Origin of the sequence: Delftia sp. WSY_12 (assembly GCF_043104645.1) — a bacterium.
Lineage (GTDB): Bacteria > Pseudomonadota > Gammaproteobacteria > Burkholderiales > Burkholderiaceae_C > Comamonas > Comamonas tsuruhatensis.
In genome coordinates this window covers 1-114,371 of record NZ_JBICKW010000020.1, presented here as the reverse complement: position 1 = coordinate 114,371, position 114,371 = coordinate 1, and the positions used below count along the sequence as shown (strand labels likewise).

The window sequence follows — 114,371 nt, the reverse complement described above, 5'->3', positions numbered from 1 at the left end:
CGATATCAGGCTGCTGCCGCCCTATCTGCGCAGCACGGTCGTGGTGATGGCCCGGCCCGAGGCCAACGTAGGCACCCCGCGCGACAAGCCCATACACCATCTCCAGGGACTGGAGGGCAAGCGCGTGGCCATGGTGGCGGGCTTCTTTCTCGAAAGCACGATGCGCAGGGAGCATCCGAGCATACGGCTGCAGCTGTATGCCGACCTGACCCAGGCCCTGGCCAGCGTGGCGGCCAATGACAGCGATGCCTTCGTGGGCAACGACTACGCGGCGCGCTATGCCAACGCCCAGCAATTGGGCAGCCGGCTGCAGCTCACCGGCATCCTGGACGACTACACCCGCCCCATCAGCCTGGCCGTGCACGCCGCCGAACCTGAACTGCTGGGCATCCTGGAAAAGGCCCAGCTGTCCATCGCACCCGAAGAGGTGGCCGAGATCGTCCACCACTGGGCGCCGCACCATAACGGCAACGGCGCGAGCTTCTGGCGCGAGCACCGCCAGCGCCTGCTGCTGCTGGCCGGGGCGCTGGCCCTGGTCACGGTCATCTCCCTGGTCTGGGGCTTTTACCTGAGCCGCCAGATGCGCAGGACACGCCGGGCCGAGCGGCGCGCCGAGGCCGCCAACCAGGCCAAGAGCCTGTTTCTGTCCACCACCAGCCACGAGATACGCACGCCGCTGAGCGCCGTCATCGGCCTGCTGGAACTGGCGCAGGACCGGGAAAAGCTCGGCCTGCCCCACCGCGATATGCTGGCCTCCGCCCACAAGGCCGCCCAGGGCATGCTGCTGTTGCTGGGCAATGTGCTGGATCTGCACCGCATCGAGTCGGGCCATATCGACTCCACGCTCCAGCCCGTGGCACTGCGCCCGCTGATCGAAGACATGGCCCCGCTGCTGCAAGGCCTGGCCCACGGCAAGCGGCTGTCGCTGCGCACCGAAGTGGGCAGCGGCGTGGACCACAGCGTGACGGCCGACCCGCTTCACCTCAAGCAGGTGCTGTTCAACCTGCTCAGCAATGCCATCAAGTTCACCGAGCGCGGCAGCGTCACCCTGCGCGCGCATGGCGCCAGCCGGCATGACCGCCTGCTGCTGCAGATGGAGGTCGAGGACACGGGCATCGGCATTGCGCCGCAGGACCAGGCCCGGCTGTTCCAGCCCTTCTCGCAGGTGGAAGGCGCCCACCAGGACAGGGCCTTTGGCAGCGGCCTGGGCCTGAGCATCACGCGGCGCCTGCTGGAGCACATGGGGGGAACCATCACGGTGGACAGCGCACCGGGCCGAGGCTCGCGCTTCACGGTCAGGCTGAGCCTGCCACTGGTGGAGCCGGACCACCGCATGCAGGCCGACGTCACGCCCGCGTCAGAGGGAATATTGCCCCTGGTCCTGCCCGCCTCGGTGGCGCTGCAAGGAAAGCCTCAGGCCAGTGCCGAGCCCCTGCCCGCATCACAGCCCGGGTCCGGGTCCGACCTCAGAATCCTGGCCGTGGAAGACTATCTGTTCAACCGCGAGCTGCTCAAGAGCCAGCTGGCCGCGCTGGGCCACGGCATCTGCCTGGCCGGCGATGGACAGGAAGCCTGGGCACGCTGCCTGGTCGAGTCCTTCGATCTCATCATCACCGATGGACGCATGCCGCTCATGGACGGCTTCGAGTTCATCCGGCGCCTGCGCCAGCGCGAGGCCGAAAACCAGCTGCGCCGCTGCCGCGTGATCGCACTGACCGCCAGCCCCGAAGCCTCCGAAGCGCTGCGCTACCTGCAGGCCGGCGCCGACGAGGTGCTGTCCAAGCCGGCTGCCATGGAAGACCTCAGGCGCGTCATCGAACAGGTGCGGAACGAGCTGCAGGGCGGCACGCCCGGCACCTGGCATCCGCCGCCCGCCGCGCCCTCCACGCTCAGCCCGGCCTGACCGTGCTGCTGGCCGTCACGCGGCTTTGCTCGAAGCGCTGGGCCAGCTCGCGGCGCAGGTCCTTGCGGATCAGCGCAGCCTGCCAGCGGCGCCTTTCCTCGTCGTTGGACGGCACCAGCGTCGGCACGGCGGCCGGCTGCTTGTTCTCGTCCACGGCCACCATGGTGAAAAAGCAGCTGTTCACATGGCGCACCACCTGGGTGCGGATGTCCTCGGCCACCACCTTGATGCCGATCTCCATCGACGACTTGCCCGTGTGGTTGACGCTGGCCAGGAACGTCACCAGCTCGCCCACGTGGATGGGCTGCAGGAACATCACCTGGTCCACGCTCAGCGTGACCACATAGCGGCCCGCGTAGCGGCTGGCGCAGGCATAGGCCACCTGGTCGAGCTGCTTGAGAACGGCGCCGCCATGGACGTTGCCCGAAAAGTTCGCCATGTCGGGCGACATGAGCACAGTCATGCTCAGCTGGTGCGATGGGAAATTCATCACGGGATTCTAGGAAAAAGCGCCATTGCGCGAGAATGGGCGCCCTTTTGCCCCCCGAGTGACGTTTTTGTGACCTCTTCCCTCTCTTTCGACGCCATCGTCATCGGCGCCGGCGCGGCCGGTCTGTTCTGCGCGGCCCAGGCCGGACAGCGTGGCCTGTCGGTGCTGCTCCTGGACCACGCGGAGAAGGTGGCAGAGAAGATCCGCATCTCGGGCGGTGGCCGCTGCAACTTCACCAACCGCGACCTGGACGTGCGCGCACCCCACAAGCACTTCGTGGGCGGCAACCCGCAGTTCTGCCGCTCGGCCCTGTCGCGCTACACGCCGGCCGACTTCATTGCGCTCATGGACAGGCACGGCATCGCCCACCATGAAAAGCACAAGGGCCAGCTGTTTGCCGACCGCTCGGCCGAAGACATCATCGCCATGCTGCTGGCCGAATGCCAGGCCGGCGGCGTGCAGCGCTGGCAGCCCTGCAAGGTCGATTCCGTGGCGCACTCGGACGGCCAATACCGCCTACAGACCAGCCGGGGCGCCGTGCAGGCGCCCAGCCTGGTCATCGCCACGGGCGGCCTGTCCATCCCCAAGATCGGCGCCACCGACTTCGGCTACCGCCTGGCCCAGCAATTCGGCCTGCCCCTGGTCGAACGCACGCCGGGCCTGGTGCCGCTGACCTTCGATGGCGACGCCTGGGCCCCCTACGCCCAGCTCGCGGGCCTGGCCCTGCCCGTGGAGATCAGCACCGGCAGCAAGAAAGAGCGCATGGCCTTCATGGAAGACCTGCTGTTCACGCACCGGGGCCTGTCGGGCCCGGCCGTGCTGCAGATATCGAGCTACTGGAAGCCCGGCACGCCCCTGAGCATCAACCTCGCGCCCGAGGTGGACCTGCAGGGCGAGCTGCTCAGGGCCAAGTCGCGCTCGCGCAAGCTCATCGCCAATGAACTGGCGCAGTGGCTGCCCTCGCGACTGGCCGATGCCTGGGTGCAGCAGGATGCTGCCTGGCAGCGCCCCATTGCCGAAGCCTCCGACAAGGCCCTGAACCAGCTGGCCGAGCGCCTGTCACGCTGGGAGATCGTGCCCACGGGCACGGAAGGCTACAAGAAGGCGGAAGTGACGCTGGGCGGCGTGGACACGCGGGCGCTCTCGCAGCAGACCATGGAATGCAAGACCCAGCCGGGCCTGTACTGCATTGGCGAAGTGGTGGATATCACCGGCTGGCTCGGGGGATACAACTTCCAATGGGCCTGGGCCAGTGGGCACGCCTGTGCGCAGGCCTTGCCTTCTGCCTGATTTGTCAGACCGCTTTCGTCTCGCGTATAATCGCCCGCTTTGCTGGCAATCGCCCCGTCGGCCAATACTAGTTAACTTTGGACGGGGACCAACCGCTGAACATGGCTCTCAGGCCCGATCTTCCCGGGAACCCGCTGTCAGCACAGATATCTGGAAATCTAGCTAATGACCACCATCCGCGTAAAAGAAAACGAGCCCTATGAAGTTGCCCTGCGCCGCTTCAAGCGCACTATCGAAAAGCTCGGCCTGCTGACCGACCTGCGCGCTCGCGAGTTCTACGAGAAGCCCACTGCCGAACGCAAGCGCAAGAAGGCTGCCGCCGTCAAGCGTCACTACAAGCGCGTTCGCAGCATGCAGCTGCCCAAGAAGCTGTACTGATCAGCCCTTGACCAGCCGGCTCTCGTCAGCCGCAAAACCCGCGCTCGGGACGCCAGGCGCGGGTTTTTTGTTTTTTTGTTCCGTGTTTTCCGACGCCATCACCTCAGGAGAAAAGCCATGAGCCTCAAGGCCCAGATCACCGAAGACATGAAGACCGCCATGCGCGCCAAGGACAGCGAGCGCCTGGGCACCATCCGCCTGCTGCAGGCAGCGATGAAGCAAAAGGAAGTCGATGAGCGCATCGAGCTGGACGACGCCGCCGTCATCGCCATCGTGGACAAGCTGATCAAGCAGCGCAAGGACAGCATCGCCGCCTTCGAGGGCGCGGGCCGCCAGGACCTGGCCGACAAGGAAAAGGCCGAGATGGCCGTGCTGACCGCCTACCTGCCCGAGCGCATGTCGGCCGAGGAAGTGGCCACCGCCGTCAAGGCCATCGTGGCCGAGTTGGGCGCATCCGGCCCCGGCGACATGGGCAAGGTCATGGGCGCGGTCAAGGCGCAACTGGCAGGCAAGGCCGACATGGGCCAGGTCTCCGCCGCAGTGAAGGCCGCCCTGGCAGGCTGATCCCCGGCCAGTCCGCTGCAGCAGCCGCCCCGCTCAGGGAGCGGCTGCCATCCACTCCTTCTTGAAGTGTTCCTGCAGGAACTCCACGCACACCCGCACCTTGGCCGACAGCTGCAGCCGCGTCGGATACACAGCCCAGACATTGGCCTCCTGCCGCCATTCGGGCAACACCTGCACCAGGCGCCCGGCCTGCAGATGGGCGCCCACATCCCATAGCGAGCGCAGCGCAATGCCGCGACCGTCCACGGCCCACTGCACCACCATCTCGCCGTTGTTGGCCGACAGCGGCCCCGTGACCTTCACCGCCTGCTCGGCCGCGCCCGCGCGCAGCCGCCACACGCCAAAGGCCTGGTCGCGCTCCTTGATGGCCAGGCAGTCATGGGCCGACAGCTCGGCCGGCGTGCGCGGCGTGCCACGGCGCGCCAGGTAGGCAGGCGCGGCGCACAGCACGCGGTGGTTGTCGGCCAGGCGCCGCGCAATCAGGTGGGGCGCGATCTCGTCGCCCACGCGCACATCCAGATCGAAGCCCTCGCCCGCCACATCCACCAGCCGGTCGAACACGTCCAGCCGCACCTGCAGCCCCGGATGGCGCTCCACCAGCCTGGAAAGCGCGGGCGCGATCACATGCCGCCCGAAACCGAAGCTGCTGCTCACGCGCAGCAGGCCGCGCGGCTCGCTGCGCGTGATGGCCACCTCCTGCATCAGCTGGTCCATGTCGTCGAGGATGCGCTGCGCCCAGTGGAAGACGCGCTCGCCCTCCTCGGTCACGGCCACGCGGCGCGTGGTGCGGTGCAGCAGCTTCACGCCCAGCTCTTCCTCCAGCAGGCGGATGCGCTTGCTCACATAGGCGGGCGAAGCCCCCAATTCCTCGGCCGCAGCGGCAAAGCCGGATTTGCGGGCCACCACGGTGAAGACGCGCAGGTCTTCGGGAGACGGCTGTTTATTCACGATCTGTAAATAATGGAACCACAGTTGGCCGATTGTATTTAGCCCTGGCGCAGCCAACAATGCCATGCATGCGGCCAGGCTGTCAGCGGCGCCGCTTCATATCAATCCATTCCAAGGACAGACACCATGCAAGACACATTCAAGATCGCCGTCATCGCCGGTGACGGCATTGGCAAGGAAGTCATGCCCGAAGGCCTGCGCGCCCTGGAAGCTGCCGCCAGCCGCTTTGCGATCAAGCTCGAATTCCACCATTTCGACTGGGCCCACTGCGACTACTACCTGGCCCACGGAAAAATGATGCCCGACGACTGGAAGGCGCAGCTGTCCGGCATGGATGCCATCTTCTTCGGCGCCGTGGGCTGGCCCGCCACCGTGCCCGACCATGTCTCGCTGTGGGGCTCGCTGCTCAAGTTCCGCCGCGAGTTCGACCAGTACATCAACCTGCGCCCCGTTCGCCTGTTCGAGGGCGTGCCCTGCCCGCTGGCCGGCCGCAAGCCCGGCGACATCGACTACTACGTGGTGCGCGAGAACACCGAAGGCGAGTACACCTCGCTGGGCGGCATCATGTACGAGGGCACGGACCGCGAGATCGTGATCCAGGAATCGGTCTACTCGCGCAAGGGCGCCGAGCGCCTGCTCAAGTACGCCTTCGACCTGGCCCAAAGCCGCGAGCGCAAGCACGTCACCCTGGCCACCAAGAGCAACGGCATCGCCATCAGCATGCCCTGGTGGGACCAGCGCGCCGAGGACGTGGCCAAGGCCTACCCGGAAGTCACGCTGGACAAGCAGCACATCGACATCCTGACCGCGCGCTTCGTGCTGCAGCCGGGCCGCTTCGACGTGGTGGCCGCCACCAACCTGTTCGGCGACATCCTCAGCGACCTGGGCCCGGCCACCACGGGCACCATCGGCCTGGCTCCCTCGGCCAACCTCAATCCCGACCGCAGCTTCCCCAGCCTGTTCGAGCCCGTGCACGGCTCGGCGCCCGACATCTACGGCAAGAACATCGCCAACCCCATCGCCATGGTCTGGTCGGCGGCGCTGATGCTGGACTTCCTGACCCACGGCCAGGGCGCAGGCCGCGCAGCCCATGACGCCATCGTCTCGGCCATCGAGGAAGTCATCAGGAGCGGCCCGCGCACGCCCGACCTGGGCGGCACGGCCAGCACCACCGAGGTGGGCCAGGCCATCGCCCGGCGCATCGCTGCCGCCTGAGGCGCCGCGCCGGGGTTCATGCCGCCCGGCAGCCTGGCTTACCGGCCCATGCGGCCCCTGGGCAGCCTGCCGGCCCCCATCCCGGCCGCCAGCAGGCTCAGCATGACCAGCGCCACGGTATGCAGGGCCGGCACAGGCGTGGGCACCGGCGCCGCCACCACGGCCTGTGTGAAGCCCTGGCTCATCGGGGCGTGGACTGCATCCCCGCTGTAGTCGACCACAAGGCCGTGGGATCCGGCCGCCACGGGCAGCCGGACCGTGATGCTGGCGGCGCCGCCAACCAGGGGCGCCGACCCCAGCTGCGCCCCGTTGTACGAGACCGTGATGCTGCCCGAGGGGAGCGCCGCCGCCATCGCCCGCAGCGCCCCCCGTCGGTCCTGCGCCCCGGTCACGGCCGACACGCTGATGGTCACATCGTCGCCGGGCCGGGAAGGGTTGGGGGTCGAGGTGATCGCCAGGGTGGTTGTGGCCTGGGCGATCTGCACGCTTTGCTGCTGCCTTGCCGCCGCCTCGTAGTTCGCATCGCCGGCCTGGTCTGCCAGGATGCGGCAGGGTCCCGGCGCAATGAAGGAGACAGAACCGCCCGCGATGGTGCAATGGGCAGCCGTCGCCGCATCCACGGAGAACACCACCGCCTTGCCGGAAGCCCCGCCCGTTGCTGCCACGGCATAGGTATCGCCCACCTTGGCGGCCGCTGGCGCCACGGAAGTGAAGGCAATGGCCTGCGGGCCCTTGCCGATGCTCAGGGACAGGACTTGCCGGGCCGCAGGCAGATGGTTGGCATCCCCCTGCTGATCGGCGGCCAGCAGGCAGTTGTCCGTACCCGCCAGCCTGCCGGACACCTCGGCACCGCTGACGGAGCACGCCGCCGGCGTCAGGGAGCTGAACTGCACGGCCTGGGACGAGCCACCGCCGGCGGCGCTCAGAGCCACCCGTGCATCCACGACCAGGGGCGCCGGCATGCTCCAGACGATGTTCTGCGCAGCAGGCTGCACCGTCACCGGGTAAGCCACCTCGGGGGCGGGACCATAGGTCGCGTCGCCGCCCTGCCGGGCCGTCATCGTGCAAGTGCCTGCGGAATGGAAGCTGAACACCCCTGCGGCATCGACAGTGCAAACCTCTGGCGCAGATGCGGAAAACGTCACGGCCAGGCCGGAGGTAGCCGTTGCAACGGGCGTGAATGTCGTGCCGAAGGTTTGCGCCGACGGCTGCGCAAAGTCGATGGTCTGCTCCAGCCTGAGCGTGGTGAAGGGCACGCTGGCCACGTCCGGCTGCACGCGGCCTGCGCCATCCCTGGCGATGAAGTGCAGCCTGTAGGCCGTATTCACCGCCAGCCCCCCGATATCGATATCGTGGACCACGCCTGCCGTCATGCCGACCGGGGAGCCGCCGGCCTGCAGCGTGGCGGCATCCGGCGCCGCGGCGGCCGCAGCAAGCACCTGCCAGTAGCCCGTGCCGTCCCGGTCCAGCGCCACGCGGGCCTTGGCCGTCACACCGCCCGCCTGCGGGTCGACGACGGGAGCCAGACTGAAGACCGGGCGGCCCAGCACATAGCCGGCAAACCCAGGGTTTTGCGCTGCATGCCACCCATCGGACAGGGATGACAGACCCGCCCAGACCGCATTGGCGGGGATGGACGATGCGTCCATGGCGAGCAGGGTCTGGATGCCATCGAGCGAATAGTGGAAAACAGTGCTGTCGATGGGGCGCGGGAGGGAGGACCCCTCGATCTGAAAGGAGCTGATCGTGGCCCAGGCTGCCGCTGCGGGAATTCCCATGGGATCGCTCGTCCGCAGGACCTGGCCCTGGTAGCTGTATGTGTAGTCCTCGTTCCAACTGTTGAGACCCCAGCCGTCATCCCAGTAGTTGGAAGGGGTGACCCAATCCGCAGTGGAGGGCGGCGAGCCGCCTTGCTGCACCACGCCGCCCACGCTGAACGTGTATTCGGTCACCATGGACGTATACCAAGCGTTGGACTGCGTCTGGTAGCCCGTCATGACCAGCCCCTGCGCCGGCGCGGCCACGGCCGCGACGCAATGCAGGCCGGCTCCGAATACCACCACCCACGGCATCATGGCCCTGGAAAATTCCGCCTGAAGGCGACTGCCTCGTTCTCTCACATGCACTCCCGTTTCAACTTGCTGTTCTTCTGGTCCGTGCCGGGGGTACCGGCAATGCAGGAGCCTAGCGGCCGCACCTGCCCGCGCCTTGACTGCGCGTTGCGCTTTTCTTGACAGTGCGTCCCGCCCCCTGCGCAACGCGGGCTGCCGCACCACCGTCCGTTCATTCGCCACCAAACGCCTGCTGCCCCCGGCCCTGCAAAGCGGCGATATGCCGGCCAACCGGGCCGTCGTCTGGGCGCGGAGATGGCGGCATTGCCCCCGCCGCAGGCCCCTGGCCGGCGAACAGGGCAAGATGACCGGCTGCGGCATTCGGGCCGCTCAGACACAGCACGGAATCTCCATGAAGCACTACGACTACATCGTCATCGGCGGCGGCAGCGGCGGCATTGCATCGGCCAACCGCGCCGCCATGCACGGGCGCCACTGCGCGCTGATCGAAGCCGGCGAGATCGGCGGCACCTGCGTCAACGTGGGCTGCGTGCCCAAGAAGGTCATGTGGCATGCGGCCCAGATCGGCGAGGCCATGCACCGCTACGGCCCCGACTACGGCTGGGATGCCACCGTCGAGGGCCTGGACTGGCAGCGCCTGCTGGACAGCCGCAGCGCCTACATCGACCGCATCCATGCCTCGTATGAAAGCGGCCTGGCGCGCAACAAGGTCGAGCTGATCCAGGGCTTTGGCCGCTTCGTGGATGCGCGCACCGTGGAGGTGGGCGGCCAGCGGCTCAGTGCCGACCACATCCTCATCGCCACGGGCACGCGCCCGGCACGGCCCGACATACCTGGCGCCGAGCTGGGCATCGACTCCGACGGCTTCTTCGCCCTCAAGGCCCTGCCTGCGCGCACGGCCGTGGTGGGCGCCGGCTATATCGCCGTGGAGATTGCCGGCGTGCTGCACGCGCTGGGCTCGCAGACCCATCTGTTCCTGCGCCAGAACTCGGCACTGCGCGGATTCGATCCGCTGCTGAGCCAGACCCTGATGGAGATCATGGAGGCCGAAGGCCCCGCCGTGCACCGCCAGGCCACCCCGAAGGCCGTGGTCCGCAATGCCGACGGCAGCCTGGATCTGCAACTGCAGGACGGCAGCAGCCACACCGTGGACTGCGTGGTCTGGGCCGTGGGCCGCAGGCCCGACACCTCGGGCCTGAACCTGGAGGCCGCAGGCGTGGCGCTGCAGGACAGCGGCCACATCGCGGTGGACAAGTTCCAGGACACCAATGTGCCCGGCATCCACGCCGTGGGCGACATCACGGGCCGCATCGAACTCACGCCCGTGGCCGTGGCCGCAGGCCGGCGCCTGTCCGAGCGCCTGTTCAACGGCAAGACCGGCGAGCACCTGGACTACGACAACGTGCCCACCGTGGTCTTCAGCCACCCGCCCATCGGCACCGTGGGCCTGACCGAGCCGCAGGCGCGCGAGCGATTTGGCGACGATCAGGTCAAGATCTACCAGTCGGCCTTCACCGCCATGTACACGGCGGTCACGCGCCACCGCCAGCCCGCGCGCATGAAGCTGGTCTGCGTGGGCCCCGAGGAACGCATCGTGGGCATACACGGCATCGGCCTGGGGATGGACGAGATGCTGCAGGGCTTTGCCGTGGCACTCAAGATGGGCGCCACCAAGCGCGACTTCGACGATACCGTGGCCATCCACCCCACGGCGGCAGAAGAGTTCGTGACCATGCGCTGAACGGCGCGCACCACCTGCCTTCGGCGGTTGACCACCGGCCTGGGCAGGGCACGCGCCGGGCGAGCGCGAAGCCGCCCAGGTCGGCGAAGGCATCGGGAATGGCCGTGAGCAGGCCGATCTGCGCCGTGCTCCTGACGCCAGCCTCGCGGACGCTGGTGGGCAGCCACAAGCTGCGCGCGATCCGCATCCGGCTCCGCTCCTCCTCCTTCTCCTTCTCCTTTTCCTTCCCCCGACATGGACCTCCTGCCCCTGCATGCCGCCGCTGCCTGCATGGCTATGGGCTGACATTTCAGCTGCCTGCGGTGCATTTCCACCGTCCAGGGTCCTGCGTCGCCACGCTGGCCCGGTGGAAACATCCGTCCACCGCGGGAATTTCAAGCGCCTACGCTCAAACACCCTATTCAATAGCCAAAAACAAATAAAGTATTTTCCCGATAGTCAAGTCAAATCGAAAAATTCACAATCCTTGTACGCGGGGAAAAAGAGGCATTGCTCCATGGAAAGCCTTGGTGTTTCTTTGTAGGCAATCCGACTTAATTCGAGTGCATACACCTTGATTTTCCACATCAACCCAGCAGCCATGGGTCGAGAGCCGCGATCGGAGCCCAGGAGACATCCCATGCCCAGACTGCATTCGAAGACAGGGCATGGCGAGCCCGCGCCAGGCGGCATGCAGGCCAGCTTCTGGCCCCTGCGGCAAACGCACGCGCTGGGCAGCAGGCTGAAAGCAGTGTTCGCGCTGGAGGCCTTCCACCGTGCGGGCAGCGGCGCCGGGAGCCGCTTGGCCGATGAAGCCTTCTTGGCCCGCAGCGCCTATGGGGCTGAGCAGCGGCCGGGGCGCAACACCACACTCAACAAGGAGACAGATCCATGACAACCGATGTACTCGATGCCCGGTCCCCGTTGACCGGGTCGCGCAACGCGGGCCACCCTCTGCCGGCGGACCGCATGATCGTGGGCGCGCCCACGGGCGGCTGAGGAGCAGGTCATGCACGAAGCCCCCCGCCCCACCCTCCCGCCCATCGGCTGCAACGGCCGTGGCGTGCAGCGCTCCTCGCGCCACCAGCCCATCGGCCTGCAGGAGCTGCCCATACGCGAGCAGTTCCGCCTCGTCAGCGAGACCGGCGTGTTCGACTGCTTCGACCGCCTGCCGCTGCGCCACCAGCTGGCCGACTACGAGTCGGCCATCGCCGAATTCAAGCTGCCCGTGCACACCGCCAGCTGGTTCTACCGCCTGGGCGAGGACGAGGTCCTGCTGGCCGGCAACCTGCGCATCTGCCGCGAGATCGGCGTGCGCTGCCACAACATCATGACCTTCAAGCACCACCGCGACGGCCATGTGCTGTCCGATGTGGAAATTGCCGAACACTATCTGCGGGTCTATGACGACGCCATGGGCCTGGGCGTGGAGCCCAGCTTCGCGCTGCATGTGAACACGTGGACCGAAGACTTCCTGCGCGTGCGCAGCGTGGCCGGGCGCGTGCAGGCACGCGGCGTGCCCTTTCACTTCACGCTGGACTACAGCCATGTGAACTTCAAGATCGGCAACCCGGCCGAGCTGGACCGGTCTGGCGTGCGCGGGCTGCTCGAGCGCGGCGAACTGGTGCTGGACCCGTTCGAGCCCGGCTCGCTGTGCGAACAATGGCTGGACATGGGCATCGTGCGCTGGGCCCAGCTGCGCGCGGCCGGCCCCAACCAGCCCCTGAACCTGTGGCACCGCGACGAGGACGGCAGCCCGGGCCGGGGCATCCAGTACCCCATGCTGCGGCCCGGACCCGGCGAATGGCATTCGCCCTGGCATGCCTACCTGCTGGAGCCCTCCAAAGAGGCCATCCGCAAGGTGCTGGCCTGCCACCATGCGCAGCCGCACAGCCCGCTGCGCTACCTCACCACCGAATTCATCAATCTCCCCGACTACGGCCTGGGCGCAGGCTATGACCTGCTGGAGCAGAACGTGGCGGCCGCGCGCTTCATGCGGCAAGCCTGGGACGAGATCTGCGCCCGCCCCGTACTCCGGGCCTCCTGCGAAGGTGCAGCATGAACCCCGCACAACACCCCCAAGGCCATGCCGTCATCATCGGCGCCGGACACGCCGGTGGCACCCTGGCCGCCCTGCTGCGCCAATACGGCCACCCGGGCCCGATCACTGTGGTCGGCGGCGAGGACCTGCCGCCCTACCTGCGCCCGCCGCTGTCCAGGGCCTGGCTGCAGCAGGCCATGGGCCCGGACGAGCTGTTGCCGCGGCCCGCCGGCGCCTCCGCGGACCAGGCCATCGCCCTGCGCCCGGGCATGCGCGCCATGGCCATAGAGCCGGGCTCGCGGCAGGTGGCGCTGAACGACGGATCGGTGCTGCACTACGAACACCTGGTCATTGCCACAGGCTCCGCGCCGCGCTGGCTGGTCCTGCCCGGGGATGAGCGGCCTGGCATCACCTACCTGCGCACCATGGAAGACGCGCAGGCGCTGCGGGGCCATCTGCAGACCGCACGCTGCCTGGCCATCATCGGCGGCGGCTATGCGGGCCTCGAAATCGCTTCCACGGCCCGCAAGCTGGGCGTGCAGGTCCGGATCATCGAGCGCGAAGGCAGGCTGCTGACGCGCAGCGCCTCGCCGCAGATGGCTGCGCATCTGCTGCAGCTGCATGCAGGCCAGGGCGTGGAGGTGCATTTCAATGCAGCGGTCGCCGCCATCCAGGGAGACAGCCCCACCCGCATCACGGCCCTGTGGATGGCCGATGGCTCCCGACTGGAGTGCGATGCCGTGCTCATCGGCGTGGGCGCGGCGCCCTGCATGGAACTGGCGCAATCCCTCGGCCTGGACTGCGCTGACGGCATTGCCGTGGATGGCGAAGGCCGCACCGCCATGAACGGCATCTACGCCATAGGCGATGCCACGCGCCGCCCGCTGGCCGGCTACCCCGGGCTGCACCGGCTCGAAAGCGTGCCCAGCGCGCTCGAACAGGCCCGGCGCGCGGCCTGCGCCATCACGGGCAGCGAACTGCCCGCCCATGAAACGCCCTGGTTCTGGTCCGATCAGTACGACACCAGGCTGCAGATCGCCGGCCTGCCCGGCCAGGGCGACCAGACCGTGCTGCGCGGCAACCCGGCCAGCGGCAGGTTCGCCGTCCTGCACCTGCGCGGTGGCCAGCTGTGCGCCGCCGAATGCGTGAATTCGCCGGGCGAATTCATGGCTGCGCGCAAGGCCATCGCCGCCACGCACTGCGCCGACCCCGGTTTCCCAACGCTCCCCTCCAAAGCCCCACTCACGTCATGATCTCCATTGCCTTCATGGAGCACGGCGGCAGCGAGCATGCGGTGCAGGCCGCGGAGGGACAGAGCCTCATGCGCGCCGCTGTCTCCAACGGCGTGCCGGGCATCGATGCCGAATGCGGCGGCGCCTGTGCCTGCGCCACCTGCCATGTCTACATACAACCGGAGTGGCTGGACCGCGTGGGCCCGGCCCAGGGCGGCGAAAGGGAGATGCTGGACTTCGCCCTCGACGTGCGCGGAGACTCGTGGCTGGCCTGCCAGATCACGGTATCGCCACAGCTGAATGGACTGGTGGTGGGCATGCCGGTGGCGCAGAGCTGAGGGCTGTGCAGATGGGGATGCAACCCCGGACAGCCCGCCCTGCAATCGCGCACCGCCCGTGTCACCTAACGCAAGGCCGTGGGTTCCGGAACGTGTCAAGCGGCACCGCAAGCCATCGCCTGGAATCGAGAGGGCGAAGGGCTATCTCAGCCCACTACATTGGGTAATCAAATACCTCAAGAGAACCTGAGATCGTGGTCGGTAAATAGTACCTTGTATAACGGAGCAAAATCATCGTCTGAATTTATCAGCGTGAAATCCATATTCATCAAAAGAACACTCTTTTCCAGAATGACAAATCCAGCCGATACTATCTTTTAAATTATTTGATTCAACAAATGATCGCACCCTGCCCCTGAAATCACCTGCCTGCCTGATTTATCAGAATTTTCCAGGATGGCCACATAATTTCCGACCCAGGAAATAAAAATCTCATAACAACCAATACTGCCATTAATGTCAAGGCGATAGCACACATCATCGTTCACATCTGAATAGTCTTGTGCCTCAGCGATATGCTCAATCGATTCTTTCAGCGCACTGGCATCACAAGATGGAACAGATAATTCAAAGTAATTGGGTTCACGCAATGAACCATATTTCACCAGAACCTGTTCCGCAATATCCTGGATAATTGTACTCATTGAGTCACCCCCCCTGAAAGGTGACTTTTTTTATTCCACCCGTTTTATCCAGCAAAACAAGATCACGATAATATCCGGAATCTTCGTCAAGCAAATAAATATCAATCTTGAAATTCCTTGCCATAAAAGCAAAGATTGAATTCTCGACCACAACATCCTCTTCAAGATATACAGTGACCATTTTCATCCCTTGGAATTCATGAGAATCTTCAATCAGCAAAACAATTTTTTCCTTTTTCTCCACGATCTGCTCGACTGAATCTATTGCACAAACATCACCAGGAAAAAGATCCAAAGAACTCGCAAGATAACCGAGCAGTGCTGCAGCCTCATGAACGCCGTCTACAAGAAAATTATTCCAGATCATGAATTGAATCTCATCCAGATGGATTCTTAAATCATCTTCAGCCAACAGAAACCCAAGACACTCCTACAGATTCAACTCCTTTTCAAACAGAGATATCGCTTTCAACATCAGACTCTCTGGTGCATCTTGGCAAATCAACAATACAAATCTCACGCAATTGAGCCCGGGAAATGCGCCATGAGCGAAGAATTCAACGGCATCCTCCAAGCTCTCGTTCAGGGAGATAGTGACAGCATCCATATCGCCGGCGTCCAGAATCAAGTCATCAATGATCTATTCCGCGTCGGAGTAGTCTCCCCACGTCGCAAAGAATTCACACCCGATCTCCAGCAACCTCGTTATTGCAAGATTGAATCCGGGGTCCTTACCCTTACCCTTCCCCGTCACAACAAAACAGCCATGCGGAAGCGGACTGGATTGAATTTTGCCCGCATTGCAGGTTTTCGATACTACAAGCATGTTCTTCATGGGCGCATCTACATGTCCGACTGAACCCACTTCACCTCCGATGGGTGAATGGCAAAATTCGCCATCAGCTTGTTGATGGCAAAAACCGTCTCAACACTTCTGTCCACATAGATCGCTGTGCCTTTGGCCGGCGAATTCACGTAGAAATGAAAGAGGATGGTACCAACATCCTTATCCAAGGCATAGCAATAATGGCAGACATCCAGATCGTCAACATCTCTCACAAAATGCAGTCCGTGCTTTCTGGACAGCTCCGAAGGCCCATCAGACAACAGGATGACCGGCTTTGATTCGCCGCTGGGCCATGGATTATCTTCAGACATTGCTGCGTTTCCTTATCTGCCATGTTGCAATTGCTCGCCGTGGCGTGCTGTAGCCAACGACTTGCCCGCCACCGCCCGCAAACACTCCACCAGCAACCGCGTCGTCGCCGTCATCGGCTGGCCGCGCAGGGTGATCAGGCCCACGGGGGGCAGGTCGATGGGCACGGGCAGGTCCAGCACGGCGACCAGCCCCTGCTGCGCGAAATGCCCGGCCACGCCGCGCGCCATGAAGGCCACGGCGCCGCGCTGGTGCAGGAAGCTGATCTGCGACAGGAATGAGGCGGACTCCACCAGATCGGCCGGAGGATGCAGGCCGTGGGCGAAGAACTGCTGCTCCAGCTTCACGCGCAGCGATGCCCAGGGCGGGGGCATGACGCAGGGCATGTCGGCCAGCGCCTGCCAGCTCGCAGGCTGCGCCAGCAACGCATGGCCGGGGCGCACGACGGCGACCATGGGCTCGTCGTACAGGGCTTCGGTCTCCAGGTCGGGCGAGGCATAGCCGGGTTCGAGCCGGCCCACGAACAGGTCCAGCTCGCCCATGCGCAGCTTGGGCAGCAGCCGCGTGAGATCGCCCTCCTCGACCAGCACCGTGGTCTGGGCCGATCGCGCCTTCAACTGCTCGACGGCCCGGGCCAGCAGCACGGGCGTGGCCACGACCATGGCGCCCACGCTGGTGCGCCCGCGCGTGCCGCTGGCCTCGGCCGCCATTTCATCGCGCGTGCGTTCGAAGCCCGCCAGCACCGAGCGCGCAAAGCGCACCATGCTGACGCCGGCCGCCGTGGGCTCGGTGCCTCGCGTGGAGCGCTCGAACAGCGTCATGTCCAGCATGCGCTCGATCTCGGCCAGGGTCTTGGAGACGGCGGGCTGGGTCACGGCCAGGAACTCGGCGGCGCGGCCCAGATGGCGGAACTGGTCCAGCGCCACCAGCAGCTGCAGATGGCGCAGCTTGAGGTTGGAGCGCAGCACGCGGTCTATCTTGCTCATGGGGTCTTCATAGCTTTGAGGTTATGAAGCCAGTCTATCTTTTCATTGGATTGTCATGATCAGGCGCTGAACAATCGCGCCAGCCAGCCCAAGGCCCGGATCACAGGGCTGCAAAAAGCCAATACAGGAGACAAGCGATGAACACCCCACGCACACGCCATGCAAGCCGGCGCGAATTCGTGCTCGCCACCCTCGGCGCCAGCGCACTGGCAGCCACCGGCCCCCTCTTCGCCCAGAACTGGCCCGAACGCCCCATCACCTTCATCTGCCCCTGGCCTGCGGGCGGCACGGCCGACCAGTCCATGCGCGCGCTGTGCACCGTGGCCGGCAAGCTGCTGGGCCAGCCGATCGCGGTGGAGAACCGTGCGGGCGCATCGGGAATGATCGGCGCCAAGGCGCTGGCCTCGGCCAGGGCGGACGGCTACACCATCGGCCAGATTCCCATCTCGGTCACGCGCTTTTCGCAACTGGGCAGCCTGCAGGCCGATCCGCGCAAGGACTACACCTACATCGCGCGCACCTCGGGCCAGACCTTCGGCATTGCCGTGCCCGCCAATTCGCCGTTCAAGACGCTCAAGGACTTCGTGGCCGCCGCCAAGGCCCGGCCTGGCCAGGTGACCTATGCCCATGCAGGCGTGGGCGGTGCCACGCATGTGGGCATGGAGGAGTTTGCGGGCGTGGCCGGCATACAGCTCAACCATGTGCCCTACAAGGGCGGCGCCGAGGCACTGCAGGGCGTGCTGGGCGGCCACGTGGATGCGCTGGCCGACTCCAGCTCCTGGGCCCCCCATGTGGAAGCCGGCAAGCTGCGCCTGCTGGCCACCTGGGGCGAGCAGCGCACGGCGCGCTTCAAGGACGTGCCCACGCTGCGCGAATGCGGCTACGACGTGGTGGTCGATGCGCCCAACGGCATTGGCGCGCCGCGTGGCCTGGACCCGGCCGTGGCGGCCAGGCTGCGCGAGGCCTTCCGCGCCGCCGTGGCCAGCCCCGAGTTCAAGTCCGTGGCCGAGAAGCTGGATGCGCCGCTGCTCTACCTGGACGGCCCGGACTACGAGAAGTACGTGAACACGGTCTACCAGAAGGAAACCGTCCTCATCGACAAGCTCAAGCTGCGCGAATTGATGAAGGGCTGACAGCCCGCGAACCCACACCGATGAAAGCCCCGCATGTCCCGCATGTCCCGCACCGATAGCCCCCTGCTGCACCTGCATCCCAACGACAACGTGCTGGTCGCCAGGACCGCTCTGTCGCTGGGCCAGGAGATTCCCGAACTGGGCGTGCGCGCCCGCGCCCAGGTGCCTGCGGGCCACAAGATCGCCGCGCGCCGCATCGCAGAGGGCGAGCAGGTGAAGAAGTACGACACCGTGATCGGCGTGGCCACGCGTGAGCTGGAGGCCGGCGACTATGTGCACAGCCACAACCTGCGCATCGTGGACTACTACCGCGACCCGGCCTTCGGCGCCGATGTGCGGCCCGTGGACTATGTGCCGGAGGCGCAGCGCGCCAGCTTCCAGGGCTTTGTGCGCGCCGGCGGCGGCGTGGGCACGCGCAACTTCATCGGCATCCTGTCGTCGGTGAACTGCTCGGCCACGGTGATCAAGCGCATTGCCGCGCACTTCACGGCCGAGCGCATGGCGGCATTTCCCAACGTGGACGGCGTGGTGGCCTTCGCCCAGACCAGCGGCTGCGGCATGTCCTCGCCCAGCGAGCATTTCGACGTGCTGCGCCGCACGCTGGCCGGCTATGCGCGCCACCCGAATCTGGCCGGCGTGCTCATCGTGGGCCTGGGCTGCGAGCGCAACCAGGTCGATGCCCTCGTGGAGTCGCAGGGCCTGAGCGAAGGCCGGCTCATGCGCACCCTGGTGATGCAGGAGGTCGGCGGCACGCGCGTGACCATAGAGGCCGGCATCCGCGCCATCGAAGAGATGCTGCCCGAGGCCGACGCCGCGCGGCGCAGCACGGTCAGTGCCAGCCACCTGAAGATCGGGCTGGAGTGCGGCGGCTCGGACGGCTTTTCGGGCATCACGGCCAACCCGGCCCTGGGCGCGGCAATGGACATCCTGGTGCGCCACGGCGGCACGGCCATCCTGTCGGAAACGCCCGAGATCCATGGCGTGGAATTCATGCTCACGCGCCGCGCCATCACGCCTGCCGTGGGGCAGAAGCTGCTGGACCGCCTGGCCTGGTGGGAGCGCTACGCGGCCGGCCAGAACGCGCAGTTCAACGGCGTGGTCGGCCACGGCAACCAGGCCGGGGGCCTGGCCAACATCTTCGAGAAATCGCTGGGCTCGGCCATGAAGGGCGGCACCACGCCGCTGCGCGCCGTCTACGAATATGCCGAGCCCATCACCGAGCCAGGCTTCGTCTTCATGGACTCGCCGGGCTACGACCCCGTGGCCTCCACGGGCCAGATTGCCAGCGGCGCGCACCTGATCTGCTTCACCACGGGGCGCGGCTCCATGTTCGGCAGCAAGCCCGCGCCCACCATCAAGCTGGCCAGCAACACGCCCATGTACCGCCGCCTGGAGGAAGACATGGACATCAACTGCGGCCTGATCGTGGACGGCGAATGCGGCGTGCCCGAGATGGGGCAGCGCATCTTCGCGCAGATCCTGCGCCACGCCAGCGGCGAGCCCACCAAGAGCGAGACCCTGGGCCTGGGCGACCATGAGTTCGTGCCCTGGCACCTGGGCATCGTGAGCTGAGCCGCCCCCTCCAACCCTTGCATCCACCGATTCCATGCCACTGACCCTGACCCGCCCCGAGCTGCTGCGCAGCGCCAACTTCATCGCCGGCCAATGGACGACCGCGACTGCCCCGCGCCTGGCCGTGACCGACCCCGCCACGGGCGCACCGATCACCGAGGTGCCCGACTCCGGCGCCGCCGAGGCCCGCGCCGCGCTGGACGCCGCGCATGCCGCCTTCCCCGCCTGGCGCAAGACGCCTGCCAAACAGCGCGCCGCCATCATCAAGCGCTGGAACGGCCTGGTGCTGGCCCACCAGGATGACCTGGGCCGCCTCATCAGCCGCGAGCAGGGCAAGCCCCTGGCCGAGGGCAAGGGCGAGGTCGCCTATGCGGCCAGCTACATCGAATGGTTTGCCGAAGAGGCCACGCGCATGAACGGCGAGATCATTCCCGCACCCGTGCCGGGCCGGCGCATGTTTGCGCTGCGCGAGCCCGTGGGCGTGGTGGCCGCCATCACGCCCTGGAACTTTCCGGCCGCCATGATCGCCCGCAAGATCGCGCCCGCGCTGGCCGCCGGCTGCACCGTGGTCTGCAAGCCCGCGGAAGACACGCCGCTGACCTCGCTGGCCCTGGTGCTGCTGGCCCAGGAGGCGGGCGTGCCTGCGGGCGTGCTCAACATCGTCACGGCCTCGCGCGAGAAGACGCCCGAGGTGGTGGATGTCTGGCTGGACGATGCGCGCGTGCGCAAGATCACCTTCACGGGATCCACGCCCGTGGGCAAGCACCTGGCGCGGCGCAGCGCCGACACGCTCAAGAAGCTCTCGCTGGAGCTGGGCGGCAATGCGCCCTTCATCGTCTTCGAGGATGCCGACATCGATGCCGCCGTCGACGGCTTCATGGCCGCCAAGTTCCGCAATGGCGGCCAGACCTGCGTCTGCCCCAACCGCGTCTTCGTGCACCGCAGCGTGCACGACGTGTTTGCACAGAAGCTGGCCGCGCGTGTGGCCGCGCTGCACGTGGGCCCGGCCAGCGACCCGGCCTCGCAGATCGGCCCCATGATCAATGCGCGCGCCGTGGAAAAGATCGAGCGCCATGTGCAGGACGCCGTGGCGCGCGGCGCCAGGGTGCTCACGGGCGGCAGGCGCCTGGATGCCTTGGGCGCCAACTACTACGCGCCCACCGTGCTCACGGGCGCCGACGCCTCCATGGCCTGCGCCTGCGAGGAAACCTTCGGCCCCGTGGCGCCGCTCACCGTCTTCGACAGCGAGGACGAGGTCATCGCCGCCGCCAACGACACGCCCTTCGGCCTGGCCGCCTACTTCTACAGCAACGACGCACGCCGCATCTGGCGCATGGCCGATGCGTTGGAGACCGGCATCGTCGGCATCAACGAAGGCGCACTGGCCGCCGAGGCAGCGCCCTTCGGCGGTGTCAAGGAATCGGGCTACGGCCGCGAGGGCTCCACCCACGGCCTGGACGACTACCTGCACACCAAGTACGTCTGCCAGGGCCTGCTGGACTGAATCTTTCCCTCAACGAAATCACCGGACATCATGCCAGCCCATAACCCCTTCAAGACCGCCCTGGCCGCAGGCCAGCCCCGCATCGGCCTGTGGCTGTCCATGGCCGCCCCCTACCTGGCCGAGGCCGCCGCCACCTGCGGCTATGACTGGCTGCTGATCGACGGCGAGCACGCGCCCAACGACGTGCGCAGCACCCTGGCCGCACTACAGGCCGTGGCCCCGCACCCGGCCCAGGCCGTGGTGCGCGTGGTCGAAGGCAGCACGGCCCTGATCAAGCAGATGCTGGACATAGGCGCCACCACCTTGCTCGTGCCCATGGTGGACACGGCCGAACAGGCGCGCGCCGTGGTGGCCGCCACGCGCTACCCGCCGCTGGGCGTGCGCGGCGTGGGCAGCGCCGTGGGCCGCGCATCGCAGTGGAGCGCACGCGCCGACTACCTGCAGGTGGCCGACGACGAGGTCTGCCTGCTGGTACAGGCCGAGACCGTGGCCGCCCTGCACAACCTTGAAGCCATTTGCGCGGTGGACGGCGTGCACGGCGTCTTCATCGGCCCCGCCGACCTGGCCGCCTCCATGGGCCACCGCGGCAACCCCGGCCACCCCGAGGTGCAGGCCGCCATCGAAGCCGCCATGAAGACCATCATCGCCAGCGGCAAGGCGGCCGGCACCCTGACCTCGGACCCCGCCCTGGCCCGCCGCTACCTGGACCTGGGCTGCAGCTTCGTGGCCGTGGGCGTGGATGTGCTGCTGTTTGCGAATGCGGCGCGCAGGCTGCGGGGGCAGTTCGAGAACTCGCCATTGGCCCAGGCTGTGCCGCACCCCGGGGCCGCGTATTAAGAAGATGGGGCGGCACATGCGCGGGTCACTCGTCTATCATGATTTTCATGAATCCATCGTGATCCACGGGGCCTGAGCCATCCGAGTCAATCTCCGCAATCAGCTCGTCAAGCTCCTCCTCCGTGAGTTGGTCCCCTAAAACTTTCCTCAAGTCTGTAATAGGAGTGAAGGCAACGCCATTTTTGTCATAAAGACGGTACGCTTCCCGAAGATCTTTGGCGTCACCAGGAACGGGCAGCACCATCATTGCACAAGCAAAAGGCAGCAATACCGTATATCTAGTCTGTGCAACGATGTTTATCTTCCGCATCAAGGCAACCCAGCCACCCATTGCTTTATTAAATTGATTCATGAAACACTCCATTCATTGAAAATATGAAAAGAGGCATATTCATTCAAGGCGCACACAGGTTCTGCACAAACGCATGCGTATCCTGCCCCGAGCCCGTCTCGCTGCCGCCCGTCAGATAGCAGCCATCCTGGCTCAGCGCAATGGCACCGCTGTTCTTGCCGCCAGGCAGCGTGCCCAGGTCCACCGATCCTCCGGCCAGGGTCCACTTGAACGCATGGCGCGTGCCATCGCCCATCTCGCTGCTGCCCACCACATTGCCGTTGTCGCCTATGTCCGACACCGAGGCATGCATGCCACCGGTTGGCGCGGGGATGTCGGTGCGCACATTGGTCGTGGTGTCCCAGTGGAAGGGAACGGGATCGCCGTTGGTGTTGCTGTACTTGCCGATGACCCGGCCATTGGCGTTCAGCGTCTTGGCACTGCTGCGCTGCGCGCCCGTGGACAACACCAGCGGCGCCGAAGCCGGATTGCTCCACAGCACGGCATGACCGCCCTGTGCACCAAAATCACAATGGCCCAGAATGCGCGAGTTCACCACCTGGGAAGCGCGGCAGTGCAGCGCATCGGCAGGCAGCGGCAGCGCGGCGGAGGCGTAGGTTCCCAGCAGCCCCGGGGACCACAGCACGGGCTGGGGCCGGCCGCTGGAGCCGGGACAGTTGCCGACGATATTGGGCATCGTCGGATTCACGGAATGGTCGTCCACATCGGCGGGCACGCAGTTCGTGGCAACCAGGCCCAGCAGGCCGGCCGGCAGCGTGCGTGCCGTGGTTTCGTTGTTGCGCCACATCACCGGCAAGGCCGTGTTGTCGGCATTGAGGCTGACACCCGCGACCGCGCCACTCTGGCTGAGCGCGGTCACCTTGGTGCGCACGCCGCCCACAAGGGCCTGCAGGGCCTGGACGGTGGTGGGCGCCGTGGCATTCCAGACCACGCCAGTGGGCAGCGAATTGCTGTTCATGCACCACCCGACCAGACGGCCCACGTTGGTGATGGCGCCTGCCACGCAATTGCGACCATCGACCAGATGTGCCAGATCCACCGCGCTGCCGGGCGCCAGGGCAACAAAGCCCGAGGCAGATCCATTGGCCTCTGCACAGGCGCCCACTACATATCCGGAATTATTGACATCCAGGCCTGCGCACTGCGGACCCGAGGCAGTCCCTATATCCTGCATGGGTCCTGCCTGAGCCATACTGGAGGCAAGCATCAAGCCGCCAGTCAAAACCAGAGGGAAATAAAATGCCGGAACAGTCATACGCATTCTCCTGCCAAAGAACCACAGTTTGACAACACGAATCGAACTTGTTTCTGACTGATGGATTGAAATCAGATGCTGACTATTGATATTCAATCACGCAGCGATCTCTGCGCACAAATATGTGATTGTTATTGATAAATCACAATTAATAGGAGGTCCGCACCATTTGCATGCTCAGCAATGGGGTGGGGCCCGCAAGGGGCCCCGCCGTGTGATTCACTCAAAGGAAAACAGGAAAAAGCGAAGGGAAAGACCTGCCCGCTCAGCCCAGCAGCAGCCAAGTCCCCAATCCTGCGGCAGCAGCCACAATCGCCACACGCCGCGCGAGCTGCGGCGCATAGGTCAGCAGCAGGCCCAGGGCCAGGGCCGCAAAGGTCAGCAGGCCCAGCCAGGCGGCCACGGCCACCGAGGCATTCCAGCGCAGCAGGCAGGGCGCCAGCGATAGGGCCAGCAGCGCGTGGCCGGCCAGCCGCCAGGCCTTCAGGCGCGCGGGCGCCAGGCCTTCGGTGCCCAGCTGGTCCTGGTGCCGGTCCATGGTCGCGGCGATGACGGCAAAGCCTGCAAAGGCCAGAAAAAAGGCGGCAAGAATCATCATGACGCGCGCTCCAGCGTGGGGGCATGGCTGGCGGCGCGGGCTTGCGTGCGGGGCACTGCAGCCGCTGCCGGCTTGCCGCGCAGCAGCCACCAGGCCACCACGCCGTGGATGGCGGCCAGGCCCAGCATCAGCAGCTCGAAGCTGGCGATGCTCCACTGCCCGTTGGCCAGGGTCTGCACCAGCGATGCGCCGCCCGTCAGCAGGTTGAGCAGGGGCAGCAGCGCATACAGCACGGCGGCCAGCGCCATCTGCTGCAGCCAGGCATTGCGGTGCGAGACCAGCAGCGGATGCAGCAGGCACAGCAGCCAGATGATGAAGAAGCCGTTGATTTCCCAGTCGGCGCGCCCCTGCATGGGCACGGGCAGCAGGCGGTTGAGCCAGAAGAAGCCGGCCACGGCCACCGACAGGCCCGCGATGGAGCCCACGTTGAGCACCTCCACCAGACGGTGGCCGAAGGGCGTGCGGCCCAGCTTGCGGCGCTCGGGCATGCGCTTGACCACCCACAGCACCATGCCGGACGCGGCCATGAAGGTGCCGACCACGCCGCTGAGCAGCAGCAGCCAGCGCGTGGCGGGCTCTGCAAAGCGGCCCAGGTGCACGCCGGTGATCACGTTGCTGGTGGCGCGCACCCATGAGATGGCGGGCGCCTCGGCGCTGGCCTGCAACTGGCCGGTCACGCCGTCGAAGCGCAGGGTCTCGGACTGGCCGCGGTTGATGAGGCTCATGCCGCCGCCTTCGCGCAGCTCGACCACCGCGCGCGAGGTGCCGGGCGCGTTGACCGTGATGCTGCCCACGCCGTGCTCGGGCCAGCGGCGCGCGCCCTCGGCCAGCATGGGCGCGATATCGGCCAGCGCAGCGGCCTGGCGCTCCTGTTTGTCACCGCGCGCGCCCGGGCCCTGGTTGGCCGCCTGACCGCGCGCGCCCCGCACATCGGCGAAGTAGGCATTGGTGTCGCCGTTGTAGGCCGCCTGTATGCCCCAGGGCATGAGCATAAACATCAGCAGCACCAGTCCGCTGAAGGTGATGACGATGTGAAACGGCAGCGCCAGCACGGCCGTGGCGTTGTGCGCGTCCAGCCAGGAGCGCTGGCCCTTGCACGGGCGGAAGGTGAAGAAGTCCGTGAAGATCTTCTTGTGCGTGATCACGCCCGTGATGATGGCCACGAACATCAGCATGGTGGCGAAGCCCACGATCCAGCGGCCCCAGATGCGCGGCATGGCGTGCAGCTCGAAGTGGAAGCGGTAGAAGAAGTTGCCGGCGCGTGTCTCGCGCGGCTCCAGCTTCTCGCCCGTGGCGGCGTCGATCTCGGCGCGCCTGGTGCCTGCGCGGCCCGTGGCGGCGCCGGGCTCGCGCCAGGATGCGGCCACGGCCACCTGGCGCGGGCCGGGCAGGCCCAGCGTCCAGGTCGTGGCCTCCGGCGCGATGCGCTGCATGGCCTCCAGTGCGCGCTGCGCGGTATCGGCGTCCTGCACCGAGCCGTGCAGCTCGGGCCGCATCCAGTCGTTGATCTCGTCGCGGAAATAACTCAGGGTGCCCGTGAAGAACACCGCGTAGAGCAGCCAGCCCAGCAGCAGGCCGCTCCAGGTGTGCAGCCAGGACATGGACTGGCGCAGTCCCTCGGGTTTGCCGTCTGCCCTCATGCGGCGGCTCCGTTCGACAGCACCCAGGCCAGCAGTCCCAGGCCCGCGCCCGGCAGGCCGATCACGGCCCAGGCGCGCCAGGCGCTGGCGCAGCCAAAGGCCCACATGGCCGCCACGGCGTAGATGATGAAGGCCAGCAGCGTCGAGCCCAGCGCCGCATCGGCCCGTTCCACGCCCAGCCAGACCATGGCGCGCGCGCCCGTGGCGGCGCAGGCGGCCGACAGCAGATAGCCGCCGCCGATCGCCGCCAAGGCGCGCGAGGCCACGGCCACGCGGTAGCGCAGCAGGGATGGAGAGGACCCTCCCGGGGTCGAGGCTTGCATGGGGATGACCTTTCTTGCGGATCGTTGCCCGTCATGGACGCCGCGGCCGCTGCAGACACCGCGCGCAGGCCCGGACGGACAAAGGCGCCACAACAGTTCAAGGTCTGTGCGGCGCCGGGCGTTGGCCGCGCGCCTGGAGCACGCCGCCTTTCAAAGAGCGGGAATGATAATGATTTTTATTACCCGAGTCATTTAAAGAAATGCAAAGTCGGCCTGCTGCCACCGGCCCCGACCATCCCCCTGGCGCCTGTTCCCCTATCGCGCCCGCCCCGCCAGCCAGCGCCCGCCGAACTGGTTGATCACCATGCCCGCCAGCACGGCCAGCGTGCCCATCCACTGCATGAAGGTGGGCCGCTCGCCCAGCAGCAGCATGGCCGAGACCAGGCCCACCACGGGCACCATCAGCGACAGCGGCGCCACCGTGCCGGCCGCATAGCGCTGCAGCAGGCGCGTCCACAGGCCGTAGCCCAGCAGCGTGGCCAGCAGCGCCAGGTACAGGATGGAGGCCACGGCGGTCAGGTCGATCCCCGCCAGTTGCTGCACGACCGTATCCGCGCCATCGGTCCAGACAGCCAGGGCCATCAGCGGCGCGATGGGGAAGATGCTGCTCCAGACGATGAAGGGGAAGGGCTCGTAGGGGCCGCTGCGCGCCGCATAGCGCGTGATCATGTTGGACACGGCCCACATGCAGGCTGCGCCCACGGTCAGCAAAAAGCCGGCCAGCGTCATGGCGTTGTCGCCCTCGCCATGGGCGCTGCCAATGGCAACCAGCCCGCCCAGCGACACCACCAGGCCCAGCCAATGCCACAGGCGCGCGGGCTCGCCCAGCAGGAAGGCGGCCAGCAGCAGCGTGACGAAGGCCTGCGTCTGCAGCACCACCGAGGCCATGCCCGCCGGCATGCCCAGCTTCAGGCCCAGGAACAGCATGCCGAACTGGCCCACGCCCTGCACCAGCCCATAGGCGGCCAGATAGCGCCAGCCCACCGACTTGGGCGGGCGCACGAACAGCAAAAAGGGCAGCGACGCCACCACGAAGCGCAGCGCGCTCAGCAGCATGGGCGACAGCGTCAGCAGACCGAACTTCATGGCCACGAAGTTGGTGCCCCAGATCAGTATGACCAGCAGCGCACGCGCCCAGTCGCCACGGCTCAGGTGCTGCGCGGTCATGCCCTGCCCTCGGTGCGGCGGGGCCTGCAATGGTCAGGGACAGCGGCCGGCAGCACCGGCAAGAAACAGGAAGAAGGCATGGCGGGCAATGGGCAAAAAGAAAGGGGCGGATCACATCCGCCCCCGGCGTTTGTACCACCGCAGCCCGTGCGCTGCCGGGCGGCCGTGGCTCGGCCCTGCGTTTCAGTCCGCCGCGTAGTCGATGGGATCGTGGGCATGCTGGCGCCCCAGCGCGCCGGCCATGGCCAGGATGAAGGCCAGCCCGCGCCGCACATCGGGCTCGCGTGCCATGCGCATCAGGCCGATCAGGGTGGGCGTTTCCTCCATGGCCTGCACCTGGGCCGCCGCCATGCGCGCGGCATTGCCCGCGGCCCAGGCCCCGCCCACGCCATCCTCGAAGGCCTTGGCGACCTTCTCGACCATGTAGTCGTCTGCCATGTCCACCAGGTCCGCCGTGGCCGACAGCAGATCGACCACGCGGTTCAGGCGCCGGCCCGCCAGCAGCGGCTCCAGCTTGCCCATCAGTTCGGCCAGCCCCTGCAGCGCGGCGTCGTCCTGCAGCAGGCCGCCGGCGGCGGGCTGCGCCACGGGAATGTCGGAAGCGATGTTCATCTCGGTGCTCCTTGTCTTCGTGCTTGGAATGACAATGCAAAGGCCCTGGCCTCAGACCAGGGCGCGGGCCACGGCCCAGTACATGCCGCGGTTGAAGCCCTTGCGCATCATGGAGCCGACCTTGGTCGGCGGCGTGGGCTTGACGTCGACCTGGTAGTCGTACCAAAGCGGCATGCCGCCGTCCAGGCCCATCTGGGCGATGGCCACCACGCGCCCGTCGTAGGCATCGCTGGTGCGGCCGAAGCGGATCTGCGAGGCGATGTTGTTCACCACCACAGGCGACTGGTTGTGGCAGGCGCCGCCGGCCTTGCTCACCGGCAGGTCCACCGTATCGCCCAGCACATAGACATGGCTCTGGCCCAGCACCTGCATGGTCTCGTGGTCGGTGGGCAGCCAGCCTTCGCCGTCCTGCGCCTGCGACAGGCCGCAGTCGCGCACGGCCTGCACGGCGCGTATCGGCGGCGTGGCCATGAGGATGTCGAAGTCCTCGGCCTGGCCCTCCTCCGAGTGGGCCACCTTGGCCTCGGGGTCCACGCGCGCCAGCGTGAATCCGCGCTGGTGGCGAATGCCGCGCTGCTCGAACACCGTGGGCAGGATCTCGCAGGTGTCCTTCTGCAGGAACAGGCAGTTGCGCAGCAGCTGCGAGACCGTGGGATAGGTGTAGACGATCTCCACCTTGTCGCGCACGCCGCGCCGGCGCAGCAGGTCGTCCAGCATCAGCGTGGTCTCTATGGGCGCGATGCCGCACTGGTGCGGCACATTGGGCGTCTTGGGAAAGGTGACGGTGACGAAGATGCGGCCCTTTTCTATGCGCGACAGCTTGTCGGCCAGCTGCCGCGCGGGCGCGTGCTGGTAGAAGTGGTCGCCGGCCTCGGCCAGGCCTTCGATGCGCTCGGGCGAGGGCACGCAGCCCGTGGAGATCACCAGATGGTCGTAGCCGAAGCGCTTGCCGCTCTTGCAGTGCACGGCCTGCAGCGCAAAGTCGAAACGCTCCACCTCTTCCACCTGGAAGTCGATCTCGGGCCGCAGCAGGCCGCGCTGCCTGCGCCGCAACTCGTCGCGGAAGAAGGCATTGAAGGCCACGTACATGAAGGCAGGCTTGTAGTAGTGCCAGGGCGAATTCGACAGCATGGTGATGCGCACCTTGCCCGTGACCACCTCCGGATACAGCTTGCTGACCAGGTGGTTGGCGGTCATGGTGCCGCCAATGCCCCCTCCGATGATCAAGATGTGATGCGCCATCCCTGCTACTCCTTGTGCTTTCGCCTCAGTGGAACAACCGCTGGCGCCGCACGGCGCCCGCGCCGGAAAATGCGCCGCTCAGTCAGGCTTGAGCGATCGCCACACCCCGTCCCAGAGCGCGTCGAACAGGGGCTCTATGGGCGTGTCGATGATGCCGTCCAGCCGCAGGCAGATCATGCGGATCGCGCTGCCGTACATCAGGCTGGCCGCCACCATGGGCTCCATCTGGCGGATCTCGCCATCGGTCATGCCGGCGAACACGAAGCCGCGCATGCGCACGAAGGCCGAGGCCGAGCAGATGGCCTGCTCGTCGGGCAGAAACTCGCGGTGGCGCGCATTGACCACGAAGCCCATGGCCTCGGGCTCGGCCTCGGCCAGCCCGAACAGCATGCGCAGCACCTCGCGGCAGCGCTGGGCGCTGCCCGCGTGCCGCTCCTCGATATCGTCGAGCAGCACATTCATGCGCGCCAGCAAATGCCGGTACAGCTCGCGCGCAATGCCTTCCTTGTCGGCAAAGTGGTTGTAGAAGAAACCGATGGACACGCCGGCCTCGGCGCACAGGTCCTGTATCGAGGTATTGAAGAAGCCCCGCTCCACGAACAGCCTGAGCGCCACGCGCAGCGTCTGCACATGGCGCGATCCCGCGTGCGGGAAGAAGGTCCAGGCCTCGTCTTGCATGGGAAATGATCGTAGAACGAATCTTCATTCTATTTTTCACAAGCACTTGCAAACCACACCAGGGTTTTCCTGGACCTTGGCCTCAATCCATCAGCCGGAGTGCCTCGGCAAGCGATGCCACGTTGGCAATGCCCAGCTTTTCGTAGATGGAGCGGATCTGATTGCGCACCGTGGCAGGAGCACGCTGGAGTTGGACTGCAATCTGCTTGTGGGTCAGGCCCCGGACCACAAGCCGGGCAACCGTGGCTTCGCGGGGGGACAGCCCGTCGGCTGCGCACCGGGGGCGCGCTCGCAACCACAGCAGACCGTGCTGCGTGAACAGCGTGATGACCAGGGTGTGGGCCACCAGACGATGGGCGCCGCCCTGTGCCGCAGTCTGCACGGCCGCAGGCAGGCGAGGACCTTGCCAGCCCGGCCATTCGGCGCGCAAGGCGTGCTCGAAGACGACGTCCATGTGGTGGATGATGCCGCGCGGGTCTGCCAGTGCCGAGCCCAACCGATCACGGGCCAGGCCCTGCCGAAGCTGCCCCAGATGCGTGAGGCGGTTGAGTTCCAGCGCCTGCTGCACATGGGGCAGCAGCGCGGCCAGCAGTTGGCGCTCGCCCTCGGTGCAATGCGCATCCGTGCGGGCGCGAAACAGCGTGAGCCAGCGCGTGTAAAGAGTGCTCGGGTTCAGCATCCCGCCGATGAAGAAGTGCGACTGCTCGAAGCGCCTGCCGTAGTCGCGCAGCGCCCCCTGATGCCGGCCACTGAACCAGGTCCTCGCTTCGAAGGCCAGCGTCTCGCTGGGATGCATGGTGACGGCCTGCGCCGCCGTGTCCAGGTGCTTGACCTCTTCATAGGCCTGCAGCATTTCGGGCGGCTGCCGGTGAAGGTGGATGGTGTGGATATCGATGCCGGCCGCCGTCATGGTGGCCGAGCCCCACATGGCCGAGTCGAAGGGCAGCACGGGTTTGAGCAGGTCCAGCGCCTGGTCCTGGAAATGTTCGACAGGCTGCTCGTGCGATAGCCGGTAGAGGTTCAGCAGCAGGTGGTTGTATGCAGCGTCCATGGCGGCTTGCCTGCCTCTCTTCGATACGTTGAGATCGACTGCACGGGCGGGTGTTGCGCGAGCCGTGCCCTCTTGCCCCACCCCGGCAGCGCTTCAGGATAGTGCAATTGCATCATTTTGTTTGTTGCGTGTCACACATAGAGTTGGCTTGCCACCCACATTCCTGTACCGACACCATGCAAATCCACCCCAGTGCATCCACTTCCTTTCCCGCCGTGCGCCCTTTGCTGCTGTGCGGCCTTGTTGCAAGCCTCTATGCCTGTGGAGGAGGCAGCGGCGGCACCGACAGCGGCGGGGGCACCGGCGGCGGCACCGTGACACAGCCGGCCATCACGCTGTCAGGCACCGTCGCCATCGACCAGGCCGTGCGCAACGCTGCAGTCTGCGTGGATCTGAACGCCAATGCAGCCTGCGACACGGGCGAGCCCAGCGCAGCGGCCACCGGCAGTGACGGCAAGTTCAGCCTGACCTATCAACCCGGCGATGCGGCAGCCACCGCTGCCTTCAACCAGGCTCCCGTGCTGGCTCGCATCACACCCGAATCCGTGGACGCTGCGGACCCCACCAGCACCGCCACAGCCAAGGCGTTCGTGCTGTCTGCACCGGCTGGCAAATCCGCGCAGATCAATCCACTGACCAGCCTGGTGCAAAAGGCCATCGCGGCCGGCACGGCCAGGGAAGTGGCCGAGGCTGCAGTGGCCCGCCAGCTCGGCATCGACGCCGCCAGGATCTACGACTACCAGAGCGACGCGGCCTCCAGTGCCGCCGTGCTTGCGGATACCGCGCGCACAGCCGCCAAGGTCACCGCCTACGCGCTTGAGTTGGGCGTGCCTATCCAGGTGACGGCACCTGGCGCAGCGGCCGTGGCATCGAACCAACTGGCGTTCCTGAACTATGGCAACGCGCAGAACTACTCCGTGCGTGAACGCAGGTCCGACGGCGTCGTCCAGGCAGACGGCTTTGCCCACCAGTTCGAGACACGCAGCGGAAAAACCAACGGTGCACCCAGTACGCAGGAAGCGCTGTTCCCGTCCGTCACGCTCACCAGCACCGGATGGACGCGCTGCGACAGTTCCGTTGCGCGCCTGACGACACAGGGGGTTCCCTCGCGCACACTGCTGTGCAACCAGTCCACCGCCTACCTGGGCTTTACCACCGCTTCGCAGGACGTCAGCGGCAAGCCCATGGCCGAAGTCATCACGCAATTGCGTGCCGGAGATACAACGCTGCAGGCCGAGGGCATCCGCCATGACCGCTCCATCGAAATGGACCCTGCCACGCTGGGCTCGGCCGTCTTCCCGCAGGGCGCACAGATGCGCACTGCACTGTCGGTGCAGTTGAACCGGTCGCCGGCCTTCATCAACAACACGGCCACGGACCGCTTCGGCTTCGCCACGCTGGAAGCCATGATTGCCGGCCGCCCGGCCAGCGCGGTGAACCTGTCGACTCCAGCCACCGTGCGCGCCTCGACAGTCGGGGCGGCGGGGCCGGTCGATGCCAACCATGTGTTGCGCGTGGCCTTCATCGATGCGGCCAACGCCCAGTTCTACAGCTGTGAGTCCACCCCTCCGGCCTACAGCGATCTGGGCGCCTGCACCGCGCATTCGCAAAGCGCGTACACCCTCTCCACCTCCCAGGGCGTGCGCCTGCTGAGCTTTGCCGACTTCCCTGGCAAGACCTTCATGCAAGGCGTGACGCGGGGCTATACGGAATTCGACGGCAGCGTATTCGGCTATCGCCTGCCTGCGGCCATTGCCAGCGAAGACCAGGCACTCAGCTATTCCACCCGGCTGAACGGCGTGGCCTGGGCTGCCATGAAAACGGTTCTGGGCATTGAGTGAGCCTTGCAGCCGGGAGCGGGCATTTCAAGCAAGGGATGGGGCGAGGCATCCCACGCGGCGCCCCGCAGCCGCGTGGGACGGCATGCCGGGCATGCATGCCTCAACTCCATCCTGCCGGACCGTAGAATCCGCGCGCAGCCATTGGAGACAGAGACAACAATGACGGGCTGCACACGAATCCGACCCAAAGGCCTTTTGCAAATGCAACTCCCCATCCACGTCATAGACGCATTCACATCGGAACGATTCAAGGGCAATCAGGCCGCCGTCATTCCCCTGGATGCATGGCTTGCCGATTCCACGCTGCAGGCCATTGCCGCCGAAAACAATCTTTCGGAGACCTCGTTCCTGGTCTGGAGTGCCGAGCGCGCCGCCTTCGAGATCCGCTGGTTCTCCCCGCTCACGGAGATCGCGTTCTGCGGCCATGCCACGCTGGCGAGCGCCTTCGTGCTCTTCGAGGCCGACCCGGCGCTGCGCAGCATCACGTTCTGGGCCGCCGCCGTGGGCAAGGTCACGGCCGCGCAGGAGGATGGCGGACGCATCGTCATGACCTTCCCGCGCCGCGATGCCAAGCCGCTGGATGAGGTGCCCGCCGCACTGCGCGAAGGCCTGACGCCCGCACCCACGGCCTATCTCGTGAACCAGCAGGCCTACGTGGCCGTCTACGCAACCGAAGACCAGGTGCGAGCCGTCAAGCCGGACCTGGAGCGCCTCAAATCGCTGGGCCCGCTGGACGTGGTGGTGACGGCGCCTGCGGATGCGGGCGCCTCCCATGACTTCGTCAGCCGCTACTTCTGGCCCGCCAATGGCGGCGAGGAAGATCCCGTCACGGGCTCCATCCATGCGGCGCTTGCACCCTACTGGGCGGGCAGGCTGGGCAAGAACCGTCTGATCGGCCACCAGGCCTCTCGCCGCACGGGCACGCTGTTTTGCGAGGTGACCGATGCCAGCGTCGAGGTGGCGGGCCATTGCGCGCGTTATCTGACCGGGACCATTACCGTCTGACGCCCGACTTTGCGCTGGCACGCAGGTACCATCCGCGCATGAGTACCCACTACGAATCACTGTCGCAAGCCGACGCCTACCGCGACGCCTTCGGCGTGGAGGCGCCTGCCGCCAGCGAGCGCAACATGACACCGCGCAAGTCCGGCTTTTTCATCCGCAGCGTCGCCGTGGCCGCGGATGCCGCCACCGAACAGCAAGAACCCTCCGCTTCCGACACACCGCCCGCGCCTGCGGCACCGCCCGCACGCGAGCTGGTTGCCGCCCAATGGGGCCTGGTGCCGCACTGGGTGAAGTCGGCCTCCGATGGACGGCTGCGCGCGCTCAAGCTGGTGAATGCGCGTTCGGAGACCGTCTCCACGGCCCAGGCCTTCCGCGATGCCTGGCTCAATGGCCAGCGCTGCATCGTGCCCATGGCCGCCTTTTTCGAGGATGACTACCGCAACGGCAAGGCCCTGCCCACGCGCATCTCGCGCATCGACGGCAAGCCCATGGGCGTGGCCGGCGTGTGGGCGCAGTGGACGGGCCCGGATGGCGAGGTGCTGCTGAGCTACGCCCTGCTCACGGTCAACGCCAACAGCCATGCGCTGCTGCACCGCTACCAGCAGCCCGGCGCGGAAAAGCGCATGCCAGCGATTCTCAACGAAGGCGCCTACGACGCCTGGCTCAACGCGCGCGTGGAAAAGGCGCGCGAGTTCATGCGCCAGTACCCCTCCAACTGGCTCACCGCCAACCCCGTGGAGCGCAAGGCCGACAAGCGGCCTCCAGGCCTGATGGGCTGATGGGCTGACGCATGGGCCTTGTCCCGCGCGCTACGGCGCCTTGGGCAACGCGTTGATGGAGCGCAGGATGTCGCGCGTGATGTCCTGGCGCTTGGGCAGGTCGGCCAGCCTGTGGGGCGTGTCCATGTTCATGGCGAAGAACACGGGGCCGGCCGGCCATTCCACCCAGCCCACCCACCAGCCGATACGGCCCGTCCAGCCGGTTTTGGCGCGCAGTATCCAGTCGGCGCCGGCCTCGTTGACCATCACGTCCTTCACCAGCCGCTGGTGCTCCACCGGCAATGGCAGCCGATTGCGGTACAGCTGCTGCAGGAAGGCCACCTGCTCCAGCGCCGAGATGGCCAGGTCGCCCTCCACCCAGAAAGGCGCCTCGCCCGTGGCCAGCGCATTGCCGTAGTCGATCTTGCGCATGTAGGCAGCCTCACGCGCACTGCCAAGCTCCCCGGCAAAGCGTTCGTACACCCAGACGGTGGAGTTGCGCATGGCCGAGCGCAGGTCCTGATCGGCATTCCAGGCCGGCAACTGGCGCTTCACGCCATCCCAGGCAATGCGCTGGAATTCATCCCGCACCAGCCCGGCGTCCAGCGCGAACAGGCTGTGCGGGATCTTGAAGGTGGAAGCGGGCGAGTAGCGCCTCACCGCGCGTTCACGGTTGTGGACGTAGACGGCTTCGGCCGGGCCTCTGGCATCGACCACGACGATGCTGCCATCGACCTTGGCATCGGCAAAAAAGCGGGCCCACTCGGGCCTGTCCTGCAGTTCGGCAGCCGCCAGCGCCGCCTGTGACAGACAGGCGAGCAGCGCGGCGCACATCAGATTTCTTCGATTCATGCCGGCAGTTTAAGAGCTGCACCACCGCACGCCGATGGTGCACCGCCCGCCCGGCTGCCCTGTTTTGACTCGCGGTTTTCCCGTTTTGGTGTTCCGGCTGCATCGCACGGCCCCCAAGGGCCCCGTCTGCGCTGGCACGACTTGTGCAAGGCCGCTGCAGGCCGGCCAATGCAGCCATGGCGGCAACGGCAGACGGCCCCATGACCACAACAAACAAGGGAGTCATTGCATGCACAGGTGCGCACGGGCATTGAGAACATTGGTGGCGGGAGGATGGGTCGCGGTCCTGGGTGCGGCGCAGACGGCGCAGGCGGCCGAGCAGGCGATCACGCGGCCGTCGCTGGTGGCGGTGGAATCCCTCAGCGCCGTGGACACGGTCTGGCTGATGACGGCCACGGTGCTGGTGCTGCTGATGACGCTGCCCGGCATTGCGCTGTTCTATGCGGGCATGGTGCGCCGCAAGAACGTGCTCAACACCATGGCCAGCGTGGTGGCGATTGCCTGCCTGGTGAGCATTCTGTGGTTCGCACTGGGCTATTCGCTGGCCTTCACGCCCGGCAATGCGTGGATAGGCGGTGATTCGCGCGCCTGGTTCGCGGGGCTGGATTTCAACGCCGCCAAGGGCCTGGTGGCCGTGAGCCACCTGGCGCCGCATGTGCCCGAAGCAGCCTATGCGATGTTCCAGCTGGCCTTTGCCGTGATCACCGCCGCCTTGCTGGTGGGCGCCTGGGTGGAGCGCATGCGCTTCGGTGCCATGCTGATCTTCGTGGGCTTGTGGAGCCTGCTGGTGTATGCGCCGGTGGCGCACTGGGTGTGGGAGCCGGGCGGCTGGCTGGCGCGCATGGGCGCGCTGGACTTTGCCGGGGGCACCGTGGTGCATGTGAACGCGGGCGTGGCCGGGCTGGTCTGCGCCTGGTTCCTGCGGCCGCGCCGCGGCTACGGGCACGAGCCCTTCGAGCCCTACAACCTGGCCCTGACCATGATGGGCGCGGCGCTGCTGTGGATGGGCTGGTTCGGCTTCAACGCCGGCTCATCGCTGGCCGGGGACAGCCGGGCGGCGCTGGCGCTGGCCGTCACCCACATTGCCGCCAGCGCGGGCGCCCTGGCCTGGTCGCTGGCCGAGTATGTGGTGCGCGGCAAGGCCACGCTGCTGGGGCTGTGCTCGGGGCTGGTCGGCGGCCTGGTGGCGATCACGCCGGCAGCCGGTTTCGTGACGCCGCTGTCGGCGCTGTGCATCGGCTCGATGGCCGGTGTCGCCTGCTATTGGGGCGCAACGGGGCTCAAGCGGCTGCTGGGCGCGGACGATTCGCTGGATGTGTTTGGCGTGCATGGCGTGGGCGGCATCGTGGGATCGCTGCTGACCGGCGTGTTTGCCAGCCCGCAGATCGGCGGCGTGCAGGGCAGCGTGCTCACCCAGGCCGTGAGCGTGCTGGCCGTGGCCTTGTTCACGCTGGTGGCCACGGCCGTGCTGCTGTGGTTGCTGGACATGCTGATCGGCCTGCGCGTGGATGAGGAAAGCGAGCTGCAGGGCCTGGACCTGGCGCTGCATCGCGAGCGCCTGAGTGGATGAACGGCCGGGCCGCAAAGCGGCCCGGCGCCCGATGATCGTCAAACCGAAGGAGTGCCCACTACATGCCCGAAAGCGAACTCCTGGCCATTGCCGCGCACCTGCATGTGCTGCTGCGCAGAAGCTGCGGCCGCGTGACCGACACCGAATGGCTGGCGGCCAATGCCGAGTACGCCGCCGAAATCATCCGCTTCGCCCGGGAGCAGGAAGGGGCGCGCAGCACGCCCGAACTGGTGGAATGGACCCATCGCTTCGAAGCGGCCTGGAATGCCGCGCTGGCCGGGCCCGCCGAGCGCTCGCCGCTCATGCAGCGCGCCGGCGAGCTGATGCGCCAGCGTGCGGAAAACCGCAAGTACGTGGGAACGCTGCGCTAGGGCCTGGCTGGCTCAGGCAGGAGGATCAGGCCGGTGGAGCGGGCACCGAGTGCAGCAGCACGGGCGCGTCGCCATCGCCGTTGACGCTTTCCAGCTGCACGCCAAAACCCCACAGGCGCGCTGCGTGCTTGAGCACTTCCAGCGCATCGTCGGACAGCGGCCGGCCCTGGTAGCGGGTGTGGCGCAGGGTGAGGCAGCGGTCGCCGCGCAGATTGACGTTCCAGACCTGGATATTGGGCTCGCGCGCGCCCAGGTCGTATTGCTGCGACAGCGTCTGGCGCAGGGTGCGGTAGCCGTCGTCGTCATGGATGGCGCTGACCAGCAGCTCGCGTTCGCTGGCGTCGTCATGAATGGCGAACAGGCGCATGTCGCGCATCAGCTGTGGGCTCAGGTACTGGCCGACAAAGCTCTCGTCCTTGAAGTTCTGCATGGCATGGTGCAGCGCCGGCAGCCAGGGCGTGCCGGCCAGGTCGGGGAACCAGCGGCGGTCTTCCTCGGTGGGGTCCTGGCAGATGCGGCGGATGTCGCGGTACATGGCAAAGCCCAGCGCATAGGGATTGATGCCGCTGTAGGCGCGGTGACCGGCGGGCGGCTGGTAGATGACGTTGGTGTGGGAGGACAGCCATTCGATCATCACGCCGTCGGTCAGCCAGCCTTCGTCGTACAGGGTGTTGAGCAGGGTGTAGTGCCAGAACGTCGCCCAGCCCTCGTTCATCACCTGGGTCTGGCGCTGCGGGTAGAAGTACTGGGCGATCTTGCGCACGATGCGCACGATCTCGCGCTGCCAGGGCTCCAGCAGCGGGGCGTTCTTCTCGATGAAGTACAGCAGGTTTTCCTCGGGCTCCTTGGGAAAGCGCTCGCTGTGCTGCGCCGCGCTGTCCTTGCCCGGGCGGGCCGGAAGGGTGCGCCACAGCTCGTTGACCTGCTGCTGGGCATAGGCCTCGCGCTGCTCGCGCTCGGCCCGCTCGCGCGCCAGGCTTTTCTTGGAGGGGCGGCGGTAGCGGTCCACGCCCAGGTTGGACAGGGCGTGGCAGGAGTCCAGCCATTGCTCCACCGTCGTCAGGCCGTGGCGCTCCTCGCACTGGGTGATGAAGTCGCGCGCATAGACCAGGTAGTCGATGATGCTGCCGGCATCCGTCCACATGCCGAACAGGTAGTTGTTCTTGAAGAAGCTGTTGTGGCCGTACGCCGCATGGGCGATCACCAGGGCCTGCATGGCCGTGGTGTTCTCCTCCATCAGATAGCTGATGCAGGGATTGGAGTTGATGACGATCTCGTAGGCCAGGCCCATGTGGCCGCGCCGGTAGCGCCGCTCCGTCGCCATGTATTCCTTGCCATAGCTCCAGTGGCGGTAGCCCACGGGCATGCCCACGCTGGCGTAGGCGTCCATCATCTGCTCGGCCGAGATCACTTCCAGCTGGTTGGGATAGGTGTCCAGGCCGTAGCGTTCGGCGGCGGCCGCAATCGCTGCGTGATAGCGTTCGATGAGCTCGAAGGTCCAGTCGCTGGGATCGGGCAGAGGCTCGGCCGGCCGCTCCCCCGCCGGCAGCGGCGCGGAGGGCACGATGCGCTGGGCCCGTTCGCTGGCCAGATGGGATTTCCACTGCGGCGTGGCATGGCGGGGCGCCAGCACGGGATAGTGAGAGAGGTTCATACCGATACCCCCTCTTTCTTGAACAGGTCGCGGAACACGGGGTAGATCTCGCTGGCGTCCGACACCTTGCGCATGGCGAAATGCGAGAACAGCGGCAGCACCTGGCTGTACTCCTGCCACAGGCTCTGCTCTTCCTGCACCACCTGCACATAGGCGAAGTAGCGCACCAGCGGCAGGATCTTGTCGACCAGCAGGTTGCGGCAGTTGGAGCCGTCGTCGCCGAAGTTGTCGCCATCGCTGGCCTGGGCCACGTAGATGTTCCAGTCCCCGGACGGGTAGCGCGCGCGGATGATCTGGTCCAGCAGCACCAGCGCACTGCTGACCACCGTGCCGCCGCTTTCCTGGGAGTGGAAGAACTCGTCCTCGCTGACCTCGGCCGCCTGCGTGTGGTGGCGGATGAAGACGATGTCGATCTTCTCGTAGTGCCGCGTCAGGAACAGGTACAGCAGGATGAAGAAGCGCTTGGCCAGGTCCTTGCGGTCCTGGTCCATGGAGCCGGACACATCCATCACGCAGAACATCACGGCCTGGCTGATGGGCGCAGGCACGCGCGTGCGGTTGCGAAACCGCAGGTCGATGGGGTCGAGAAAGGCCACCGTGCCCATGCGCAGCTTCAGCGCATCGATGCGCTGCTGCAGCTCGGCCGCCGCCTCGCTGGTGCCATCGTCCTGCGCCAGCAGCGCTTGCAGCTGCTCCTCCAGTGCCTTGAGTTCGCGGTGCGGCGCCTTGGTCAGCGCAATGCGCCGGCCCAGGGCGCCGCGCATGGTGCGCAGCAGGGCCAGGTTGTGCGGCGTGCCGTCGTGGCTGTAGCCGGCGCGGCGCGTCTTGTATTGCATGGTGTTGCCGATGTGGGTGCGCAGCAGCCGCGGCAGGGCCAGGTCTTCAAAGAACAGTTCCATGAACTCTTCCTTGGTCAGGGTGAAGGTGAAGTCGTCCTCGCCCTCGCCGCTGTCGCTGGCCTGGGAGCCGCCGCCGCCTGCGCCGCCCTGCGGCCGGGCAATGCGGTCGCCGCGCACATGCTCGGTGTTGCCCGGGTGCACCGTGTCATGGACGCCGCCCTGCCCATGGTGGAACACGGGCTCGCGGATGTCCTTGCGCGGGATGGAGACGCTCTCGGACTCCTCCATGTGGCGGATGCCGCGCTTGTCCACCGCGCGGCGCACCGCCTCGGCGATCTGCGCCTTGTAGCGGCGCACGAAGCGCTCGCGGTTGCCCACCGACTTGTTCTTGCCGGCCAGCCTGCGATCGATGATTTGCAATGCCATCTGTTCCCCCCAGCCCGGGCGCGCCGAAGGGCGGCGCACCCACCCGTCAGTTGCTCTTGCGAACGCGCAGATACCACTCGCACAGCAGGCGCACCTGCTTGGACGTATAGCCCTTGGCCTCCATGCGGGTGACAAAGTCCTCGTGCTTGCGGGCATCCTCGGCACTGGCCTTGGCGTTGAAGCTGATCACGGGCAGCAGCTCCTCGGTATTGGAGAACATCTTCTTCTCGATCACCACGCGCAGCTTCTCGTAGCTGGTCCAGCTGGGGTTCTTGCCCTGGTTGTTGGCCCGCGCGCGCAGCACGAAGTTGACGATCTCGTTGCGGAAGTCCTTGGCATTGGCAATGCCCGCGGGCTTCTCGACCTTCTCCATCTCGGCGTTGAGCGCGTTGCGGTCGAAGGCCTCGCCGGTATCGTTGTCGCGGTACTCGCTGTCCTGTATCCAGTAGTCGGCGTAGGTGACGTAGCGGTCGAAGATGTTCTGGCCGTACTCGCTGTAGCTCTCCAGATAGGCGGTCTGGATTTCCTTGCCGATGAACTCGGCATAGTGCGGCGACAGGTATTCCTTGATGTAGCTGGTGTACTTGGTCTCCAGCTCGGCAGGGAACTGCTCGCGCTCGATCTGCTGCTCCAGCACATACATGAGGTGCACCGGGTTGGCCGCCACCTCGGTGCTGTCGTAGTTGAAGACCTTGGACAGGATCTTGAACGCGAAGCGCGTGGAGATGCCCGACATGCCCTCGTCCACGCCCGCATAGTCGCGGTACTCCTGGAAGCTCTTGGCGCGCGGGTCCGTGTCCTTGAGGCTCTCGCCGTCATAGACCTGCATCTTGCTGAAGATGCTGGAGTTCTCGGGCTCCTTCAGCCGCGTGAGCACGGCGAACTGGGCCATCATCTTGAGTGTGCCGGGCGCGCACACGGCGCTGGCCAGCGAGGACTCGCGGATCAGCTTCTCGTAGATGCGCACCTCCTCCGACACGCGCAGGCAGTAAGGCACCTTGACGATGTAGACCCGGTCCAGGAAGGCCTCGTTGTTGCGGTTGTTGCGGAAGGCCTTCCACTCGCTCTCGTTGCTGTGGGCCAGCACCATGCCGTCGAAGGGAATGGCGCCAAAGCCCTCCGTTCCCTTGTAGTTGCTCTCCTGCGTGGCCGTCAACAGCGGGTGCAGCACCTTGATGGGCGCCTTGAACATTTCCACGAACTCCAGCAGGCCCTGGTTGGCCAGGCACAGGCCGCCCGAGTAGCTGTAGGCATCGGTATCGTCCTGGGCAAAGTTCTCCAGCTTGCGGATGTCCACCTTGCCCACCAGGCTGGAGATGTCCTGGTTGTTCTCGTCGCCCGGCTCGGTCTTGGCAATGCCCACCTGCCTGGAGATGCTGGGATAGCGCTTGACCACGCGGAACTGGCGGATGTCGCCGCCCAGCTCCTCCAGGCGCTTGACGGCCCAGGGCGACAGCACATGGTTGAGGCAGCGCCGGGGAATGCCGAACTGCTCCTCCAGCAGCGGCCCGTCCTCCACCGGATCGAACAGGCCCAGCGGCGACTCGTTCACGGGCGAGCCCTTGAGCGCATAGAACGGCACCTTCTGCATCAGGTATTTGAGGCGCTCGGCGATGGAGCTCTTGCCACCGCCCACGGGGCCCAGCAGATAGAGGATCTGCTTGCGCTCTTCCAGACCCTGGGCCGCATGGCGGAAGAAGCTCACCACTTGCTCGATGGAGTCTTCCATGCCGTAGAACTCGGCGAAGGCCGGATAGCGCCGGATGACCTTGTTGGCAAACAGCCGCGACAGGCGCGGATCATTGCGCGTGTCCACCATTTCGGGTTCGCCTATGGCCGCCAGCATGCGCCGGGCGGCGCCCTCGTAGGCCATGGGATCGCGCTGGCACAGGGCGAGAAATTCGTCCAGCGACATCTCTTCTTCGCGAAGGCGAACGTAACGTGCAGCCGAGTTGCTGATGACATCCATACGACCTCTCCCGGCGGCACCCGAGGGCGAACAGTGCCGCGAAGTTGCAAGGCATTCGCTACCGTGTGGAACTGTTGTAGCACCTTGCATCCGCTTTGAATAGCTCATACGTCCCACATGTCTGCATTGCGCGCGAGGTCACAATGTCAGGTTCCTGGACTACCCCGCTTTTTGCGGCGCCGGGACAGGGGCTTGAGCCAGCCGAGCCTGCAGCAAGGCCCGTGAATACAGCGCCTCACGCTCCCACTTTTGACAAATGATAGTCCGCACTCACACAGCGGCACAGGCCCGAATTCAGAACCGATGTCTCCTGCCGACAACCCCCTACTTGCCGCCGGTCGCCCATCGCGCAAACTGGCTGCCGTCACGCCGATGCACCTGCTGTGGGCCATGTGCCTGGTGCTCGGCCTGCTGCTCGCCCTGCTGGCACCGGGCCTGGCCAAGGCCGCACCGGCAGCAGGCCCTTTGGGTGCCTTGCAGGGCACCCTGGGCGGTGGCTCCGCGTCCGACAAGGAACGAAGCAACGCCATTCAGACCCAGCTCGATGCCGCCGCCTCGGCCACAAAGGAAGCCGATGCGCTGGCCCAGGAACTGGACCGCATGCGCGCCAGGGCACGCACGCCCGTGCCGGCCCTGCCCGCGCCGCTGAGCGACGAGCAGCTGGGCAGCCTGTTCGATCGCTGGAAGGAACGCGTTCCCGCCAACGCCAGCCAGGAAGTGCTGGAACGCCTGCTGGCCGATGAGCGCGATGCCATTGCCGCCCTCAAGGCCGGCATCGAGAAATCCGCGGCCGACCAGGCCAACCTGGTCTCGCAGCCCGGCCCGGGGCGCATCGATCTGTCCATCCTCCAACAACGCGCGCAGGAAAACGCCGAGCCCGTGACCGCCGAGCCCGGCGAAGCCCCCGACCTCACCCAGGCACGCCAGGCACGGCGCAGCGCAGAGCACCGCCGCGCCCTGCTGGAGCTGGCGCTGCGCCAGGAAGAGCAGTCCACCATCGAAGCCCGCCAGCGCCTGCTGGCCGCCCAGCTGCAGGCCCAGCGCCGCGAGCTGCTGGAGCGCATGCCGCGCGCCGCCTGGCTGACCCAGCGCATTGCCGAGCGCAGCCGCCAGCAACTGGAGCAACAGGTGCAGGAGATGGAGCTGGCCGCCCAGCACGCTTCCGCCGCCGATCCCGCCATACGCGACCTGGCCCAGCGCAATGCGGCGCTGGCCGCGCAGATCCTCAAGAACTCCAATGAACTGGCGCAGGAGCGCAAGACCCTGGCCAATGACGAATATGTGCGTGACCAGTTGAGCGCCACGCTGCGCGACACCCAGGCACGCCTGCGGCTGGGCGGTGGCAGCGCGGCCGTGGGCCAGTGGCTGTGGCAGCAGCGCGTGGAGCTGTCCTCCGGCAGCACCCTGCAGGCCAGGCACCGGGCCGTGCAGCGCCAGCTGGCCGAGCTGCGGCTGATGCTGTTCAACTCCAGCAAATGGCGCCAGAACCCCGGCGCGGACACGGCGGCACAGGCCCCGGCCGACGCTGCGGATGCAGGCGGCGTGGCGGCACCGGAGCCGGCCGCCAACGCCACGGTATCGGCCCAGCAGACCGCTTTGCTGGCCCGGCAGGTGGCACTCACCGACCAACTGCAGCCGGTGTTGCTGCGCCGCATCGCCGTGCTGGAGCAGACCGACGACGCGCTGCGCGCGGCCCTGCGCAGCGGCAATGAGTTGCGCCAGGTGCTGGACAAGGAGCTGCTGTGGTTCCCCAGCCACCGCCCCATGGACCGTACCTGGCTCAGCGAGTGGCAGGCGCTGGAGCAGGACATCGAAGGCAGCAGCTCGCCCTGGAAAACCGCACGCGCCCTGGCCGCCAGCATCTGGAACGATCCCTGGGCCTTTGGCGCCGTCGGCCTGATCGTGGCCCTGCTGCTGGGCCTGCGCCGCTACGCGCTGCGCCAGCTGCAGTCCATCGCCGTGCGCGTGGGCGACTTCATGCGCGACCACTTCGGGCTGAGCCTGCTGGCGCTGGGCTGGAGCCTGCTCTACACCCTGCCCTGGAGCTTTGCGGCCGCGGCGCTGGGCAGCCTGCTGCAAGGCCCCGAAACCGTGGGCACGGCGCTGGAGCCGCTGGGCGCCACCCTGGTCCAGCTCAGCGATTTCATCTTCGTGGCCACCTTGCTCAACGCCCTGTTCTGCCCAGGCGGGCTGGCACTGGCCCACTTCGGCTGGCCGGCTGCTCGCGTGCAGATGCTGCGCCAGATGGTGCGCCGCGCCGCCTGGCTGATCGTGCCTGCCGAACTGCTGGGCGGCCTGGCCTTCTACAGCCATGACAACCACGCCATCAGCACCTGGGGGCGCATCTCCATCCTCATGCTGTCGCTGGGCCTGGCCTGGATGGCCTGGCTGTACTTTCGCCGTGTCATGCAGCAAAAGCGGCCCGGCATCCACTGGGGCCAGATCGTCAGCGTGGTGCTGATGCTCATGCTCAGCGCGCTGGCCGTGGGCATCGTGCTCGGCTATGTCTACACGGCCACCGAAGTCATCCAGGCCCTGATGGCCAGCTTCGTGTTCCTGGGCGCGGTCGAGGTCGTGGTCAACCTGCTGCGGCGCTGGCTGCTGCTGGGCGAGCGGCGCCTGGCACTGAACCGGCTGCGCGAAGCCGCCAGGCTGGCCCAGAGCGGCTCGGGCGTGGACACCGGCAAGGCCCCCACCGACGAAGCCACCCAGATGGCCCTGGTCACCGTGGGCGCCCAGGCGCACCGGCTGCTGGGCCTGCTGCAGCAGGTGCTGGTCGTGCTGACCCTGGTCTACGCCTGGCTGCCCGTGCTGCCTGCGCTGCTGCGCTCCGAAGGCGTGGTGCTCTGGTACACCACCAACACCGGCGCCGACGGCATCGCGCATGCCGCCCCCGTGAGCCTGATGGATGCGCTGCTGGGCGTGATGATCCTGCTGCTCACCTTCAGCTTTGCACGCAACCTGCCGGGCCTGCTGGAAGTGACGCTGTCGGCCTCCAACCGCATCAGCAGCTCCGCGCGCTACACCCTGGCCACGCTGGCGCGCTACGCCATCACCATCGCGGGCACGGTCAGCGCCTTCACACTGCTGGGCCTGCGCTGGGGCCAGCTGCAGTGGATGGTGGCGGCGCTCACCGTGGGCCTGGGCTTCGGCCTGCAGGAGATCTTCGCCAACTTCGTCTCGGGCCTGATCCTTCTGGTGGAGCGGCCCTTCCGCGTGGGCGATGTCATCACCATCGACACCCTCACCGGCACCGTCACGCGCATCCGCACGCGGGCCACCACGGTGCTGGACTTCGACAACAAGGAAATCGTCATCCCCAACAAGACCTTCATCACCGGCCAGGTGACGAACTGGACCTTGAGCGACGACGTGACCCGCCTGGTGATCGACGTGCCCGTGGCCCACGGCAACGACCCCGAGCAGGTGCGCAACATGCTGCTGGACATTGCCAGGGAGCACCCCCAGGTGCTGCGCGAGCCCGAGCCCAACTGCTGGTTCATGGCGCTGGAAGGCAACGGCCAGCGCTTCGAGCTGCGCGCCTACGTGGGCAAGGTCGAAGACCGCCTGCCCGTGCGCCACGACCTCAACCGCCGCGTCAACGACCGGCTCAAGGACGCTGGCATTGCCGTGGCCTTCCCGCAGCTGGACCTGCATGTGCGCAACATGCCGGCCCATGCACCGGGGCAGGCACCGGGGCAGGCATCTGTGCAGACCCCACCCCATCCGACGGCATGAGGCCGGCAAGTCCCCCGGTTCCGCGCGCACAGCGCGGCATTGCCCCGCTCGCGGTCAGAACACTTCCCAGTTCTCGTCCACACGCTCGCCCGCCTTGCGCAGCGAGGTGACCTTGGCAGGCGCTGCAGCAACCCTGGGTGCGGCTGCGGACGCCATCGTCCGCTGGACGCCCTTGCTGCCTGCGGCGGCCGGCGCTGGCGCCTGGGCCGGTGAGGACGCGGGCAGGGACACGGACGAGGACACCCCGTCCAGCTTGAACAGGCTGACCAGATCGACCAGCCTGGCAGCCTGCGCATTCAGGCTCGCGGCAGCCGCCGCCGATTCCTCGACCAGGGCCGCATTCTGCTGCGTGACCTGGTCAAGCTGTACGACGGCATCGCCCACCTGCGCCACACCATCGGCCTGCTCGGCCGTGGCCGCGCCTATTTCGCCGATCAGGTCGGCAACGCGCTGCGCCTGCTGGACGATGTCCTTCATCGCGGAGCCCGTCTCGCTCACCAGGCCCGAGCCCTCGTCCACCTTGGATACGCTCTCGCCTATCAGGGCCTTGATCTCCTTGGCTGCCCCCGCGCTGCGCTGGGCCAGGCTGCGCACTTCGGATGCCACCACGGCAAAGCCGCGCCCCTGCTCGCCCGCCCGCGCCGCCTCCACGGCAGCATTGAGCGCCAGGATGTTGGTCTGGAAGGCAATGGAGTCGATCACGCCGATGATGTCCTCGATCTTCCGGGAACTCGCGGTGATCTGCTCCATGGTGGCCACAACGCGGTCCACGATCTTGCCGCCGCCGGTGGCGGCCTGGCTCGACGATGCTGCCAGCTGGGTGGCGGTGCGCACCGTATCGGCATTGAGCTTGACGGTGGCGTTCATCTCCTCCATGGAGGCGGCGGTCTGCTCCAGATTGCTTGCCTGCTCTTCCGTGCGCTGGCTCAGGTCCGCATTGCCCGAGGCAATCTGGCTGGCGCCGGTCGCGATGGATTCGCTGCTTTGCCGCACATCGGCGACCACGCGCGCCAGGCCGGCACGCATGTCCTCCATGGCGTGCAGCAGGCTGGAGGTGTCTCCGGGCGCCAGTTGCACCCGCACGGACAAATCGCCCTGCGCGATCTGGCGCGCCACCCCGGCGGCATAGGAGGGCTCTCCGCCCAGCTGCTGCTTGACCGTCCTGGTGATCATCCAGGCCACCAGAGAGCCCAGCGCGGCGGCCAGCAGCGTCAGCACCAGCATGGCCACGCCGTCTTCGGCCACGCGGCGCAGGGAGCCGTCCACCGTGGCCTGCGTCTGTGCCTTCTGGTAATCGACCAGTGCCTCGACCGCATCGAAATAGGTCGTCTGCAAGGCGCGCAGGCGTCCCATGATCAGGTCCCTGGCCGCATCGCCCTGGTTGGCCAGGCCCAGGTCCCCGGCCTGGCGCATGGTCTCCACGAAAGGCTGGCGCGCCTGCCGTATGTCGGCAAAGAGCCGGCGCGCCTGCTCGGTCTGCAGGCGCTGGTCCAGCTCCTTCATGACCAGGCCGTTCCTGGCGACCACCTCATCCAGCCGGCGGCTCTCCTCGGCCATCTGCGCCGGATCGGTGATCAGCGCCAGATTGCGCACCACCCGCGCAGACACATTGGCGTTGTCCTTGAGCGATTGCAGCCGGGCCAGATTGCCCATGCGGTCCTCGGCCAAAACACGCAACTGCTCCCCCTGATCGTGCAGCTTCATCCAGCCGAAGCCGGCCACGCACACGCAGACCACGATCACCGCAAGGAAACCCATGCCCAGCATGGTTCCCAACTTCATACGCCTCAGAAAACCCACGTCGCTCTCCCTCGAACCACCTACGCAAACCGGCCAGACTGCTGGCACGGAAGAAACACATCCGGGAACAAATTTGACAATTTGAATCAGTCGTGTCGCCTTCCCAAACCCTGCACATCCAGTAGGACAGCGCCTTGCCGGCATGCAGGCATCGGGCTGCCAGCGATTGCCAGAACCCCTCATTTCGCGCTTGATGGCCATGCTTCAATCCACGCGACCGCACGGGGCGCGACGGCCCAGCACATCTGCCCATGAGTCCCTCGGGATAGTTTCAATCCACGCGCCCGCACGGGGCGCGACTGCTGCACACCAACGCCAACCACGGCGCAGGTGGCGTTTCAATCCACGCGCCCGCACGGGGCGCGACTGGGGCATGGAGCCCTACGACAACGGCGCGGTGATCGTTTCAATCCACGCGCCCGCACGGGGCGCGACTGCGGCCGGAGACAGACGAGAGGGGATGGCGGAGTTTCAATCCACGCGCCCGCACGGGGCGCGACGAGTTGAGCCACCCTGTGCTACCCGCTCGTACTGTTTCAATCCACGCGCCCGCACGGGGCGCGACCATTTGCCTGAGCATTTTCCGCTGTCGCGATGGAGTTTCAATCCACGCGCCCGCACGGGGCGCGACCGCGGGCCAAGACCGAGACGGCGCAGACCGAGGAGTTTCAATCCACGCGCCCGCACGGGGCGCGACCTCTACTCGATCTACACGTCCAGCGGAGATGGAGGTTTCAATCCACGCGCCCGCACGGGGCGCGACGTGAAAATGATCGACTTGTCAAGCAATTGTTGAGTTTCAATCCACGCGCCCGCACGGGGCGCGACTCAGCACCCAGCGGCCGGAACCCTGCAGCACTTGTTGCAGTTTCAATCCACGCGCCCGCACGGGGCGCGACAGCGCCACCGCACATCGCGAGCCACACGAATGTGTTTCAATCCACGCGCCCGCACGGGGCGCGACGGATATAGCCCACACCATAGACATGATGTCGTGTTTCAATCCACGCGCCCGCACGGGGCGCGACGTGGCCGAGGCAGGTCCTTCTACTTCGGCAGCAAGGTTTCAATCCACGCGCCCGCACGGGGCGCGACGTCAAAGACCCGCTGTTTGGCAAGCTCCTGCACATGTTTCAATCCACGCGCCCGCACGGGGCGCGACGTACCGCCCCATCTCATCCCCCAACACCTAAGTGTTTCAATCCACGCGCCCGCACGGGGCGCGACGCCAGGCCCAGGCGCCGCGCCACACGACCACCCGTTTCAATCCACGCGCCCGCACGGGGCGCGACAACCCTGAGCTGGACACGCAGGGCGCTTGGCACGTTTCAATCCACGCGCCCGCACGGGGCGCGACACCAAGCGCGCCGTGACCCTGTGGCGCTCCGTGAAGTTTCAATCCACGCGCCCGCACGGGGCGCGACGCATCGGGCGGGTGTGCAACAGATCTATCAGGAGTTTCAATCCACGCGCCCGCACGGGGCGCGACGCCGGGACCATGGGGGTTGAGGCAGGGGGAGTGCATGTTTCAATCCACGCGCCCGCACGGGGCGCGACATGCCAGCCAGGACTACCGATCAATCGACGCACGTTTCAATCCACGCGCCCGCACGGGGCGCGACGCATCAGCCCTTGATCGAGCGACGCACCCAGGTGGTTTCAATCCACGCGCCCGCACGGGGCGCGACGCACATCGACGGGTACGTCGCGCGACGAGAGGCGTTTCAATCCACGCGCCCGCACGGGGCGCGACCCGCCGCGTGCGGGGTGTCCCATACCGCCATCCAGTTTCAATCCACGCGCCCGCACGGGGCGCGACCTGTGTCAGGTGCGCCACCCATGCTGACGGACTCGGTTTCAATCCACGCGCCCGCACGGGGCGCGACCCTTTGTGCGCGGCCCGCGTAGGTCATCATCTGGGGTTTCAATCCACGCGCCCGCACGGGGCGCGACTCCAGCTCGATGCTCTGCACCGCGCAGGTGTGACGTTTCAATCCACGCGCCCGCACGGGGCGCGACGTCCACGGGGATGGGGTCCGCCAGCCGGTGGCGCGTTTCAATCCACGCGCCCGCACGGGGCGCGACCAAGACAGCGTTGCAACTCCGGGCGCGCGCTCACTGTTTCAATCCACGCGCCCGCACGGGGCGCGACGGCCTGGCCACGCTGGCTGAATGAGATGGCCAATGTTTCAATCCACGCGCCCGCACGGGGCGCGACGAGGGCAGGCCCCCGCCGTTTGTCTCTTAGGGCGCGTTTCAATCCACGCGCCCGCACGGGGCGCGACCCAGCACTGAGCATACAGCCGCGCGAGCAACCAGGTTTCAATCCACGCGCCCGCACGGGGCGCGACGCTGGGCGATGTGTTTGAGGAGTGGCTGAAGGTGTTTCAATCCACGCGCCCGCACGGGGCGCGACTCCGCCGTAGAGACTCGTCCCATCGTTGATGAGCGTGTTTCAATCCACGCGCCCGCACGGGGCGCGACGACTGGTCAACATGATCCGAATTATCTGTGATGCGTTTCAATCCACGCGCCCGCACGGGGCGCGACACCAATGAGCCGCCGCCTCGACCCACCCCGTTCTGTTTCAATCCACGCGCCCGCACGGGGCGCGACAGCTACGGCCGGCGAATGAGCTCGGCTTCGTTGGCGTTTCAATCCACGCGCCCGCACGGGGCGCGACGAAAGGCGGTTCGGCATCTCGCCGCAGTTCTCAATGTTTCAATCCACGCGCCCGCACGGGGCGCGACACCCTCAAGAAATCTCGAATCGAAGGTAGCCACGGTTTCAATCCACGCGCCCGCACGGGGCGCGACCCGACACAATTGAGCGCGCCGCGAAAATCGCAGGTTTCAATCCACGCGCCCGCACGGGGCGCGACTTGCGGAGCAGCAACCGCTCCCGCAGTCGGTCCCGTTTCAATCCACGCGCCCGCACGGGGCGCGACCCCCGTACGGAAGGAGCTCGCGCCGATGCCTGTGTTTCAATCCACGCGCCCGCACGGGGCGCGACGCTGCTATGTGCCTCCGGCGCCTACCTCCGGGAACGTTTCAATCCACGCGCCCGCACGGGGCGCGACCTTGTGGCCCCACACGCTGGTGTCTTCCTGAGGCCAGTTTCAATCCACGCGCCCGCACGGGGCGCGACCGATGGCGCCTAGGGTGAGGGCGCCGCCGACCAGGTTTCAATCCACGCGCCCGCACGGGGCGCGACGACCATGGATAACGCAGCACGCGAAGCCATGGCAGTTTCAATCCACGCGCCCGCACGGGGCGCGACATAAGCCACGGCTTCATAACTCTTGCCCGAGCCGGGTTTCAATCCACGCGCCCGCACGGGGCGCGACGCCGGAGGCAGATACTTGTTTGAAGGCCTGCGCATAGTTTCAATCCACGCGCCCGCACGGGGCGCGACGCTGGCTGTAAGCCGTGTGGGGGCTGTGATGGCAGTTTCAATCCACGCGCCCGCACGGGGCGCGACGGCATGCTTATAACCCAGCCGTACCACTGCATAAAAAGCTTCGCCATCGCGAACCTGTGCGCTCTGTCACGGAAAAACGGCAAGGACAACGACAGACGCAGTGATGCCTCAACAAAAACAACGGCTTGCAGAAATGCGAACCTCAGGGGAGGACAAAGGTCACTTGGGGTTCGCGGGACGCGAGCTGGTGCGGCCAACTGCGGCCGGGGCGCGCGGTGACTGGGTGCCCACAAAAAAGCGGCCTTTCAGGCCGCTCTTCATCAGCATGCGCAGCCGCAAGCCAATCAGCTACCAGCCACCTTCATGCGGTTGATCAGGATAGAGCCCACGGTCTTGGCGCCGTAGTTGTAGGCATCCGCGCCCACGGCCTCGATGCCCTTGAGCATGTCCTTGAGGTTGCCGGCGATGGTGATCTCATGCACGGGGAAGGCGATTTCGCCGTTTTCCACCCAGAAGCCGCTGACGCCGCGCGAGTAGTCGCCGGTCACGTAGTTCACGCCCTGGCCCATGAGTTCGATCACGAACAGGCCCGTGCCCAGCTTCTTGAGCATGGCGGGCAGGTCGTCGCCGGCCTTGGTGCGGCGCGAGGTCATGACCAGGTTGTGCGATCCGCCGGCATTGCCGGTGGTCTTCATGCCCAGCTTGCGTGCCGAGTAGCTGGACAGGAAGTAGCCCTCGACGCGGCCGGCATCCACCACCTTGCGGGCCTGCACGCGCACGCCTTCCTCGTCGAAGGGCGAACTGCCCTTGCCGCCAAGGATGAAGGGATCTTCCGTGATGTCGATGTGCTTGGGGAAGACGGGCTTGCCCAGCGAGTCGAGCAGGAAGGTGCTGCGGCGGTACAGCGCGCCCCCGCTGACGGCCTGCACGAAGCTGCCCAGCAGGCCGGCGGCCAGCGTGGACTCGAACAGCACCGGGCACTCGGTGGTCGGGATCTTGCGGCTGCCCAGGCGGCTCAGGGCGCGCTGGGCGGCGTAGCGGCCCACGGCTTCGGGCGAGGCCAGGTCGGCCGCGTTGCGCATGGAGCTGTACCAGGCATCGCGCTGCATCTCGCCATTGCGGCCGGGCAGCGATGCGATGGGCGCCACCGACAGGCTGTGGCGCGAGCTGGCGTAGCCGCCACGGAAACCATTGGTATGGGCGCTGAAGAAATGGCTTTGCTGGGCCGAGACACCAGCGCCTTCGCTGTTGGTGATGCGCTTGTGCGTGCCCAGGGCAGCTTCTTCGCACTGCAGCGCCAGCTGCGCCGCAGCCTCGCTGGTCAGCTCCCAGGGGTGGAACAGCTGCAGGTCGCGGTGGGTGCCGGGCGGGGCGATGTCGGCCGCATCGGGCAGGCCGGCCATGGGATCTTCGGCCGTGAAGCGTGCGATGTCGTAGGCGGCCTGCACGGTCTGCTGGATGGCGGCATCCGAGAAGTCCGAGGTGCTGGCGTTGCCTCGGCGGTTGCCCAGGTAGACGGTCACGCCCAGCGACTTGTCGCGGTTGCGCTCCACGGTCTCCAGCGCCCCCTTGCGCACACTCACGCTCAGGCCGCAGCCCTCGGAAGCCTCGGCTCCGGCGTCGGTGGCGCCGAGCTTCTTGGCGTGGACCAGGGCACGGTCCACCAGGTCTTCAAAAAACGGTTGGCTGTAGCTGAAGCCGGAATCAGCCTGCGGTTTGGCGGTGCTTGCCGCGCGGGGACGGGGTTTTTTCATAGCGGCGGCTATGATAGCCGCCACTGCAGCGCCCTCCGCGCCGCCACTGTATTTGTCCCCTACCCCATGTCACGCAAACCCAAAAAAGGCTACTACGTCAAAGGTCACTTCGTTGCCGAAGGCAGCGAACTCGACCTGCAGCTCAAGGCCGAACTCAAAGGCACCCCCGACTCCAGCAAGACGGATCTCAAGCGCGAGTCCGACGCCTTGCAGGACCTCGGCAAGGATTTGCTGACGCTGCGCTCCGACCTGTTCAAGCGCCTGCAATTGCCAGACCAACTGGCCGATGCCCTGGCCGAGGCCAAGCGCATCACCAATTTCGAAGGCAAGCGCCGCCAGATGCAGTACGTCGGCAAGCTCATGCGCAAGCTGGACGAGACCGAGATCGCCGCCGTGCGCGCCGCGCTGGACGAGCAGCACAACGGATCGGCCGCCGAGAAGATGGCCCTGCATGCGGCCGAGCAATGGCGCGACCGCCTGATTGCCGAGGAATCAGCCCTGTCCATCTGGCTGGACCATTTCCCCGACACCGACACCCAGCAGCTGCGCGCCCTGATCCGCCAGGCCCGCAAGGACATGCCGGGCGCCCATGAGGCCAATGTGCAGGAATCCACCGGCCTGGCCCAGCGCAAGGGCCGCGCCTACCGCGATCTGTTCCAGCTGGTGCGCCAGCAGTTGGGCGGCACGGGCCGCGAGACAGCCGAGGACGGTGACGGCGCTGGCGAGGAAGCCGACGATGAGTGAGCCCGTCCATGACGCCGTGCGCATCGGCATCGTTTCGATCAGCGACCGTGCCAGCAGCGGCGTCTATGAGGACAAGGGCCTGCCGGCCCTGCAGGACTGGCTCACCCGCGCGCTCAGGAACCCCATCACGTTCGAGCCGCGCCTGATCCCCGACGAGCAGGCCGGCATCAGCGCCACGCTGATCGAACTGGTCGATGCCGGCTGCTGCCTGGTGCTGACCACGGGCGGCACCGGCCCCGCCCCGCGCGATGTCACGCCCGAAGCCACGCTGGCCGTGGCCGACAAGGAAATGCCGGGCTTTGGCGAGCAGATGCGCCAGATCAGCCTGGCCTTTGTGCCCACGGCGATCCTGTCGCGCCAGGTGGCGGTGATCCGTGGCAAGAGCCTGATCATCAACCTGCCGGGCCAGCCCAAGGCCATTGCCGAAACCCTGGAAGGTCTGAAGAACCCCGATGGCACGCAAAAGGTCAACGGCATCTTTGCGGCCGTGCCCTATTGCGTGGACCTGATCGGCGGGCCCTATCTGGAAACGGACGACAGCGTCTGCAAGGCTTTCCGCCCCAAGAGCGCAGTGCGCACCGCCCGACCTGCGGCCTGATCGCGCGGACACGGCAATCGACAAGCAGCCTGCGGGCTGCTTTTTATTTTTTCAGCCCCTTGAACCAGCGCTGAATCCGGGCCCGCAATTGCCGTTTGCCGTCATCACCCAACGGCATGCCGCTTGCCAGTTTCAGTGCCGCATCGACCTGTACATGGCCATGCTCCATCAGTGCCATACTCGTGGAAGCGAGAGCCTTCGCCAATGGATCCGTCGATCCGGTCCGCCAGATCCGGAGCGTTGAGCGGATAGATGTCCGCCTCTGCGGACATCTTGAAAACCGGCTCGGGATACGGGATGGAGCCCAGGATTGCCTGGCTTCCCACGATGACGAATTCATACTCATTCGTCACATCCCCGCTCGCACGAATGATGTGCTCAAGATCCTCTCGGTTCATAGGCCCGCCCTGTATCTCCCAATGCAACGCCCCGCTTGAGATCCCCCACCTGCGCCAGTACCTGCTGGCGCACCTGTTCGGGCAGCACCGATGTCAGGGGCGAGGCCTGGCGCAGTTCCTGGGCCCTTCGCGTGCGGGCCAGGATGGTGCGCCAGCGGCCATTTTGCAAGACATCCTGCCACTGCCTCCACAGGCTGGCGGAATGCGAATCCCCCTGGCTCAACCACCTCTCCAACGTGTCCTGTGCCTGCTGCAGCAATGCCGGGTCAGATCGCACAAGGCGCACGGCTTCTTCATGCAATGCGAGGCTTTGCAGATCCTGCACTTCATGGCGCGCATCCTGCGCACGCACCAGAACCTGTACGACGGGCCTGGCATGGCGCGAACGGGCTGCGGCAGTTCCTGCGGGCGCGGGCTGCAGGGCGTCGCCCGCCAGCAATGCCAATTCTCCCCCTATGCCCAGTTCCGACATGACTCGCAGGTACGTGCCCATGGATGGCCCGGGATCGCCGGACTCGACTGCAGCGAGCGTGCTGCGGGATATGCCTACGCGCGAGGCCATCTCGACCGTGCCCAGCCCCTGCTCCTTGCGCAGGCGCTTGAGCCGGTCACCGAACTGCAAAAGCAGTTGGCGCTGAAGAAGGATGGATTTTTCTGGCGTTTTCATTTGTCCATTATTCTAAGCAAAACCTGAATTTTTGATTGTTTTTCTAGACAAATTAATTCAAGTCCAGTGCTTTCGCATTCCCAGGTCAAGGAACGGAAAAGCAGGTCCTGACGCGCGCACAAGCCACGGCCGGGATACGCAGCGCATGGCGATCAATCAACGGGCCGGCCACGTTGCAAGGATGAGCGGCTGTACTGTCGCACCGGGGCCACCAAGCCCGTGCTTGCCCCAATGCGGCAGGCCCCTGTCCCTGCCAGCATGGAATCACCCGGCCCCTGCGCAACAGCAGCGGGCTTTTTCCATCCAAAGCAAGGAGACTTCATGCAGCAACGCCCCAAGACATCGCTGATGACACCGCTGGCACTGGCACTGTGCGCCGCCGCACTGGCAACGCCGGCCCTGGCGCAGCAGGACAAGGTTCGGATCGGCTTCATCACCGACATGTCCAGTCTCTATGCCGATGTCGAGGGCAAGAACGGCGCCGTGGCGATACAGATGGCCATTGACGACTACGGCGGCAAGCTGCTGGGCAAACCCATCGAGCTGCTGACGGCCGACCACCAGAACAAGGCCGATATCGCCGCCAGCAAGGCGCGCGAGTGGATAGACACGCAGGGCATCAGCCTGGTGTTTGGCGGCACGAACTCGGCCACGGCCCTGTCCATGGCCAAGGTGGCGCAGGAGAAAAAGCGGGTCTTCATCGACAACGGCGCAGGCAGCTCGGCGCTGACCAACGAGCAGTGCAGTCCCTACACCGTGCACTACGCCTTCGACACCGTGGCCCTGGCCAAGGGCACGGGCGCGGCCGTAGTGGAGGCCGGAGGCAAGAGCTGGTACTTCGTGACCGCCGACTATGCCTTCGGCCATGCGCTGGAGGCCGATACCACCAAGATCATCGAGGCGCGTGGCGGCAAGGTGCTGGGCTCGGTCAAGACGCCGCTGAACGCCAGCGATTTCTCCAGCTTCATGCTGCAGGCGCAGAACTCCAAGGCCCAGATCCTGGGCCTGGCCAACGCGGGTGGCGACACCATCAACTCCATCAAGGCCGCGCGCGAGTTCGGCGTGACCAAGGACATGAAGCTGGCCGGCCTGCTGGTGTTCTTCACCGACGTGCACAGCCTGGGCCTGAAGAACACGCAGGGCATGCAGTTCACCACCAGTTGGTACTGGGACATGAACGATGCCTCGCGCAAGTTCGCCGACGCCTTCATGGCCAAGACCCAGCGCCGCCCCAGCGAAATCCATGCGGCCGACTACTCGGCCACCATGAACTGGCTCAAGGCCGTGGAAAAGGCCGGCACGCTGGATGCCGACAAGGTCATGGCCACCTGGCGCGGCATGAAGATGGACGACTTCTTCGGCAGCGGCTACCTGCGCGAGGACGGCCGCTACGTGCACGACATGTACCTGATGGAAGTGAAATCCCCGGCCGAATCCAAGGGCACCTGGGACTACTACAAGCTGGTCAAGAAGCTGCCGGCCGAGCAGGTCTGGACCACCAAGGCCGAGAGCAAGTGCCAATATTGGCGGTAAACATCGCTCCCCCTGAGCGGCTTCGCCGCTTCCCCCAGAGGGGGACGACACCCTCGGGGCGGGGCGGCCCTTCCTCGGTGTCCCTGATTTGCGGCTGGGGGGTCAACATGTCCCCGCCATAAGACAGAGTTGCGAGGTTTCAGGCGTATCCCAGGCCTGCTCTCCACTGAATCTCCATGCCTTGGTCAATGCCGGGACATCGAACCGCGCCAGACTGGTAAGTTCGAGCATCTGGCGCGGCGCCGGGCAGGGACTGTCTCCCCTGCGGCCGACCGCGCGGCAGGGGAAGAATGAAGTTCAATCGCAAATGGGCCATGGTCGCCGTCGCAGGCGCATGCATGGTCGCAGGCCTGGTGTGGTGGAAGGCCAGTGCCAAGCCCTCCACCCAATTCGCAACCGCACCCGTCACCGTCGGCGACCTGGAGCAGACCGTGCTGGCCGTGGGCCGGCTGCACCCCAAGGAACTGGTGGCCGTGGGCGCCCAGGTCTCGGGCCAGGTCCGGCGCCTGCACGTGGAGCTGGGCCAGAAGGTCAAGGCCGGCGAGCTGATCGCCGAAGTCGATGCCCAGCCGCAGCGCATCAAGCTGCGCAATGCCGAGGCATCCGTCACCGCCTTGCAGGCCCAGCTGGCCGCGCGGCGCGCGGCGCTGGTGCAGGCCCGGCTGACCTTCCAGCGCCAGCAGGAGCTGCTGCAGGCCGACGCCACCTCGCGCGCCGACCATGAAGCCGCCAAGGCTGCGCTGGACACCGCGCTGGCCGATGTCGGCGCCCTTCAGGCACAGATCGAGCAGGCACGCACCCAGGTGGAGACCGAGCGCATCAACCTGGGCTACACCCGCATCGTCGCGCCCATGGACGGCGTGATCGTGGCCGTGGTCACCAAGCAGGGCCAGACCCTGAACTCCTTCCAGACCACGCCCACCATCGTCATGCTGGCCAAGCTCGACGTGATGACCGTGCGCGCCGAGATTGCCGAGGCCGACGTGGACAAGATCCAGCTGGGCCAGACGGTCTGGTTCACCACGCTGGGCAGCGGCCGCCAGCGCCACACCGCCACGATCGAGCGCATAGAGCCTGCGCCCGCCTCCATCGCCACGGACGCCACCGCTGGCGCAGCGACCGCCACCGGCGCCCAGGCCGCCAAGGCCATCTACTACAACGCCCAGTTCGACGTGCCCAACCCGGAAGGCAAGCTGCGCCCCTCCATGACCGCCCAGGTCACCGTGCGCGTGGCCCAGGCCGACAAGGCCGTGCTCATGCCGGCCGCCGCGCTGGGCAGCCGCGATGCCGACGACAACTACAGCGTGCGCGTGCGCGATGCCCAGGGCCAGGTCACCGAGCGCAAGGTGCGCGTGGGCCTGCGCACCAACGCCCAGGCCCAGGTGCTGTCGGGGCTGGAGCCCGGCGAGCAGGTGGTGATCGGCGAGGCCAGCCCCGGCGGCAAGCCGGCCGGCAGCGACCCGATGGGAATGTAAGCATGGACCATGCATTGCTGCAGATGCAGGGCCTGCGCCGGGAGTTTCCTGCGGGCGACACCACGGTGGCGGTACTCAAGGACATAGACCTGACCATCGAGGCCGGCGAGATGGTGGCCATCGTCGGCGCCTCGGGCTCGGGCAAGTCCACGCTGATGAACATCCTCGGCTGCCTGGACCATCCGACCTCGGGCAGCTACCGCATCGCGGGCCGCGAGACCAGCGAGCTGGGCCCCGACGCGCTGGCCGCGCTGCGGCGCGAGCACTTCGGCTTCATCTTCCAGCGCTACCACCTGCTGCCCGACCTCACGGCCCAGGGCAATGTGGAGCTGCCATCGGTCTACGCCGGCACGGCGCCCACGGACCGCCATGCGCGCTCGGCCGCCCTGCTCGAACGCCTGGGCCTGGCCGACCGCATGCAGCACCGGCCGGGCCAGCTGTCGGGCGGGCAGCAGCAGCGCGTGTCCATTGCGCGTGCGCTGATGAACGGCGGCGCCGTCATCCTGGCCGACGAGCCCACGGGCGCGCTGGACAAGGCCAGCGGCGAGCAGGTCATGCGCATCCTGCAGGAGCTGCATGCCGACGGCCACACCATCATCCTGGTCACGCACGACATGGCCGTCGCCGCCCACGCCACGCGCGTGATCGAGATCAGCGACGGCGCCATCATTGCCGACCGGCGCAGCACCCCGCACGAAGCCAGGCCGCCCGTGGAGCCGGCATCCGGCGCGCGCCGGGCCTCCTGGCGCGGACTGTCGGACCGCTTTGGCGAGGCCCTGCGCATGGCCCTGCGCGCCATGAACGCCCACCGCCTGCGCACCTTCCTGACCATGCTGGGCATCATCATCGGCATCTCGGCCGTGGTCTCGGTGGTGGCGCTGGGGCGCGGTGCGCAGCAGCAGGTGATGAACCAGATCAGCGAGCTGGGCACGAACACGCTGGACATCTTTCCCGGCAAGGACTTCGGCGACACGCGCGCGGCCGCCATCGAGACCCTGGTCGCCGCCGACGCCCAGGCCCTGGCCGAGCAGCCCTACGTGGACAGCGCCACGCCCAATGTGTCGGTCGGCGTCACGGCGCTGTACCGCGAGAACGCGGCCACGGCCCAGGTGACGGGCGTGGGCTTCGAGCACTTTCGCGTGCGCGGCCTGCGCCTGGCATCGGGCCGCTTCTTCGACCAGCGCGACGTGGACCTGCACGCCCAGGTGGCGGTGATCGACCAGAAGACCGCCACCGCCCTGTTCCCCACCAACCCCAGCCCGCTGGGCGAGGTCGTGCTGCTGGGCCAGATGCCCGTGGAAATCGTCGGCGTGCTCCGGCCTGCGCAAAACAGCTTCGGCGGCTCCACGCCCACCTTCTTCGTGCCCTACACCGCAGCCGCCACGCGCCTGGTCGGCAAGTACCACCTGGACAGCATCACGCTGCGCATCAAGGACGCGGTGCCGGCCGAGATCGCGCAAAAGGCCGCCACCAGCCTGCTGACCGAGCGCCATGGCACCAAGGACTTCTTCATCTGGAACTCCGACCAGATCCGCCAGGCCATCACGCGCACCAGCACCACGCTGACGCTGCTGGTCTCGGCCATCGCCATGATTGCGCTGCTGGTGGGCGGCATCGGCGTGATGAACATCATGCTGGTGTCGGTGACCGAGCGCACGCGCGAGATCGGCGTGCGCATGGCCATCGGCGCGCGCCAGTCGGACATCCTTCAGCAGTTCCTGATCGAGGCCGTGCTGGTCTGCATCGTGGGCGGCATCCTGGGTGTCTCTCTGGCGCTGAGCCTGGGCCTGGCAGTGAGCCTGTCGGGCTCCAGCTTCCAGCTGTCGTTCTCGGCCGCCTCCATCGTGCTAGCCGTGGCCTGCTCCTCCCTCATCGGGATCGGCTTCGGCTTCCTGCCGGCGCGCAGTGCTGCGCGCCTCGACCCCGTACAGGCTCTATCGAGAGATTGACATGCATATGCTGAAGACCGGCGTGCTGGCATGCGCAGTGGCCCTGGCCGGCTGCGGCGCCATCACGCGCACAACCTACGAGGCGCCGCAGGTGGCGCTGCCCGCACAGTTCGAGCATGCGCAGCCCTCGGCGGCAGCGCCTGCGCCCGAGGCATGGTGGCGCGCCTTCGGCGATCCGCGCCTGGATGCATGGATCGACATGGCCCTTGCGCGCAACCCCGACCTGGCAACGGCAGGCATCCGTGTGCGCCGCGCCGCGCTGCAGGCGCAGCTGGCGGGCCGCGCCCTGCTGCCGCAACCCGGCGGCACGCTCAGCACCGGGGCCAGCCGGCCGCTGTCCGGCAGCCCGCGCAGCACGCTGGAGACGTCCAGCGCCACGCTGAGCGTGGGCTGGGAGCTGGACCTGTTCGACCGCCTGGGTGCCCAGCGCGATGCGGCCGTCTTCGAGGCCCAGGCCAGCGAGCAGGACAGGCAGGCCGTGGCCCTGTCCCTGGCGGCCACCACCGCAAGCCTGTACTGGCAACTGGCCCTGGCCAACGAGCGCCTGGAATTTGCGCGGCAAAGCCTGGAGTACACACGCCGCACCGGCGAGCTGGTGGAGGCGCAGTACCGCAGCGGCGCCGTATCCAGCCTGGAACGGCGCGAGGCCCGGCAGGCGCTGGCCGAGCAGCAGGCGCTGCTCAGCCAGTACACACAGGCCCGCGCCGAACTGCGGCAGGCGCTCAACGAGCTGCTCCTGGGCGCCGAGGCACCCGGTGGCGAGCCGCAGGCCCTGCCCACGGGCGCGCTGCCTGCCATTGCCGCAGGACTGCCCGCCGAACTGCTGGGCCGCCGCCCCGACCTGCGCGCCGCCGAACTGCGGCTGCGCGCCTCCCTGGCCAGCAGCGATGCGGCCGCCGCGCGCTACTACCCCACGCTGTCGCTGACCGGCAGCCTGGGGGGCTCCAGCAACTCGCTGCTCGACCTGCTGGCCAACCCCGTGGCGGCCCTGGGCGCCAGCATGACCCTGCCCTTTCTGAACGTGGGCGAGATGCGGCTGAACACCGCCATTGCGCGCAACCAGCATGAAGAGGCCGTGGTCAACTTCCGCAAGTCGCTGTACGCCGCGCTGGCGGAAACGGAAAAAGCCCTGTCCGCCCGCACCGAGCTGGCCAGCCAGGAGCAGGCACAGCAGCGCGTCATGCAGGAATCGGCAGAAATCACCCGCCTGTACGAGGCACGCTACCGCGCAGGCCAGGTACCCCTGCGCACCTGGCTGGATGCGCAGGAGCGCAGCCGCAACGCACAGCTGGCCCTGTCGGCCCTGCACCTGGCGCAACTGCAAAACCAGGTGACGATCAACAAAGTGCTGGGCGGCGGATGGCAAGCCCCTTGAGCAAGGGCCGGCAACCTCCGCCAAAGTGCCCCGCCCCTGTCAGAACGAATGCGCCATGCCCAGGTACAGGCCGGTCTGGCTGCCGCCCGGCGCCGGGTTGTTGTTGGTGGTCTCCACCGAGAAGTTCGCATTGCCGCCATTGCGCACATTGCCCACGCTGGCGTACAGCAGCGTGCGCCTGGACAGCGCGTAGTCGGCACCCGCCATGAACAGGTTGGCGCTGCCGCCGCCGTTGTTGACCGTGGTGCGGTAGCCCGCCCCGATCAGCGTCAGCGGGCCTGACACCTTGTAGCGCGCACCCATCCAGTACTGCCGCGCCTTGTTGGGCACGCCGGCCGCGCTGTCGGGCGCAGACAGCTGCTCATAGCCCGCGAACAGCTTGAGCGCGGACAGCGTCACCGTGCCGCCCAGCGTCAGGTTGCGGGAGGTGGTGTAGAGATCGCTGAAACGGCCATTGGCATCGCGGGCCACATCGTAGATGGCGCGCAACTCGAACGTGGGCGCGGTATAGGACACCGATAGCGCATCCTTGCGCAGCCGCGATGCGCCCTGCGGCTGCTCGCCCAGGCCGGTCAGCGCCAGCACGCGCAGGCCGCCCCAGCTGGGCGTTTCGTACGAGACCATGTTGTCATGCCCGCCCCAGTTGCGCCCCCGCACCAGCGTGGCCGAGCCGATGAACTGCTGGCCCGTGGGGTCCAGCGCCCAGTGCGCATCCGAGATCGACAGGTCCTTGCCCAGCTTCAGCGTGCCCCAGCCGCTGCGCAGGCCCACGAAGGTGCGGCGGTTGAAGAAACCTGCGCCGTTGAACCTGGCATCGTCGATGCTGAAGCCCGACTCCAGCGTGAACAGCGCATGCAGCCCTCCGCCCAGGTCCTCCTCCCCCTTGAAACCCAGCATGCTTGTGCCCCACTGGTTGCCCACGGCCCGCCACAGGCTGCCGGAGCCCCCCGTGGCCGGGTCGTACACATTGCTCTGGTAGTCCACCCCCGCGACCACACGCCCATAGAGCGTGACCGAACTCTGGGCCTGGGCCGCCAGGGCCGTGCCCAGCACCAGCGCGGCCAGGCCAGCGCTGCGGATCATGCGTTTATTCATCTCCCTCTCCTCCTTGACATTGCCGATTGGCGAAAATCCCCATGGCCGCAGCACGGCTGCCATGGGGAGCAGCTTGAAACCGGTCGCCAGCCCCTTTTCTTGTGCTTCTTGTTCTTGTGCTTCTTGTTATTGCGGGTGCATGCAGCCCCGTGGTTGCGATGCCCTGCAGGCTGCTTTCATGAATTCTCCGCAGGGATGGCGCCAGGCCTGAGCGATTCATGCGCAGACCTATGCATTTGCGGCGCGGGCGCCCCGGTGTTTTCCCCTGGAAGGGGGTTGAGCGACGTTCGGGGATGGGGCATGGCCGACGGATGCTCAGTCGCTCACTCCTGCGCAGAATCCTCCAGCCGAAAAATGCAGGCCATGGGCGTCCACTTGTCTCCAGGTGGTGTCCACGGCGTGGGGGCCTGAAAGGCCCACATCAGGTCTTCCCATTCGCACAACTTTGGATCGGTGGCGGAGGCAAGGGCCATGGCCCGGGCGTCATGCACTGCGTCATCGGTGTCCATGACCATCACCATGCGCGTGCCAAGGCGGTGGATTTCCATGCCGACCACGCCATGGCCGCGCAGATGCGCTTCCACCTCGGGCCAGATCCTGCGATGCAGGGCTTCATAGCGGGCGATCAGCGCCGAGTCATCCCTGAGGTCGAGTGCAAGGCATTGGCGCATGGCATCTCCATGGTGGTCAGGTCAGCGCGCGGTCCAGGTGGGTGTAGCCGCCATCGACAAACAGCCATTGCCCCGTGGTGTGCGATGCCCGCTCGGACAGAAGAAAGACGACCGTGTCCGCAATCTCCTCGGCCGCCGTCATGCGCCGGCCCAGCGGAATCCGGGCGCTGATCTGTTCCAGCTGGCGCTCGGGGTCGTCGAAGCGGCCCAGCCAGTGCAGGTACATCGGCGTCATCACCTCCGCGGGCACCACGGCATTGACGCGCACGCCATCGGCTGCCAGCGCGGCAGCCCATTCGCGCGTCAGCGAGAGCTGGGCCCCCTTGGCCGCGCAGTAGCCGCTGGCCTGGCCCTGCCCGGTCAGCGCGGTCTTGGACGAGATGTTGACGATGGAGCCACGGCTGGCCTTGAGGTGTGGCAGGCAATGGTGGGCCATGACGTAGTAGTGCACCAGGTTGGCCTGCAGCGAGCGCACGAAGGCGTCGCGCCCTGCCTCCAGGCCCACGCCGTCATTGATGCCCGCGTTGTTCACCAGGCCGTCGATGTGGCCGCAGTCCGCCGCAGCGCGGGCCACCATCTCCCCGCATGCCTGTTCATCGACCAGGTCGAAGCGGAAGTGGCGGGCCCGGGGCTGCAGCTCCATGAGCTGCGCCTCGAACCGCGCGCACATGGTGTCCTTGCCGCAGATCAGCGGAATCGCACCTTCACCGGCCAGCCGCAGCGAGATGGCCGCCCCGATGCCGCTGGCACCGCCCGTGACGATGAAGGTCTTGTCTTTCAGGTTCAGGTCCATGCTGCCTCCCATGTGGTCAGGTCATGCCTTGCGGATGCAGGCCGTAGCAGCGCGCGGCGGTGCCGCCCCACAGCGCCTCGCGCTCGGAGGCCGACAGCCGCGACGACGCCCAGCCATCCACCAGCTCAAAGACCGTGGCGTATGGCGCGGCCAGCAGGCAGACCGGCCAGTCGGAGCCAAACATCAGCCGCTGCGGACCGAACACCTGCAAGGCCATATCTAGACAGCGCAGCAGGCAAGCCCTGCCTGCCCCATCCAGCCCGGCGCGCCAGTCGGCCTCGGTCACTAGGCCCGAGAGCTTGCAGGCCACATGCGGCAGCGCGGCAAAACGCCCCAGCCGCGCCTGCCAGTGGCCGAATGCGGCCTGTTCCCGGGCCAGCACGGCCAACGGGGGCTTGCCCAGATGGTCCAGCACCAGCCAGTGCGCGTCGTGCCGTGCGCAGAAGGCGGCAGCCGCCTCCATCTGGTGATGGAAGACGAGCAGGTCATACGCCCAGCCCTGACGCTGCAACAAGGCCATGCCGCGCCCGAATGCGGCGCAGCCCAGAAAGGCTGCGGCATCGGGCTCGTCCTGCACCTGATGGCGCCAGCCGCACAGCCTCGGCTCGGCACGCCAGTCCTGCAGGCGCTCGCCCAGGCCCTCGCAGGTCAGGTCTTCCCACCCCACCACGCCGCGTATCCAGTCATTGCGCCGCGCCAGCTCCAGCAGGAACCGCGTCTCATCGACCGTGGCGCGCGCCTGCACGGCGATGGCGCCCGTGAAGCCGCAGGCAGACAGCTGGGGCAGGAGATGGCCGGGTGTGCGGTCCACCGCCAGGGCCCGCATGTCCGCGCCTATCCATGGATAGTCCCCGGCGCTGTAGCGCCAGAAATGCAGGTGTGCATCGATGCGCGGATGCAAAAGTGAATGGGAATGGGACAGGGCCATGGCTCAGGCCTGGAAGCGATACCTGGCCAGAGATTCCGGCTTCATCGTGATGGAAAAGCCGGGCGCACCGGGAGGCATATAGGCCGCATTGCGTACCACGCAGGGATCCACGAAGTGCTCGTGCAGATGGTCCACGTACTCGATCACGCGCCCCTCACGCGTGCCGGACACGCAGACGAAATCGATCATGGACAGATGCTGCACATACTCGCAAAGGCCCACGCCCCCGGCATGCGGACACACGGGCAGACCGTACTTTGCGGCCAGCAGGAGTACCAGCAGCACCTCGTTGACCCCTCCCAGCCGGCAGGCGTCGATCTGCACCACGTCGATGGCGCCACGCAGGATGAACTGCTTGAAGAGAATGCGGTTCTGGCACATCTCTCCAGAGGCGACCTGGACCGGGGCAACGGCTTCGCGCACCGCGCGGTGGCCCTCCACATCGTCAGGGCTGGTCGGCTCCTCGATGAACCAGGGCCTGGCAAAGGCCAACTCCCGCACCCAGCCGATGGCCTGCCCCACCTCCCAGGCCTGGTTGGCGTCGATCATCAGCTGGCGGTCCGGCCCCAGCACCTCACGCGCAATGGACACGCGCCGGATATCGTCCTGCAGGCTGCGCCCCACCTTGAGCTTGACGTGGTTGAAGCCGCCGGCCACCGCCTCGCGGCACAGGCGGCGCAGCTTGTCGTCGTCATAGCCCAGCCAGCCGGCCGAGGTCGTGTAGCAGGGATAGCCCTCGCGCTCCAGCACGCCGATGCACTCGGCCTTGCGCGGCGACTGGCGATGCAGCAGCTCCAGCGCCTGGGCTTCGGTCAGGGCATCCGTCATGTAGCGGAAGTCCAGCGCGCGGACGAACTCCTCGGGCGTGAAATCGGCGACCAGGCGCCACAGCGGCTTGCCCTCGGCCTTGGCCCACAGGTCCCACACGGCATTGACCACGGCGCCGGTGGCCAGGTGCATCGCCCCCTTGTCCGGGCCGATCCAGCGCAACTGGCTGTCGGAGGTGATGTGGCGCCAAAAGCGCCCCATGTCCTGGCGGACCCAGTCAAGCTCCACGCCCTCCACCAGGTGCCGCATGGCCTCGATGGCGGCGCAGCAGACCTCGTTGCCGCGACCGATGGTGAAGGTCAGCCCGTGCCCCTCAAGGCCGGGCGTATCCGTCTCCAGGATCACATAGGCGGCGGAGTAGTCCGGGTCCGGGTTCATGGCGTCAGACCCATCCAGGTGACTGGAGGTCGGAAAGCGCACATCGAGCACGCGCAGGCACAGGATTCGCGTCATGGTCTTCTCAGGCCTTGCCGGTTGTCGAGGGATGCGGTTGCACGCGGGCCGCCACCATGGTCTGGCGCTGCTCGCCCAGGCCGGCGATGCCCAGCCGCATGGCCTGCCCGGCACGCAGATACATGGGCGGCTTCTGGCCCATGCCCACGCCCGGCGGCGTGCCGGTGGAGATCACATCGCCCGGTTGCAGGCTCATGAAGCGGCTCAGATAGCTGACGAGAAAGGCCACGCCGAACACCATGGTGGCCGTGCTGCCGTCCTGCATGCGCCGGCCGTCCACATCCAGCCACATGCGCAGCGCCTGCGGATCGGGCACCTCGTCGGCCGTGACCAGCCAGGGCCCCAGCGGGCCGAAGCCGTCGCAGCCCTTGCCCTTGTCCCAGGTGCCGCCGCGCTCGAGCTGGTACTCGCGCTCGGAGATGTCGTTGACCACGCAATAGCCCGCCACGTGCCGCATGGCCCGGGCCTCGTCGATATGGCGCCCGCCCTGGCCGATGACCACGCCAAGCTCCACCTCCCAATCCGTCTTCACGGAGCCGGGCGGAATCTCGATGGCGTCGTCCGGGCCGCAGATGGCACTGGTCCACTTGCCAAACACCACGGGCTCGGGCGGCACCTGCATGCCGGCCTCGGCCGCATGGTCCGAGTAGTTGAGGCCTATGCACACGAACTTGCCCACCCGCCCCACGCAGGGGCCCAGGCGCAGCGTGTGCTGCGGCACGCCTTCCACCAGGGGCAGTTGCAAGGGGTCCAGGGCGGCCAGTTGCGCCAGGCTGTCCGGCAGCAGCACAGGGCCGGCAATGTCGTCCACCACGCCCGAGAGGTCGCGCACACGCCCTTGCGCATCGAGCAGGCCCGGTCTTTCATGGCCCCTGGGGCCGTATCGCAGCAATTTCATGGCGCGCTCCTGTGCAGTTCAGTTGGACCAGCCACCGTCGATCACGCTCAGCGTGCCGGTGACGAAGCGGGATTCATCGCTGGCGAGATAGGTGGCCAGCGCGGCGATTTCCTCGGGCCGACCCACCCGCCCCATGGGCTGGCGCGCCACGAAGGCGGCGCGCACCTGCTGCAGCGGCACGCCCTGCTGCCGGGCCTGGCCGGCGATGCGCGCCTGCAGCGACGGGGACTCCACCGTGCCAGGGCAGATGGCGTTGCAGCGTATTCCCTGCGTGACGAAGTCGGCCGCCACGGCCTTGGTCAGCCCGACCACGGCAGCCTTGGTGGCGCCATAGGCATGGCGAAGGGGCACGCCCTTCACGCTGGAGGCCGCGGACGACATGTTGATGATCGAGCCGCCGCCCTGGGCCAGCATGGCGGGCAGCAGGGCGCGGATGATGCGGTGCATGGAGGTGACGTTGAGCTGCCACGCAAAGGCCCAGTCCTCGTCGCTGCAGTCCAGGATGCTGCCGTGGTGCACGAAGCCCGCGCAGTTGAGCAGTGCGTCAAAGGCCCTCTCCTGCCCGGCCAGTGCCAGGATGTCTTGCGCATCGGTCACATCCAGCCGCCGCGTACGCAGGCCGTCCCGTCCCTCCAGTTCTGCCAGCGCCTGCATGTCGATGTCGGTGGCCAGCACGCTGGCCCCCTCGCGGGCAAACATCAGCGCGCAGGCACGCCCTATGCCCTGCCCGGCTGCGGTGACGAGAATGTGTTTTCCGGCGAGTCTCATGGAGCCATTCCTTCCCTTGAAAAGCTTCTGCATGGGCGATTCGCGGGCCGCGCCTATTGCTGCTGCTCACCTGCGAGCCGGGCCAGCATCAGGGCGCCGAGGATGATGGCGCCGTAGATCGCCTGTATCCAGAACGATGGCACCTGGGCCAGCGTCAGCAGGTTCTGCACCACGCCCAGCAGCAGCACGCCGCACAGCGCGCCCGACATGGAGCCCTTGCCGCCATCGAGCGAAATCCCGCCGATGACGGCCGCCGCGAACACCGTGAAAATCATCGAGCTGCCCTGGTTGGCATTGATGGCGCCCACATAGCCCGTGACCACCAGCCCGCCCACTGCGGCCAGCACACCGGCCAGCACGAAGACGCCCCAGGTAATACGGTCCACATTGATGCCCGCCGCGCGCGCCGCATGGGGGTTGCCGCCAATCGCATACAGCGCGCGGCCCAGCCGGTGGTGACGCAGCACCACGGCGGCCGTGCCAAACGCCAGCGCCGCCAGCCAGACCGACAGCGGCAGCCCCAGCAGCGTGGCCGTGGCCAGGGCGAAGAAAGGCTGCGGCATGTCGAACAGGGTGCCGCCCCTGGTCGCGCCCACCAGCAAGCCGCGCAGCACGATCAGCATCGCCAGCGTGACGATGAAGGCATTGAGCCGCAGCCTGACGACCAACAGGCCATTGAGAAAACCCGTGCATGCGCCTACGGCCGCGATGGCCAGCAGCCCCGCCGCCACCGGCCATTCCGTGCCAAAGCCTCCCGAGGCTGCAGGAATCGCCAGCATGGCGCCCACCGCCGGCGCAATGCCCACCGTGGACTCCACCGACAGATCGAACTTGCCCGTGATGATGATCAGCGACTCCGCCAGCACCACCAGCGCCAGGGCTGCGGAGGCCCCCAGGATGCTGACCAGGTTGGCCGGTGTCAGAAAGCTGGGGCTGGTCAAGGCTCCCAGCACGAACAGCAGGGCCAGCGCAGGCACCAGTGCATAGTCGCGCAGCCGGTGCAGGGCGAGCCGCCCGGCGGCCGGCACGGGCACAGCCGTGTTCGGCGAGACAAAGGCTTCAGTGCGCATGCAGGCTCACTCCTTCCATGGATGCAATCAGTTCACCGTCGTCCCAGCCTCTGGCGAGTTCGGCCACCACATGGCCATGCGACATCACCAGCACGCGATCGCAGATGCGCAGGTCGTCCAGCTCGGTGCTCGCCAGCAGCACGGCCCGACCCAGCCTTCGCTCACCCTCCACCACGGCCAGCAAAGCCTGCCGGGACTTCACATCCACACCCGCAGTGGGATCGATGAGCACCAGCACATCGGGCTCGCTGGCCAGGGCGCGCGCCATCACCACCTTCTGCTGGTTGCCGCCCGACAGGCCGGACACGGCCTGCTGCGGCCCGCTGGCCGCCACATCCAGTGCGCGCATGGCCGCCAGCGCCGCGGCCTGCCTGCGCGATGGCGCGATGAACCCGAACCGGCCCAGCCTGTCCATGATGGTCATGGTTGCGTTCTCGGCAATGGACTGCCCCGGCACCAAGCCCTGGCGGTGCCTGTCCTGCGGCACGCAACCCACGCCGTGCGCCAGCGCGGCGCCCACATCGCCGGGCGGCAGCACGCGGCCCGACACCAGGATCCGGCCTGCCGTGGTGCGCCGCAGGCCCGCCACCGCCTCACCCACAGCCGTGCGCCCGCTGCTGGTGGAGCCTGTCAGCCCCACGATCTCGCCACGCCGCACCTGCAGGCTGACAGCCCCGAAACCCTTGCCGCACACCTGCTGCAGCGCCAGCACCACGGGGGCAACGCCCGTGCCCCAGCCTGCCGGGGGTGCGTGGGCGGCGCAAGACGCGCCGGCCAGGCTGTCCCGCTCGCCGGTCATGGCCTCGATCAGTGCCTGCCGGGGCAGCTGCGCCACCGGCGCCGTCACCACATGGCGAGCATCGCGCAGCACGGTGACCGTCTGGCAAATCTCATAGATCTCCTGCAAGTGGTGCGAGATGAAGAGAAACGTGACGCCGCCTTGCTGCAGATCGTGCACGCGCCTGAGCAGCCGCCGCGTCTCGTCGTGGTCAAGCTGCGCCGTGGGTTCGTCCAGGATGATGAAGCGCGCGCCCAGCGACAGCGCCCGCGCGATCTCCACCAGTTGGCGGGCTTCCACCGTCAGATCCCGGGCCAGCGCATCCTCGTGCACATCGATCTGCCAGGCATCCAGCAAGGCCCTTGCCTCGCGCCGCAGCACGCGCCAGGAAATCCAGCCATGGCGTAGCGGCTGCCGGTTGATGAACAGGTTCTCGGCGACCGACAGCTCGCCGATGATGGTCGAATGCTGGTGGACACAGGCCACATGCTGGCACCAGGCCATGCGGTCGGTCACCGCAGGCGCGGGCTGGCCGTTGAAGCGGATGCTCCCCGTGCCGGGCTGGTGCAGGCCGGTCAGCAAGGCGACCAAGGTGGACTTGCCTGCGCCGTTGCGGCCAGCCAGTGCATGCGACTCGCCCGGCATGACCGCCAGGCTCACATCGTGCAAGGCCGTCGTGGAGCCGAAACGCAAGCCGAGCCCACGCGCCTCCATCACCGGCGTGCCCGGTCTGTCAGCCATGAATCCGGGGAGTATCGTCATGGCTGGTTGGCCCACAGCGACTTGTCGTCCACGTTCTCGCGCGTCACCACGGGTGCGGGCAACTGGTCCTCCAGAATGCCGGGCGCCACCTCCACGATGCGGCTGCCATGCGGGGTGGGCCCGGGCTTGAACGACTGCCCTGCCAGCGCTGCCTTGATGTAGTACAGGCCGTACTTTGCGTAAAGATCGGCGGGCTGCGAGATGGTGGCGTCGATCTCGCCCCTGCGGATGGCATCCAGCTCCTGCGCGATGCCGTCGTTGCTGATCACCACGATGTGCCTCGGATCGCCGGCCGGACGCAGCAGCCCCCTGCGCCGCAGCGTCTGCAGCGTGGGCGCCAGATAGACGCCGCCTGCGTGCATGTAGATGCCCTTCAGGTCCGGATGCGCGGACAGCAGGCCGTCGAGCGCGGCGGCGGCGGCATCGGACTTCCAGGCCGCGGGAATCTCCAGCACCTGCAGCGCCGGGAAATCCTTCATGCAACTGCGGAAGGCCTCGGCCCGATCACGGCCGTTGACCGATGCCAGGTCGCCCATGATCTGCACCACCTTGCCCGCCTTCACCTGCGCGCCCAAGTACTGGCAGGACCGCGTACCATAGGCGCGGTTGTCGGCACGCACCACCATCGCCACCTTGCCCCGGGTAGGCGCCACGTCCACCGCCACCACAGGAATCTTCCCCTGCTCGGCCAAGGCGAGCGCTCGACCAATGGCCGCCGAATCCAATGGCGCCACCACCAACCCCTTGGCGCCGAGGTTGATCAGATTGGCCACGTCGGTGATCTGCTGGGCCGGGTCCTGGTTGGAGTTCACCGGCGCCAGGATGTCGACCCCAAGGGCCTTGGCCATTTGCGGGAGGTAGCCGTTGTAGGCCTGCCAGAACGGCGAGGTCAGCAGTGGCAGGTTGACCCCGATCCTGCCCTGCGCCGGGCCAGGTTCCGCCGCCAGCGCCGGCCCCGCGCCGGCCAGCGCCGCCACTGAAGCCAGCGCGGCTACAGCAGACATGAGCCGGCAAAGCATTGCGGAACATCCGGCCGGAACTTGGAAAACGCCGAGCAGTGCAGCCATGGAAAGTGCCTCCTCATGTGTGCCGGGACTCCGGCGGTGCCGCTGGATCGCCTTTTTGCCGATGGCGCGTGGCACATCGCTGGGGTGATTCATTCATCCATGAATTAATTATTTATAAATAAACCTCACTTCGGCAGCTATGGTTTACCCAGCCCACGCACCGCTTGCGCAGGTCCGCAGCAAAAACAGGACTTGTCCTATCCCGAACGTAAGATCTGCACGCATGAGCAAAGCACTGGACAACGCAGAAGACGGCGAGCGCTACCGCGCGCCGGCACTGGACAAGGGGCTGGACATCCTGGAGCTGCTGGCCGAGCACCCCGATGGCCTGACGCGGGCCGAGATCGTCAAGGAACTGGGCCGGGGCCCCAGTGAGATCTACCGCATGCTCGAGCGGCTGGTGGCCCGGCAATATGTGATGCGCTCGGCCGGCGGCGACCGCCATGCGCTCAGCCTCAAGATGTTCGCGCTGGCGCACCGCCACCCGCCCGTCAACCGCCTCGTGACCCAGGCGCTGCCCGTCATGGATGCCTATGCGCGGCAGGCCGAGCAATCCTGCCACCTGGGCCTCTACGACCGTGGCAATGTCCTGATCGTGGCCCAGGTCCCCGGCCCCGGGAACTGGGGCCTGTCAATCAGGCTGGGCGCACGCGTCGGGCTGCTGGACACCGGGTCAGGCCATGTGCTGCTGGCCTGCCAGACACCCGAACGCCGCGCGCAGATGCTGGCCGAGCACACGGCCGTGGACGGCGAGGTCTCCCTGCCCGAAGCGGAACTGCGCGAAACAATGGAGCAGATTCGCAGCACGGGCTACAGGCAGAGCGAAAGCCTGCAGTCCTATGGTGTGGTGGACATCTCCTGCCCCATCCTCGGACCCGATGGTCAGGCCCTGGCCGTGCTGACATCTCCCTATATCCGCCGCATCGATGGACATGCGGGCCCTTCGCTGGATGGAGCGCGCGAATGCCTGTTGCAGGCGGCACAGGAGTTGTCGTTGAACCGGCAGCCGCGCGACGGCCAGTGAGCCGCGCGCAGCCTGCCGGCTGGCGTCAACGCGCCGTCGTATCGCTGCTGGCCGCCACGATGGGGATATAGAACTCCCCGCCGGCACGGTTGAATTCCTCGGCCTTGGCCTGCATTCCGGCGGCAATGCCTTCCTGCTCGGCCACGCCCTTGGCAGCGGCGAATTCGCGCACTTCCTGGGTGATCTTCATGGAGCAGAACTTGGGGCCGCACATGGAGCAGAAGTGCGCCACCTTGGCGCTGTCCTTGGGCAGGGTTTCGTCGTGGTAGGCCTGGGCGGTGTCGGGGTCCAGGCCCAGGTTGAACTGGTCCTGCCAGCGGAAGTCGAAGCGGGCCTGGCTCAGCGCGTCGTCGCGGGCGCGGGCGCCGGGGTGGCCCTTGGCGACGTCGGCGGCGTGGGCGGCGATCTTGTACGCGATGATGCCCTGCTTGACGTCGTCGCGGTCGGGCAGGCCCAGGTGTTCCTTGGGCGTGACGTAGCACAGCATGGCGGTGCCGAACCAGCCGATCATGGCCGCGCCGATGGCGCTGGCGATGTGGTCGTAGCCGGGCGCGATGTCGATGGTCAGCGGGCCCAGGGTGTAGAACGGCGCCTCGTGGCAGTGCTTGAGCTGCTCGGTCATGTTGGCCTGGATCATGTGCATGGGCACGTGGCCGGGGCCTTCGATCATGGTCTGCACGTCGTGCTTCCAGGCCAGCTGGGTCAGCTCGCCCAGGGTCTGCAGTTCGGCGAACTGGGCTTCGTCATTGGCGTCCGAGGCGCTGCCGGGGCGCAGGCCGTCGCCCAGCGAGAAGCTGACGTCGTACTGCTTCATGATGTCGCAGATGTCCTCGAAGTGCTCGTACAGGAAGCTCTCGCGGTGGTGGGCCATGCACCACTTGGCCATGATGGAGCCGCCGCGCGAGACGATGCCCGTGCGGCGCTGGGCCGTGAGGTGGATGTAGGCCAGGCGCACGCCGGCGTGGATGGTGAAGTAGTCCACGCCCTGCTCGGCCTGCTCGATCAGGGTGTCGCGGAAGATGGGCCAGGTCAGGTCCTCGGCAATGCCGCCCACTTTTTCCAGCGCCTGGTAGATGGGCACGGTGCCGATGGGCACGGGCGAGTTGCGGATGATCCAGTCGCGCGTGGTGTGGATGTTCTTGCCGGTGGACAGGTCCATCACGTTGTCCGCGCCCCAGCGGATGGCCCAGACCAGCTTCTCGACCTCTTCCTCGATGCTGGAGGTGACGGCCGAGTTGCCGATGTTGGCGTTGATCTTGACCTTGAAGTTGCGCCCGATGGCCATGGGCTCGATCTCGGGGTGGTTGATGTTGGCCGGGATGATGGCGCGGCCGCGCGCCACTTCGTCGCGCACGAATTCGGGCGTGATGATCTTGGGGATGGCAGCACCCAGGCCGTTGCCGGCCAGGCGCGCCTCGCGCGCGGCGTCCTGCTGGTACTCGGCCATCCATTCGCGGCGGCCGTTCTCGCGCAGGGCCACGTATTCCATCTCGGGCGTGATGATGCCCTTGCGCGCGTAGTGCATCTGGGTGACGTTGCCACCGCTCTTGGCGCGGCGCGGCTGGCGCTGCAGCGAAGCGGCCTCGGCCCGCAGGCGGGCCACGCGCTCGTCTTCCTCGCCGCGCTTGCCGCCGTCGTCCAGGGCCTGCCGCAGGCGGCCGGCGTAGTACTCGCTGTCGCCGCGCGACTCGATCCAGGCATTGCGCACGCCCGGCAGGCCGCTGCGCACGTCGATGGCCACGGCCGGATCGGTGTAGGGGCCCGAGGTGTCATAGACGCTGACCTGCTCGCCATTGGTCAGCTGGATATCGCGCACGGGCACGCTCAGGCCGGCATGCAGGCTGCCTTGCAGATAGCTCTTGGTGGAGGCCGGGAACGGCTTGCGCGACTGCGCCAGCAGGTCGGAAAAACGCTGTGCGTCGGGAGCTTCGCCGGCTGCGGGGGTGAAGATGGAATCGGGAGCGTTCATGTCGGGTTCCTTGCGTTCAAAGCGTCGATCAACAACGCTCCGGGAACCGGACACTCCTTGGGCTGTGCCAAAGGCCGCGCACCGGGCTATGCCAGTGTGGGCCTGCCAGGGCCGTATGGCCTTGGCCCCTGGTTGCCACGCACGCCAAGGCGCACGAGCAGCCTTGGTTGGCAAGGGCCGATGTGCGTTGGATGGTGGCCTGCCTGGCCGTTGCGGCCCTGCGTGTATCCGCCGTGGCGGATTTCCATCCTCTGACTTCGGCCCCGCTTCAGGGTCCCGCTCTTCTTCCGCCGGTATCAACCGGATCAAGTTCGTCGGGTTCGCCGCCTGGCCCATGCAGCGCATGGACCGGTTGGCATCTCAGTGCATCAGCACACCCCGGAGCAGCGGCAAGTATAGGGGATGGTTGGAGGCCCATCGCCTGCGGGTTTGCCCAGGGGCCATGCGCCGCCGTCAGTCAAAGCCGCGCAGCGCACCCCATTCGGCCAGCGGAGCGCGCGTGGCGCGCCAGCCGTTGATGGGGGCGCTCTTGTCCTCGTAGCCCAGCGCAATGCCGAAGGCCACGTGGTAGCCCTCGGGCAGCGCCAGCGCCTGGGTCACGGCGTCGTTGTAGCGGCGCCAGAAGCCCTGGGCGCAGGTGGCCAGGCCATTGGCGCAGGCCAGCAGCATGAAGGACTGCAGGTAGATGCCCAGGTCCACCCATTGCGGCAGGCCCATGCGCTCGTCCACCGCCACGATCAGGCCCACGGGCGCGCCGAAGAACTGGCCGTTGCGCGCCAGCTGCTCCAGCCGCGCGGGCTTGTCGTCGCGCGGAATGCCCAGCGACTGGTACAGCTCTTCGCCATTGGCAAAGCGCCGGCTGCGGTAGGGCTCCCAGAGGTTGGGCGGGTAGGACAGGCCGGGCTGGGCGTCCTGGGGCTCGGCTTCGGCAACGGCGGTCAGCAGTTGCTGCAGCGGCTCGCCCGTCAGCGCCAGCACGCGCCAAGGCTGCAGGTTGCCGCCCGAGGCCGCTTGTGCCGACTGTTCCATCAGGGAGCGCACCAGGGCCGCATCGGGCGACTGGGGCAGGAAGGCGCGCACGGAGCGGCGCGCATGCAAGGCCTGTTCAACGTTCATGCTGGTCGGAGTCTCCGGTCTTCTTGGGGGATCTTGGGGATCTTTGGTGATCTTGTGCAGGCCTACTTGCCCATGATCTGGTCGATCTTGTCCTTCTGGAAGGCCTGCGGGCGCTCGGATTCGCAGGGCACGCAGTCGCCCACCTTGCTGCCGGCCGAGAGCTTGGCAATGGCCTCCCACAGCAGCGCGATCTGCTGCTCATGCGCGGCCGCGCCATCGCTCAGGCCGCGCATGGCCTGGGCCACGGGGTCCATTTCCTGGGTGATGCCGTAGGCCGTGAACGGCTGGGGCGCGGCAGAGGCCGGGACCTTGATGGACTCGGCCTTGGCCGATGCCGGGTCGTGCTCGGTCACATCGGCGCTATGGCCGTTCTTGCTGGCAATGATGCGCGCCGGAATGCCCACCGCCGTGGCGCCTGCGGGCACGGGCTTGATGACCACGGCATTGCTGCCGATCTTGGCACCGTCGCCCACCTCGAAGCCGCCCAGCACCTTGGCACCCGCGCTGACCACCACGTCGCGGCCCAGCGTGGGATGACGCTTGGCGCCCTTGTACAGAGAGGTGCCACCCAGGGTCACGCCGTGGTAGATGGTGCAGCCGTCGCCGACCACGGCCGTCTCGCCGATGACGACGCCCATGCCGTGGTCGATGAAGACGCGCTCGCCGATGACGGCGCCGGGGTGGATCTCGATGCCCGTGAGCCAGCGGCCAATGTGCGAGATGAAGCGCCCCAGCCACTTGAGGCCATGGTTCCAGCACCAGTGCGCCGGGCGTTGCAGCCAGATCGCATGCAGACCCGGATAACAGGTGATGACCTCCCAGGTGCTGCGTGCCGCAGGGTCGCGGTCGAGGATGCACTGGATATCGGAGCGCAGGCGGTCAAGCATCTAGGGGCTGGTTATTGTTGACAAGACCGCTCAGTCTAGCGTTTCGGTGGGGTGCTCTGCAGCATGGCCTTCGCAACACCGCGCAGGATGTGGATTTCCTCGGCGGTCAGTTGCGAGCGGTTGAAAAGCTGGTTGAGGCGCGGCATCAGCTTCTTGGGCGCGGCCGGATCCAGAAAGCCGATATGGGCCAGCGCCTGCTCCCAATGGCCCAGCATGCCGGCCACCTGGGCCGCGTCGGCGCGCTGCGGCGCGGGCGTGTGCTCCACCACGGGAAAGCCGCCCAGCGCCTGGCGCCACTCGTAGGCCACCACCTGGATGGCCGCCCCCAGGTTCAGCGAGCCGAACTGCGGATTGGACGGAATCGACAGCGCCACATCGCTGCGGTAGACATCGTCGTTGCTCATGCCGAAGCGCTCGCAGCCGAACAGGAAGGCCACGCCCGACTGGTTGCAGCGCGGCGTGGGAGCCTGTGCCGACACGGATGCATCGGCAGGCGCCGCCGCTTCATCGGGCGCATCGGCCTCATCGGGCGCAGCCAGCACATCCAGCGCCCCGCTGAGCAGCAGCTCGAAATGCTGGCGCGGCGTGCGCGTGGGCGGGCCGAAGTCGCGCGGCGTCATGGCCGTGGCGCACAGGTGGCTGATGCCGTCCAGCGCCTCCTCCAGCGTCTCGACCACGCGCGCATTGCCCAGCACGTCCAGCGCGCCGCTGGCCCGCTGGATGGTCTCTTCCTTGCGCAGCACGTTGGGCCAGCGCGGGCGCACCAGCACCAGGTCGTCAAAGCCCATGGTCTTCAGGGCGCGGGCGGCGGCGCCCACATTGCCGGCGTGGCTGGTTTCTATCAGTACGAATCGGGTTTTCATGGCGTCGCTGGCCTGCCGGCGCCGGCAGAGCCCCCAAGACGGGACAGGTTGCGCAGCACAAAACGGACAAGGCGGGTAAAATTGCGCGCTATTGTCGCCGCCCCGCATCGCCGGACGCGGCTTTTTCCGTTCTTACCCGCGTCAAACAGCCTGCTTTTGCCAGAGAGGACCGTCCTCTCCTTGCACAGCCGCTGCTCCGCCTACGCCTCACAATCTATGTCGACCAACCTGCATCCCATGCTCAACGTGGCCATCAAGGCCGCACGCGCCGCCGGCGCCATCATCAACCGCGCGGCTCTTGACGTGGAATCCGTGCGTGTCGCACAAAAGCAGGTCAACGACTTTGTGACCGAGGTGGACAAGGCGGCCGAGCAGGCCATCATCGAAACCTTGCTGGGCGCCTACCCGGGCCACGGCATCCTGGCCGAGGAATCGGGCAACGAGTTCGGCGCCAAGAACTCCGACTACGTCTGGATCATCGATCCGCTGGACGGCACCACCAACTTCATCCACGGCTTCCCCGTGTACTGCGTGAGCATTGCCCTGTCCTTCAAGGGCAAGGTGGAGCATGCCGTGGTGTACGACCCCTCGCGCAACGACCTGTTCACGGCCACGCGCGGCCGCGGCGCCTACCTGAATGACCGCCGCATCCGCGTGTCCAAGCGCATCCAGCTCAAGGACAGCCTGATCTCCACCGGCTTCCCCTTCCGCCGTGGCGACAACTTCAAGCAGTACATGAACATGCTGGGCGACGTGATGCAGGAAACCGCAGGCGTGCGCCGCCCCGGCGCCGCCGCGCTGGACCTGGCCTACGTGGCAGCCGGCTTTGCAGACGGCTTCTTCGAAAGCGGCCTGCAGATCTGGGACGTGGCCGCCGGCAGCCTGCTGGTGACCGAGGCCGGTGGCCTGGTCGGCAACTTCACGGGCGAGGCGGATTTCCTGGAGCAGAAGGAATGCCTGGCGGGCAATCCGCGCATCTATGGTGCGCTGGTCGGCATCGTTGGCAAGTACAGCAAGTTTGCTTCTGCTGGGGAGAAGGCGGGTGTGCGGCAGGCGCTGTCTGATTCTGGAGAGGCGGCTCCCGTCGCTGATGCTGAAACTGCTGAGTCTGAGCAGCAGCCTGAGGCTTGATTTCGGCTTCTCCTCTCTTATGAAAAACAGCTCCTTCAAGGAGCTGTTTTTCGTTGGGCGTGGGTTCGGTGCGCTTTTTGCCCCTGCCGGGGGGTGGCTTTTCGGGGTCGGGTCTCGGCCCGGCGGCCGACTGCCCTTTCTTGATTCGCCAAGAAAGGTCAGATCAAAGAAGGCGACCCGAATGTCCACGTCCCTTCGCTTCGCTGCGGGCAACCTGCGCCGGGCCGCCTGCGGGGTTCGCCGTGAAACTCGTTGCGCGCTGCGCGCTTCACTCAAACATCACGGCGAGTCAGTTGACGAGGCAGTCCTGTCCTTCGGCAGGACTGCAACCCCGCAGGCGGCCCGACGCAGGCGTGGGCATACGGGAGGGGTGAGGGGGGCCAGGGTCAGGGACAGCATGCTGCCCGCTGCACGTTTGCCGCCTCTTTTACCTCGCGCGTGCGTTGATCACGGCCTCGGCCACGTTGCGCGGTGCTTCGGCGTAGTGCTTGAACTCCATGGAGTAGGTGGCACGGCCTTGCGTTTGCGAGCGCAGGGAGGTGGCGTAGCCGAACATTTCGGACAGCGGCACTTCGGCCTTGATGGACTTGCCGCCGCCGGCCATGTCGTCCATGCCCTGCACCATGCCGCGCCGCGAGGACAGGTCGCCCATGACGGTGCCGGCGTAGTCCTCAGGCGTCTCGACTTCCACGGCCATCATGGGCTCCAGGATGACGGGGCTGGCCTTCTTGGCAGCTTCCTTGAAGCCGAAGATGGCCGCCATCTTGAAGGCCATTTCGTTGGAGTCCACGTCGTGGTACGAGCCGAAGGTCAACGTGACCTTGACGTCCACCACGGGGTAGCCGGCCAGCACACCGGAAGTCAGGGCCTCGACCACGCCCTTTTCCACCGCAGGGATGTACTCGCGCGGCACCACGCCGCCCTTGATGGCGTCTACGAACTCGAAGCCCTTGCCGGGTTCCTGCGGCTCCACCGTGAAGACCACGTGGCCGTACTGGCCCTTGCCGCCGGACTGGCGCACGAACTTGCCGTCCACATCGGTGACTTTCTTGCGGATGGTCTCGCGGTAGGCCACCTGGGGCTTGCCCACGTTGGCTTCCACGTTGAACTCGCGCTTCATGCGGTCCACGATGATTTCCAGGTGCAGCTCGCCCATGCCGGCAATGATGGTCTGGCCCGATTCCTCATCGGTGCGCACGCGGAACGACGGGTCTTCGGCCGCCAGGCGCGACAGGGCGATGCCCATCTTTTCCTGGTCGGCCTTGGACTTGGGCTCCACGGCCTGGGCGATGACGGGCTCGGGGAAGACCATCTTCTCCAGCACGATGGGCGCGGACGGGTCGCACAGGGTCTCGCCCGTGGTCACGTCCTTCAGGCCCACGCAGGCGGCAATGTCGCCGGCGTGGATTTCATCGACCTCCAGGCGTTCATTGGCATGCATCTGCACGATGCGGCCGATGCGCTCCTTCTTGTCCTTGACGGAGTTGAGCACGCTGTCGCCCTTGTTGAGCACGCCCGAGTAGACGCGCACAAAGGTGAGCTGGCCCACGAAGGGGTCGGTCATCAGCTTGAAGGCCAGGGCAGAGAACTTCTCGCTGTCATCGGCATGGCGCACGATGATGGAGCCGTCTTCCGCATGGCCTTCCACGGGCGGCACTTCCAGCGGCGAAGGCATGAGCTCGACCACGGCGTCCAGCAGGCGCTGCACACCCTTGTTCTTGAAGGCCGAGCCGCACAGCATGGGCTGGATCTCACCCGCAATGGTGCGCAGGCGCAGGCCGCGCAGGATGTCGGCCTCGGGCAGGTCGCCCTCTTCCAGGTAGCGGTTCATCAGGTCTTCGCTGGCCTCGGCAGACGCCTCCACCATGGACTCGCGCCACTTCCTGGCGTCTGCCACCATGGCTGCGGGAATGTCCTGGTACTCGAACTTCATGCCCTGCGTGGCCTCGTCCCAGATGATGGCCTTCATCTTGAGCAGGTCCACCACGCCGGTGAACTGCTGCTCCGCGCCAATGGGCAGCACGATGGGCACCGGGTTGGCCTTGAGGCGGTCGATCATCATCTGCCGCACGCGCAGAAAATCCGCGCCCGTGCGGTCCATCTTGTTGACGAAGGCCAGGCGCGGCACCTTGTACTTGTTGGCCTGGCGCCAGACCGTCTCGGACTGCGGCTGCACACCGCCCACGGCGTCATAGACCATGACGGCGCCGTCGAGCACGCGCATGGAGCGCTCCACTTCAATCGTGAAGTCCACGTGGCCCGGGGTGTCGATGATGTTGATGCGGTGCTGGTCAAAGCGGCCGTCCATGCCCTTCCAGAAGCAGGTCGTGGCCGCCGAGGTGATGGTGATGCCGCGCTCCTGCTCCTGCTCCATCCAGTCCATGATGGCGGCGCCCTCGTGCACCTCGCCCAGCTTGTGGCTCACCCCGGTGTAGAACAGGATGCGCTCGGTCGTGGTGGTCTTGCCGGCATCGATGTGCGCGGAGATACCAATGTTGCGATAGCGTTCTATGGGGGTGTGGCGGGCCATGAAAGGACTCCTGGGTGCTGATAAGCGTTGATGCGTGGATCTGCCGTGGGCTGGGATTCTCGCGGGGGTTGAATGAGGGTTGATGACAATTTGAATGTACGAAGACAATCGTACTATCTTCCGCAACTTCTTGCAGAACGATTCATGTTTTCACCGCGCCATGCCCCTGTCTGCCAGATAACTGCCCGCGCCACGCCGCATCAGCGACGTGCGGCATTGCTTCCATGGCACAGTGGCGCCCCATCGACTGGACGATTCATGCTTGCCAACCACCCCGACCGCGAACAGATACGCCTGGAAAACCTGCTCAACGCCCTGGGCAACCCCCTGCGCCTGGCCGTGGTGCGCGCGCTGGCCGCAGGCCATGAGCGCGCCTGCGGCTCGCTCTTGCAAGGCCAGTCCAAATCCACCATGACCCACCACTGGCGCGTGCTGCGCGACAGCGGCGTGATCTGGCAGCGCCCCGATGGCCGCGAAAACCTGCTCTCCCTGCGCCGCGAAGATCTGGATGCGCGCTTCCCCGGCTTGCTGGACGCACTGCTGCAGGCCCTGGCCGAAGACCCGCTCACCGAACAGGCCACGGCCGCCCACCTCAAACCCTGCCCCTGAAGCCCGGCCCCTGCAACGCAGGCGGCAGCCCTGCGCCCTATCCCTTCACGGCAAGCGCCGCCGCCACGCCCTCATCCGCAAACCGCTTGGCCGCCTTGAGCAGATAGCTCACGGCATAGAGGATGGGGTCATCGGCCTCATCGCCATTGAGATGGTCCACCACCTCGACGGCATAGCCCAGGTCCACCGCCGTGTCGTGCAGCAGGCCCAGCAGTTCCTTGTCCTGCGGCTCCAGCGACTGCGCCTGATCGGCCTTGGCGTAGTAGATGCGCAGCAGGTCGCGGCAGACGCAGTTGATGGCCGTGATGTTGTGGCGGGCGTGCAGGTCCAGAACATCCAGGGCGGCGCCCAGGTGCAGGACGGCGTCGATGGACAAGTCTTCGAGGTTGGGTTGGGAGGGCGGGGTTGAGCGCTCCGTCGAAGCTTGCTTTGCATGAGTCATGTCGCGCAATTCTTAGTTCAGGGGGTGGTCTGGGCTACGTTTTCTTTAACTCCACGCTGTGTTGCCTGGCTGGCTTGACTCGCGGGCAGCCCACAGGCTGGCGGCGCTAACACCAAAGTCTCCAACCTCAGACAGTCTGGACAGATGCCGGGAAGCGCCACTGCACCAGACGCAGCACACCTTCTGGCATCGGAGAGACGGTGAGCCCTCCGCCCGCATGTAGACTGGCGCCCAAAAACAGACCGTTGACCTACGCGTTTCCCGCAAGAACACGCGTAGGTCCAAGGCCTCGCACCCGCAACACTTTCCCCAAAATATCATGACAAGCATCCAACAACGCGCCGAATTGCAACGCCGCATCTGGCAAATCGCCAATGATGTGCGCGGAGCTGTCGACGGCTGGGACTTCAAGCAGTATGTACTTGGAGCCCTGTTCTATCGCTTCATCAGCGAGAACTTTATTGACTACATTAGCGGCGGGGACGCCAGTGTGGATTACGCTGCCATGGCGGACGGTGACGAGAACATCGAAGCCGCCAAAGATGACGCTATCAAGACCAAGGGCTACTTCATCTACCCCAGCCAGCTGTTCGTCAACGTCGCGGCCAACGCCAACACCAACGAAAGCTTGAACACTGATCTGGCCAACATCTTTGCCGCCATCGAAGCTTCCGCCAACGGTTACCCCTCCGAGCGCGACATCAAAGGCCTGTTTGCCGATTTTGATACCACCAGCAACCGCCTTGGCAACACTGTCAGAGACAAGAACGATCGCCTTTCCAAAGTGCTCAAACGCGTGGCGGAGCTGGACTTCGGTGGCTTCGACGCCAGTCACATCGACCTTTTCGGCGATGCCTACGAATTCCTGATTTCGAACTACGCGGCGAACGCGGGCAAGTCGGGCGGCGAGTTTTTCACGCCGCAGCATGTGTCCAAGCTGATCGCACAGCTTGCGATGCACAAGCAAACCAGCGTCAACAGGATTTATGACCCCGCCTGCGGTTCTGGCTCGTTGTTGCTGCAAGCCAAGAAGCACTTCGATCAGCACTTGATCGAAGACGGTTTCTTCGGGCAAGAAATCAACCACACCACGTACAACTTGGCGCGGATGAATATGTTCTTGCACAACGTGAACTACGACAAGTTCAACATCCAGTTGGGCAACACGTTGGAAGAGCCGCATTTCGCTGAAGACCGGCCATTTGACGCCATCGTCTCCAACCCGCCGTATTCGGTGAAGTGGATCGGCAGCGACGACCCCACGCTTATCAACGACGAACGCTTTGCCCCGGCTGGTGTGCTCGCGCCCAAGTCCAAGGCCGACTTTGCCTTTGTATTGCACGCGCTCAACTACCTCTCCAGCAAAGGCCGCGCGGCGATTGTCTGTTTCCCTGGCATTTTCTACCGGGGCGGGGCCGAGCAGAAAATCCGCCAGTATCTGGTGGATAACAACTACGTCGAAACCGTGATCTCGCTCGCGCCCAACCTGTTTTACGGCACAACCATTGCGGTGAACATTCTGGTGCTGGCAAAAAACAAGAAAGACACGCCTACTCAGTTCATCGATGCCAGCGGACTATTCAAAAAAGAAACCAATAACAACGTCCTGCTGGATTCGCATATCGAGCAAATCATGGCCGTGTTCGACAGCAAGGCCAACGTCGAGCACTTCGCCAAGTCCGTGCCCTTGGAGCAAGTGGCGGCCAATGACTACAACCTGTCGGTCAGCAACTATATCGAAGCGCGCGACACCCGCGAAGTGGTAGATATTGCTCAGCTCAACGCTGAACTGAAAACCACTGTAGCCAGGATTGACCAGCTTCGCAGGGATATTGATGCCATCGTCGCTGAAATTGAAGGCGAGGAGCTGGAGGCATGAGCGACGTGAACTTCTTGGTCAAGATTTTGGACGAAGCTGATGTTCAGTGGCGGCCACTGGGAGAAATCTCGTCTTTCTACGGGGGGCTCACTGGAAAAAGCAAGAAAGACTTTGAGGGAGGATGTGCCAAGTATGTAACGTACAAAAACATCTTCGCAAATTCAAGCATTGATTTTTCCTGCCTTGAAAATGTGAAGGTGTCAGAATCAGAAAAGCAGAACAGCATTAAGATTGGTGACGTTTTGTTCACTGGATCTTCCGAAATTGCGGAAGAAGCCGGCATGTCCTCGGTGGTCGTCGAGGATTTCGAAGGTCCGATCTATCTAAACAGTTTTTCTTTTGGGGTCAGGTTCAACCAAGACATCCCTCTGAGTCCAGGCTTTGTGAAGCATCTTTTTAGAAGTAGCTTCATGCGGATGGAAATTGCAAAAACCGCAAGCGGCGTCACTCGCTTCAATATTTCCAAAGAGAGGTTTAGGAAGATACAAGTACCCATCCCCTGCCCCGACAATCCAAAAAAATCGCTTGAAATCCAAGCCGAAATCGTCCGCATCCTGGACGCCTTCACCGAGCTGACCGCTGAGCTGACCGCTGAGCTGACTGCCCGCAGGAAACAATACAAATACTATCGTGATCAGTTGTTGAGTTTTGACGATAGTGACGTTGAATGGAAGGCGCTTGGGGTTATTGCAGAGAATCTTGATTCAATGCGAAAGCCAATCACGAGTGGACTAAGAGAGCCAGGTGATATTCCTTATTACGGAGCGTCGGGGATCGTTGACTATGTCAAGGACTACATCTTTGATTGCGATCTTTTGCTTGTTTCCGAAGATGGGGCGAATTTGTTGGCGCGAAACACGCCAATCGCATTTAGTATCAGTGGAAAGAGCTGGGTGAACAATCATGCTCACGTACTGAAATTCAAGACATATGCTGATCGCAAGTACATTGAATACTACTTGAACAGTATCGACCTGACGCCCTACATCTCGGGAGCTGCGCAGCCAAAGCTGAATAAAAAGAGCCTAGAAAGCATTCGCATCCCGAATCCATCCCCAGAAGATAAGAAGCGAATCGTCGACATCTTGGATAAATTCGATGCCTTGGCTGGCTCTATCAGCGATGGCTTGCCGCGCGAAATTGAATTGCGCCAGAAGCAATACGAGCATTACCGCGACCTGCTGTTGAGCTTCTCAAAACCAGAGGCATTGGGGGCATAAAGTGAGCAAAAAACTAGAAGACATCGCCAAGCAACTAAACGACGCCAACAAGAAAGTGCAGCTGATCTATGCTTTCAATGGATCAGGAAAAACACGACTTTCCCGTGGGTTCAAGGACCTTGTTGCCCCTAAGAAAAATGAGGGTGATAACGATGACGAAGCAGAGCTTTCGCGCAATAAGGTACTTTACTACAGCGCCTTTACCGAAGATTTGTTCTACTGGGATAACGATTTAGAGGCCGACTCTGAGCCGAAGCTGAAAATTCAGCCGAATACATTCACGGACTGGCTCATTTCATTGCTCAAAGAGTTGGGTGAAGATGGGAATATTGCCGCGAACTTTCAGCGATATACGGGCAGCAATGCTAATCCTGTCTTCAATGAGGAATACAAGAAGAAAGTCAAAGACTTTAACGGAAAAGAGGTGGAAATTACCGTTCCTGCCTTCTTGGAAATTGTTTTTCAGGTAGCAACCCGTCTTCCCGAAGGAACGCAATCCGGCTCGGCTTCCGCAAATCACGAGCAACCTGTGGTCCAAGGGCAATACAAAAACATAAAGATATCCAAGGGTGAGGAGAGTAACTTTATCTGGAGCGTCTTCTTTACTCTTCTCCAGCAAGTGGTTTCCACACTGGATGAACCCAAGGTGGAGAATAGGGTCACCCAAACATTCAACAACCTTGAATATGTCTTCATTGACGACCCAGTTAGCTCACTGGATGATAGTCATCTTATCGCGCTCGCGGTTGATCTGGCTGGCCTGATTAAAAGAAGTCGTTATGTAGACGGCAAAGGGCTGAGATTCGTCGTCACAACGCACAGCCCTCTTTTTTACAACGTCTTATTCAATGAGTTGAGCAATGATTTAAAGAGAACCAATCAGGACGGAACCTCGACAAAGCTCTACAAGCGCGATCAGTCCGAAAAATATCGACTTCAGAAGAAGTCAGATGGCGGCTTTGAATTGCTAGCCTCCAATGACCACCCGTTTTCTTATCACTTATTTTTGTTGTCGGAGTTGAGGGCGGCAATAAGTGCCAATCAGATTAGAAAATTTCACTTCAATTTCTTGAGAAATATTCTCGAGAAGACCGCCACCTTCCTAGGATATCCTCGGTGGGAGGATCTACTTGAAAAAACCTCAGGTGGTGTCCCAGATCCATTTGCAAACAGAATCTTGAACTTGTCTAGTCATTCCGCGCATGCGGGCGAAGAAGTTACTGAGATCGAAGACTCTGATAAAGAAAGGCTTGCTCAATTGGTTTCGTTTTTGAGCGAAACCTACCGCTTCAAGAAACAAGAGGCTGAGCATGCTTGACTACAAGGCCATCGCAGAGTCCAAGAACTTCATCGTCCTCGACCAGTACACCCGCGAGTGGAAGGTCGCAGAGAGCTACCAGAGCGAAAGTGATCTTGAGCGTGAACTGATCCAGGATCTGGTTAACCAAGGCTACGAGTTCGCATCGGCTATCAAGACGCCTGCTGGCTTATTGGCGAATGTGCGCACCCAACTGCAAGCACTCAACGCCGTGCAGTTCACCGATGGCGAGTGGTCGCGCTTTGTCGAGAGCTGGCTGGACAAGCCCAGTGATGGCATCGTGGAGAAGACCCGCAAGATCCACGACGACTACATCCACGACTTCGTCTTTGACGACGGGCGCATCCAGAACATCTACCTGCTGGACAAGAAAATCATCACCCGCAACAAGGTGCAGGTGATCAAGCAGTTTGAGCAGACGGGCAGCCACGCCAACCGTTATGACGTGACGATTCTGGTCAATGGCCTGCCGCTGGTACAGGTGGAGCTGAAGAAGCGCGGTGTGGCCATCCGCGAAGCCTTCAATCAGGTGCACCGTTACAGCAAGGAGAGCTTCAACAGCGAGCAGTCCTTGTTCAAGTTCCTGCAGCTGTTCGTGATCTCCAACGGCACCGACAGCCGCTACTTCGCCAACACCACGCAGCGCAACAAGAACAGCTTCGACTTCACCATGAACTGGGCGAAGTCGGACAACACGCTGATCAAGGACCTGAAGGACTTCACGGCCACCTTCTTCCAGAAGCACACGCTGCTCAATGTGCTGCTGCATTACTCCGTGTTCGACGTCAGCAACACGCTGCTGGTGATGCGCCCCTACCAGATCGCCGCCACGGAACGCATCCTGTGGAAGATCAAGAGCAGCCATCAGGCCAAGAACTGGAGCAATACGGAGAGCGGTGGCTTCATATGGCACACCACAGGCTCAGGCAAGACACTGACCAGCTTCAAAGCCGCGCGCTTGGCCACTGAGCTCGATTTCATCGACAAGGTCTTCTTCGTCGTGGATCGCAAGGATCTGGATTACCAGACCATGAAGGAGTACCAGCGGTTCTCGCCCGACAGCGTCAACGGCTCTGACAGCACGGCAGGTCTAAAGCGCAACCTGGAGAAAGACGACAACAAGATCGTCGTCACTACCATCCAGAAGCTCAACAACTTGATGAAGAGCGAGGCGGATCTGCCGATCTATGGCAAGCAGGTGGTATTCATCTTCGATGAATGCCACCGCAGCCAGTTTGGTGAAGCCCAGAAGAACCTGAAGAAGAAGTTCAAGAAGTTCTGCCAGTTCGGCTTCACCGGAACGCCCATCTTTCAGGAGAACGCTTCGGGCGCCGAGACCACGGCCAGCGTGTTCGGCCGTGAGCTGCACTCGTACGTGATCACCGATGCCATCCGTGATGAGAAGGTCCTGAAGTTCAAGGTAGATTACAACGATGTGCGCCCGCAATTCAAAGCCATCGAGACCGAGCAGGACGAGAAGAAGCTGAGTGCGGCAGAGAACAAGCAAGCCCTGCAGCACCCCGATCGCATCCGCGAGATCACCCAGTACATCCTCAACAACTTCCGGCAGAAGACCCACCGCTTGCATGCTGGCAACAAGGGCTTCAACGCCATGTTTGCCGTCAGCAGCGTGGATGCGGCCAAGCTGTACTACGAGTGTTTCAAGGAGCTGCAAAAGACCAGCAACAAGCCGCTGAAAGTGGCGACCATCTTCTCGTTCGCCGCCAACGAGGAGCAAGACGCGATCGGAGACATCCAGGACGAGAGCTTTGATGTGTCGGCCATGAACAGCAGCGCCAAGGAGTTCTTGAGCGCGGCCATCGCCGACTACAACGCCCTGTTCAGGACCAACTTCAGCGTGGACAGCAACGGCTTCCAGAATTATTACCGGGATCTGGCCAAGCAGGTCAAAGCCAAGGAGATCGACCTGCTCATCGTGGTGGGCATGTTTCTTACCGGCTTTGATGCCCCCACGCTCAACACGCTATTTGTGGACAAAAATCTGCGCTTCCACGGACTAATGCAGGCCTACTCGCGCACCAACCGCATCTTCGACGCCACCAAGACGTTCGGCAACATCATTACCTTTCGTGACCTGGAGCAGGCGACCATCGACGCCATCACCCTGTTCGGCAACAAGAATACCAAGAACGTGGTGCTGGAGAAAAGCTACAAGGAGTACATGGAAGGCTTCACCGACGCGGCTACAGGTGAGGCACGGCGAGGCTTTATGGACGTGGTGCAGGAACTAGAAGCACGCTTCCCAAACCCTGCCGCCATAGAGAAGGAGGCCGACAAGAAGTCCTTCGCCAAGCTATTTGGCGAGTACCTACGCGTCGAGAACGTGCTGCAGAACTACGACGAGTTTGCCAGCTTGAAGGAGTTGCAAAGCGTCGATCTTGCTGCCCCTGCCGCTGTTGAGACGTTTAAGGCCAAGCACTACCTGAGTGATGAAGATCTGATCGCGCTGCAAGCCATCACGCTCCCGCCCGAGCGGAAGGTTCAGGACTATCGCTCGACCTACAACGACGTGCGCGACTGGCTACGCCGAGAGAAGGCGGGGGCCGAGAAGGAGAAGTCCACCATTGACTGGGATGACGTGGTCTTTGAGGTGGACCTATTGAAGTCACAGGAAATCAACCTGGACTACATCCTTGAACTGATCTTCGAGCACAACAAGAAGACCAAGAGCAAGTCGGAACTGGTGGATGAAGTGCGGCGCGTGATTCGCGCCAGCCTGGGCAACCGCGCGAAAGAAAGTCTGGTGGTGGACTTCATCAACCAGACCGATTTGGACCAGATCGGTGACAAGGCCAGCGTGATTGATGCGTTCTTCAAGTTTGCTCAAGCGGAGCAGCAGCGCGAAGCGCAGGAGTTGATCACCACCGAGAGCCTCAACGCAGAGGCAGCCAGACGATACATCAGTACCTCACTTAAGCGGGAGTTCGCCAGCGAGAACGGGACGGAGCTCAACGCGGTTCTGCCCAAGATGAGTCCCTTGAATCCTCAGTTCAAGACCAAGAAGCAGACAGTCTTTCAGAAAATCGCTGCCTTTGTTGAGAAGTTCAAGGGGGTGGGAGGGAAAGTTTGACCCACTTCTGTGCGGATCGCCTCACCAAACGACCGCTTGCAGTGTGTCAAAGCGAGTACGCCCGCTGCTAGTGATCGGCGGCTTCCCTGCAAAACAGCCTGTTACTGGCTATGCCTCGAACGACGGCAACGGGTAGACACAGGCGCTTGCTACGTCAACATCCCCCCACACACTCCCTCCACACCCCCACCCCATAATCCCGCCCGCAACCCCCAGCCCTCCCCGGCCCTTCTTGCAGGCACAAGACATGACTTCACTGACCGAGCTGTGGCAGGCAGCCATCACCTGGCTCGCCACCTACGCCGTAACCCCCACCGTCCACTGGCTGGACATCGCCCAGGCGGCCGGCGATCCGCGTGAGATTGCCGAGGCGGTGCTGATTGCGGCGCTGCAGTTGTTCCTGATCGCGGGCGTGATGCGGCCGTTGGAGAGTCTGTTTCCAGCCGAGCGCTGGAGCGATCGGCGGCTGACCACGGTGGACCGCAACTACACGCTGCTGATGCTGCTGGGGCTGTTTCCGCTGTTCAGTTTTCTGGTGCTGATGCCGTTTGCCAGCATGCTGGGCGGCGGGCCTGCGGCCGAGGAGGCCACGGGGCTCAAGCACTGGGTGCCGTGGTTTGCGGACCATCCGGTGGCGCTGTTCCTGGTGTACTACGTGGTCTACGACCTGGTGTATTACTGGATGCACCGCGCCCAGCATGTGATTCCCTGGTGGTGGGCCATGCACAGCATGCACCACAGCCAGCGCCAGATGAGCTGCTGGAGCAATGACCGCAGCCACTACCTGGACGGCATGCTGCAGTCCTTCATCCTGGCCACGGTGGGGCTGGCGATGGGGGTGGAGCCTTCCGAATTTGCGCTGTTGGGGTTGCTCAGCGAGCTGGTGCAGAACTTCTCGCACGCCAATGTGCGGCTGCGCCTGGGCTGGCTGGGCCGCGTGGGCGAGCGGGTGCTGGTGGGCCCGCTGTTCCACCGCCACCACCACATGCTGCGCGACCCGGATCGGCCCACGCGCCACAACTGCAATTTTGGGCAGGTGCTGCCCTGGTGGGACATGCTGTTTGGCACCGCGCTGTACACCAACGAGCCCGTGCGCCCCACGGGCGTGAGCGACCCCGAGGTGGATGCCGACAACGAGCGCGGGCTGGTCGCCATGCAGTGGCATACGCTCAAGCGGTTCTGGGGAGCGTTTCGCCGGCGCGAGGGCTGGCGGCTGGGCGATGTGTCCTTCGGGCCCGGTTACCGGCCCATTCATGACGACGATGGGGCCCAGCCCCACCCTGCGGCCGGGGCGGCTGCGGTGACTGGGGCGGCCGGGGTTGCGCCTACGGCTCCAGGTTCGGCCGCATCAGCGCCTCGAACCAATCGATGAAAACCGCCAGCCGGCGCGAGCGCTGGCGGCGGTGCGGATACAGCAGCGCCACGGGCATGGGCGCTGCGCGGTGGGCGGGCAGCACTTCCACCAGCTCGCCCGTGTCCAGCAGGTGCTGCACGTCATAGCGCGGGATCTGGATGAGCCCCAGGCCGGCGCGGCAGCAGGCGATATAGCTTTCTGCATTGTTGGTCACCACGCGGCTGGGCACGGCCAGGGTCTGCGGCCCGTCCTCCCCATCTACCCCATCCACATTGCTCGTCCCACTCCATTCCCAGGGCAGTTCCCGCCCCGTGCGCGGCGAGGCATAGCCCACGCTCCAGTGGCCGTGCAGCAGGTCCTGCGGCTGCTCGGGCAGGCCGTGCTCGCGCAGGTAGGCGGGGCTGGCGCAGTTGATGAGGGCAATGCAGCCCAGCGGGCGCACGACCAGGCTGCTGTCATGCAGCGTGCCCACGCGCACGGCGCAGTCCACGCCTTCCTGCACCAGGTCGATGGCGCGGTCTGACGAGCCCAGCACCAGTTGCAGCCCCGGGTGCCGGCGCATGAGCCCCGACAGCGCAGGCGCCAGCAGGCGGCGCGCGATGCGGCTGGGCACGTCCACATGCAGCCGGCCCGTGGCCTGGCGCGTGCGGGCTTGGAACATCTGCTCCACATCCTCGGCCTCTGACAGCAGCGGGCGCACACGCTCCAGCAACTGGGCGCCGTCTGCCGTCAGGCTGACTTGGCGCGTGGTGCGGTGCAGGAGTCTTGCGCCCACCTGCTCCTCCAACTGCTGCACGGCGGCGGAGACCGTGGCGCGCGGCAGGTCCAGCGCATGGGCGGCCTTGATGAAGCTGCCCATCTCGGCCACCTGCATGAAGATCCGGTATCGGTCGAGTCGGTCCATGGGACGCAGCATAGTCCGTGCAGCGGTCCTTCTACTTGGCCTACTTGGTGGTGTAGCCGCCGTTGATCAGGATGGTCTGCCCGGTGATCCACCAGCCGTCGCTGACCAGGTGGCGGATGAAGGGCACCACGTCTTCGATATGCGTCAGCCCCGAGGGCGAGAACGGCGACAGCGCCGCCGCGCTCTTGTGATAGGCCACGGCGTCCGCGCCTTCCTGGCCGTAGAAGAACGGCGTGTCCATGGGCCCCGGCCCCACGGCCGTGACCGAAATGCCCCGCGCCCCGAACTCCTTGGCCGCCGCCCGCGTGAAATGCTCCACCGGCGCCTTGGTGCCCGCGTAGGAGGAATAGAACGGCGTGAACGCGCCCAGCAGCGAAGTCACCAGGGTCACGATCTTGCCGTGGTCGTTGACATGGCGCCCCGCCTCCTTGAGGAAGAAAAACGCCGACTTGCCGTTGACGGCAGCCATCTCGTCGTACTCCGCCTCGCTGATCTCCATCAGCGGCTTCTTGAGCACCTTGCCCACGGTGTTGATGGCAATGTCCGGCCGGCCCACGGCGTCCACGGCCTCTGCAAAAAACCGCTCGACAGCGCCAGCACGGGTGAGGTCGCCCTGCAGCGCCACGGCCTCTGCGCCCAGCGCACGCACTGCGGCCACCGTGGTCTCTGCCTCAGCCCGGGAAGACTCGCTGTTGTAGTGCACCACCACGGCCCGCGCGCCGTGCCCCGCCAGATCACGGGCAATCAGCCCGCCCAGATTCTTGCCGCCGCCTGCAATCAATGCGACCTTGCCGCGAATGGAATGGTCTGCCATGGAAACGCTCCTTGTGCTTGGATGAAGCACCCAGCTTAGGCAGCCAGCCCCCCGCGATAAACCGGCGCAGCCGGGATGGATCATCCAGAAAACCAGAACAATCAGCCGCGCCCAGCGGCTCCTGCCCCGGGCAGTCCGCTCCGCTCCCCCTCCCGTATGCCCGCGCCTGCGTCGGGCCGCCTGCGGGGTTGCAGTCCTGCCGCAGGACAGGACTGCTTCGTCATCTGACTCGCCGTGATTGTCTGAACGGAGCGCGCAGCGCGAAGTGAGTTTCACGGCGAACCCCGCAGGCGGCCCGACGCAGGTTGCCCCGCAGCGCAGCGAAGGGGTCGCGGGCATTCGGGTCGCCTTTGCTTTGCCTACTTTCCTTTGGCGAAACAAAGGAAAGTAGGTCGGCCGCCGGGCCGAGACCCGGCCTCGAAAAAACACCACCCGGCAGGGTCAAAAAAGCCAAACCCGCGTCACGCCAGACGAACAAGACAAGCCTCACGACAAGGTCCGCTCGTACATATACCTCCGCGACCAAGCCAACGAAGCAGCCCCCTGCCCCGCCCTCCGACAAACCACCTGAAAGATAGACACATCATCGTGTTCAAACGCATAAGCACACCCCGCCAGATACACCCTCCAGATCCGAAACCTCTCCTCCTCCACCAACGCCCGAATCTCCGGCACACAAGCCTCAAACCGCTCCAGCCACAACTGCAACGTGCGCACGTAATGCCGCCGCAGCCCCTCCACATCCAGCACCTCCAGCCCCCCACGCTGCATGGCCTCCAACGCCAGGCTCAGGTGCGGCAGCTCGCCATCAGGAAACACATAGCGGTCGATGAACGCACCGCCGCCCAACGCCGTGGCGCCCACGTCCGCATCGGTGGAGGTGATGCCGTGGTTCAGCGCCAGCCCGTCGTCGGCCAGCAGCTCGCGCATGTGCGCAAAGTACATGGGCAGGTTGCGGCGGCCCACATGCTCGAACATGCCGACGCTGGTGATGCGGTCAAAGCGCCCCTGTACGTCGCGGTAGTCCTGCAGGCGGATCTCGATGCGGTCGGCCAGGCCTGCGGCGCGCACGCGCTCGGTGGCCGCTTCGAACTGGTTGCGCGACAGCGTCACGCCCACGCAGTGCGCGCCAAAGTGCTGGGCCGCGCGCAGCACCAGGGCACCCCAGCCGCAGCCGATGTCCAGCAGGCGCTGGCCGGGCTGCAGGCGGATCTTGGTGAGGATGTGGTCCAGCTTCTTGCGCTGGGCGGTGGCCAGGTCCTCGTCGCCGTTCTCGAAGTAGGCGCAGGAATAGACCATGCCCTCGTCCAGCCAGAGCCGGTAGAAGTCGTCGGACACGTCGTAGTGGTACTGGATGGATTCGCGGTCCGTGCTGCGGCTGTGCCGAAAGCGCCTTGCCGCGCGCGCCGCAAGCGCCAGCCGCCCCGGCCCCTTGCCCGCGCCCTGGGTCTTGGACATGCGGCGCGCCAGCGCATAGCCGAAGTCGATGATGTCGGGCAGGCGGCCGTCGATGTCGATCTGGCCCTTCACATAGGCCTGGCCCAGGTGGTCCAGGCTGGGGTCCAGCAGCAGCGGCAGGGCCGAGGCGCTGCGCACGGTGAGCGTGACGCGCGGCTGCTCGAAGCGGCCGAAGTCGAACTGCTCGCCATTCCACAGCACCAGCCGCGCCGGCAGGTCGGCCCGCGCACGCACGGCCTCGGCCCAGCGCCTGAGCTTCTTGTCCCAGAACATCTTGCATCTCCCCGGGGCTGGCGGCGCCCCCTTTTTGACATGACTCGCATGAACCACATGAACCACATGAACCGCATGAAAAGCAAATGACGAGTCTTGCCGGTTCATGTGACGGCAAGACGTCAAGGCGGCAGCCCGCGCCGGTAGCGGATCGATACAGACCCGATGGCGCCCACACCCCGCCAGCGGCCCGGCTTGGGGCACACTGGCCGGCGTTCCAACTGCCCCGGCGCGAAGGCGCCTGCGACAGACCCATGCAAGCCCATGACCTGAGCACCGAACACTGCATCGAGCACCGCAACGAACAACGCAGCACCGGCGGCTATGGCCTGCCTGCCGGATTTCAGGAACCTGCCATCGAACTGGAGCCAGTGACGCCATGGCCATGACCCATACCCAGGCGCTGTCCAAGCTGGCAGCCGACACCCTTGTGCAGACCCTGGAGGAAGACGTGGCGCGCGTGATGGCGCGCACGTTTGCGCTGGGCCGGCACGATGCCGCTATCGCGGCCAACTACGGCGGCCATGCCCTGCCGCCCCTGCTGCGGCGCTGGAGCTGCGTGCTGCAGGCCGGTGACGCCAAGGCAACGGCACTGTACCGGCACAAGACGGCGCTGGCCCTGGCCATCGTGCTGCACCGGAACGGCCTGGCCGACGCGGGGCTGAACACGGCGGCGCGCACGGCCATCGATGTGCTCAATGCCGAGGTGGCGCTCAGCGATGACTTCTTTCGCAAGTCGGCGCAGATCCGCCAGGACTTCCTGGACACGCCGCCCGCGCCGCCCAAACGCTCGCCAGGCCTGCCCGACAGCCTGACCTTCTACCGCGCGGCCGACGTGGTGGCCATGGAGCTGGACGGGCGCTTTTACGCCCTGTACGTGCACGGCTGTGCCCGGACCAACCAGAGCCCCATCGTCGAGTTCTACGACGCGGTGTTCGACCATGTGCCGCAGATGGCGGAGCTGGCCGACGTGCGCGCCCGGGGCCGGCGCTACAACGATGGCGTGGGGCGGGTGGCGCGGTTTTCCATATCGGGCCTGAAGTTCCTGCCCGACCCGGCCGGGCAGTTCACCCTGGTCAAGGCCTGCGTGGAGACGCCGCCGGACCCCGGCCATCTGCAAAAGGGCGACTGGCTCTACACGGTGTCCGACATCTTCGAGCTGCAGTCCGAGGTGGACACCATGTTCGGCCCCGGCGGCAGGCCCTGAGCCCTAAGCCCTGGCAGCGCCCTGTTCTTGCCTGTTTTCAAGAGGAAATTCATGACGCATCCCCGGCCTTCCACTCTGCCCTCCCGCATGGCCGTGCCGGCCGCGCTGGCAATGGCTGCCACGCTGGCCCTTGCGGGCTGCAACCAGCGGCATGACACAGCAGCCATGGAATCTGCGCCCGCCCCCGCGCCCATGGCGGGCGGCGCCGGCATGAAGCAAGGCCGCGCCGCCACCGTGCAGGCCGAGGATGCGGCAGCAGCCGCACCAGAGACATCGGCGCAGGACGAGATGGCCCAGCGTTTCCTGGCCGTGCGCCAGGAGCTGAACGTGGAAGTGCCGCAGGCGCAGCTGGCCGATGCCTGGGGCCAGGTGCGCGACCTGTGTGCCACGCTGCGCTGCGAGCTGCTGTCGGCATCCCTTCTGCGCGAGACGCCCCAGCAGCCCGGCAACGCCATGCTGGAGATGCGCGTGGCGCCGGCCGATGTGCAGCGGCTGCTGGGCACGCTGGCCGGCGTGGCCACCATCGTGTCGCAGAACACCATCAGCGAGGACAAGACGGCCGAGGTGATCGACGTGGAGGCGCGCATCAGGAACCGCACCGAGTTCCGCGACAGCCTGCGCCTGATGCTGCGCGACACCACGACCAAGCGCACCATGTCCGACCTGCTGGAGATACAGCGCACGCTGTCGGACACGCAGGCCGAGCTGGACGCCATGGCCGCCCAGCGCAAGGTGCTGGAGCAGCAGACCAGCAAGCAGCACATACAGATCCAGTTCACGCCCACCCGCGCCCTGGTGCAGGGCGGCACCAGCTACAGCCCCATAGGCCGCGCGCTGCGCGATGCCGGCCATGTGCTGGGCGAGAGCATGGCCGCGCTGATCACCTTCGTGGCGGCCGTGCTGCCCTGGCTGGTGCTGGTGGTGCTGCCGCTGGGCTGGGTACTGCGCGCGCTGTGGCGGCGCAGGCGTGCCAGGAAGGCCTGAGCGGCACGGCAGGATCAGGAAGTACGGCGGGGCACGGAGACCGGCCCACCCGGCAGCCCTGCCGTGCTCCAATCAAGCCATGCCCACCGAACCGAGCCTTGACGACCTGCGCCGCCATGCCGTGGCGCGCACCCTGTTCACACCGACCACCCTGCCTGCGGCCATACAGCGCCTGGGCTTTGTGCAGGCAGATCCGATCCGCGCGCCGGCCCGGGCGCAGGACCTGACGCTGCGCCACCGCGTCAAGGACTACCGCGCCGGCGACCTGGAACGCCGCTACGCGCGCCTGGCGATCGACGAGGACTGCCTGGTCAACTACGGCTTTCTGCCCAGTGAGCACCTGGCGCTGATGCACCCGCGCCAGGCCCGCAAGGCCTGGGATGCCGAGACGCAGCGCAAGGCCGCCGAGGTGCTGGCCTTTGTGCGCGAGCGCGGCGCCGTGCATCCGCGCGAGGTGGAGCAGCATTTCTCGCACGGAAGCGTGAAGAACTACTGGGGCGGCTCGGGCAGCGCCAGCACGCAGTTGCTCGACGGCATGCACTACCGCGGCCTGCTCCGCGTCAAGCGCCGCGACAGCGGCACGCGCGTCTACGAGGCCATCGCCCACCCGCCTGCCGACGACAGCCCCGCCGCCAGCGCCCGGCGCGCCGCCGCGCTGATCGACCTGGTGGTGCGCAAGTACGCACCGCTGCCAGCCCCCAGCCTGACCTACCTGGTGCGCCTGCTGGGCTATGGCGCACCCCATCTGGCGCAGCAGACCCAGGCGGCGCTGCGGCTGGCGCGCGAGCAACTGGCCAGCTGCCGCATCGACGGAACCACTTGGTACTGGCCCGCCGACGAGAACCCGCGCTCGCGCCGCCATGCCTTCGACGAGCGGCTGCGCCTGCTCGCGCCCTTCGATCCCGTGGTCTGGGACCGGCGCCGCTTCACGCTGCTCTGGGGCTGGACCTACAAGTTCGAGGCCTACACGCCACCAGCTCAGCGTCAGCTCGGCTACTACGCCCTGCCCATGCTCTGGCAGGGCCATGTGATCGGCTGGGCCAACCTGCAGGCGCGCGACGGCCGGCTGGAGCCGTCATTCGGCTATGTGGCCGGCGCGGCGCCCGGCGATGCCGCCTTTCGCAGCGCGCTGGATGAAGAGCTGCAGCGCATGGAGCAGTTCCTCGCGCCGCGCTGATGCGCAGGCAATCGCCCCCTGCGTGCGGTGGACGTGATTGGGGGAACTGGTCAAGTTCACCCAGCTGACGCGCGAGACTGCACCGGACTGCACCGGACTGCACCGGCTTGACTGCACAGGCTACCTGGTGGACCGATACAGCGAACGCAGGGAGCGGGCGCGAGCGCTCCCCCGCCGACGAGCGGCCTTTCATGGTCTTTCGGCACATGCTGCAGCAGCACCCGTGCATCAAGGCCGGCAGGCCGCCGGACCGCCCTCAGTTCATGCGCGGCAGATTCGCTGCCTTGATGGCCGCGCCCATGGACTCATGGCCCTGGACCAGCTTCCTGCGGTATTCGGCGCCGGTGAGAGCTGCCGGGTCCACGCCCGCCGACTCGAAGACACGCGCGACCTGGGGACCTTCGGCTGCGGCCATGGCGACGCGCTCCAGCCTGTCGCGCAGGGCCGGGGGCACGCCCTTGGGGTAGGCCAGGCCGATCCAGGAGTCGATCTCCACGTCGTAGCCCTGCTCCCTGAGCGTGGGCACCTCGGGCAACTCCTTCCAGCGCATGGGGCTGGCGCTGGCCAGCAGGCGCATTTTTCCGGCCTTGACGTGCTGGACGATGTCCGAGGGGTTCTGCACGATGACATCGACCTGCCCGCCGATCAGGCCGGCCACGGTCTCCGCGCCGGACTTGTAGTTGATCTCCTCGAACTTGCCGCCGGTCTTGCGCCCCAGCTCGTACATGGCCAGGTTGTTGGGCGCGGACGGCGCGCCAAAGAAGATGCCCTTGCCCTGGCGGGACGCGGCCACCAGGTCGGCCATGGTCTTGTAGGGCGAGTCCGCGCGCACGGCCACGCCATAGCGGTAGCGGGCCACGCCTGCGATGAAGTCGAAGTCATCGACCTTGTAGTCCACCTTCATGAGGTGGGGCGTGATGGCGATGGTCGAAAACGTCACCACGCCCAGCGTATAGCCGTCGGGCTTTTGCCGGGCCAGCGAAGAGACGCCCAGCGTGCCCTGCGCCCCGGCGCGGTTGTTGGGCACCACGGGCTTCTTGAGCAGGCCCTCCATGGCATTGCCGATGGCGCGCGAGGCCACGTCGGTATTGCCGCCTGCGCCGTAGTTGATGATCAGGGTCAGTTCCCGCTCGGGAAACGCGTCCGTGCCCTGGGCCAGCGCCGGGGCGCCGGCTGCGGCCGCCAGCGCTGCCGCGCAGAAGGCCGAAAGCAGGCATCTGCGAGATGCGGGGGATGGATATGCATGCATGGTTGTCTCTCGTTGCGATCTTGGGTTCTGTCGTCTTTGGAAGTCGTGCTTTCACGGTGCAGCGCACTACCCACTGACCGGGAAACAGGCACGCCCTGGAAGTGGGGGCACCGAGGAAGGGCCGCCCCGCACCGAGGGTGCCGCCCCCCCCCCGCGAAGCGAGAGGGGGAAGCGGCGCAGCCGCTCAGGGGCTCGTCCTTCCTCAATTCATGAAGAAGCCGCCGTTGACGTCGATCACGGCGCCATTGGTGAAGCCTGCGGACTCGCTGCACAGGTAGCGGATGGCGGCGCCGACCTCGGCAGCCTCGCCCAGACGCCGCACGGGGATCTGCTCGGCATAGCGGCGATTGACCTCGTCGCCGGCCTGCTGCGCCATCGGCGTCAGGATGCGGCCCGGCGCCACGCAGTTGGTGGTGATGCCGTACTGGCCCATCTCCGAGGCGATGGAGCGGCTCAGGCCCAGCACGGCGGACTTGCTCAGCATGTAGGCAGGGCCGGCCACGATGGACTTGCCGCGCCCGGCCAGCGAGGACACGTTGACGATGCGCCCCCAGAGCCGCTGCTTCATGCCCGGCAGCGCCAGCTGGCATAGGCGCAGCATGGACAGCAGGTTGACGTCCAGGATCTGCTGCACCTCGCCCAGCCCCACTTCGAGGATGCCGTTGGACTGTCCGCTGGCGTTCTTGAGGCTGATGCCGGCGTTGTTGACCAGGATGTCCACGCCGCCATGGCGCTGCACGATGTCGCCGACTACGCGCTGGCGGGCAGCCTCGTCGCAGACATCGAGCACCACGGCGCTGGCCCGGGCGCGCAGTTCCTGCGGGACTAGATCCAGGTCGGGCGCGGCCAGGTCGGCCAGCACCACCTGGCGGCCGTCGCGCAGCAGTTCGATGGCGGTGGCCAGGCCGATGCCGCGCGCGGCGCCGGTCACCAGGGCCGTGCGGATGGGGAAGTTCTCAGGCGCGCTCATCAGTGGCTCTCCGGCGTGTAGAAGGTGATGGGGGGAAAGGCGTCTTCGGTGCACATGACCTCGATCAGCGTGGCCTCTTCGGCGACCATGGCGGCGCGCAGCGCGGGGACGATGGCATCGGCCGATTCCACGCGCACGCCGTGGATGCCGCAGGCCCGTGCGATGGCCGCATGGTCCACGCCGCTGAAGTTCACGGCCGAGGTGTGCTCGCCGAACTTCACGTGCTCGGCATGCTTCTGGTAGCCCAGGATGCCGTTGTTGATGAGGACGGTGATGACCTTGATGCCCATGCGCCTGCAGGTCTCCATCTCCGACCACACATGGCCGAAGCCGCCGTCGCCCACCAGGCAGAACACCTGGCCGCCGTCCTGCGCCAGGCGCGCGCCCATGGCCATGGGCATGCCCCAGCCCAGGCCCGCCAGGCCGCGCGGAGTGAGGAAGCGCTGGCCGGCCCGGCGCGCGGTCAGGTAGTTGGTGACCCACAGCGTGGAGTAGCTGGCATCGGCCACCACGGTGTCCTCGGCGGTCAGCAGGGCGTCGAGCTCATGCATGATGCGTTCGGGCCGGATGGGTGCGGCGCTGGACAGGCGCACTTCGGCTGATTCCTGTCGGTGCCTTTCCCTGCCCTTGGCAATGCGTGCGGCCAGTGCAGCGCGCTGGCCGGTACGGGCCGACAGATCCAGCGGCCCGGCGATGTCCAGCATGGCCTGCAGCGCCAGCCGCGCATCGCCCACCAGGCGCATGGCGTCGTAGTTGCGCCCTATCTCCTGGCCGTCGATATCGAGATGGATGAATTGCGCATCGCGCGGGTACAGCGTCCAGCTGTCCGTGCCGTTCTGGTTGGTGCGGTTGCCGATCAGGAACACCACGTCGGCCCCGGACACGAAATCCTTCAGGTAGCGGCCTGAGCCATTGGGCCCCAGGCAGTTGGCGACCACGCCCAGCGACAGCTCATGCGTCTCGGCCACGGCGCCCTTGCCCATGTTGGTGGTGGCCACAGGCAGGCTCAGCGCATCGGCAAACGCGCTCAGTGCCTCGCTGGCGCCCGAGATGTGCACGCCGCCACCGGCAACGATGACCGGCGCGCGGGCCTGGAGCAGCGCGCCTACTGCCTGTTCCAGCAATTGCCGTTCGGGCACGGCGCGGTCCAGCGGAAAGCGGGCCAATGCAGCGGGCCGGGGCACGCTGGAGGGCTGGGCAGGCTCGGTGAGCAGGTCGGCCGGCAGCATCAGCGCCACGGGGCCAGGCCGGCCGCTGCAGGCGGCGATGATGGCCTGCTCCACATAGTCCTCCACGCGCGATGCCTGGTCCACGCGCCGCACCCACTTGGTCACGGGCTTGAACAGGCCCATGTGGTCCAGGTCCTGGAAGGCGTTCCTGTCGGTCTGGTCGCGCGCCACGTCCTGCACCAGGGCGATGATGGGGATGGAGACCTTCAGAGCCTCGGCCAGCGGCGCCACCAGCAACGCTGCGGCCGGACCGTTCTGCGCGGTGATCACGGCCGGCCTGCCGCTCATGCGGGCATGGGCATCGGCCATGTAGCCGCCCGCGTTCTCGGTGCGGTAGGCGATCTGGCGCAGGCCCAGTTCCTCGGCGGCCAGCACGAACATGCTGGGCAGGCTCTGCCCGAAGAACTGCGTGATGCCGTGCCGCTTCAGGACCCGGGCCACCAGGTGGCCTACGGTGTCCTGCTTGTTCAATCCAGGGTTGCTCAGGGGTTTCGACATGGGTTGCGGTTTCCGTTCAACAAAAAAAGGCGTAGCGGCTCCCTCGCCATGGCAATCGCCAGCGATACGGAAAGGGAAGCCAGGGGGAACTTATCTATTCAGGAAATTCAAAGGCAATCCAGGACACGGCCAGTCCAGCGCCACCAGCCGCCCCGTGGAAGACAGGGTGACAAAAGCCGTCTTCAGGTCCTTGCCGCCAAAGCAGATGTTGGTCGTCATGGGGTCGGGCAACTCGACCCGGTGCAGCACCTGCCCGGCCGGCGAGACCACGGTGATGCCGCCCTCGCCCAGCGTGGCAAGGCAGATGTTCCCTTCGGCATCCACGGCCAGGGAGTCGATGTTCTGCATGCCCTGCAGGCGGCAGACCAGCCGCCCGCCATTGGGCGAATCGGGCCAGGGCCGGGCCAGGATGTGCCCGGGCTCGCCGATGTCGAAGGCCCACAGCCGCCCCGTGAAGGTCTCCGCCACATAGAGCGTCTTCTCATCGGGAGAAAGACCGATTCCGTTGGGCGACCACAGCGGGAAGACGGCTTCGCGGATGGCGCTGCCATCGGCCAGCGCGTAGCAGACGCCGCCCCGGTCCACCTCGCGCGGCCGCACCTTGCCGTGGTCGGTGAACCAGAACCCGCCATGCCGGTCGAAGACCAGGTCGTTGGGCCCCTTCAAGGGTCCGCTGCCGCTTTGCGTGTACAGGCATTCGACCTGGCCCGAGGCCAGGTCCACGGCCTCTATGCGCCCGCCTGAATAGTCGTTGGCCTGGCCTATGGGCCGCAGTCCATGCTCCGCACTGCGGTGCCACTGGAAGCCACCGTTGTTGCAGATGAACAGCTTGCCGCCGGGGCCTATGGCGGCACCGTTCGGGCCCGCGCCCAGGTGGACGAGCTGCCGCCTTGTGCCATCGGCCGTCACCCGGGTCAGCCAGCCGTTGGCGATCTCCACCAGCACGACCGATCCATCGCGCATGGCCACCGGGCCTTCGGGAAACTCCAGGCCGTCGGCCAGCTCACGAATCCTTGGTTCTGCTTTTTCCAACGTGTATGTCCGCATGCACCCTCCCTTAGATATGATGCATGATACTTGATGCATCAAACACCAATTACAGGGTTAGCCCTTGGCACAGCCACACACCGTGGCCATGAACAAACCGTCCTTCCCCGGGAGGTACCATTGCGCCCAAGCAGTTGCGGAGGCCCGATGTCCAGCGTTTTTTCACAGATCCGAACCAATCAGACCCTTGCCGAAAAAACCTACCTGCAGATCCGTGACGCCATCGTGAGAGGCCAGCTGCAACCCGCGCAGCGCCTCGTCTATCGCAGCCTGGCCGAAGAGTTCGGCATCAGCCCCACGCCCGTGCGCGATGCCATACAGCGCCTGGCCTCCGAAGGCGCCCTGGACCTGGACGACCGCGGCGTGGCCACCGTGCCCGTGCTCAGCGTGGAGCAGTACGTGGAAATCATCGCCCTGCGCATCGAACTGGAAGGCCGCGCCGCCGCAGCCGCCGCCAGCCGCCATCCGGGCAAGGACTTCATCGACACCCTCACCCGGCTGCACCAGGACCTGGAAAAATCCATCGCCGTGGATGACGACGCCACGCTGATCGCCAACGAGCGCTTCCACTTCTCCATCATCGAAGCCGCGCAGCAGCCCGTGCTGGCCAGCCTCATCGGCCTGCTATGGCTCAAGTGCGGCCCGTCCGTGCGCTACCTGTACCGGGGCACCTACGCCCGCGCGGCCGAACATCCGCACATCCGGCTGATCCATGCGCTGGAGCAAAGGGACGGCCCCGCCGCCCGACAGGCCGTGGTGCAGGACCTGCAAAGCGCCTGCCTGCATATCCTCAGGAAGATTGCCAAGGATGATGGGATGGAGTTTCCGCAGGAGTGGGAAGTGGCGGGGCTGCGGGCTTAGGGATCACGGAGACTTGCCAGTCAGGCAGGCGGGCCATCCCTATGCAAGACCATGAGGACTATTGAGTCCTTTTTCATCAAGGATTCCTGTGCCCATCACAGCACATGGATGTGCTCGCGGATGCGGGCCAGAAGAAGGTCGAAATCCGGCTGTCCTTGGTAGTACAAGGCCCGTGTCTTGCGGTACTCCTGCGCAAAACGGTCGCATTGAGCAGCATCGGCCAGCACAAATGCCGGGTTGAGGGAGATAGCCAGCTCATCTCCGGAACGGAACCGCTCGATCTTGCGTTGCTGATAGGCCGGTGTTCCGATGAAGCCCTGCACTTCCTCCATGCCCAGGAGGCAATACACATCGTAGTAATGCCGCAGGAAGTTGGCAGGAAATGCCCGGCTTGCATCCAGCCTGCGGTACTTGGTGGAGATGGTCTGCAATTTTTCGACGAAAGTGTGCGTCGGTGCATAGCAAGGCACATTCACCGCACGGTTGTCCCGCAGCGGGATATCGCGCTCCATGGCAGCCTCCAAGGCCCACGAAGAGATGGTCACTGCGCGATTGGGTGCCGTGTCATCGAATCCCAATTCCAACAGGATGCCGTCCTTGATCCCCGCAAGCGCCGCCGTTCTTGGCGTGTAGATCAACCGGATCCCGGCGCTGCGCATCTTGTCATCGTCAAACAGGCGATCCCGCTGAACTTCGACCACCCCGGGAATGCAGATGGTTTGCGCAAGCGTGTCGTAATAGGCTCGCCGTGATTCGACGTGAGCGGGCTTGTCGTGATTGCGGCCTGTCTTGACGTCCATTCCTTGCGGCGGGTCGATGCGGATATCGATGTCTTCGGAAAAACGATGGATGACACCGAAGCCCTTGGACAGCGATGTGCCGCCCTTCAGCTCGAACCGCAGCCCCTGGGCCTGAAGACCCCAGAGGCAATGCATGATCCAGTAGTCTTTTTCCACCAGCACAGGAGCCAAACCACGCTCGTCGGCCACCAACGAGAGGAGTTGGTCGAAATCCCTGCGCTCGTGAAGAAAATCAGCCACCGCTCCACTCCCTCAAGATTTTTCGGGTAGCCGCGTTGGCATAGCGCTCAATCGCCCGGCGCAGGCGCTCGGCATCAAAGGACGGCATCTTTTTGCGCGCCTGCCCAAGAACCAGTTCCCCATCTTCAGCCAGCTCATCCAGGTTGTTGAGCAAGTCCACGAACAGGAACTCGGGGCTGAGTTTCTTTGGAAAACGGGGCTTTACCCGAAAGTCGAAATCACGATTGCCCAACCGAAAGATGCCGTGCCGCTTGCGGTTGTAGACCCAGGTGCTGTTGTACAGCTGCGTGGTACCGACACCCACCGCATTGAAGGCGGAAGGCGAAAACAACAGGAAATCGCTGTCCCGCAGAAAGCTCTGGACCACTTGATCGTCAGCAGGTGGCAGCGGCCCGAAATCGGACTGCTTGGGTGCGTGATACAGCCCTTGCGCCAACTTCTTCAATCTTCCGCCAGCCACCAGCTCACTCAGATGCCGGTCTACCGCCGTGGAAAGCGGTGCCAGGTCTTCGCGCCGGTAGACGCCACCAGGGCGCAGCTCTTCCGCCAGGAGTGCAGCACCTCCCCGCAAGGGTTCAGCAGAAGTACGGACGACACCCATGATGGCTGGATTCTTCATTGAAATTTCATGCATCCTAGCATCTGCAGGAGATGGGAAACATTCCCAGTTCCACGCGTTGCTCTGGAGCAGCGCCGCCACGAACACCATCCTCAAACTTTGCCCAATAACCGCCAGCGAATCGACGCTTGCAGGCGACCGCAAGGAGGCGGCCTGCTCATTTGGCCGCCGCGACTTCCTCTCCACTGGCCGGAACCGGCTCAGCATCGAAGACGCCTTCCAAGTATTTGGCGTAATGCTCCTGCAGATGCTTGAGGGAGGCGCCCTTGTCGGCTTGGTATTCGAGCCGCTCTTGGAAGAATTTCATGCGGCTCCGGTTCTCCGCCAAGACCTGGCCCCAAGTCTTCACGTAGATGCAGACGTTGTCCTTCTTGTGGATCAGCCCGGACTCGTCGGTCATGCGGAATTTCGCGTGCGGGCCGACATCGTCGCTGATGACCCAGAACACCCATGACACCTTGACGTTGCGGAACCGCTGGTCATCCATGACCGATGCGGCGTAGCCCTCGATCTGCGATATCTCATCGGTGTTGACCTTGACCTTGGGCGCCTTGAGCTCGACCACCAAGTGGGTGATCGAGTCCGAGTTGTGCCGCCGCGTGGATCGGGACAGCATCAAATCCACGATGCCACGCTCCTGCGAGACATGCTTGACCGGGGCGTCGATGACGATATCCTCCCCGAGGATTTTCTTGTGCGACCGTAGGACTTCCGTCAGCGACTGGTCATCGACAGACAGCATGAAGTCCTCGCCGAACATCCAGCAGTTTTGGGCGACGATGCGGTGCAATTGGGTTCGCTCGCGCAGCCTCTTCTTAGGCGCGGTATCGAACAGCACCGCCTCGATGCCGGTCAGGAACTTCAAACGATCCGCCACAATCTTGGCGGAACTGATGATCGAAGACAGCGACACGTCGCGCAGCAGCTCGGCGAGCTCCTCCTGCTGGCGCTTGGGCAGCCGCAGGACTTCGTTCAAGATGACCTGCAGCTCCTCGGGGCTTTTTTCGATCGCCTGCCTGAGCATGCGAAGCTGGAAAGACTTGTTTTGCTGGGCGGAGCTGGCGAACTCGGGCAGGTTCTTGGCGACGCTGACGGCCACGATCTCGAACACTTGCCGCTCGACCTCCTCCACGCGCGTGGCCGGATCGCCATCGAAGGGATACACCTTCTCGGTCTTCCATTCCTCGACGTAGCTGCGGGCCTCTATCGCGGAGCGCTGCCGGAAGTAGTCCTTGATCGTCTTCTGGGCCTCGTCGATCGCAGCCACGACCGGCGTCTGCATCTCCGCGAGGTCCACGGTCCCATCTTTCTGCGCCACCGTCAGATACGTGGATTCAAGATACGCGGTGAATTGGAAGTCGCCAATGTGGAATCGGCGATCGACCTGCACGAGAGGAAAGCGTTTCTCGTTGCAGAGGAACAGAGCCCGGTTGGACAGCCCCTTCCATTCGACGATCTCAAGCCGGACGGGATGCGCCTTGCCGCCTGATTCGATGTCGGCGAGGTTGAAGGCCTTCCTGCTGGCGATCATCAGGGCCGGGTCGATGCGCCTGCCGCCGATGGTCACGTTGACATCGGGGTAGTCGGCCAGATAGAGGGCGAAGACTTCGGCCAAGACATGGATGCCCGAGTCGCTCACAAAGGAGCGGAAGTCCTTGTGCGGATCGGAGATCGTCAGCGTGACGCCGGCATCGGTCGGCTTGGCGACTTCGATCTCGTCGGAGATGTTCACATGGCGGATGTCGTTGGCCGACATCGTGATCGAATACTTCCAGAGCTTCCCGTCGCGCTTGTATGCGACGGCCCATTCGGCTCGGGTCCCAATGGCGAACGCCTTGAAGCGGCCCCTGCCCTCTTGGCCGTGCAAGAACCTTCCGGTCTCGGTGGAGCCTCCCGGCTTCTTCCATGAGCCGCCGAGGCGTCGAAAAAACTCAGGAGCGCTCGCCCTCGGAATGCCATTGCCATCGTCGCGAATGATGACTTCCGACAAGGTGCCCATATCGTTGTGCTCAAACGAGACGGAAACTCGGCCGGCATCGGCGTCCAAGCCATTCCAAATGAGTTCCGCCAAAGCCTGCACCGGCTTCGCGCGAGTGATCTTCTCCAAGAAATCCGATTGAACTTCGACCGGATACTGTTGCTGGGCCATGGAAAATCTCCCTTTTGTAATAGCGCCTGCGAAGCAGGGTGGCCGCCTCGTTGAGGATGGCTGACTGCACGGTCCCCCCGTATTGAGGCAAACCGTCCATCTCCTGTTGGATGTCAGGCTCACCTAAGCGGCACAGCTACCTAACTTCTGCCTGCAAACTCCGGCCAGCGGGCTCCCCCTCAGGATCTGGTGTTGCGCTTCACCCGCTTTACGCCAGACCCGTCCACCATAGGCTCGCCCTGCTCCCGCGAACCCACCCGATGACGCGCAATCGCGCTCGCCATGCGGCTGATGGCTTCCTCATCTTCCATGCGGACATAGTGACCCAGAGCATCTTCGATCTCCTTCGCAGAGCTCTGGCTGATGGCATGTGCTAGGTCCCGTACTGCCTTGTTGACCGTCTTACCTTGCTCCTCCACGGGCAGAAGGTCGAAGAACTCTTTCAAATGAATCGCCAGCATGGCTTGGAGGCCCATGAGACCGGCTTCTGCCGCCAAGCGCTGGGCGGCCAAGCGCTCGTCATCGAAGGTCCTCTGCAGGCGCTCGTTGATTTCGGCATTGAAGCTCTTGCTGGTCCTGTCCGCCGCCTCGTGTAGGGACTGGTGCAGCTCAGGTGGCACGCGCAGTGCGGTGCGGATGTAGTCGTCTTGTGCCATGGCACAAATTCTATGGGTCGGCTTCAAAATAGTATTGACACCAAAATGAAGTCAAAATACATTCAAAATTGACTTCATTTTGAAGCCAAACATCAAGCAGTGAGCAGGTATAGGGCTTCGCGCAATCCGTGCAGCCCCCTTCACACAGCACCCGGCAATGGAGGAGAACCATGGCAAGGAATGACCCATCAGCCTCTGCAGGCAAGCCCACCCCAGCCAGAAACAACATGGCCCGAACCTCTCTTGCCGATGCCCACCAAGCAGTCCTGTGCGCTGCCGGAGTGCTCAAGCACACGGTGAAAAGCATCCTGTACGACGGAGCACAGGAGCGCTACTCCTGCCCTCACCTCAGCCGGGCATTTGCAGCGCTCAACCAGCTTCCTGATCCCGGTTGCTGCCCGGCAAGCAGTCCCCATGAGCCGGTGCGGGTGGATCTGCTTTCACTGCTCGCCCTCATCAGCTCGGAACTGGAGTACGCTCGCGACACATTCCGAGAGAAGCCGCTCAGTGCAGCAGGTGAAGCTGCCTTTGTTCATGGACTGCTGGAACACGCCTTTGAATTCGCAGACAGGCTGTTCGGGGCCTACAACGAGCTTCCCAACTCCTTGGACGACCTGCGCTTTCTGGCCAGCTTTGCTGCAGCCACGGAGGCTGGCAACGGTATCAATACATTCGGCAGCCAGGCAGATACAGCATCACCAGTCACAGCGGCATCGCCATTGCTTGGAAGCGGCCACCGGGCCAGTGAGTTGCTCATTCGTTGCTCGTTCGACATCGAGGCAGCAGCCCACGCCGTGACAGCGCTGGGAGATCAGATCACGGAACCGGAGCAGATTCAGATCGCCTCGCTGATTCGCTGCTATGGCGCACGCATCGCGAAACTCAACAGTGTTCTGATGAGCTATCTCACCGGGGACGAAGTGATCACCCTGGCGGATGCGCAGCACGCCCTGTACCAAGGAGCCAAGCAGTTGCCAGAAGGAGCCCTGTGACGACGTACGGCGGAAATGGTCCCTTGGATTGAGCGCTGCGCATTTGTGTGCCGCGATCTTCGCCCCCTTGGCGCGGCGTCCAACCTCGGGTAGTCAATAATGTGGCCTTTGCCCGCCACCACGCCCCACACGATGGATACGGCCCGAGGCGGGCAGCACGACACAAGAACATTTGCGCCTTCCTGCGGCCCCGCGCCTCCCAGGCAGGCCTTGCCCGGCGCCTTCGCGCCGCCGCAACCTGTTGATTCCCAAGCCAATGAGCGACCTTTCGCAAAGCACACAGCCCTCTCCGGCCCCTGATCTGTCGGCGCACACGCCCATGATGCAGCAGTACCTGGGCATCAAGATCAACTACCCCGACACGCTGGTTTTCTACCGCATGGGGGATTTCTACGAGCTGTTCTTCGGGGATGCGGAGAAGGTGGCGCGGCTGCTGGACATTACGCTGACCACGCGCGGGCAGACGGCGGGGCAGCCGATTCCGATGGCGGGCGTGCCCTTCCATGCGCTGGAGAACTACCTGGGCCGGCTGATCAAGCTGGGCGAGTCGGTGGCGATCTGCGAGCAGGTGGGCGAAGTGGGCGTAGCCAAGGGCCCGGTGGAGCGCAAGGTGGTGCGCGTGGTGACGCCGGGCACGCTGACCGACAGTGAGCTGCTGTCGGACAAGAGCGAGGCGATCTTGCTGTCCCTGCACACGGCCGGGCGCCAGCGCTGCGGCCTGGCCTGGATGGCGGTGACGCAGGGGCGCATCCATCTGGCCGAGTGTTCCCACGATGAGCTGGGCGCCTGGATTTCGCGCATTGCGCCCAGCGAGCTGATCTACAGCGCGGGCGTGACCGAGCGTTTCGAGCAGAGCCTGTTCGCGCTGCGCCATGGCGGCTCCATTGCCTGCCCGCTGTCGCCGCGCCCTGACTGGCAGTTCGACGGCGGCCTGGGCGAGCGCAAGCTGCTGGAGCTGCTGGGCGCGGCCAGCCTCAAGGCCTGGGAGGCCGAGGACCTGCCGCTGGCCCATGGCGCCAGCGCCGCGCTGCTGTCGTATGCCGAGCACACGCAGGGCCGCAGCCTGTCGCACATCCACGCTCTGCAGGTGCAGCGCGACGATGAGCTGATTGCGCTGCCGCTGGCCACGCGCCGCAACCTGGAGCTGGTCAAGACGCTGCGCGGCGAGGATTCGCCCACATTGTTCTCCCTGCTGGACACCTGCATGACGGGCATGGGCAGCCGCCTGCTCAAGGCCTGGCTGCTGGAGCCGCGCCGCGACCGCACGCAGGCCATGGCGCGGCTGGAGGCCACGCGGGCGCTGCAGGGCGCCAGCGCAGGCGGCATGGCCGCGCCCTGGCAGCAGTTGCGCGAGCAGCTCAAGGGCGTGAGCGATGTGGAGCGCATCACCGCGCGCACCGCACTGCGCCAGGTGCGCCCGCGCGAGCTGGTGGGACTGGGCCGCACGCTGCACAAGGCCGCCGTGCTGGCCCAGGCCGGGCAGACGCCCTCGGCCCACCTGACCCAGCTGTTTGCCGACCTGCAGCCGCCCGAAGGCTGCGCCGAACTGCTGGTGCGCGCCATCATGGAAGAGCCGGCCGCCCTGGTGCGCGACGGCGGCGTGTTTGCCACGGGCTACGACGCCGAGCTGGACGAGCTGCGCGCTATCCAGAACAACTGCGACGATTTCCTGCTGGAGCTGGAGGCCAAGGAAAAGCTGCTCACCGGCATTCCCAACCTGCGCGTGCAGTTCAACAAGGTGCACGGCTTCTATATAGAGATCACCAACAGCTACAAGGACGCGGTGCCCGAGCGCTACCGCCGCCGCCAGACGCTGAAGAACGCCGAGCGCTACATCACGCCCGAGCTCAAGGCCTTCGAGGACAAGGCCTTGTCCGCGCAGGAGCGGGCGCTGCAGCGCGAGAAATTCCTCTACGAGCAGTTGCTGGACCAGTTGCAGCCCCATGTGCCGGCGCTCACGCGCGTGGCCGGTGCCATTGCCGCCATCGACGTGCTGTGCACGCTGGCCGAGCGCTCGCTGACGCTGAACTGGTGCGCGCCCGAGTTCGTGAACCATCCCTGCATCGAGATCGAGGCCGGGCGCCACCCCGTGGTGGAGGCCCGCATGGCCGAGACCTCCAGCGGCAGCTTCATCGCCAACCACACGCGCATGAACGCCAACACGCGCATGCAGGTCATCACCGGCCCCAACATGGGCGGCAAGTCGACCTATATGCGCCAGGTGGCGCTGATCGTGCTGCTGGCCAGCATGGGCTCGCATGTGCCGGCGTCCAGCTGCCGGCTGGGGCCCATCGACGCCATCCACACGCGCATCGGCGCGGCCGACGACCTGGCCAATGCCCAGTCCACCTTCATGATGGAGATGACCGAGGCCGCGCAGATCCTGCACTCGGCCACGCCGCACAGCCTGGTGCTGATGGACGAGATCGGCCGGGGCACCAGCACCTTCGACGGCCTGGCGCTGGCCAGCGGCATCGCCACCCAGCTGCACGACAGGACGCGCGCCTTCACGCTGTTTGCCACGCACTACTTCGAGCTGACCGAGCTGCCGGCCAAGGCACGCGCGGCCGTGAACATGCATGTGAGCGCGGCGGAGTCCGGCCAGGACATCGTCTTCCTGCACGAGATCCAGCCCGGCCCGGCCAGCCGCAGCTACGGTATCCAGGTGGCCAAGCTGGCGGGCATGCCGGCCGGCGTGCTGCACCACGCGCGCCATGCGCTGGAGGCACTTGAGGCCCATGCCGACGAGGGCCGCCTGCAGGTGGACCTGTTCGATGCGCCCGACATGCCCGAGCCCGAAAGCCGCCACGACCCGCTGGCCCAGGCGCTGGCCGCCATCAATCCCGACGCACTGAGCCCGCGCGAGGCGCTGGAAGCCCTTTACCAGCTCAAGAAGATCGCCGCCTGAACGCGGTCAATCGCCTCGCACTAAACTTGTCGATCCCGCAGTTTCGGATGTTCCCATGACTTATTGCGTTGCCATCAAGCTCAACGCCGGCCTGGTTTTCCTGGCCGACTCGCGCACCAATGCCGGCCTGGACCAGATCAGCTCGTTCCGCAAGCTCATGGTCTACGAGAACCCCGGCGACCGTTTCATGGTGCTGCTGTCGGCCGGCAACCTGTCCATCACCCAGTCCGTTCGCGAGCTGCTGGAGAGCCAGCAGCTGCGCGACGAGGCCACGGGCGACATGCTGACCATCTGGAACGTGCGCAGCATGTTCGATGCGGCCCGCGTGCTGGGCGCGGCCGTGCGCCATGTGTACGAGCGCGACGGCGTGGCGCTGTCCCGGTCGGGCGTGGACTTCAATATCTCGCTGGTGCTGGGCGGCCAGATCCAGGGCGAGACCATGCGGCTGTTCCAGGTGTATTCGGCCGGCAACTTCATCGAGGCCACGAGCGAGACGCCCTACTTCCAGATCGGCGAGTCCAAGTACGGCAAGCCCGTGCTGGACCGCGTGATCACGCCGCGCACGCCGCTGGACGAGGCCGCCAAGTGCGCCCTGGTGTCCATGGACAGCACGCTCAAGTCCAACCTGTCGGTGGGCCTGCCCCTGGACCTGATCGTGTACGAGAAGGACCGCTTTGCCTCCGACAAGATCGTCAGCATCGACGAGAGCAATCCGTATTTCCGCATGCTGCACGACAGCTGGGGCGAGCGCCTGCGCCATGTCTTCGACAGCATCGAGGACCCGGCCTGGGACGGCGGCGCCTCCGAGGTGCCCATTCGCGTGCACAGCCGCCAGGCCCAGCCGCTGACCAAGGTCAACGCTCCGGCAGGCGCCCTGCGCTCGTCGGCGCGCAGCATGGGCCGGCTGCCGCCTGCGGCGCTGCGCCAGCCCTATCACAGCGGCACGGGCGCGGGCCTGGGCACCTCCACGGCAGACGGTCTTGCGACCTCCCCGATGACGCCCATGACACCCATGACGCCCCAGCAGCCGGGCCCGGCATCGCCCGTGCGGCCCGATGCAGGCCAGCCCTCGGGCCACCAGCAAGGCGTGCCCGATGGCGCCGCACAGGCCGGCCAGGAGCCTCGGCCGTGAACGCGGCCCGGTCCGCACAGCGGGCCGAGAGCGATGCGGCGGTTGCCGGCACGGGTACGGGCGCGGGCACTGCATCGGCGCCGCTGCCCGTGGTGTTCTCGCATGCCAACAGTTTTCCGCTGCCCACCTACCGGCTGCTGCTCTCGCTGCTGGCCGAGCGCGGCATCGCGGCGCAGGGCGTGGAGCGCTTCGGCCATGACCCGCGCTTTCCCGTCACCAACAACTGGCCGCACCTGGTCGAGCAACTGGCCGAGTTCACGCGCGCCGAGGTCGAGCGCGTGGGCGGTCCGGTCTTCCTGGTCGGGCATTCGCTGGGCGGTTTCCTGAGCGTGATGACGGCCGCGCGCCATCCCGAGCTGGCGCGCGGCGTGCTGCTGATCGACTCGCCATTGCTCAGCGGCTGGCGTGCCAATGCGGTGGGGGTGGCCAAGCGCACGCAGCTGGTGGGCTCGGTCTCGCCAGGCAAGATCAGCGCGCGCCGCCGCAATGCCTGGGACAGCGATGACGAGGCGCTGGCCTATTTCCGCGCCAAGAAGGTGTTTGCGCAATGGCATCCGCAGGTGCTCCAGGACTATGTGCAGGGCGGCCTGGCCGACCTGGACGGCCGGCGCACGCTGCACTTCACGCGCGAGGTGGAGACCGCCATCTACAACACCTTGCCGCACAACCTGGCCTCGCTGCTGCACCACCATCCGCTGCGCTGCCCGGCGGCCTTCATCGGCGGGCGCGCCTCGGTGGAGATGCGCCAGGTGGGCATGGACCTGACGCGCCGCATCACGCGCGGGCGCGTGATGATGCTGGACGGCAGCCACCTGTTCCCCATGGAGCGGCCCCACGCCACGGCCGCCGCCATCGAGGCCGCACTGCTGAACCTGCTGGGCTCCGAGGCCTGAACCGGAGCTTCAGGCACAAAAAAGACCCCCACGCTCCCCTTGCTGCGCAAGGTCCGCTGCCCCCCGGGGGGGCCGCTTTTTGTCTTGGGG

The 114,371-nt window shown here is 65.7% G+C and carries 96 protein-coding genes, 1 CRISPR repeat array and 1 riboswitch (1 of these 98 running past the window's edge); of the genes, 44 read left to right on the top strand and 52 right to left on the bottom strand.

All coding sequences use genetic code 11. The features are described from left to right. Positions 1–1,903, top strand: the 3' portion of a protein-coding gene (locus ACF8LI_RS12090) for an ATP-binding protein (protein ID WP_392414313.1). It extends 1,061 nt beyond the left edge of the window; the window shows 1,903 of its 2,964 coding nt (coding positions 1,062–2,964); its start codon lies beyond the left edge, outside the window; the stop codon is at positions 1,901–1,903. Here the strand turns inward: ACF8LI_RS12090 and ACF8LI_RS12085 are convergent. Then, a complete protein-coding gene (locus ACF8LI_RS12085) occupies positions 1,890–2,393 on the bottom strand; it encodes an acyl-CoA thioesterase (RefSeq protein WP_017406259.1) in 504 nt (167 codons plus the stop codon). The two genes, ACF8LI_RS12090 and ACF8LI_RS12085, sit on opposite strands and share 14 nt — an antisense overlap. Positions 2,394–2,462: 69 nt before the next feature. Here ACF8LI_RS12085 and ACF8LI_RS12080 point away from each other — a divergent pair, with 69 nt between their 5' ends. From ACF8LI_RS12080 to ACF8LI_RS12070, 3 genes are all read left to right on the top strand, one after another. Continuing rightward, positions 2,463–3,683: an NAD(P)/FAD-dependent oxidoreductase gene (locus ACF8LI_RS12080; RefSeq protein ID WP_016449727.1), complete on the top strand. Its 1,221-nt coding sequence runs from the start codon at positions 2,463–2,465 to the stop codon at positions 3,681–3,683. 165 nt (positions 3,684–3,848) lie between these two features. Then, positions 3,849–4,061, top strand: a complete 213-nt coding sequence (gene rpsU, locus ACF8LI_RS12075; RefSeq protein WP_003052999.1) for a 30S ribosomal protein S21 — start codon at positions 3,849–3,851, stop codon at positions 4,059–4,061. Positions 4,062–4,178: 117 nt separating this feature from the next. After that, positions 4,179–4,625: a GatB/YqeY domain-containing protein gene (locus ACF8LI_RS12070; protein WP_016449728.1), complete on the top strand. Its 447-nt coding sequence runs from the start codon at positions 4,179–4,181 to the stop codon at positions 4,623–4,625. Positions 4,626–4,658: 33 nt separating this feature from the next. On the opposite strand, the gene ACF8LI_RS12065 is transcribed toward ACF8LI_RS12070, so the two are convergent. Continuing rightward, positions 4,659–5,573, bottom strand: a complete 915-nt coding sequence (locus ACF8LI_RS12065; protein WP_017406911.1) for a LysR substrate-binding domain-containing protein — start codon at positions 5,571–5,573, stop codon at positions 4,659–4,661. 126 nt (positions 5,574–5,699) lie between these two features. Between ACF8LI_RS12065 and ACF8LI_RS12060 the strand changes: the two genes are divergently transcribed. Then, positions 5,700–6,788, top strand: coding sequence for a tartrate dehydrogenase (locus ACF8LI_RS12060; protein WP_017406912.1), 1,089 nt, complete (start codon positions 5,700–5,702; stop codon positions 6,786–6,788). A 38-nt stretch (positions 6,789–6,826) separates the two neighbouring features. Here ACF8LI_RS12060 and ACF8LI_RS12055 read toward each other — a convergent pair whose 3' ends face one another. After that, entirely contained in the window at positions 6,827–8,848 is a 2,022-nt protein-coding gene (locus ACF8LI_RS12055) for an Ig-like domain-containing protein (RefSeq protein WP_392414312.1), read from the bottom strand. A 403-nt stretch (positions 8,849–9,251) separates the two neighbouring features. On the opposite strand from ACF8LI_RS12055, the gene gorA reads away from it, so the two are divergent. From gorA to ACF8LI_RS12030, 5 genes are all read left to right on the top strand, one after another. Next, entirely contained in the window at positions 9,252–10,601 is a 1,350-nt protein-coding gene (gene gorA, locus ACF8LI_RS12050; protein ID WP_016449732.1) for a glutathione-disulfide reductase, read from the top strand. A gap of 619 nt (positions 10,602–11,220) precedes the next feature. After that, complete coding sequence (locus tag ACF8LI_RS12045) at positions 11,221–11,475, top strand: hypothetical protein (RefSeq protein ID WP_047218714.1); 255 nt, start codon at positions 11,221–11,223, stop codon at positions 11,473–11,475. Positions 11,476–11,589: 114 nt separating this feature from the next. Next, entirely contained in the window at positions 11,590–12,642 is a 1,053-nt protein-coding gene (locus ACF8LI_RS12040; protein WP_016449735.1) for a hypothetical protein, read from the top strand. Then, positions 12,639–13,874: an NAD(P)/FAD-dependent oxidoreductase gene (locus ACF8LI_RS12035; protein WP_047218716.1), complete on the top strand. Its 1,236-nt coding sequence runs from the start codon at positions 12,639–12,641 to the stop codon at positions 13,872–13,874. The genes ACF8LI_RS12040 and ACF8LI_RS12035 overlap by 4 nt, the downstream gene beginning before the upstream one ends. Continuing rightward, positions 13,871–14,191, top strand: coding sequence for a 2Fe-2S iron-sulfur cluster-binding protein (locus ACF8LI_RS12030; RefSeq protein ID WP_392414311.1), 321 nt, complete (start codon positions 13,871–13,873; stop codon positions 14,189–14,191). Before ACF8LI_RS12035 ends, ACF8LI_RS12030 begins: the two co-directional genes overlap by 4 nt. 317 nt (positions 14,192–14,508) lie before the next feature. On the opposite strand, the gene ACF8LI_RS12025 is transcribed toward ACF8LI_RS12030, so the two are convergent. Together ACF8LI_RS12025 and ACF8LI_RS12020 are read right to left on the bottom strand one after the other, a co-directional pair. Next, complete coding sequence (locus ACF8LI_RS12025; protein WP_392414310.1) at positions 14,509–14,835, bottom strand: hypothetical protein; 327 nt, start codon at positions 14,833–14,835, stop codon at positions 14,509–14,511. A 4-nt stretch (positions 14,836–14,839) separates the two neighbouring features. After that, a complete protein-coding gene (locus ACF8LI_RS12020) occupies positions 14,840–15,247 on the bottom strand; it encodes a hypothetical protein (RefSeq protein ID WP_392414309.1) in 408 nt (135 codons plus the stop codon). Between the two features lie 132 nt (positions 15,248–15,379). Between ACF8LI_RS12020 and ACF8LI_RS12015 the strand changes: the two genes are divergently transcribed. Next, complete coding sequence (locus tag ACF8LI_RS12015) at positions 15,380–15,694, top strand: hypothetical protein (RefSeq protein WP_392414308.1); 315 nt, start codon at positions 15,380–15,382, stop codon at positions 15,692–15,694. On the opposite strand, the gene ACF8LI_RS12010 is transcribed toward ACF8LI_RS12015, so the two are convergent. Together ACF8LI_RS12010 and ACF8LI_RS12005 are read right to left on the bottom strand one after the other, a co-directional pair. Next, positions 15,679–15,993, bottom strand: a complete 315-nt coding sequence (locus ACF8LI_RS12010) for a hypothetical protein (RefSeq protein WP_180317701.1) — start codon at positions 15,991–15,993, stop codon at positions 15,679–15,681. The two genes, ACF8LI_RS12015 and ACF8LI_RS12010, sit on opposite strands and share 16 nt — an antisense overlap. A gap of 12 nt (positions 15,994–16,005) precedes the next feature. Beyond that, positions 16,006–16,977, bottom strand: coding sequence for a LysR substrate-binding domain-containing protein (locus ACF8LI_RS12005; protein ID WP_392414307.1), 972 nt, complete (start codon positions 16,975–16,977; stop codon positions 16,006–16,008). 137 nt (positions 16,978–17,114) lie between these two features. Between ACF8LI_RS12005 and ACF8LI_RS12000 the strand changes: the two genes are divergently transcribed. Genes ACF8LI_RS12000 through hpaI form a run of 4 tightly spaced genes read left to right on the top strand, consistent with a single transcriptional unit; the run spans position 17,115 to position 22,023 of the window. Then, a complete protein-coding gene (locus ACF8LI_RS12000; RefSeq protein WP_034391410.1) occupies positions 17,115–18,110 on the top strand; it encodes a tripartite tricarboxylate transporter substrate binding protein in 996 nt (331 codons plus the stop codon). A 42-nt stretch (positions 18,111–18,152) separates the two neighbouring features. Continuing rightward, a complete protein-coding gene (locus tag ACF8LI_RS11995) occupies positions 18,153–19,682 on the top strand; it encodes a UxaA family hydrolase (RefSeq protein ID WP_392414324.1) in 1,530 nt (509 codons plus the stop codon). 34 nt (positions 19,683–19,716) lie between these two features. Next, positions 19,717–21,186, top strand: a complete 1,470-nt coding sequence (locus tag ACF8LI_RS11990) for an NAD-dependent succinate-semialdehyde dehydrogenase (RefSeq protein WP_392414306.1) — start codon at positions 19,717–19,719, stop codon at positions 21,184–21,186. A gap of 30 nt (positions 21,187–21,216) precedes the next feature. Continuing rightward, the gene (gene hpaI / locus ACF8LI_RS11985) at positions 21,217–22,023 is read left to right on the top strand and encodes a 4-hydroxy-2-oxoheptanedioate aldolase (RefSeq protein WP_392414305.1); all 807 of its coding nucleotides are present in this window, start codon (positions 21,217–21,219) and stop codon (positions 22,021–22,023) included. Between the two features lie 25 nt (positions 22,024–22,048). Here the strand turns inward: hpaI and ACF8LI_RS11980 are convergent, their stop codons facing one another. The 10 genes from ACF8LI_RS11980 to ACF8LI_RS11935 form a co-directional block, all read right to left on the bottom strand. Continuing rightward, positions 22,049–22,375: an EF-hand domain-containing protein gene (locus tag ACF8LI_RS11980; protein ID WP_392414304.1), complete on the bottom strand. Its 327-nt coding sequence runs from the start codon at positions 22,373–22,375 to the stop codon at positions 22,049–22,051. Between the two features lie 43 nt (positions 22,376–22,418). After that, the gene (locus ACF8LI_RS11975; protein WP_224986357.1) at positions 22,419–23,480 is read right to left on the bottom strand and encodes an HAF repeat-containing protein; all 1,062 of its coding nucleotides are present in this window, start codon (positions 23,478–23,480) and stop codon (positions 22,419–22,421) included. 415 nt (positions 23,481–23,895) lie between these two features. Further along, a complete protein-coding gene (locus ACF8LI_RS11970; protein ID WP_046241415.1) occupies positions 23,896–24,228 on the bottom strand; it encodes a DUF3325 family protein in 333 nt (110 codons plus the stop codon). After that, on the bottom strand, positions 24,225–25,868 hold the full coding sequence (locus ACF8LI_RS11965) for a PepSY-associated TM helix domain-containing protein (RefSeq protein ID WP_392414303.1): 1,644 nt from the start codon (positions 25,866–25,868) through the stop codon (positions 24,225–24,227). Before ACF8LI_RS11965 ends, ACF8LI_RS11970 begins: the two co-directional genes overlap by 4 nt. Continuing rightward, positions 25,865–26,191 (bottom strand): DUF3649 domain-containing protein, encoded by a 327-nt coding sequence (locus ACF8LI_RS11960; protein WP_016449744.1) that lies wholly within the window; start codon positions 26,189–26,191, stop codon positions 25,865–25,867. Before ACF8LI_RS11960 ends, ACF8LI_RS11965 begins: the two co-directional genes overlap by 4 nt. A gap of 255 nt (positions 26,192–26,446) precedes the next feature. Beyond that, positions 26,447–27,358, bottom strand: a complete 912-nt coding sequence (locus ACF8LI_RS11955) for an O-acetylserine/cysteine exporter (protein WP_013803501.1) — start codon at positions 27,356–27,358, stop codon at positions 26,447–26,449. A 183-nt stretch (positions 27,359–27,541) separates the two neighbouring features. Further along, the gene (locus tag ACF8LI_RS11950) at positions 27,542–27,970 is read right to left on the bottom strand and encodes a DUF1641 domain-containing protein (RefSeq protein WP_034391401.1); all 429 of its coding nucleotides are present in this window, start codon (positions 27,968–27,970) and stop codon (positions 27,542–27,544) included. Positions 27,971–28,021: 51 nt separating this feature from the next. Beyond that, positions 28,022–29,212: an FAD/NAD(P)-binding oxidoreductase gene (locus tag ACF8LI_RS11945; protein ID WP_392414302.1), complete on the bottom strand. Its 1,191-nt coding sequence runs from the start codon at positions 29,210–29,212 to the stop codon at positions 28,022–28,024. Between the two features lie 78 nt (positions 29,213–29,290). Further along, positions 29,291–29,890 carry a TetR/AcrR family transcriptional regulator gene (locus tag ACF8LI_RS11940; RefSeq protein ID WP_012204257.1) on the bottom strand — a complete coding sequence of 200 codons (600 nt, stop codon included), beginning with the start codon at positions 29,888–29,890 and terminating at the stop codon, positions 29,291–29,293. Positions 29,891–29,972: 82 nt separating this feature from the next. Further along, complete coding sequence (locus ACF8LI_RS11935; protein ID WP_016449747.1) at positions 29,973–30,941, bottom strand: LuxR C-terminal-related transcriptional regulator; 969 nt, start codon at positions 30,939–30,941, stop codon at positions 29,973–29,975. Between the two features lie 176 nt (positions 30,942–31,117). On the opposite strand from ACF8LI_RS11935, the gene ACF8LI_RS11930 reads away from it, so the two are divergent. The 3 genes from ACF8LI_RS11930 to ACF8LI_RS11920 all read left to right on the top strand — a co-directional run bounded on the left by ACF8LI_RS11930 (position 31,118) and on the right by ACF8LI_RS11920 (position 34,566). After that, on the top strand, positions 31,118–32,782 hold the full coding sequence (locus tag ACF8LI_RS11930) for a hypothetical protein (protein ID WP_392414301.1): 1,665 nt from the start codon (positions 31,118–31,120) through the stop codon (positions 32,780–32,782). A 201-nt stretch (positions 32,783–32,983) separates the two neighbouring features. Then, entirely contained in the window at positions 32,984–33,787 is an 804-nt protein-coding gene (locus ACF8LI_RS11925; protein WP_047325793.1) for a PhzF family phenazine biosynthesis protein, read from the top strand. Positions 33,788–33,825: 38 nt separating this feature from the next. Continuing rightward, on the top strand, positions 33,826–34,566 hold the full coding sequence (locus tag ACF8LI_RS11920) for an SOS response-associated peptidase (protein WP_034399783.1): 741 nt from the start codon (positions 33,826–33,828) through the stop codon (positions 34,564–34,566). A 30-nt stretch (positions 34,567–34,596) separates the two neighbouring features. On the opposite strand, the gene blaOXA is transcribed toward ACF8LI_RS11920, so the two are convergent. After that, a complete protein-coding gene (gene blaOXA, locus ACF8LI_RS11915; RefSeq protein WP_392414300.1) occupies positions 34,597–35,397 on the bottom strand; it encodes a class D beta-lactamase in 801 nt (266 codons plus the stop codon). A gap of 229 nt (positions 35,398–35,626) precedes the next feature. Here blaOXA and ACF8LI_RS11910 point away from each other — a divergent pair, with 229 nt between their 5' ends. Further along, complete coding sequence (locus ACF8LI_RS11910) at positions 35,627–36,967, top strand: ammonium transporter (protein ID WP_374005751.1); 1,341 nt, start codon at positions 35,627–35,629, stop codon at positions 36,965–36,967. 62 nt (positions 36,968–37,029) lie between these two features. After that, positions 37,030–37,338, top strand: coding sequence for a hypothetical protein (locus ACF8LI_RS11905; protein ID WP_016449753.1), 309 nt, complete (start codon positions 37,030–37,032; stop codon positions 37,336–37,338). Between the two features lie 25 nt (positions 37,339–37,363). On the opposite strand, the gene ACF8LI_RS11900 is transcribed toward ACF8LI_RS11905, so the two are convergent. Genes ACF8LI_RS11900 through ACF8LI_RS11890 form a run of 3 tightly spaced genes read right to left on the bottom strand, consistent with a single transcriptional unit; the run spans position 37,364 to position 42,226 of the window. Next, positions 37,364–38,992 carry a SpoVR family protein gene (locus ACF8LI_RS11900; RefSeq protein WP_016449754.1) on the bottom strand — a complete coding sequence of 543 codons (1,629 nt, stop codon included), beginning with the start codon at positions 38,990–38,992 and terminating at the stop codon, positions 37,364–37,366. Further along, positions 38,989–40,257, bottom strand: a complete 1,269-nt coding sequence (locus tag ACF8LI_RS11895) for a YeaH/YhbH family protein (RefSeq protein WP_016449755.1) — start codon at positions 40,255–40,257, stop codon at positions 38,989–38,991. The genes ACF8LI_RS11900 and ACF8LI_RS11895 overlap by 4 nt, the downstream gene beginning before the upstream one ends. 46 nt (positions 40,258–40,303) lie before the next feature. Then, positions 40,304–42,226, bottom strand: coding sequence for a PrkA family serine protein kinase (locus ACF8LI_RS11890; protein WP_392414299.1), 1,923 nt, complete (start codon positions 42,224–42,226; stop codon positions 40,304–40,306). Between the two features lie 372 nt (positions 42,227–42,598). On the opposite strand from ACF8LI_RS11890, the gene ACF8LI_RS11885 reads away from it, so the two are divergent. Then, the gene (locus ACF8LI_RS11885) at positions 42,599–45,964 is read left to right on the top strand and encodes a mechanosensitive ion channel domain-containing protein (RefSeq protein WP_392414298.1); all 3,366 of its coding nucleotides are present in this window, start codon (positions 42,599–42,601) and stop codon (positions 45,962–45,964) included. A gap of 54 nt (positions 45,965–46,018) precedes the next feature. Here the strand turns inward: ACF8LI_RS11885 and ACF8LI_RS11880 are convergent, their stop codons facing one another. Together ACF8LI_RS11880 and pmbA are read right to left on the bottom strand one after the other, a co-directional pair. Beyond that, positions 46,019–47,746: a methyl-accepting chemotaxis protein gene (locus tag ACF8LI_RS11880; RefSeq protein WP_392414296.1), complete on the bottom strand. Its 1,728-nt coding sequence runs from the start codon at positions 47,744–47,746 to the stop codon at positions 46,019–46,021. Positions 47,747–47,965: 219 nt separating this feature from the next. Next, a CRISPR array of direct repeats spans positions 47,966–51,244; the repeat unit is 32 nt; unit sequence GTTTCAATCCACGCGCCCGCACGGGGCGCGAC. A gap of 284 nt (positions 51,245–51,528) precedes the next feature. Next, entirely contained in the window at positions 51,529–52,938 is a 1,410-nt protein-coding gene (gene pmbA / locus ACF8LI_RS11875) for a metalloprotease PmbA (protein ID WP_016453829.1), read from the bottom strand. A 66-nt stretch (positions 52,939–53,004) separates the two neighbouring features. Here pmbA and yjgA point away from each other — a divergent pair, with 66 nt between their 5' ends. Both yjgA and mog read left to right on the top strand, forming a co-directional pair. Continuing rightward, positions 53,005–53,682: a ribosome biogenesis factor YjgA gene (gene yjgA / locus ACF8LI_RS11870; protein ID WP_016449652.1), complete on the top strand. Its 678-nt coding sequence runs from the start codon at positions 53,005–53,007 to the stop codon at positions 53,680–53,682. Then, a complete protein-coding gene (gene mog / locus ACF8LI_RS11865; RefSeq protein ID WP_016449653.1) occupies positions 53,675–54,280 on the top strand; it encodes a molybdopterin adenylyltransferase in 606 nt (201 codons plus the stop codon). Before yjgA ends, mog begins: the two co-directional genes overlap by 8 nt. 104 nt (positions 54,281–54,384) lie before the next feature. Here mog and ACF8LI_RS11860 read toward each other — a convergent pair whose 3' ends face one another. After that, entirely contained in the window at positions 54,385–54,678 is a 294-nt protein-coding gene (locus ACF8LI_RS11860) for a hypothetical protein (RefSeq protein WP_082001488.1), read from the bottom strand. Further along, a complete protein-coding gene (locus ACF8LI_RS11855) occupies positions 54,659–55,345 on the bottom strand; it encodes a helix-turn-helix transcriptional regulator (protein ID WP_209670695.1) in 687 nt (228 codons plus the stop codon). The genes ACF8LI_RS11860 and ACF8LI_RS11855 overlap by 20 nt, the downstream gene beginning before the upstream one ends. Positions 55,346–55,666: 321 nt before the next feature. Between ACF8LI_RS11855 and ACF8LI_RS11850 the strand changes: the two genes are divergently transcribed. From ACF8LI_RS11850 to ACF8LI_RS11835, 4 genes are all read left to right on the top strand, one after another. Further along, the gene (locus ACF8LI_RS11850; protein WP_016449656.1) at positions 55,667–56,878 is read left to right on the top strand and encodes an ABC transporter substrate-binding protein; all 1,212 of its coding nucleotides are present in this window, start codon (positions 55,667–55,669) and stop codon (positions 56,876–56,878) included. A 290-nt stretch (positions 56,879–57,168) separates the two neighbouring features. After that, positions 57,169–58,353, top strand: coding sequence for an efflux RND transporter periplasmic adaptor subunit (locus ACF8LI_RS11845; RefSeq protein ID WP_016449657.1), 1,185 nt, complete (start codon positions 57,169–57,171; stop codon positions 58,351–58,353). 2 nt (positions 58,354–58,355) lie between these two features. Next, positions 58,356–60,302, top strand: coding sequence for a MacB family efflux pump subunit (locus ACF8LI_RS11840; protein ID WP_016453833.1), 1,947 nt, complete (start codon positions 58,356–58,358; stop codon positions 60,300–60,302). A gap of 1 nt (position 60,303) precedes the next feature. Then, entirely contained in the window at positions 60,304–61,677 is a 1,374-nt protein-coding gene (locus ACF8LI_RS11835; protein ID WP_392414295.1) for an efflux transporter outer membrane subunit, read from the top strand. Positions 61,678–61,716: 39 nt separating this feature from the next. Here ACF8LI_RS11835 and ACF8LI_RS11830 read toward each other — a convergent pair whose 3' ends face one another. The 10 genes from ACF8LI_RS11830 to ACF8LI_RS11785 all read right to left on the bottom strand — a co-directional run bounded on the left by ACF8LI_RS11830 (position 61,717) and on the right by ACF8LI_RS11785 (position 71,740). Continuing rightward, complete coding sequence (locus ACF8LI_RS11830) at positions 61,717–62,772, bottom strand: porin (RefSeq protein ID WP_392414294.1); 1,056 nt, start codon at positions 62,770–62,772, stop codon at positions 61,717–61,719. Between the two features lie 323 nt (positions 62,773–63,095). Then, positions 63,096–63,443: an L-rhamnose mutarotase gene (locus ACF8LI_RS11825; protein ID WP_392414293.1), complete on the bottom strand. Its 348-nt coding sequence runs from the start codon at positions 63,441–63,443 to the stop codon at positions 63,096–63,098. A 16-nt stretch (positions 63,444–63,459) separates the two neighbouring features. After that, positions 63,460–64,236 carry an SDR family oxidoreductase gene (locus ACF8LI_RS11820; protein ID WP_392414292.1) on the bottom strand — a complete coding sequence of 259 codons (777 nt, stop codon included), beginning with the start codon at positions 64,234–64,236 and terminating at the stop codon, positions 63,460–63,462. Between the two features lie 16 nt (positions 64,237–64,252). Next, positions 64,253–65,164 (bottom strand): amidohydrolase, encoded by a 912-nt coding sequence (locus ACF8LI_RS11815; protein ID WP_046241208.1) that lies wholly within the window; start codon positions 65,162–65,164, stop codon positions 64,253–64,255. A 3-nt stretch (positions 65,165–65,167) separates the two neighbouring features. After that, entirely contained in the window at positions 65,168–66,445 is a 1,278-nt protein-coding gene (locus ACF8LI_RS11810) for an L-fuconate dehydratase (protein ID WP_392414291.1), read from the bottom strand. Positions 66,446–66,452: 7 nt separating this feature from the next. Beyond that, on the bottom strand, positions 66,453–67,343 hold the full coding sequence (locus ACF8LI_RS11805; protein WP_016453840.1) for a fumarylacetoacetate hydrolase family protein: 891 nt from the start codon (positions 67,341–67,343) through the stop codon (positions 66,453–66,455). Positions 67,344–67,361: 18 nt separating this feature from the next. Further along, positions 67,362–68,111: an SDR family oxidoreductase gene (locus ACF8LI_RS11800; protein WP_043791062.1), complete on the bottom strand. Its 750-nt coding sequence runs from the start codon at positions 68,109–68,111 to the stop codon at positions 67,362–67,364. Between the two features lie 53 nt (positions 68,112–68,164). Then, entirely contained in the window at positions 68,165–69,181 is a 1,017-nt protein-coding gene (locus tag ACF8LI_RS11795) for an ABC transporter permease (RefSeq protein ID WP_392414290.1), read from the bottom strand. Further along, a complete protein-coding gene (locus tag ACF8LI_RS11790; protein ID WP_392414289.1) occupies positions 69,171–70,700 on the bottom strand; it encodes a sugar ABC transporter ATP-binding protein in 1,530 nt (509 codons plus the stop codon). Before ACF8LI_RS11790 ends, ACF8LI_RS11795 begins: the two co-directional genes overlap by 11 nt. 17 nt (positions 70,701–70,717) lie before the next feature. Continuing rightward, positions 70,718–71,740, bottom strand: a complete 1,023-nt coding sequence (locus ACF8LI_RS11785) for a sugar ABC transporter substrate-binding protein (protein WP_074923168.1) — start codon at positions 71,738–71,740, stop codon at positions 70,718–70,720. A 271-nt stretch (positions 71,741–72,011) separates the two neighbouring features. Here ACF8LI_RS11785 and ACF8LI_RS11780 point away from each other — a divergent pair, with 271 nt between their 5' ends. Beyond that, positions 72,012–72,812 carry an IclR family transcriptional regulator gene (locus ACF8LI_RS11780; protein WP_392414288.1) on the top strand — a complete coding sequence of 267 codons (801 nt, stop codon included), beginning with the start codon at positions 72,012–72,014 and terminating at the stop codon, positions 72,810–72,812. A 25-nt stretch (positions 72,813–72,837) separates the two neighbouring features. Here ACF8LI_RS11780 and thiC read toward each other — a convergent pair whose 3' ends face one another. The 4 genes from thiC to ACF8LI_RS11760 all read right to left on the bottom strand — a co-directional run bounded on the left by thiC (position 72,838) and on the right by ACF8LI_RS11760 (position 77,647). Further along, entirely contained in the window at positions 72,838–74,781 is a 1,944-nt protein-coding gene (gene thiC, locus ACF8LI_RS11775) for a phosphomethylpyrimidine synthase ThiC (protein ID WP_034368871.1), read from the bottom strand. 265 nt (positions 74,782–75,046) lie between these two features. Further along, a riboswitch (TPP riboswitch) is annotated at positions 75,047–75,172 on the bottom strand. A 62-nt stretch (positions 75,173–75,234) separates the two neighbouring features. Continuing rightward, positions 75,235–75,897 carry a nitroreductase gene (locus ACF8LI_RS11770; protein WP_343740312.1) on the bottom strand — a complete coding sequence of 221 codons (663 nt, stop codon included), beginning with the start codon at positions 75,895–75,897 and terminating at the stop codon, positions 75,235–75,237. Positions 75,898–75,959: 62 nt separating this feature from the next. Further along, positions 75,960–76,784 carry a serine O-acetyltransferase gene (gene cysE / locus ACF8LI_RS11765; RefSeq protein WP_016449662.1) on the bottom strand — a complete coding sequence of 275 codons (825 nt, stop codon included), beginning with the start codon at positions 76,782–76,784 and terminating at the stop codon, positions 75,960–75,962. Positions 76,785–76,819: 35 nt separating this feature from the next. Continuing rightward, positions 76,820–77,647 (bottom strand): RNA methyltransferase, encoded by an 828-nt coding sequence (locus ACF8LI_RS11760; protein ID WP_312841073.1) that lies wholly within the window; start codon positions 77,645–77,647, stop codon positions 76,820–76,822. A 216-nt stretch (positions 77,648–77,863) separates the two neighbouring features. Here ACF8LI_RS11760 and ACF8LI_RS11755 point away from each other — a divergent pair, with 216 nt between their 5' ends. Continuing rightward, positions 77,864–78,778 carry an inositol monophosphatase family protein gene (locus ACF8LI_RS11755; RefSeq protein ID WP_016449664.1) on the top strand — a complete coding sequence of 305 codons (915 nt, stop codon included), beginning with the start codon at positions 77,864–77,866 and terminating at the stop codon, positions 78,776–78,778. A gap of 427 nt (positions 78,779–79,205) precedes the next feature. Here the strand turns inward: ACF8LI_RS11755 and fusA are convergent, their stop codons facing one another. Further along, the gene (fusA, locus tag ACF8LI_RS11750) at positions 79,206–81,308 is read right to left on the bottom strand and encodes an elongation factor G (RefSeq protein WP_392414287.1); all 2,103 of its coding nucleotides are present in this window, start codon (positions 81,306–81,308) and stop codon (positions 79,206–79,208) included. 258 nt (positions 81,309–81,566) lie between these two features. On the opposite strand from fusA, the gene ACF8LI_RS11745 reads away from it, so the two are divergent. Then, a complete protein-coding gene (locus ACF8LI_RS11745) occupies positions 81,567–81,917 on the top strand; it encodes a helix-turn-helix transcriptional regulator (RefSeq protein WP_012204227.1) in 351 nt (116 codons plus the stop codon). Between the two features lie 37 nt (positions 81,918–81,954). Here the strand turns inward: ACF8LI_RS11745 and ACF8LI_RS11740 are convergent, their stop codons facing one another. Continuing rightward, positions 81,955–82,359, bottom strand: coding sequence for a hypothetical protein (locus tag ACF8LI_RS11740; protein WP_392414286.1), 405 nt, complete (start codon positions 82,357–82,359; stop codon positions 81,955–81,957). A 319-nt stretch (positions 82,360–82,678) separates the two neighbouring features. On the opposite strand from ACF8LI_RS11740, the gene ACF8LI_RS11735 reads away from it, so the two are divergent. From ACF8LI_RS11735 to ACF8LI_RS11715, 5 genes are all read left to right on the top strand, one after another. Further along, positions 82,679–84,238 carry a type I restriction-modification system subunit M gene (locus tag ACF8LI_RS11735; protein WP_392414285.1) on the top strand — a complete coding sequence of 520 codons (1,560 nt, stop codon included), beginning with the start codon at positions 82,679–82,681 and terminating at the stop codon, positions 84,236–84,238. Then, positions 84,235–85,458, top strand: coding sequence for a restriction endonuclease subunit S (locus ACF8LI_RS11730; RefSeq protein ID WP_392414284.1), 1,224 nt, complete (start codon positions 84,235–84,237; stop codon positions 85,456–85,458). The genes ACF8LI_RS11735 and ACF8LI_RS11730 overlap by 4 nt, the downstream gene beginning before the upstream one ends. A gap of 1 nt (position 85,459) precedes the next feature. Next, complete coding sequence (locus ACF8LI_RS11725) at positions 85,460–86,776, top strand: AAA family ATPase (protein WP_151019460.1); 1,317 nt, start codon at positions 85,460–85,462, stop codon at positions 86,774–86,776. Next, complete coding sequence (locus tag ACF8LI_RS11720; protein ID WP_392414283.1) at positions 86,769–89,867, top strand: HsdR family type I site-specific deoxyribonuclease; 3,099 nt, start codon at positions 86,769–86,771, stop codon at positions 89,865–89,867. The genes ACF8LI_RS11725 and ACF8LI_RS11720 overlap by 8 nt, the downstream gene beginning before the upstream one ends. Positions 89,868–90,114: 247 nt before the next feature. Then, entirely contained in the window at positions 90,115–91,239 is a 1,125-nt protein-coding gene (locus ACF8LI_RS11715; protein WP_392414282.1) for a sterol desaturase family protein, read from the top strand. Here the strand turns inward: ACF8LI_RS11715 and ACF8LI_RS11710 are convergent. From ACF8LI_RS11710 to ACF8LI_RS11700, 3 genes are all read right to left on the bottom strand, one after another. After that, positions 91,193–92,125 carry a LysR substrate-binding domain-containing protein gene (locus ACF8LI_RS11710; protein WP_392414281.1) on the bottom strand — a complete coding sequence of 311 codons (933 nt, stop codon included), beginning with the start codon at positions 92,123–92,125 and terminating at the stop codon, positions 91,193–91,195. The two genes, ACF8LI_RS11715 and ACF8LI_RS11710, sit on opposite strands and share 47 nt — an antisense overlap. A gap of 40 nt (positions 92,126–92,165) precedes the next feature. Then, the gene (locus ACF8LI_RS11705) at positions 92,166–92,939 is read right to left on the bottom strand and encodes an SDR family oxidoreductase (RefSeq protein WP_016449673.1); all 774 of its coding nucleotides are present in this window, start codon (positions 92,937–92,939) and stop codon (positions 92,166–92,168) included. 486 nt (positions 92,940–93,425) lie between these two features. Then, a complete protein-coding gene (locus tag ACF8LI_RS11700; RefSeq protein WP_046985902.1) occupies positions 93,426–94,670 on the bottom strand; it encodes a cyclopropane-fatty-acyl-phospholipid synthase family protein in 1,245 nt (414 codons plus the stop codon). A 254-nt stretch (positions 94,671–94,924) separates the two neighbouring features. Here ACF8LI_RS11700 and ACF8LI_RS11695 point away from each other — a divergent pair, with 254 nt between their 5' ends. From ACF8LI_RS11695 to ACF8LI_RS11680, 4 genes are all read left to right on the top strand, one after another. Then, positions 94,925–95,059, top strand: a complete 135-nt coding sequence (locus ACF8LI_RS11695; protein ID WP_288898073.1) for a hypothetical protein — start codon at positions 94,925–94,927, stop codon at positions 95,057–95,059. Beyond that, a complete protein-coding gene (locus tag ACF8LI_RS11690; protein ID WP_392414280.1) occupies positions 95,050–95,877 on the top strand; it encodes a hypothetical protein in 828 nt (275 codons plus the stop codon). Before ACF8LI_RS11695 ends, ACF8LI_RS11690 begins: the two co-directional genes overlap by 10 nt. A gap of 51 nt (positions 95,878–95,928) precedes the next feature. Next, complete coding sequence (locus ACF8LI_RS11685; RefSeq protein WP_392414279.1) at positions 95,929–96,861, top strand: DUF4349 domain-containing protein; 933 nt, start codon at positions 95,929–95,931, stop codon at positions 96,859–96,861. Positions 96,862–96,940: 79 nt separating this feature from the next. Continuing rightward, positions 96,941–98,038: a DNA glycosylase AlkZ-like family protein gene (locus ACF8LI_RS11680; protein WP_392414278.1), complete on the top strand. Its 1,098-nt coding sequence runs from the start codon at positions 96,941–96,943 to the stop codon at positions 98,036–98,038. Positions 98,039–98,294: 256 nt separating this feature from the next. Here ACF8LI_RS11680 and ACF8LI_RS11675 read toward each other — a convergent pair whose 3' ends face one another. The 4 genes from ACF8LI_RS11675 to ACF8LI_RS11660 all read right to left on the bottom strand — a co-directional run bounded on the left by ACF8LI_RS11675 (position 98,295) and on the right by ACF8LI_RS11660 (position 103,031). After that, positions 98,295–99,287 carry a tripartite tricarboxylate transporter substrate binding protein gene (locus ACF8LI_RS11675; RefSeq protein WP_310037894.1) on the bottom strand — a complete coding sequence of 331 codons (993 nt, stop codon included), beginning with the start codon at positions 99,285–99,287 and terminating at the stop codon, positions 98,295–98,297. A gap of 202 nt (positions 99,288–99,489) precedes the next feature. Then, a complete protein-coding gene (locus ACF8LI_RS11670; RefSeq protein WP_392414277.1) occupies positions 99,490–100,257 on the bottom strand; it encodes an SDR family oxidoreductase in 768 nt (255 codons plus the stop codon). Next, the gene (locus tag ACF8LI_RS11665; RefSeq protein ID WP_392414276.1) at positions 100,257–101,984 is read right to left on the bottom strand and encodes an acetolactate synthase catalytic subunit; all 1,728 of its coding nucleotides are present in this window, start codon (positions 101,982–101,984) and stop codon (positions 100,257–100,259) included. Before ACF8LI_RS11665 ends, ACF8LI_RS11670 begins: the two co-directional genes overlap by 1 nt. A gap of 90 nt (positions 101,985–102,074) precedes the next feature. Continuing rightward, positions 102,075–103,031, bottom strand: coding sequence for an SMP-30/gluconolactonase/LRE family protein (locus tag ACF8LI_RS11660; RefSeq protein WP_392414275.1), 957 nt, complete (start codon positions 103,029–103,031; stop codon positions 102,075–102,077). Between the two features lie 147 nt (positions 103,032–103,178). Here ACF8LI_RS11660 and ACF8LI_RS11655 point away from each other — a divergent pair, with 147 nt between their 5' ends. Beyond that, positions 103,179–103,892: a GntR family transcriptional regulator gene (locus ACF8LI_RS11655; RefSeq protein WP_047325828.1), complete on the top strand. Its 714-nt coding sequence runs from the start codon at positions 103,179–103,181 to the stop codon at positions 103,890–103,892. 95 nt (positions 103,893–103,987) lie between these two features. Here the strand turns inward: ACF8LI_RS11655 and ACF8LI_RS11650 are convergent, their stop codons facing one another. The 4 genes from ACF8LI_RS11650 to ACF8LI_RS11635 form a co-directional block, all read right to left on the bottom strand. Continuing rightward, on the bottom strand, positions 103,988–104,932 hold the full coding sequence (locus ACF8LI_RS11650; RefSeq protein WP_392414274.1) for a nucleotidyl transferase AbiEii/AbiGii toxin family protein: 945 nt from the start codon (positions 104,930–104,932) through the stop codon (positions 103,988–103,990). Beyond that, positions 104,925–105,551: a hypothetical protein gene (locus ACF8LI_RS11645; RefSeq protein ID WP_392414273.1), complete on the bottom strand. Its 627-nt coding sequence runs from the start codon at positions 105,549–105,551 to the stop codon at positions 104,925–104,927. Before ACF8LI_RS11645 ends, ACF8LI_RS11650 begins: the two co-directional genes overlap by 8 nt. 157 nt (positions 105,552–105,708) lie before the next feature. Then, positions 105,709–107,700, bottom strand: a complete 1,992-nt coding sequence (locus ACF8LI_RS11640; protein WP_392414272.1) for an ATP-binding protein — start codon at positions 107,698–107,700, stop codon at positions 105,709–105,711. A gap of 179 nt (positions 107,701–107,879) precedes the next feature. Continuing rightward, on the bottom strand, positions 107,880–108,356 hold the full coding sequence (locus tag ACF8LI_RS11635) for a toxin-antitoxin system HicB family antitoxin (protein WP_392414271.1): 477 nt from the start codon (positions 108,354–108,356) through the stop codon (positions 107,880–107,882). A 170-nt stretch (positions 108,357–108,526) separates the two neighbouring features. Between ACF8LI_RS11635 and ACF8LI_RS11630 the strand changes: the two genes are divergently transcribed. The 4 genes from ACF8LI_RS11630 to ACF8LI_RS11615 all read left to right on the top strand — a co-directional run bounded on the left by ACF8LI_RS11630 (position 108,527) and on the right by ACF8LI_RS11615 (position 114,281). Next, on the top strand, positions 108,527–109,348 hold the full coding sequence (locus tag ACF8LI_RS11630; protein WP_392453852.1) for a hypothetical protein: 822 nt from the start codon (positions 108,527–108,529) through the stop codon (positions 109,346–109,348). Positions 109,349–109,667: 319 nt separating this feature from the next. Beyond that, the gene (mutS, locus tag ACF8LI_RS11625) at positions 109,668–112,256 is read left to right on the top strand and encodes a DNA mismatch repair protein MutS (RefSeq protein ID WP_392414323.1); all 2,589 of its coding nucleotides are present in this window, start codon (positions 109,668–109,670) and stop codon (positions 112,254–112,256) included. A gap of 55 nt (positions 112,257–112,311) precedes the next feature. After that, positions 112,312–113,388 (top strand): proteasome-type protease, encoded by a 1,077-nt coding sequence (locus tag ACF8LI_RS11620; RefSeq protein ID WP_016449684.1) that lies wholly within the window; start codon positions 112,312–112,314, stop codon positions 113,386–113,388. Further along, positions 113,385–114,281: an alpha/beta hydrolase gene (locus ACF8LI_RS11615; protein WP_392414269.1), complete on the top strand. Its 897-nt coding sequence runs from the start codon at positions 113,385–113,387 to the stop codon at positions 114,279–114,281. The genes ACF8LI_RS11620 and ACF8LI_RS11615 overlap by 4 nt, the downstream gene beginning before the upstream one ends. Positions 114,282–114,371: the final 90 nt, after the last annotated feature.

What these genes read in the sequence shown, in the direction of transcription:
- ACF8LI_RS12085 (WP_017406259.1), bottom strand. Translation starts at nt 2,393, where the DNA reads ATGAATTTCCCATCGCACCAGCTGAGCATGACTGTGCTCATGTCGCCC.
- rpsU (WP_003052999.1), top strand. Translation starts at nt 3,849, where the DNA reads ATGACCACCATCCGCGTAAAAGAAAACGAGCCCTATGAAGTTGCCCTG.
- ACF8LI_RS12070 (WP_016449728.1), top strand. Translation starts at nt 4,179, where the DNA reads ATGAGCCTCAAGGCCCAGATCACCGAAGACATGAAGACCGCCATGCGC.
- ACF8LI_RS12060 (WP_017406912.1), top strand. Translation starts at nt 5,700, where the DNA reads ATGCAAGACACATTCAAGATCGCCGTCATCGCCGGTGACGGCATTGGC.
- gorA (WP_016449732.1), top strand. Translation starts at nt 9,252, where the DNA reads ATGAAGCACTACGACTACATCGTCATCGGCGGCGGCAGCGGCGGCATT.
- ACF8LI_RS12045 (WP_047218714.1), top strand. Translation starts at nt 11,221, where the DNA reads ATGCCCAGACTGCATTCGAAGACAGGGCATGGCGAGCCCGCGCCAGGC.
- ACF8LI_RS12040 (WP_016449735.1), top strand. Translation starts at nt 11,590, where the DNA reads ATGCACGAAGCCCCCCGCCCCACCCTCCCGCCCATCGGCTGCAACGGC.
- ACF8LI_RS12035 (WP_047218716.1), top strand. Translation starts at nt 12,639, where the DNA reads ATGAACCCCGCACAACACCCCCAAGGCCATGCCGTCATCATCGGCGCC.
- ACF8LI_RS12030 (WP_392414311.1), top strand. Translation starts at nt 13,871, where the DNA reads ATGATCTCCATTGCCTTCATGGAGCACGGCGGCAGCGAGCATGCGGTG.
- ACF8LI_RS12025 (WP_392414310.1), bottom strand. Translation starts at nt 14,835, where the DNA reads ATGAGTACAATTATCCAGGATATTGCGGAACAGGTTCTGGTGAAATAT.
- ACF8LI_RS12015 (WP_392414308.1), top strand. Translation starts at nt 15,380, where the DNA reads ATGAGCGAAGAATTCAACGGCATCCTCCAAGCTCTCGTTCAGGGAGAT.
- ACF8LI_RS12010 (WP_180317701.1), bottom strand. Translation starts at nt 15,993, where the DNA reads ATGTCTGAAGATAATCCATGGCCCAGCGGCGAATCAAAGCCGGTCATC.
- ACF8LI_RS12005 (WP_392414307.1), bottom strand. Translation starts at nt 16,977, where the DNA reads ATGAGCAAGATAGACCGCGTGCTGCGCTCCAACCTCAAGCTGCGCCAT.
- ACF8LI_RS12000 (WP_034391410.1), top strand. Translation starts at nt 17,115, where the DNA reads ATGAACACCCCACGCACACGCCATGCAAGCCGGCGCGAATTCGTGCTC.
- ACF8LI_RS11995 (WP_392414324.1), top strand. Translation starts at nt 18,153, where the DNA reads ATGTCCCGCACCGATAGCCCCCTGCTGCACCTGCATCCCAACGACAAC.
- ACF8LI_RS11990 (WP_392414306.1), top strand. Translation starts at nt 19,717, where the DNA reads ATGCCACTGACCCTGACCCGCCCCGAGCTGCTGCGCAGCGCCAACTTC.
- hpaI (WP_392414305.1), top strand. Translation starts at nt 21,217, where the DNA reads ATGCCAGCCCATAACCCCTTCAAGACCGCCCTGGCCGCAGGCCAGCCC.
- ACF8LI_RS11980 (WP_392414304.1), bottom strand. Translation starts at nt 22,375, where the DNA reads ATGAATCAATTTAATAAAGCAATGGGTGGCTGGGTTGCCTTGATGCGG.
- ACF8LI_RS11970 (WP_046241415.1), bottom strand. Translation starts at nt 24,228, where the DNA reads ATGATGATTCTTGCCGCCTTTTTTCTGGCCTTTGCAGGCTTTGCCGTC.
- ACF8LI_RS11965 (WP_392414303.1), bottom strand. Translation starts at nt 25,868, where the DNA reads ATGAGGGCAGACGGCAAACCCGAGGGACTGCGCCAGTCCATGTCCTGG.
- ACF8LI_RS11960 (WP_016449744.1), bottom strand. Translation starts at nt 26,191, where the DNA reads ATGCAAGCCTCGACCCCGGGAGGGTCCTCTCCATCCCTGCTGCGCTAC.
- ACF8LI_RS11955 (WP_013803501.1), bottom strand. Translation starts at nt 27,358, where the DNA reads ATGACCGCGCAGCACCTGAGCCGTGGCGACTGGGCGCGTGCGCTGCTG.
- ACF8LI_RS11950 (WP_034391401.1), bottom strand. Translation starts at nt 27,970, where the DNA reads ATGAACATCGCTTCCGACATTCCCGTGGCGCAGCCCGCCGCCGGCGGC.
- ACF8LI_RS11945 (WP_392414302.1), bottom strand. Translation starts at nt 29,212, where the DNA reads ATGGCGCATCACATCTTGATCATCGGAGGGGGCATTGGCGGCACCATG.
- ACF8LI_RS11940 (WP_012204257.1), bottom strand. Translation starts at nt 29,890, where the DNA reads ATGCAAGACGAGGCCTGGACCTTCTTCCCGCACGCGGGATCGCGCCAT.
- ACF8LI_RS11935 (WP_016449747.1), bottom strand. Translation starts at nt 30,941, where the DNA reads ATGGACGCTGCATACAACCACCTGCTGCTGAACCTCTACCGGCTATCG.
- ACF8LI_RS11930 (WP_392414301.1), top strand. Translation starts at nt 31,118, where the DNA reads ATGCAAATCCACCCCAGTGCATCCACTTCCTTTCCCGCCGTGCGCCCT.
- ACF8LI_RS11925 (WP_047325793.1), top strand. Translation starts at nt 32,984, where the DNA reads ATGCAACTCCCCATCCACGTCATAGACGCATTCACATCGGAACGATTC.
- ACF8LI_RS11920 (WP_034399783.1), top strand. Translation starts at nt 33,826, where the DNA reads ATGAGTACCCACTACGAATCACTGTCGCAAGCCGACGCCTACCGCGAC.
- blaOXA (WP_392414300.1), bottom strand. Translation starts at nt 35,397, where the DNA reads ATGAATCGAAGAAATCTGATGTGCGCCGCGCTGCTCGCCTGTCTGTCA.
- ACF8LI_RS11910 (WP_374005751.1), top strand. Translation starts at nt 35,627, where the DNA reads ATGCACAGGTGCGCACGGGCATTGAGAACATTGGTGGCGGGAGGATGG.
- ACF8LI_RS11905 (WP_016449753.1), top strand. Translation starts at nt 37,030, where the DNA reads ATGCCCGAAAGCGAACTCCTGGCCATTGCCGCGCACCTGCATGTGCTG.
- ACF8LI_RS11900 (WP_016449754.1), bottom strand. Translation starts at nt 38,992, where the DNA reads ATGAACCTCTCTCACTATCCCGTGCTGGCGCCCCGCCATGCCACGCCG.
- ACF8LI_RS11895 (WP_016449755.1), bottom strand. Translation starts at nt 40,257, where the DNA reads ATGGCATTGCAAATCATCGATCGCAGGCTGGCCGGCAAGAACAAGTCG.
- ACF8LI_RS11890 (WP_392414299.1), bottom strand. Translation starts at nt 42,226, where the DNA reads ATGGATGTCATCAGCAACTCGGCTGCACGTTACGTTCGCCTTCGCGAA.
- ACF8LI_RS11885 (WP_392414298.1), top strand. Translation starts at nt 42,599, where the DNA reads ATGCACCTGCTGTGGGCCATGTGCCTGGTGCTCGGCCTGCTGCTCGCC.
- ACF8LI_RS11880 (WP_392414296.1), bottom strand. Translation starts at nt 47,746, where the DNA reads ATGAAGTTGGGAACCATGCTGGGCATGGGTTTCCTTGCGGTGATCGTG.
- pmbA (WP_016453829.1), bottom strand. Translation starts at nt 52,938, where the DNA reads ATGAAAAAACCCCGTCCCCGCGCGGCAAGCACCGCCAAACCGCAGGCT.
- yjgA (WP_016449652.1), top strand. Translation starts at nt 53,005, where the DNA reads ATGTCACGCAAACCCAAAAAAGGCTACTACGTCAAAGGTCACTTCGTT.
- mog (WP_016449653.1), top strand. Translation starts at nt 53,675, where the DNA reads ATGAGTGAGCCCGTCCATGACGCCGTGCGCATCGGCATCGTTTCGATC.
- ACF8LI_RS11860 (WP_082001488.1), bottom strand. Translation starts at nt 54,678, where the DNA reads ATGAACCGAGAGGATCTTGAGCACATCATTCGTGCGAGCGGGGATGTG.
- ACF8LI_RS11855 (WP_209670695.1), bottom strand. Translation starts at nt 55,345, where the DNA reads ATGAAAACGCCAGAAAAATCCATCCTTCTTCAGCGCCAACTGCTTTTG.
- ACF8LI_RS11850 (WP_016449656.1), top strand. Translation starts at nt 55,667, where the DNA reads ATGCAGCAACGCCCCAAGACATCGCTGATGACACCGCTGGCACTGGCA.
- ACF8LI_RS11845 (WP_016449657.1), top strand. Translation starts at nt 57,169, where the DNA reads ATGAAGTTCAATCGCAAATGGGCCATGGTCGCCGTCGCAGGCGCATGC.
- ACF8LI_RS11840 (WP_016453833.1), top strand. Translation starts at nt 58,356, where the DNA reads ATGGACCATGCATTGCTGCAGATGCAGGGCCTGCGCCGGGAGTTTCCT.
- ACF8LI_RS11835 (WP_392414295.1), top strand. Translation starts at nt 60,304, where the DNA reads ATGCATATGCTGAAGACCGGCGTGCTGGCATGCGCAGTGGCCCTGGCC.
- ACF8LI_RS11830 (WP_392414294.1), bottom strand. Translation starts at nt 62,772, where the DNA reads ATGAATAAACGCATGATCCGCAGCGCTGGCCTGGCCGCGCTGGTGCTG.
- ACF8LI_RS11825 (WP_392414293.1), bottom strand. Translation starts at nt 63,443, where the DNA reads ATGCGCCAATGCCTTGCACTCGACCTCAGGGATGACTCGGCGCTGATC.
- ACF8LI_RS11820 (WP_392414292.1), bottom strand. Translation starts at nt 64,236, where the DNA reads ATGGACCTGAACCTGAAAGACAAGACCTTCATCGTCACGGGCGGTGCC.
- ACF8LI_RS11815 (WP_046241208.1), bottom strand. Translation starts at nt 65,164, where the DNA reads ATGGCCCTGTCCCATTCCCATTCACTTTTGCATCCGCGCATCGATGCA.
- ACF8LI_RS11810 (WP_392414291.1), bottom strand. Translation starts at nt 66,445, where the DNA reads ATGACGCGAATCCTGTGCCTGCGCGTGCTCGATGTGCGCTTTCCGACC.
- ACF8LI_RS11805 (WP_016453840.1), bottom strand. Translation starts at nt 67,343, where the DNA reads ATGAAATTGCTGCGATACGGCCCCAGGGGCCATGAAAGACCGGGCCTG.
- ACF8LI_RS11800 (WP_043791062.1), bottom strand. Translation starts at nt 68,111, where the DNA reads ATGAGACTCGCCGGAAAACACATTCTCGTCACCGCAGCCGGGCAGGGC.
- ACF8LI_RS11795 (WP_392414290.1), bottom strand. Translation starts at nt 69,181, where the DNA reads ATGCGCACTGAAGCCTTTGTCTCGCCGAACACGGCTGTGCCCGTGCCG.
- ACF8LI_RS11790 (WP_392414289.1), bottom strand. Translation starts at nt 70,700, where the DNA reads ATGGCTGACAGACCGGGCACGCCGGTGATGGAGGCGCGTGGGCTCGGC.
- ACF8LI_RS11785 (WP_074923168.1), bottom strand. Translation starts at nt 71,740, where the DNA reads ATGCTTTGCCGGCTCATGTCTGCTGTAGCCGCGCTGGCTTCAGTGGCG.
- ACF8LI_RS11780 (WP_392414288.1), top strand. Translation starts at nt 72,012, where the DNA reads ATGAGCAAAGCACTGGACAACGCAGAAGACGGCGAGCGCTACCGCGCG.
- thiC (WP_034368871.1), bottom strand. Translation starts at nt 74,781, where the DNA reads ATGAACGCTCCCGATTCCATCTTCACCCCCGCAGCCGGCGAAGCTCCC.
- ACF8LI_RS11770 (WP_343740312.1), bottom strand. Translation starts at nt 75,897, where the DNA reads ATGAACGTTGAACAGGCCTTGCATGCGCGCCGCTCCGTGCGCGCCTTC.
- cysE (WP_016449662.1), bottom strand. Translation starts at nt 76,784, where the DNA reads ATGCTTGACCGCCTGCGCTCCGATATCCAGTGCATCCTCGACCGCGAC.
- ACF8LI_RS11760 (WP_312841073.1), bottom strand. Translation starts at nt 77,647, where the DNA reads ATGAAAACCCGATTCGTACTGATAGAAACCAGCCACGCCGGCAATGTG.
- ACF8LI_RS11755 (WP_016449664.1), top strand. Translation starts at nt 77,864, where the DNA reads ATGTCGACCAACCTGCATCCCATGCTCAACGTGGCCATCAAGGCCGCA.
- fusA (WP_392414287.1), bottom strand. Translation starts at nt 81,308, where the DNA reads ATGGCCCGCCACACCCCCATAGAACGCTATCGCAACATTGGTATCTCC.
- ACF8LI_RS11745 (WP_012204227.1), top strand. Translation starts at nt 81,567, where the DNA reads ATGCTTGCCAACCACCCCGACCGCGAACAGATACGCCTGGAAAACCTG.
- ACF8LI_RS11740 (WP_392414286.1), bottom strand. Translation starts at nt 82,359, where the DNA reads ATGACTCATGCAAAGCAAGCTTCGACGGAGCGCTCAACCCCGCCCTCC.
- ACF8LI_RS11735 (WP_392414285.1), top strand. Translation starts at nt 82,679, where the DNA reads ATGACAAGCATCCAACAACGCGCCGAATTGCAACGCCGCATCTGGCAA.
- ACF8LI_RS11730 (WP_392414284.1), top strand. Translation starts at nt 84,235, where the DNA reads ATGAGCGACGTGAACTTCTTGGTCAAGATTTTGGACGAAGCTGATGTT.
- ACF8LI_RS11720 (WP_392414283.1), top strand. Translation starts at nt 86,769, where the DNA reads ATGCTTGACTACAAGGCCATCGCAGAGTCCAAGAACTTCATCGTCCTC.
- ACF8LI_RS11715 (WP_392414282.1), top strand. Translation starts at nt 90,115, where the DNA reads ATGACTTCACTGACCGAGCTGTGGCAGGCAGCCATCACCTGGCTCGCC.
- ACF8LI_RS11710 (WP_392414281.1), bottom strand. Translation starts at nt 92,125, where the DNA reads ATGGACCGACTCGACCGATACCGGATCTTCATGCAGGTGGCCGAGATG.
- ACF8LI_RS11705 (WP_016449673.1), bottom strand. Translation starts at nt 92,939, where the DNA reads ATGGCAGACCATTCCATTCGCGGCAAGGTCGCATTGATTGCAGGCGGC.
- ACF8LI_RS11700 (WP_046985902.1), bottom strand. Translation starts at nt 94,670, where the DNA reads ATGTTCTGGGACAAGAAGCTCAGGCGCTGGGCCGAGGCCGTGCGTGCG.
- ACF8LI_RS11695 (WP_288898073.1), top strand. Translation starts at nt 94,925, where the DNA reads ATGCAAGCCCATGACCTGAGCACCGAACACTGCATCGAGCACCGCAAC.
- ACF8LI_RS11690 (WP_392414280.1), top strand. Translation starts at nt 95,050, where the DNA reads ATGGCCATGACCCATACCCAGGCGCTGTCCAAGCTGGCAGCCGACACC.
- ACF8LI_RS11685 (WP_392414279.1), top strand. Translation starts at nt 95,929, where the DNA reads ATGACGCATCCCCGGCCTTCCACTCTGCCCTCCCGCATGGCCGTGCCG.
- ACF8LI_RS11680 (WP_392414278.1), top strand. Translation starts at nt 96,941, where the DNA reads ATGCCCACCGAACCGAGCCTTGACGACCTGCGCCGCCATGCCGTGGCG.
- ACF8LI_RS11675 (WP_310037894.1), bottom strand. Translation starts at nt 99,287, where the DNA reads ATGCATGCATATCCATCCCCCGCATCTCGCAGATGCCTGCTTTCGGCC.
- ACF8LI_RS11670 (WP_392414277.1), bottom strand. Translation starts at nt 100,257, where the DNA reads ATGAGCGCGCCTGAGAACTTCCCCATCCGCACGGCCCTGGTGACCGGC.
- ACF8LI_RS11665 (WP_392414276.1), bottom strand. Translation starts at nt 101,984, where the DNA reads ATGTCGAAACCCCTGAGCAACCCTGGATTGAACAAGCAGGACACCGTA.
- ACF8LI_RS11660 (WP_392414275.1), bottom strand. Translation starts at nt 103,031, where the DNA reads ATGCGGACATACACGTTGGAAAAAGCAGAACCAAGGATTCGTGAGCTG.
- ACF8LI_RS11655 (WP_047325828.1), top strand. Translation starts at nt 103,179, where the DNA reads ATGTCCAGCGTTTTTTCACAGATCCGAACCAATCAGACCCTTGCCGAA.
- ACF8LI_RS11645 (WP_392414273.1), bottom strand. Translation starts at nt 105,551, where the DNA reads ATGAAGAATCCAGCCATCATGGGTGTCGTCCGTACTTCTGCTGAACCC.
- ACF8LI_RS11640 (WP_392414272.1), bottom strand. Translation starts at nt 107,700, where the DNA reads ATGGCCCAGCAACAGTATCCGGTCGAAGTTCAATCGGATTTCTTGGAG.
- ACF8LI_RS11635 (WP_392414271.1), bottom strand. Translation starts at nt 108,356, where the DNA reads ATGGCACAAGACGACTACATCCGCACCGCACTGCGCGTGCCACCTGAG.
- ACF8LI_RS11630 (WP_392453852.1), top strand. Translation starts at nt 108,527, where the DNA reads ATGGCAAGGAATGACCCATCAGCCTCTGCAGGCAAGCCCACCCCAGCC.
- mutS (WP_392414323.1), top strand. Translation starts at nt 109,668, where the DNA reads ATGATGCAGCAGTACCTGGGCATCAAGATCAACTACCCCGACACGCTG.
- ACF8LI_RS11620 (WP_016449684.1), top strand. Translation starts at nt 112,312, where the DNA reads ATGACTTATTGCGTTGCCATCAAGCTCAACGCCGGCCTGGTTTTCCTG.